This is a genomic window from Nostoc sp. TCL26-01, assembly GCF_013393945.1.
In the GTDB taxonomy this organism is placed as follows: Bacteria; Cyanobacteriota; Cyanobacteriia; order Cyanobacteriales; family Nostocaceae; genus Trichormus.
In genome coordinates this window covers 230,686-346,028 of record NZ_CP040297.1, presented here as the reverse complement: position 1 = coordinate 346,028, position 115,343 = coordinate 230,686, and the positions used below count along the sequence as shown (strand labels likewise).

Here is a 115,343-nt window from a genome sequence, read left to right as displayed (position 1 = left end):
ATATTGATGCCTCTGAGGGTTTTATTGTGGTCATCCCTGATGAAAACAGTGACATCACTGCTAATGCTTTTGCAGGTAAAGGTGGTAATATTCAAATTAGTACTAAAGGTATTTTTGGGATTGAGGCACGCTCAGGGTTAACGGATAAAAGTGACATTACTGCCAGTTCAACTTTAGGTATTCAAGGTTTCATTACTATTAATGCGCCTGAAAATGATGCTATCAAAAATAGTCTCACGGAGTTGCCTAATAATTTAATAGATACTAACGCTCTCATTGCGAATAGTTGTATTGCTCGTAATCCCAAAAAAGAAGGGAGTTTTATTATTACTGGTAATAGTGGTTTACCAACTCGTCCAGGTGAAGCTATGGCTTCTAGTTATTCTACTGGTGACGTGCAGAATGTTAGCAATAATAGTACAGCTAGTTCATGGAAGAAAGGCGATCCCATTGTAGAACCGCATGGAGTGTATCGCTTGGAAAATGGGGAATTGGTGATGAGTCGTGAGTGTCCTTAGTTTTATTTTTGGTGAATTAATATCTTATAAAATCATTAAATATCTTAAAAATCAGACCAGATTTGCAATTAAATGACTCGCTTCATACATGACGAATTTGCCAAAGACTATCTAGAAGAACTTCTCAAAAATTACGGAGAAGTCACAGCATCAGCAAAAATCTCAGGAGAGATTAAAGAAATAGATGTGTTATTCACTCCTCATAAACAGCAAAAATTTAATTTACAAATCTTGGGTTTGCTAGGAAGATTTGCTGAACATCCAGCAATTATAGAACCCTTCCGCAATCCAGCCTCTACCGACGAAATCTGCGACTGTATTCTCAAATCATTAGAAGTTAAAGCATTATTACGACGAGAAGCAAAAGCCAATAACATCAAACTTCAGCAACCAGAAATTCCTAAATTGTGGATTCTCACCCCTACCATTTCTCAACCTAGATTATCTAGTTTCGCTACTATTCAAAAACCAGATTGGCTATCAGGAGTCCATTTTTTAGCAGAAGCTTTGCGGACAGCAATTGTAGCGATACACCAGCTACCAATAACTCCGGAAACTTTATGGTTAAGACTTTTGGGTAGAGGAAATGTACAGTCACAAGCAATCATTGAGTTACAGGAGTTACCATTAAATCATCCATACCAGAAAGCTACACTTGAATTAGTTTACAACTTGCGCGAAAACTTGAGGGTAAATCAAAAATTAACAGCAGATGATCGGGAGTTAATCATGCGATTAGAACCACTGTATCAAAGAGATAGAGAACAAGCCAAGCAGGAAGGCAGACAAGAAGGTAGACAGGAAGGTAGACAAGAAGGTAGACAAGAAGGTAGACAGGAAGGTAGACAGGAAGGAAAAAAAGACTTAATATTGCGTCTTTTGAATCGGCGAATTGGTGAAATTGATGCTTCATTAGTTGAGCGAGTTCAAGGGTTATCTATTGAACAGTTAGAAAATCTAGGGGAAGCATTACTAGATTTTACTACTGTTGCTGATTTAGATGCTTGGTTCAGCCAACAGTAATTAGGACTTAACCCGCATTCATCACAAGCGGTAGGGGCGGGTTGAGCGAAAATACTCGTGAATTTTCGAGCATATCTGTCAACCCGTCCCTACAGACTTTGGAATTAGGTTGCAAGAATGTTGTAAGAAATTTAAGTGATGGTACAAACCACTACTAAGCAATTGGTGGTAATGGTAGCGATCGCTTGACTTATTCCAGTAAGTCGGGTATCTAATTTTTCATAAAATTCCATGAAATGTCAATACAATTTAAAAGAATGTTTGCATTATGCAAAAACTAAACTGATAATTTTATAGGAAAATAATATGACACATAGCATCAGTAAAAATATGGGTACAGTCACTATATTGGTTGAGTGCATAAGTCCTACAAACCACTAATAAGCAATACAGTTTTCTGCAATCTTAATTGCATATTTGGATATTTCGCCTATTCAAGATAACTTTTACACTGCCATCATCATATTTGTAATTGATAAGGACAGTGATATGGCTATTACCATTTTGACAGTCAACACTACAGCCGATCAAAATGATGGTAGTGCGGCTAATGGGTTATCTCTGCGGGATGCGATTTTAATTGCTAATGCTAATCCCAATACTGAATATGAAATTCAGTTAACTGGAGGTGCAACTTACACCCTAACTTCAAATGGGATTAATGAAGATAACTCCCTCACAGGAGATTTAGATATTAAGAGCCGTAATAATGTACTTTATATTGCGTCAGTTGGTGGGCAGGAGGCAACTATTGATGCGTCAGGTTTATTAAATAGCGATCGCGTTTTTCATGTCCTCGGTGGTGGACAATTAAGCTTACAGAATGTTGTAGTCACAGGAGGAGCTACTAGAAGTTTTGGTGGGGGAGTTTGGGTACAGTCCAATGGCTTTCTAGACTTGAACAATACTACCGTCATTGGCAACAATGCAGAAGATGGTGGCGGTATCGATAACTTGGGTACTACTCAACTACGTAACGGCAGCACAGTTATTTTTAACAGCGTCAGTGGTTATTTGTCTGGTGGCGGTGGCATTAAAAATGGTCGTGATGGTACGCTGTTACTGCTTAACTCCACAATCAGTAATAATTTTGGTGATGATTATGGAGGTGGTATATACAACGCTGGGAGCGCCACTTTAGTTAACTCCACAATTTCTGGTAATCGTGGAGGCAATACGAACATAGCATACGGCTCTGGTGGTGGTATATACAATAGTGGTGGCTCACTTGCTTTAATTAACACCACAATTAGTGGTAATAAAGCAGATGACGGTGGTGGTATCTATAATTATCAGGGCAACGTTAATGTCCTCAATAGTACCATTACTAAAAATATTGTTGACGATATAATCATTAGTAGTGGTGGTGGCATTCGTAACTATCAAGGTACAGTCAATCTCAGAAATACTATAGTTGCAGGAAATGTGAATAATGCAGGTGATTCGCCTGATCTTGATGGTACATTCAATGGCAACAATAACAACCTCATCGGTAGCTTAACTGGTGCTGATGGCACTGTAGGCACTGGTTCGGATATTGTCAACTCTAACCCTAGACTCGGCTCTTTACAAAACAACGGCGGACTTACCCTGACTCACGCTCTTCTCGCTGGTAGTCCTGCCATAAATGCTGGTAAAAATAGTTTAATTCCGGCTGATGCACAAGACTTAGATGGTGATGGCGACAAAACAGAACCCACTCCCTTCGACCAACGGGGCTTGGCAAGAGTAAGCGGTGGTACAGTAGATATCGGTGCATTTGAAGTACAATCTGCGACTCTACCAACTCTCACCATCAACAATGTCACCGTTACCGAAGGCAACACAGGTACAACTAACGCCAATTTTACCGTCACTCTCTCTGCCGCCAGTACCTCTGTTGTCACCGTTAACTATGGGACAGCTAACGGTACAGCGACAGCAGGTAATGACTATACCTCAACCACCGGGATATTAACTTTCAACCCAGGGGAAACCAGCAAAACTATCACGGTTGCTGTGAATGGTGACATCATCGCTGAACCTAATCAAACCTTTTTTGTCAACCTCAGTAATCCTTTTGGGGCTACCATTGCTGATAACCAAGGGTTGGGAACAATCATCGATGATGATGCTAATCCTACCATTGCTATTGCTGATGTTAGTCGCAATGAAGGCAATAGCGGTACTACTAACACCACCTTCACTGTGACTCTATCGGCTGCTAGTGAAAAAACGATTAATGTTAACTATGCGACAGCTAACGGTACGGCTACAGCCGGCAGTGACTACACCGCTACGACTGGTACATTAACTTTCAATCCCGGCGATATCAGTAAAACTTTCACTGTTGCCGTGACTGGTGATACCACAGTTGAAGCTAACGAAACCTTTTTTGTCAATCTCAGCAATGCCACTAATGCGACGATTAGCGATAATCAAGCATTAGCAACTATCCTCAATGATGACACACCCACTCTTCCCACTCTTTCAATCAACGATATCACTGTTGTAGAGGGGCAAACTACTCAAGCTGTGTTAACTGTCACCCTCAGCAGTGCTTTTAGTCAACCAGTCACGGTGAACTACACGACGGCGGCTAATACTGCTACTGCCAATATCGACTATACCGGCCGCAGTGGTACTTTAACTTTCGCTGCCAACACTACCACGGCAATAATTACTGTTGCCATCCTCAACGATAATCTCAACGAAGTTAACGAAACCTTTAGGGTTAATCTTTCTAGCCCTAGCAATGCTACCTTACAAAAAGCTTCTGGCACTGTCACGATTACTGACACTTTACAAGCCAGCACTACTACCACCTTAGCGGATGGGATTGAGAATATAACCCTGATTGGCACTGACAATATTAACGCTACTGGTAACAGTGGTAATAATATATTGACGGGGAATAGTGGGAATAATCTTTTGGCTGGGGGAAATGGGGACGATACTTACAGATTTAATCCCTCTACGCCATTGGGTAGCGATCGCATTCAAGAAATCACCACAGGCGGCAATGATACCATTAACTTTAGTAGTAGCAATAGTGGAGTACGCCTTAACTTAGGTGCAACTAATACTCAGACAGTCAACAGTAACTTGAAATTGACCCTATCTGCCAACAATGTCATAGAAAACGTCATTGGTAGTAATAGTAGCGATCGCCTGATTGGTAATAGCCTCAATAATACCCTGACTGGGGGCAATGGCAATGATGTGTTAACAGGTAGAGGTGGCGCAGATACGTTGATTGGCGGGGCAGGTAATGATATCTTGACTGGTGGAACAGAGAGCGATCGCTTCTTGTATAGTAGTGGACAAGCTTTTACGAGTGGGGATTTTGGGCTTGATATCCTGACTGACTTTACCCCAGGAATTGATAAATTGGTGTTGAGTAAAAAGACATTTACCGCTTTGAGTAGTGTTGTAGGTGATGGGTTAAGTCAAGCGTCAGATTTTACGCTCGTCGAAGATGATGATTTAGTCGCCACTAGTACCGCCTTCCTAGTTTACAGCATTGGTAGTGGCAGTCTGTACTATAACCAAAACGGTAGTGCGGCGGGTTTAGGTACTGGTGCAGAGTTTGCCAACTTGATTACTTTACCTAGTTTGACTACTGCTGATCTAGCGATCGCTGCTTAAAGCTGAAGAAATCACCAAATGCTAAAGATCCAAACTTAGAAACTAATAACCCATTGACTAATCCCGAATTTCTCACGAAATTTATCAAACCGAAGTCCAGAGACTGTAGGGGCGGGTTAACCAGATATTCGTGAATGATTGAAGCATATTTGTGAACCCGCCCCTACCGTTTTTTGAGAAATACAGGTAATGACCATTGACTATTGACCAATGACTATTGACTATTGACTCATAACTAATGTCGAAGTTGACAAAAGACTCGTTAATATAGTAAACAGTCTGGTTGCAAAATTAATTGAGTGAATTACCCCGCGCCTTCCCAAGAAATAGACTTAGGGTCAATATTTCCCTTTGATCTAGATCAGTTTCAAAAAGATGCGATCGCGTCCCTTAACGCCGGACGCTCTGTTGTTGTGTGTGCGCCCACTGGTTCGGGCAAAACATTAGTCGGGGAATATGCCATTTATCGTGCCTTAGCACGGGGGAAACGGGTGTTTTACACCACTCCCTTGAAGGCGTTGTCCAACCAAAAATTACGTGACTTCCGAGAAAAATTTGGCTTTGATGATGTGGGGTTGTTGACTGGAGATGCTTCTATCAACAGAGATGCACCCATTTTAGTCATGACCACAGAGATTTTTCGGAATATGCTCTATGGCACGCCTATCGGGCAAGTCGGTATCTCTCTCGTCGATGTAGAAGCCGTGGTGTTAGATGAATGCCACTACATGAACGATCGCCAACGAGGTACAGTTTGGGAAGAATCGATCATCTATTGCCCCCGTGAAGTCCAATTAGTTGCCCTGTCAGCCACGGTGGCTAATAGTGATCAACTCACCGACTGGCTAAATCGCGTTCATGGCCCCACTGATCTGATTTACTCAGATTTTCGCCCCGTTCCTTTGGAATTTTACTATTGCAATCCCAAAGGATTATTCCCCCTATTGAATGATACTAAAACCAAAATTAACCCCCGTTTGGCAAACAGAGGTAAAAAGAGGCAAGGGGATAGAGGCAAAAATGGCAGGCCAGAAGCCCCCTCCATTGTCTACACTCTCAGCCAGCTACAACAACGGGATATGCTACCGGCGATTTACTTTATCTTCAGCCGCCGGGGATGTGATAAAGCCGTGGCTGAGGTGGGTGATTTGTGGCTAGTGAACAATGATGAATCGCAAATACTGCGGCAGCAAATTGATGAATTTTTAAGCCGCAACCCTGAAGCTGGGCGTTCTGGACAAATTGCCCCCCTCTACCGAGGAATTGCGGCTCACCACGCCGGGATTTTGCCAGCTTGGAAGGTATTAGTAGAAGAACTGTTTCAACAAGGGCTAATTAAAGTCGTCTTTGCCACGGAAACCTTAGCCGCCGGGATTAATATGCCTGCCCGGACAACAGTTATTTCCACCCTCTCCAAACGTACTGACACCGGACACCGCCTATTAAACGCTTCGGAATTCTTACAAATGGCGGGTAGGGCTGGCCGTCGGGGGATGGATGAACAAGGCCATGTGGTAACAGTGCAGACTCCCTTTGAAGGTTCCAAGGAAGCAGCCTATTTAGCCACATCCAAACCAGATCCTTTGGTAAGTCAGTTTACACCCAGCTACGGCATGGTTTTAAACTTACTGCAAACCCACACCATCGAGCAAGCCAAGGAACTGATTGAACGCAGTTTTGGGCAGTATATGGCAACTTTGCATTTAAGACCAGATTACGACCAAATTACCGACCTGCAAGCCGAATTAGCCCGCTTACATGAGCAAATCGCTGCCGTTGATGAAAATGAATTGGCTATTTATGAAAAATTGCGCCAACGCTTAAAAGTAGAACGCCAACTGTTAAAAACCCTGCAAGAGCAAGCTGATGATGAGCGACAAGAACAAATCAAAATGCTCTTGGACTTTGCGATTTCCGGTACACTCTTGAGCCTGAAGGGGAAAAATATTACAGTCTTCTCACCTGTAACAGCAGTGTTGGTTGGTAAAACCTCCGGTGCTAGCCCATACTTGGTATGTTTGGGACAAGATAATCGCTGGTATGTTGCCACCAATGAAGATGTGGTTGACTTATATGCCGAGTTACCCCGTGTGGAAGTTTCACCAGATATTTTGCCACCACCAGAGTTGATGCTGAAGCCAGGACAGTCAAGAAGAGGTGATGTGGCAACAATGGCGATCGCTCAAAGTATCCCCGACCCGGAAGCATCCCTGCATCTGTCCCCAGAGGTAGCCGAACAACTCAGCCGCACCACTGCCATCCAAGCCCAAATAGAAGCTCACCCCATCCATCAATCAGGTGATGTTGCTGCTATCTTCAAACGTCGAGCCAGATATGTGGAACTGGAAGCCGAACTAGAAGAGATGCAAGCCCAAGTCGAGCAACAATCTCAACGTCACTGGGAAGAGTTTCTCAATCTGATTACAATTTTGCAGGAATTTGATTGCTTAGATAACCTCGTACCCACCCAACTAGGACAAATCGCTGCCGCTATTCGGGGAGAAAATGAACTGTGGCTGGGTTTAGCACTAGCTAGCGGTGAGTTAGACAACTTAGACCCCCAGCATTTAGCTGCCACCGTCGCCGCTTTAGTCACCGAAACCCCCCGCCCCGATAGCAGAGTCAACTTCAACCTGGCTTCAGAAGTAGATGATGCCTGGGCAAGGTTACAAAAAATCCGTCGGGCTGTTTTGAAGGTGCAGTATCGACATGGTGTAGCTTTGCCAGTGGGTTTAGAAAATCGCTACATTGGCTTGATAGCCCTTGTCGAACAATGGGCATTAGGAACCCTGTGGACAGAACTATGCGAAAACACCACCTTAGATGAAGGTGATGTGGTACGAATTTTACGCCGGACTTTGGATTTACTATCCCAAATTCCCCACGTTCCCCATTTACCAGATGCCCTACAGCGCAATGCCTACCGGGCGATGCAGTTAATTGATCGATTCCCAGTCAATGAGGTGGTGGAATAATACCAATTCAAAATTCGTCTTGAAAAGTTTGCCGGGCGGGGAAACCCCCATAAGCAACTTTTGTCTTCTCTACGAGAGGCTAGCGCCAACGACACGCTACTACTTTTCCAACTCATCACGAAAGCGATCGCTTGTATATGGAATGTGTGTTAGCTTACGTAGGCGATGACCGCCGATCAGGTGTAGTTCATCGCTTGACAATGTTGTGCTTGATATTCAGTTATGACTATTTAACCAAGCTACTAAATCATCTAAATTTGTAAAATCTAACAAAGCATCAGCTAAATCTTCCACCTGAGTCGGTGATAATTTGCCAATTCGTTCTTCTAATTCAGATGTAACTGCACCAACTTTCCTTTTAAGCTGTCGCATAACTATTTCTTGTCGTCCTTCTTGTCGTCCTTCTTCTCTTCCTTGTAATTGCCAGCTAGTCACAATTTCCATAACTACCTCTTGTTTAACAAGTTCAAATTTAGCAATCTCTGTTTGAAAAATCTCTGTTTCTGCTGCATTTAGTCTCAGATAGGTATCAACAAACCCAGAAATCAGTTTCATTTTTGCTGGATTGAGCCGTAAAGTTGCCAATAATCGTAAACATTCAGCCTTGACTTTGGGACGGTCTGATGGTGCTATCCTCATTTTAGACATGAGCGCACTGGCAACAGGATTTTCTTGCTCTAAAAAGTCACGCCAGTTCAATTGATTGAGTTGCACTACTCCATAGTTAAATTCCAGCACCGTTTTGTCGGGAAATGTGACACGATAAGTATCTGTTTGGGGCTTGTGAGGAGTGTCATAGGAAAAGATGACTATGGGATAGACAGGTAATCCATGTTTTTCAAATAGTCGAGCAAAATAAGTAAACATCCTCCGTCCAAATTCAGTTTGTGAATATGACTGATTTTCGATATGTACGAGAAAGAATGTTTCTTGTCCTCTAAATCGGATTTTGGCTACTAAATCAGCTTCGTATTGTTCACCTGCTGTAATATCGGTGAATACTTCTTTATCTAAAAATGTTAGTGAGTCTGGTTCTAGATATGCAGTTACTTGGGGGAAAAATAATTCTAAAAATTCGAGAAAAAATGTGGAAATTAGTTCTTTAAATAAACGGTCGTGGTCAATCATTTCAATATCAGTTGATCCATTACTTGATTGTTAATTAGTATACTAGATTCTTTTAGATCGCTCTTGGTGTAAGCTATTGGTCGGCGTTAGGTAATGGTAGGCGATCGCTTTTCAACCCACATTCCGCAGATGTGACTGATATTACAGGTAATTTTGAAAAGTCAAGCCTAGAAGATTTCTATTAGTCTAATCTTTTAAAATGACCAATGACCAATGACCATTAAATAAAAAACCGCCACTAGATTAGGGCGGTTTAGTTAAGCAATCGGAGGGTAATCTATAGACTACTCTCCTGATATGAAAGCTGCTGTAGCGTTGTTTGCACTTGTTTTTGGTCAAAAGCTCAAGGTAAACTACTGTCTGCCATAAGCGCTCATGGGTTCTTTGATAAAGCGGATATAAAAATGTTTGAACGTAGACTTAATGACACGGGGCATGGCAAAGTCAATAGGCATTAATTTGTCAGGAAGTTGCCAGTCATCAATTTTTAATAAATCGGGATTTAAGTTGGGGAATTCAATATCAGCTAGTTCTGGGCAAACTCCCAGCCTTTGAGATGCCGCAACGGTGGGTACTTGCTGGGGTGGAACGTTGAGGATTTCTACCATTGCCCTATCTAAAGCAAAGATATTTGATGCAGCCGCTAATATGCCTAAAAGACGAGGCTCACCACCACTGGGGCCATTTCCTTCATGACCGATGATCCCATCTAAAATAGTCAAGTCGGGATTAATTGCCCTAGCAGTTTCCACTAACATTTCTCCAAATCTGTTGGCATCTTTCCCAGCTTCCATGTGCCACCATGCTTTCATTTTGCCAGGAACGCAACCAAAGAGATTTTTGACTCCCAACGTTAGAGTTAGCTGCATATGTGATTTGACTTTGGGTAGGTTAATCACCACATCTGCTTCAATGGCTTCTTTACTCAGCAGTAGGTGATTGAAATTTTCACTAACTGTTTGGTAACGTTGTCCATGAAAATCTACAATTGGCAGATTTAGTTCTTGGATAAGTGGTTGATAACCATTGGCAATAGCCACACCTTTAGCACTGCCAAAAGCGGGACTATCTCCTAAAAAGGGTTTACCGCCTGCGGCAATTACCATCTGGGCAACTGCGTAAACCAGTTCCGCACGGGTGGTACACTCTTTCGTCGGACGTGAACCTGTGAGTAAATTGGGTTTGAGTAAGACTCTTTGCCCTGGTTTAACAAAGGCACTCATCCCCCCAAAAGGTTCTAGCACTGTAACCAGAGAGGCGCGTAAAGCTTCTCTTTCGTAGGAAGTAGCCCGAATCAGGCTGACGGATGGTTTTTGAGTCTGCATGGGTTATTTGGGGATTGGGGATAGGTGACAGGGGATAGGGGATAGGGGATAGGGGATAGGGAGCAGGGGAGGCAGGGGAGCAGGGGGAGCAGGGGAGCAGAGGAGCAGAGGAGCAGAGGAGCAGAGGAAAATAATCAATGAGTACTCAGCACTCAGCACTCCCTCACTCCCTACTCAGCACTCCCTCACTCCCTCACTCCCTCACTCAGCACTCAGCACTCTGTCTGGAGGGGCAAGATACTGCTCATTTGTTCCAAATTTAACACGTTGGCTAATTCTGCTTCACTCATTAGTCCTTTTTCTAGAACAATCTGGCGGAGTGATTTGCCGGTTTTTAATGATTCTTTGGCAACATCGGCGGCGTTGAGATAACCAATGTGGGTATTGAGGGCGGTGACTAGGGCTAAACTACCTTCGGCGTAGGCTAAACATCTGTCGCTGTTGGCAGTAATTCCTTGGATGCAGCGTTCTGTGAGGGCAGCAATTGTATTACCGAGAATTTCGATGCTGTGGATTAAGTTGTATGCTATCAACGGCATCATCACGTTTAATTCTAATTGTCCAGCTTGGGCAGCAAGTGCGATCGCCTGATCATAACCCATCACCTGAAAACACACCATTGATGTCATCTCTGCCATGACGGGGTTATACTTACCTGGCATAATTGAGGAACCGGGTTGTACTGGGGGTAGTTGGATTTCTTTGAAACCCGTTTTTGGCCCTGAGTCCATCAACCGCAAGTCATGGGAGATTTTCGCTAAATCTTGGGCTAAGTTGCGTAATGCACCGGAAACGTTGACAAATGGAGCCATACTCTGCATGGCAGCCATGAGATGAGGTGCGGGTTGGAGGGGCAAATCCAGTAATTCTGCGAGTACATCGACTACACGGGCGCGATATTGGGGATGGGTGTTTAAGCCAGTTCCCGCCGCACTCCCACCTAAACCTAATACCATTAAATCACTGGAAGCTGTGTAAATGCGGTTTTGGTGTTCTGAGAGGATGTAAGCCCAAGCCCGAAAGTTTTCACCCAAACGCACGGGGACAGCATCTTGTAAATGGGTTCTCCCAGATTTGATGATATCTTGAAATTCTCCTGCTTTGGTTTCTAAGGTGGCGATCGCTTTTTCTAAGGCTGGTTGTAATGTGTGCGTTAGTGCCAATAAACCACCAATGCGGATGGCTGTGGGGATGACATCGTTGGTAGACTGTCCATAGTTAACATGATCGTTGGGGTTAACTCGGTTGTAATTGCCCTTTGCTTCATTGAGAATTTCTAAAGCCCGATTGGCTAAGACTTCGTTAATATTCATATGGTGGGAAGTTCCCGCACCAGCTTGATAGACATCAACGACAAATTGATCCCGTAAATTCCCGGCTAATATTTCATCAGTTGCTTGAGCGATCGCTTTGCTAATATCTTCAGGTATGCAGCCTAATTCACCATTAACAATGGCTGTGGCTTTTTTAATGATCAGGCAAGCATCGATGTAAGTAGGTAAAGGCTTTAGTCCGCTAATCGGGAAATTTTCAATTGCCCGTAGGGTTTGAATACCATAATAGGCGTTACTGGCAATTTGGCGATCGCCCATCGAATCGCGTTCAATCCGAAAATCTGTATTGTCATTCATATTTATTGCTTAAATAATCTCAAAGTACAGATCATGCCATGTAAATAGACTAAATACCAATTCGTAATTCGTAATAGAAATATATTTGGTGGGCAATGCCTACCAAACCCAGAATTATTGTCAGCTTATCAGTTAGCCTTTAATATCAGTTTATGTACACAAGTCAACCAGTATTGAGAAATGATTATGGTGGAGATTGACCGGACTAATACCGCACTAGTAGGACTGGATTTGTACACAGTTGCAGAGCGTCATCAGTCTGATTTAGTTGAGGCAATTGTTCAAGAGCAAATTAAATTTTGGCAGTCTAACCCTTATTTTTTATCAGCCAGTGTCCATCGTAGTTTAGATGAGGTTCGCGTCTTCACCTACAGCCAATGGCAACCCAAATTTGATCACCGTAGTCTGCCACGCCCAAAAGTGTTCGATGAATTTTTCCCACCAGATGTTCTCCAATTAGAAGTTTCTGCCAGTCGGTCATTATCGACAGAGGTTGAAATTGTTGCAGGCAAGCGCATTACACATCTGGCTGAGTTTCGGATGATGCCAACCAATCAACCGGAAATGGTAAAGCGAACAACAATTGAAGTTGACCGAGCAATGAGTAATTCACCAGGACTAATTTCCGCAACATTTCATCGCAGTTTAGACGGAACGCGGATGTTTAATTATGGTCAGTGGGAGAGTAAAGAGGCATTTGAGGCAATTCTCAAGCAGCCCGGATTTAACCCAAATCAACCATATTGGGAAGGTTTAGCCAGAAACGAATTTCATTTATATAATGTTGTTCATGTTGAGACAAAACAATAAGAATATTATGATAAAAACACCAACTCGCCGGATAACTTTAGAGGAATTTTTACAGTTACCAGAAACAAAACCAGCAAGTGAATATATTAACAGTGAAATTATTCAAAAACCCATGCCCCAAGGTAAACATAGTACACTTCAAGGTGAATTAGTAACTACAGTTAATGGTGTAGTTAAACCTGAAAAAATTGCCCGTGCTTTACCAGAATTACGCTGTACTTTTGGTGGACGTTCCATTGTTCCAGATGTATCAGTATTCGCTTGGCAAAGAATTCCTGTTGATGAAAAAGGCAATATTGCCAATGTATTTAATACACATCCAGATTGGACAATTGAAATATTATCTCCTGAACAAAAAAGCACAACTAAAGTTATGAGAAATATTTTGCATTGTTTAAATCATGGTACTAGTTTAGGTTGGTTAATTAACCCTGAAGAATTTAATATTTTAATTTATCCACTCAACCAGCAACCAATATTTTTAGAAGACGAACAAGATATCTTGCCTGTCCCCGATTTAGTTAAGGATTTACATTTGACATTGGGGCAATTATTTGATTGGTTGAAATTATAGAAACTTTCCCAGCTAAAATCATGACTTTACCCAACTGGATTACTTTTTCTCGACTGCTTGGTGTACCATTTCTCTTATACGGCTTGTACAACTCTACATCGCAAGCTAGATGGATATGTTTGGCTATTTTTTTAGTGGCAGCATTAACAGATTGGTTAGATGGGTATTTAGCGCGGAAGTTAAATCAAGTTAGTGATTTAGGGAAATTTCTTGATCCTTTGGTAGATAAGTTTTTGGTACTAGCGCCGTTACTGGTTTTGGTGGAATTAGGGAAAATCCCGGCTTGGGGAGTATTTTTGATTTTAGCGCGGGAATTAGCGATCGCTGGTTGGCGAGTGAATCAAACGACGATTTCCGGGGCAAATATTTGGGGTAAGCTGAAAACCGTGAGTCAAATTATGGCGATCGCCCTTTTAATCGCACCTTTATCATCAGATTGGCAAAACGTTGCTCTCATCGCTTTTTGGATTTCTGTCGCCTTAACTTTAATCTCTGGGGTAATTTACCTCTGGCCACAGAAAGTCAGTCTGAATGAAGTTTAAGTTGTGCTTCCTAACTGGAGAGCATGGAGATTCGCATAAATACCTTGCTGACTCATCAGTTCTGCATGAGTACCATGTTCGACAATTTCACCTTGCTGAATCACTAACACTTGATCAGCTTGGCTCACCGTACTTAAGCGATGGGCAATGACAAAACTAGTACGATCTTGCAGTAGACGAGCGATCGCATCTTGTACCAAGGCTTCTGTACGAGTATCTATACTACTAGTTGCTTCATCTAAAATCAAGATCCGGGGATTGATCAACACCGCACGAGCAATACTAATCAGTTGTCTCTGTCCTTGGCTGAGTGGCGCACCGCGTTCTCCCAATTGAGTTGTATAACCCTGTGGTAGTGAGGTGATAAACTCATGGACGTTTGCCATTTGTGCTGCTGCTTCAATCTCGGCTTGTGTGGCATAGGGACAGCCAAAAGCAATATTTTCTGCCACCGTACCACTAAATAAAATATTGTCTTGCAAAACAATGCCAATTTGACGGCGGAGACTAGCTTGAGTCACACTCCGCACATCAATACCATCAATTGTGACTGCACCATCAGACACATCATAAAAACGCAATATCAGGTTAATAATGGTGCTTTTCCCTGAGCCGGTTTGACCTACCAATGCCACCATCTCGCCAGGACGAGCGTGTAAACTCACCCCTTTGAGAACTAGTTGTTCTGGATTATAACCAAACTTGACATGATCAAATTTGACCTCACCTTGAATCGCTGGCATTGTGGTAGCATCAGGTGCATCTTGGAGTTGTGTAGGTTCATCTAACAGGAGAAAAATTCGCTCTAATCCAGCAAAGGCAGATTGAGCCTGGGTGTAAAACTGACTGAGAATTTGGATAGGACGGAAGAATTGCTGAACGTAAAGTAAAAATGATGTCACCACACCCACTGTAGCTGCTCCTGTGACAGCCAGATAGCCACCATAAGCGAGTACACCTGCTGTAGCTAAGGTGTTGAGAAAATCTATTGATGGTAAAAAGGCGGCGGTAATGGCGACAGCATGAACGTTAGCATCACGATTAGCCGCATTGAGACTGTCAAATTCGGCAATATTCAGATGCACCCGATTAAATGCCTGTGCTTCTCGCACACTGCCAATATCTTCTTGTAACTTCGCAGAAAGCTCCCCAATTGTCTGCCGTGTAACGCGAAATCTGTCTCTTGCCCAACGAGCAAACAAGCCAGTGGTAAAAATCATCAATGGTACAACTAGGTTACTTAATAAACCGAGTTGGAGATTGATTAACAGCATAGCAATGACTATGCCCACCAAACTAAAAGCGTTACCCAGCATTTGAGCGATCGTTTGTCCAAATGCTTGGTTTACAGTATTAACATCATTCAGCAGACGACTCATTAAATCACCGGCTTCACTCCGGTCAAAAAAGCTGAGTGGGAGACTCTGGATTTTCAGAAAAATATCCTGTCTCAGTTGTGCCAACAATCGTTGCATAATCCAGCCGACACGCAGAATTTGACCCCGAATTGCCGAAATACTGATCACGTAGGTTAGTGCTAGTAATCCTAACAACACTAGCAATCCTTGTAAATCCTTTTTGGCTATCAAATTATCAATTGACCAACCCAGTAAAAACGGCCCAATCGACTGAGTTGCAGCACCAATAAATACTAATGTTAGAGCAATAGGAATTTCTTTGCGGTAAGGTCGCAAGTATTGTAAAAATCGCCGTAAGGTAGAGGATTGCTGAATGGCCTGTTGTTCGGATGCCACAATCGGGACTGTACCTCTCATTTTTGCTCCTTTGGCTGCATTTGAGATTCTAAAATCACACCGTAGAGTGGGCTGGTTTGCATTAATTCTTCATGAGTCCCTTGAGCTACCAATCGTCCTTTATCTATCAGAAAAATCCGATCAGCATTCTTGACGGTACTAATACGTTGAGCCACCACAAAGGTGACACAAGCTTTTTGCCGCATCATCTCATCCAATGCGGCTTGAATTTCGGTAGCAGTTTTGGCATCCACCGCCGAGGTACTGTCATCCAAAATCAGAATACTATAATCGGTGAGCAAAGTCCGAGCGATCGCTAGCCGTTGCTTTTGTCCACCAGATAAACCCACACCCCGTTCACCGACAATCGTTTCGTAGCCATCAGCGAGACTGGTAATAAAATCATGAATCTGGGCAGTTTTTGCCACTTCTATCACCTGCTCTAGTGGTGCATTGGGTTTGGCATAGGCAATATTCTCCCGAATAGTGCCAGAAAATAGTGTCGTTTCTTGAAATACAATCCCAATGTGCGCTCTGAGACTTTTGAGGGTAAAGTCTCGCACATCTCGCCCATCAATGCGAATTGCCCCCTGGGTGACATCATAAAAACGGGGAATCAGGTTCATAATTGTGCTTTTACCAGAACCCGTCATCCCTAAAACGGCAATCAATTCTTTAGGTTTAGTTTCAAAGGAAACATTCTTTAGTGCTTCGGTTGTCGAGCCAGGATAGCGAAAGCTGACATTCTCAAAGGTGATTCTACCACCACACGTTTCAAATGGTACAGCATCGGCGCGATCGCGAATCTCCACCGCCGCATCTACCACTTCGTATACTCTGTGAGCCGAGGCCACAGCTTGCACAATCACAGGTGCAGCAAAGCCTATCAGCAAAATTGGTTGGAGTATCAACACCAAGTAGGAGTTAAAAGCTACCAGTTCACCAATGGAAAACTTACCACCAATTACCCGCGCCCCACCATAGGCAAATACTGCTAGCGTCACCAAATTACTCAATAAAAAGATGAATGGGAAGGTATTACGGATGGCACGAATTGTCTTCATGTTAGCCGTGACTAACCCATCATTAAGTCTTGTATAACGCCCTCTTTCTGCTGATTCTCGCACAAAGGCTTTGACTACTCTGATGCCAATCAGATTTTCTTGTAATACCGCATTCAAGTCACCTAATTGCTCTTGTACTTGTCCAAACAGGCGCTCATTACCAATCACAAACCTTGTCATTAACCAGGCTGTAATCGGTACAACTGTGAGGGTAATCAGAGCCAGTTGCCAATTCATCACTAGCAAAATCACGGCAATACTCAGCAATGTCACCACCGAACTAATGACTTGAATCAAACTAGTACCAATAAAGGTACGAATCTGCTCAATATCATTGGTGACACGGGTTAACAGTTGGGAAGTTTGTGATTGATCATGATAGCTAAAACTGAGATTTTGAATCTGGCTAAAAATCTTGTTGCGTAGGTCATAAGCAACGCCTTGAGATGCTGATTCGGCTAGATAACTCTGACCAAAGTTAAACACACCACGGGCGATCGCTGCAACTACCATCCAGGCAGCACTATACATGACAATTTGTAAATCTTGCTTGACAATACCTTGATCTATTCCCCAACGAAATAGTTGCGGAGTCAAAGCATTAGCTATAGTCAACAACAACAGGCTACCTAAAGCCCCTAGTGAAATCAATCCGTAATTTCGCAAACTCCCTAGTAAACGCGGGATTGCTTGCATTGCCGAATTTTCCTGAAGTTCTGATTGTGGAACCACCAGTATTTACCCTTGATTTCCTCTAAAAATTATCTCTCATAACGGACTTTCATCTCTGGCTGAATTTATCTTGTTCCATAAAAAGTCAGCATTGTGCAGTGATATATCAACAGAGAATTTTTTCCCAAAAAAGTAGTCATCTGCTAAAATAGCCATCAAATAATGACCATAACTACTCTTAGCCATAGGTGCAATTAATTCTCGCAATTGTGCTGAGTCAATATATCCTTGATTGTAAGCAATCTCCTCAATACAAGCTATCTTTAACCCTTGCCTTTCTTCCAGAGTTTGAATAAAATTACTGGCTTGATGTAGAGACTCATGAGTCCCAGCATCTAACCAAGCATATCCTCTTCCCAAAACTACTACTTGTAATTTACCTTGTTTTAAATAAACGAGATTTATATCAGTAATTTCTAACTCATTCCGGGCTGAAGGTTGCAGAGCAGAGGCAATTTTTACCACCTGAGAATCATAAAAATAGATACCCGGAATCACATATTTTGATTTAGGATATTTAGGCTTTTCTTCGATACCAATTACTTTCCCATTAATATCAAATTCAATCACCCCGTAATTTTGAGGGTCTTTCACCTGATAGCCAAAGACTAAACCACCTGTCTTGAGAGTTGTTGCTTGGATTAATACTTCGATTAAGCCATTACCATAAAAAATATTATCTCCCAAAATTAAACATACTGGCTCATCAGCAATGAAATCTTGACCTAAAATAAAAGCTTGGGCCACACCCTCTGGTTGCAGTTGTTCAATATAACTAAACTTTAATCCCCACTGACTACCATCTTTTAAAAGTTGTTGTAACAATGGTAGATCATGAGGTGTAGAAATAATTAAAATCTCTTGAATACCCGCCAACATCAACACAGACAAGGGATAATAAATCATCGGCTTGTCATAAATTGGCATCAGTTGTTTACAAACAACATTAGTTATAGGATAAAGACGTGTACCAGCACCACCAGCTAAAATAATCCCTTTCATATTGCTTGTTTGTGAAAATCTATACTATAACCCTTCTGGCTTTACCTGCATTTCTCACAAAACGGTAGGGGCGGGTTCACAAAGGAAGCTTCAATCATTCACGAATATCTCGTTAACCCGCCCCTACAGCCTCTGGACTTCGGCTTGATAAATTTCGTGATAAATTCGAGTTTAGCGCGGTACATTTCCTTGAGGTTAGGGGCTAGAAATTAGAGACTAGACTATACCTCTATTTTCATAGTTTTGTTTTAGCCATTTTTGGTAAGCTTCTGAATGGACTTGACTTACCCAAAGTGGGTTATGCAAATACCATTCCACCGTTTTTCTTAGACCACTATCAAAGCTTTCTTGTGGTTTCCACCCTAATTCAGTCATAATTTTACTACAGTCAATAGCATACCTGCGGTCATGACCAGGGCGATCTGGAACAAAGGTAATTAAAGCAGAGTAAGAAAAATTAAGTTGGGGAACTAATTCATCAAGCATATAACAAATTTTTTCGACAACGCTTAAATTAGTTTGTTCATTAAGCCCACCAATATTATAAGTCTCCCCAATTTTTCCTTGTTGTAAAATCAGATAAATTGCTGCACAGTGGTCAATAACATATAACCAATCTCGAATATTTTGACCATCTCCATATATCGGTAGAGATTTACCAGCTAAAGCATTGAGAATAATTAAAGGAATCAGTTTTTCCGGAAACTGGAGAGGCCCGTAATTGTTTGAGCAATTTGTAGTTAAAGTTGGCAATCCATAAGTATGATGATAAGCTCTAACAAAGTGATCGGCTGCTGCCTTAGAAGCGGCATAAGGGCTATTAGGTGCATAAGGATTATCTTCTGTAAATGCTGGTTCTTCTAGTTGCAGTGAGCCATACACCTCATCTGTAGATATTTGCAAAAAGCGAAACTGCTTTTGTTGTTCTAACGGTAGTTTTTGCCAGTAAAATCTACTTGCTGCTAATAACTGACAAGTCCCTGCTACGTTAGTTTGCATAAAATCTTGTGGACTGAAAATTGAACGATCCACATGAGATTCAGCCGCAAAATTGATAATAGCATTTGGTTGATATTCTTGTAAAAGATAATTGACTAACTCTAAATTACTAATATCTCCTTGTACAAAACGATAGTTTTTGTCACCTTTAAGTTCTGCTAAATTTTCTAGGTTGCTCGCATAAGTTAGTTTGTCTAAATTAACTATATTTGCCCATTGTAATTTTCTTGCCAAAAGAATAAAATTAGCACCAATAAATCCTGCTCCTCCAGTGACTAATATCGTTGACATATGAACTGCTTATATCCCAGTATTGGTATCATTATGATAGTGTAATAATCTTAGCGATCGCTCACAGAGGATCTTTGAAAAGCGATTAGCTGTGATTTTAGATCCTCTCTTAATCTCCCCTAACCCTTGCTAAAAAAGAAAAAACAACAATTAAAATCCTGATTTGCAGGGGAGTCACTGCCTAGATACTCATGATACTGACATATCTCTCAAGAATTTTATGATTTAATTTACCTATTAAGATATTTTTATACAAAAACAAATTACTGAATCGGTTAAGCTGACAACAGCAGTTTTTATTATCTTAACCATGACCGCTAGTAATCCGACAATTTTAGCTCTAGACTTTGATGGAGTCATTTGCGACGGACTAATTGAATATTTCGAGGTGGCTTGGCGTACCTATTGTCAAATTTGGTCACCAGCTAACAACACACCAACAGATGATTTAGCCTTAAGATTCTATCGCCTCAGACCTGTTATTGAAACAGGTTGGGAAATGCCTGTGTTAATCAAAGCGCTCATAGATGGAATTGCTGATGATCAGATTCTTGGGGAATGGACAAAGATTACTCCCAAGATATTATTAGAGGACAAACTACAAGCCAAAGAAATTTCTACAAAATTAGATAGTTTGCGAGATGAATGGATTACAAAAGACTTAGATGGTTGGCTAAGTTTGCATAGATTTTATCCAGGTGTAGTAGAAAAATTGAAAATAACTGTTGCTAGTGATGTCAAATTATATATTGTCACGACTAAAGAAAGTCGTTTTGTCCAGCAATTATTGCAACAAGAAGGCATAGAATTACCACCAGAAAAAATCTTCGGCAAAGAAGTCAAGCATCCTAAATATGAAATTCTCCGCGAATTGATCAACTCAGCAGATACCAAACCAGTTAGTTTATGGTTTGTGGAAGACAGACTCAAAACATTACAGTTAGTGCAACAGCAACCAGACCTAGAAGATGTGCAGCTTTTCTTAGGAGACTGGGGCTATAATACCCAAACAGAAAGAAAAACTGCCCAAAACGATCCGCGCATTCAGTTATTATCTCTTTCTCAGTTCACTAAAGATTTTTCTGGATGGCTTTGAGGGAGTGATGAGTGCTGAGTAAGGAGTGAGGGAGTGAGGGGTGTAAACAGTGAACAGTGAACGTTTATTAACTGGTAACTGATAACTGATAACTGGTAACTGATTTGGGGTGCAGGGGAGAAGAAGAAATGCTAATGACCATTGACTAATGACTAATGACCATTGACTAATGACCATTGACTATTGACTAAATAATCTATGCTTGACCTGACAAAATTAGCAAGGCAAATGCAGGGTTTAAGTCAGCATCTTTCTCAGGAAGCTGTTGCGAGTCGTCAGCGTCTAGAATTGGCGCAACAGCATTTTAAAAATGCTGCTGATTGTCAACAAGATTTAATTGAACGTCAGGAAAAGTGGCGCGATCGCATTCTCTTTACCAATGCTACCCCCCTTGAGCCACTCAACACTTGCATCGATATTCCCACACCTCCCAAGGTGCATACTGTCATCGCCACCGATGGTTCACAAATCGCTCCCAGTCATCACGAAATCGCTTACTGCTATCTTTTGAATATCGGTAGAGTCGTTCTCCACTACGGACAAAACCGTTACCCCATACTCGATAGTCTCCCAGAGGTGTTTTACCGTCCAGAAGATTTATATCTATCTCGCCAGTGGGGAATTAGAACTGAGGAATGGATGAGTTTTCGCCGCACCGCTAGTGAAGCGACAGTGTTAGCAGAACTGGCTTGTGGTGTACATGAGAATCAATTCAAAATTCAAAGTGACGCTCGCGGACTCGCTAACGCTGCGCTAACAAAATTCAAAATGGAAGAAGGGGATGAGGGGACAGAGGGACACGAAAATAATGATCACTCTTTCCCCCCATCCCCCCATCACCCCATCTCCCCATCCTCACCCCCCCCTACCCTAGCAATGGTAGATGGTTCATTAATCTATTGGTTTTTAGAACAGTTACCTCATGATGCACGCGATCGCATCTTACCCCCAATCTTGGAGGCATGGCAGCAGATGCGCGATGCCCAAATTCCTCTAATGGGCTATGTTAGCGCCTCGCGCAACACCGAAGGGGTAAATTTTTTGCGGTTGATGGCTTGTCCTCATCCAGTACCAGATTGTGCCAGTTATTGCCCAAATCAATTAGAGAAAGTCCCCTGCAAAGTGTTTGAACCGTTGCGAGACACTGCATTATGGATAACTCAACTTAAACCTGGACAACGCAGCCCTTTATGGCGCAGTAATGCTCGAATTTTAGAACTTTATCAAGACCAAACTATATATTTTTGCTATGTCCACGTCGGTACAGAAATTGCCCGGATCGAAGTTCCAGCTTGGGTAGCGCACAATACAGCTATGTTTGACCAAGCGTTAGGACTGATGTTAGCACAGGTACAGAAAGGATATGGTTATCCAGTAGCGATCGCTGAAGCCCATAATCAAGCTGTAGTCAAAGGCGGCGATAAAGCCCGTTTCTTTGCACTGTTAGAAAAACAAATGATTAAAGCCGGTTTAAAAAATATCGGAACTTCCTACAAAGAAGCCAGAAAGCGCGGCAGTATTGCCTAATAAAATTGGTAATTGCTAATTGAGAGGAAATTCTTGCCCATTACCCATGACTTATTACCTATTACCTATTACCTATTACCTATAATCAGCCTTTGCGGAATATGCCCATAGACAAGTTTCAAAACAGTCAGAAACAATCTAGGTGAATCCTCGTCACCGAATATATAACCGCAAAAAACCCCAAAACTATTATGACTCTCTTGCATCAATGGAAATCTGGAGCTGCTGCACTGATGGCAATCACAATTACCACAGGTACTATTGCTCCTATGGTTGCTTTTGCTCCGGCTGCTAATGCCCAATATCGCATTGGACAAAATAGAAGAGTTGCTATTCCCTCAGGTGTGACTTTTCCGGTTAAATATGAGAAAGATAAAGTAATAGTTAGCCGTGGAGAAACTTTGTCTCTCACCTTAAAAATCGCTAACAATATTATTGATAACAATCGGAATGTTTTGATTCCTGCTGGTACTGAAGTTGTGGGACAACTGGAACCTGTCTATTTCAATGGTGACTTCTCTAGAGACAGAGATGATAAAGAAAATGTCAGAGGAGTCCGGTTTGTAGCTAGAGAATTAGTATTTCCTTCTGGTAATCGGCTGAGTGTCAATGCTAATTCTCAAACTGTGACTAGAATTGAAAAAATTAGTAAAAATGATTCTAGTAAAATATTAACCGATGCTGCCATTGGTGCAGGTGCTGCTACAGCAATTTCGTTGATTACAGGTAACCGGAGAATTGAAATTTTAGAACCTCTCGGTGGTGCGGCGGCTGGTGCTTTAGCCAGTGTATTACTACGGAAAAAAGAAGCTGAAGTTTTTGTAATTAGACCAGAGCAAGATTTGCGTCTAGCATTAGCTTCTAACTTAACTGTAGACGTTTATCGCTAATCAGCTAATTTGTGAATCTAGAATATTGCTTTTTGGGCGATCGCTACTCTAACTACAAGTAGGCGATCGCTTAATTTTTGCATCATGACAATTAAGCAATCTGGTAATAGGGAATAGGCTTAAAGGTTTATATTTATTTGCTTTCCCAATCTATCTAGCGATGAATATGCTTTGGAGAAAAATAGCACAAATTGTAGAGGCTTATTTCTTATTTCGCATCATATGATAAGTGATATTACTATTATTATTTACTTGTATTTTGTGATAACAAAATATTCTCTCTGCCCAAAAAAATCATCAAAACTATTTCCAGATATAGATCCAATTGAGAAACTTTTTATTTTATACATTTGTCTATATAGTTAACAGAAGAACAACTAATTGCGTGGAGCGAAAATATATGTTGAATGTAAATCGTTGGCAATCTAGCACAGCTGCAATTATGGCTTTGAGTGTCACAGCCGGAACTGTAGCACCTTTTTTAGTAGCTTCTCCCTCTTTTGCTCAAACTACTTTTTCTGATGTTTCTGCTAACTATTGGGCAGCTCAGTTTATTCAAGAATTATCACAGCGAGGTATCATTGCTGGTTTTCCTGATGGTTCATTCCGCCCTGAAGAAGCTGTAACTCGCGCCCAATTTGCAGCTATGGTAAATAAAGCTTTCCAAAAAGCACCAGAACGGCAAGGTATTAATTTTGTAGACGTACCCGGCAATTATTGGGCATCAAGCGCCATTCAGCAAGCCTATACGATTGGTTTCCTCTCAGGATATCCCGGCAACCGCTTTGAGCCTAACCAAGCCATTCCTCGGCAACAAGTTTTGGTTTCCTTAGCCAACGGCTTAGAATATACCGCTAGCAGTAACGTTGAAGGTACTCTGCAATACTTTAACGACGCTGTGAACATTGCTAGTTACGCCCGTAGCCCCATAGCCGCAGCCACTGAGAAGAAAATAGTGGTCAACTATCCCAATGTTAAGTTTTTAAACCCCACCGCCACCGCTACAAGGGCGCAGGTAGCAGCCTTTATCTATCAAGCCCTAGTGAGTTCTAATCAAGCTGCGGTGATTAATTCACCCTACATCGTCGCTACTCAACCCACTACACCAACCACACCCACAGCTGTCACCATCCCCCAAGGGACAGTTATCCCGGTGAAATACGACAAAGCTGAGAAAATCTTAGTCACTAAAGATGAAACAGCACCTTTGACACTGACAGTAGAGCAAAATGTAGTCACTCAAGAAGGTGTTGTGGTGATTCCGGCTGGTAGTCAAGTGATTGGGCAACTCAAACCAGCCAAAGGTGGTTCTCAATTTGTAGCGGAGAAACTAGTTTTAACTAACGGTCAAGAGTATCAAGTTAACGCCACTTCCGAAGTCATCAGCAAAACAGAAACCGTCAAAAAAGGTACAAGCACTGGGGCAATTCTCAAGAACACAGTCTTGGGTGCTGGTGCGGCGGCGGCAGTATCTGCTGTTACAGGCGATCGCGCTATTGCTACAGAAGAAGTCTTAGGTGGTGCGGCAATTGGCGGATTAATTGGTTTATTCTTTGGCAGAAATAGTGTTGACTTAATTGCGATCGCACCAAATACTGATTTACAAATGACAATTAATCAAAATCTCTTAGTTTCTTTGAGATAGTCCATACTTTTCGGGAATTCAAGTCATTAGTCACCTGACGCAATAATTATTGCCACTTAAAAAGCAGGCAAGGGAAAAACCCTTGTCTTTTGCTTTGTGCAGTAAATAGTCAATATAATTTTCAAAGGATGCTAATCAAAAGTAATTAAAAACTTGGTCATATAGACATCTGTGTAGCCGGAGTTTCTCAAGCAGGTGAGTATGCAAACTGTAATTACACGTGAAAGAGTCGAGTTGCCACCTGGCACAGTTGTGCGGATGTTGGGATCATGGCAAGATTATCAACAACTAAGTCAGCAACTGGAAGATCGCTGCACCCCTCGCATTAAATATAGACCTGGAGAGATTTTATTAATGGCCCCGCTACCGGAGCATGGAAGAGATGCCAGCCTGCTAGCAGATATTGCTAAGGTGTTGTTGGATCATTTAGAGCAAAGATACGATTCATTTACGCCTATTACCATGAGCTTGCCTCAAGTTAGCGGCATTGAGCCTGACTTTTGCTTTTATATTGAAAATTGGCAGTCGGTAGTTGGTAAAAGCCGTATCGACTGGCTCAATGACCCTCCACCAGATTTAGTCATTGAAATAGATGTTACTAGCTATACTAGTATTGATGACTATCTCCCTTATAAAGTGCCAGAAGTTTGGCTGTTAAAGAATAAGCAGCTATTAGTTTATCGGTTGCAGGGTGAAAATTATGTAATTACAGAAAGCAGCTACTGCCCTAACGTCAGAGAAATAGTGCAGCAATGCCTGCAAATCGCTAATGAGCAAACAACAAGTGAGGCGATTCGGTGGTTAAGGAACCTTTTGCGTAATAGCATTGTTTAATCAAAAAACAATACTTTTTGACTAATAACTAATTGGCAACCAGATAATAAATGTCGTCCCTGGTGCATGGGTTGAAGCGGACTGAGAGTTAATTGCTGGGCTGAAAACTGCTATTTCGCCTTGCATCTGCTCAATTAATTGTTTAGCGATCGCTAGCCCTAAACCTGTGCCAGGAATTTCTGTTTGCGCTTGTACACCCCGGTAATGTCTTTCTCCAAGGTGCGCTATGTCTTCTGGGGGAATGCCTGGGCCAGAATCACTAATAGCAATTCCTTGAAAATTCGGTTTTTCTTGCCCTGCTTGAAGATAAATTTTCCCACCTGGAGGAGTGTATTTTAAGGCATTATCGATGATATTGCTTAATACTTCTTGTAAGGCTTTAGTATTGACCCTAACTAACGGTAAATTTTGGGGAATTACTGCTTTTAATTTAATATTTCTTTCTTGGGCGATCGCTTTGGCTGATATTAACAATGGTGTTAATAAATCAGCAATTGAGCAATCAGTAACTTGCTCTCCTGTGCCTGGTAATAATAAGGCTGGTTTAGTTTCTTTTTGCACAGTTGCTTCTACAAACACTTCGTTTTCTGGTAAAGCAATTGTGGCTAAATCTGCTTCTGTCCAGTCAATCACTTGATCAAACTTTTGCAGCAGTTCTTTGAGGCGATCGCTTTCTCTGACGATATTTTCTCCCACAGTCCGATTGGGATCGCCTGGACGTAGTCGTTTGATTAGGAGTTTACCAAAAGTCCGCAATGCTGTTAACGGGTTACGGAACTGGTGCAGTAAATTATCTAATAAATCTCGCTGTTGTTCTTGGAGTATTTGCTGCTGATGTAGTTGGTGTTGTAACCATGCCCGACGTTGATCTAAGATACAGGCGATCGCCAATGTTTGCCCTACCTTGTGAATTTGTCCTTGCTCCTGTTCATTCCACGGGCGATCGTCTCTACTCGTCACCAATAATCCCATCATCATCCCCTCATGGACTAAAGGTAAAACAATTTGGTGTCCATCCAGCAAATACTCTGGAGGAGATGGTTTCTGATCATCTGCTGAATTTGTGACTGGTGATGGTGTCAATAAACTTCCCGGCTGTTGAGGTAGCAGCATTAATTGTTGGCGTGCTGTTATCTCAACCATCTCCCCTTCTGGTGATATGAGTGCTGTCTCTGGGTAAACTGCTACAGGAATCAGTTTAGCCTCCCCTGTAGGCGACTCCACCAATTCTTGAGTTAAATAAACGACGCTTAAAGAGGCTCCTAGCCCTTGAGTCAGTAGTGCTATTTGCTCTCGACATAGAGCCACAAAATCCGAACTAGCAGACATTAACATTTTTCAGCTCTTGCTCAGGATCACGGGATTTGAGGGAAGATAAAAGCAGGTACTCTATTTTCCTCATTTATTTCATAAAGCTTAACTAAATCTCGGAAATATTGCCTTTCACCAAAAATTTCTTACCAATTTACTTTTGATTTATCTACCGCCACTAGTAATATTTTTGTCGTATCAAAAGTTAAAAAACTATTGATCTTTTGAACTAGAACTTATATAATTACGACGGATTTTGTAGCTATCACTACAATCTATAGCTTGAAAGAGGAGGAAAATAGGTTGGCAAGAAGACGGAAACGGAAAAGTCGTCGTCGCCAGGAAGGACGACGCATTCTAGAACACGTGCCTCAATATAGCATCGAAAGCGGCGAAGAGAAACCTGTGACAGCAGCCAGAAAATTTATTCAAGCTGAAGGGATCTTGCCACCAGCGTTGCTACTCGTAAAGCGAAACGAACACACTACAGACCGTTACTTTTGGGCAGAGAAAGGACTATTTGGCGCTCAATACGTTGAAGAAAATCATTTCTTGTTCCCCAGCCTGCGAGTACTGGAATCTCCCGCAGGTGTAGAACCAGTGGCAGTAGGTAGTCGCTGAATTACAAATGGTTTCTGACGTTTTGAGTGTGCCTACTGACAATCATTTAACTGGCAAATATTATCAGTTTATGCAAAATTTCCATTTTTTTTAAGTTTGTCATTGATTTGTCAGTAAAGGTGGTAATCCCAGTAATCAGCAAGTTACCTCTCAACCAACTAATTTAGTTTGTTTGGGTTGATTTCTAGTCTGATGATGTGGAAGATAATCAAAAGAAAGCAAAAACACCCAAAAGTGAGAGTTAATTTGTACTTTCCTCCTGTGGATTGTCCAGCAAGCTCTGTTGACACAAAGGTTTTCCCTACGGCGTTGTGTCGTAGGGAAAAACGCTAGTACAGACGGTATGGGTAAAAGTAAAGGGCTAAAAAAGTAAAATATTGAGGATTTTAGCCGCTTTGTACTGGTGATTCTGCTGGTATCCAGCGAAACTTACTCGGCAGATTTTAATTGCAATACTCTTTGTAGCTCGCTCAGTTCGTCTCTATGACCTACCACAGTGATTTTACTCAAAGAGCGCTCTTGGGTAGTTTGAGATTCTAGCTTCAGCAAAACCTTTTCGAGCCTACCTGCCTTTTTCCAGTAGAAAATACCGCTTAAAGGTGACAGTAATATAAGTACCAAAAAAATATTGCCAAGATCGGGGAACAACAAAGATAGAACTAGAGACAGACAAGTTAGACCAGCAGCAGCTAGGACTGTTAAAAACACAGCTAGAAATATGCTTGGTTGCACCAACCCTTGGAAAGTTACTTGGTTTTGTTCCTGGTTTACCTCTGCCACTTGGTAAGACCGAGAACGAAAATAATCCTGTAACTGTGGCATGAAGACTGCTTCGTCTTGCTCCGATATCAGTTGCGCTGTTTCTATCCGGTCTTTAGTGGAGGCACGAATAAAGAAAACTAGCCCAACCGATAACAGTATAGTGAGTAGCAAAGTTGATGGCAGAATAGCAGTATCCATAGGTGATGGTGAATATTGGACTTGAGAAAACTTAATCTTTACTAATTATTTATTAATTTGTCCTCCCCCAATGTAATTTTGCCAAAGTTGAGCTAAATCCTGTGCTTGCACTTGCCATTCTGGAGAAACTTGGTACATCCGCCTTGGTCTTCCTCGGCCTTCGAGCTTTTTCCAATACCCATTTATGGCTCGGTTGTCTTCTAAAAATTTAATCGCACTGTATAGCACAGTATCTGACAGCCGATAGGTAGGATGTTCAGTTTCTAATTGTTGGATTAACTCAGTTCCGTAAGATTCACCTTGTAGTAAAACATACAGAATATAGCAAATCGCTAATTCCTGGCAGAGGTAAGTTGGCGGAGGATTCTCAAAGAATTGATATATATCCTCAAGTTTCATAAGTTAGTTAATGGCTAAAAGTATTTCTCAGTTGAAATCTAATTTTTGTAGTCAGTATATAGTAATACTCGCTTCCGAGTAAGTATATAGCGCTACTTAGGCAGAATTTCCCAGGTGTAAAAACACATAAAGACCCAGACTGTTGAAAGTGTGGGACGAACAGCAAAATCTGAGGAGAGCTGGATTCAGCACTCCCTGCAAGCTCTAATGAGTGTGGTGAGGAGCAATGAAGATAGTGGTTGTACCTCTATCTTGGTGTTGAGTAATGCTAAGTGAGTATAGAGCTGCTTAAACGTTAAGATGCCATCGAAGAAATTTTACAGGTAAAACGCTGTTTTGTCTGTAACTCTGTAAAAGTTCATCAATACTTTTTTTAACAGAAAGTATACCAGTAATAAAGATAGGACTTACGCACTCAACCAAGAAATCCTTCTGAGGGTGGTCAATAGTCCATAGTCCATAGTCAAAATCAAGTTTTTTTTGGACTGTTGACTATTGACAAAAAAGTCAGAAAATTTGGTGACACGGCGTAAGTCTTATAAAGATACTATTTGAGAGCAGCGCCAAGCCGACAGCATGGGTGTATGATTTTTGTGGCGATCGCCTTTTTGTATTATGTCACCAAACCCTGAAGCTCCTTCCTCCTCTAATCTCCGTACAATTGCCCAAACTTTTCGCCTCACTGGCTGGATTAGCTTTTGGATTCAGCTAGTACTAGGTGTAATTTCGGGAATTATTGTTCTGCTATTTGCGATTTTTAGTCAAAGAGCTGGTAGTCCTAATAACAATCCGGGAACTGGTTTTGGGGTATTTTTAGCAGTATGTGGATTAGTCATTCTTGGTGCAGGCATCTATTTAGCCTACCGCTACACCAGGATAGGTAATCAACTGCTCTCATCCAACCCTAGTAACCGTCCCCGCAAAGCTGAGACAATACAAATCTTACGCATGGGACTATGGATCAACTTGGGGGGAACACTGGTGACATTATTAGGAGCGCAGGCGATCGTTGGTACACTGGTAGCCAGATCCATATCACCTCAAGCCATAACCACCCAATTATTTGACCCTACCCGCATCATTAGCGGTTTAGATATGTTGGTAGTACAAGCAAACACCAACACTGTTTCTGCCCACTTTGCCGGGCTTGTAGCCTCACTGTGGCTAATCAATCGCATCAATCGCCCGTAAAATAGCAGGCTTGGCTTTTCTCTCCGTGTCTTCTCTGCGAGACGCTTTGCGAACGTGCCTCTGTGGTCAAAACTAACTGAAAATTTTATCCTCTTTTTAGACTTATGTCTTTTTCCATCAAAATGAAATTTCCAGTTCCAGCCAGCCAAAATTAATATATGCTGAATTCTAATGTGTTAACTGTATTGGTAAACAAAATTCTAAGCTAAAGACTGAGAAAAATTTGTGCTGGATATTAAGCAAATACGGGAAAATCCCCAACTAATTCAGGAACGGTTGGATAGTCGCAGTGGTAAGTATGATATTCAACCAATATTGCAGTTAGATAAGCAACAACGAGAATTGGAGATGAGTCGTAGTCAACTCCAAGCTCGGAGTAATGAAATTGGTAAACTCGTTGGGCAGAAGGTAAAATCAGGTGTCAACCCTCAAGACTCAGAAATTCAAACTCTGCGGGATGAGGGTAATGCTGTGAAAGCTCAACTGAGCGAACTAGAACCACAAGAAAAAGAACTCAAAGCAGAAATAGAAAGACTATTACTCGCAATTCCCAATTTACCCAGCGAATTTACACCTGTTGGTAAAAGTGAGGAAGAAAACGTAGAGGTGCGCCGTTGGGGCGATGAGTACATACCCCAGCATCCAAATATCTTACCCCACTGGGAAATCGGCGAAAAGCTGGGTATTCTCAACGTAGAGCGTGCCGTAAAAGTTGCTCAAAGTCGCTTTGTCAACCTGATAGGGGCTGGTGCGGCTTTAGAGAGGGCATTAATTCACTTCATGCTGACAACACAAACTCAAGCTGGGTATGTAGAAGTCAGTCCACCACTTTTAGTAAATACTGATTCTTTAACAGCCACAGGTCAGTTACCTAAATTTGCGGAAGAAAGCTTTAAATGCGCTGATGATGATTTGTGGCTAATTCCCACAGCAGAAGTTCCGCTAACGAACTTATACAGAGAAGAAATTCTCGCGGCTGAAGACTTACCAATTTATCACTGTGCGTATACTCCCTGTTTCCGTCGGGAAGCGGGTAGTTATGGGCGGGATATGCGGGGATTAATTCGCTTACATCAATTCAACAAAGTGGAGTTGGTGAAATTTGTTCATCCCAGTAGTTCCTTTGATGAGTTGGAAAAATTGGTAGAAAATGCCGCAGCGATTTTACAAGCTTTGCGTTTGCCTTACCGAGTCATCAATTTATGTAGTGGTGATTTAGGTTTTTCCTCGACTAAAACCTACGATTTAGAGGTTTGGCTACCGTCTTCTGGTAAGTACCGGGAAATTTCTAGCTGTTCCAATATGGTAGATTTTCAAGCGCGACGAGCTGATATTCGGTTTAAAGAGGCTGGCAAGAAAGGTACTCAGTTTGTGCATACCCTCAACGGTTCTGGCTTGGCTGTCGGACGGACAATGGCAGCTATACTGGAAAATTATCAACAGCCTGATGGCAGGGTATTGATACCGGAGGTGTTGCAACCCTTTTTAGGGAGAGAGGTTTTATAGCAATTTCTAAGAAAAGTAGGTTGGGTTGAGCGATAGTGAAACCCAACAAAGTCCTAAGAATGTTGGGTTACGCAAAGCCTCCAACCAACCTACAGCCAATACTACTTCAACTATTTTTATGTTTAATATTACTAATTGTTTGTAATAATTGATTTGCTGTATAAGGCTTAGATAAAAATGCGTGTACACCCATTTTATGAGCAGTGTTTACTTTATCTGTAGTGGCTAGTCCACTCACAGCAATAATTTTGACTTGAGGATTAATTTTTTGTAACGTCTTAATAGTAGTTAATCCATCCATTGATGGCATCACCATATCTGTTAAAACTAGAGATATTTCATGACGATGTTCTGCATATAAAGCTATGGCTTCAATGCCATCGCTAGCTGTAATGGCTTTGTAATTATGGCTTTCTAAAGATGTTTTAGTAATATCTCTAATGGCGGCTTCATCATCTACAACTAAAATTAATTCTCCATTTCCTGAAGGTAAGTTTAATTCTGCTTCTTCTAAGGTTTCTTTTGCTTCTTGTGCAGGGAGATATATTTTAAATTGGCTACCTTTTCCTTCTTCTGTGTGGACGTTGATAAAACCGCCATGACTTTTAATAATACCTAGTACAGTTGAAAGACCGAGTCCTGTACCTTGACCGAGTTCTTTAGTAGTAAAAAATGGTTCAAATATTCTATCTAATATTTCTGGACGAATACCAGTTCCGGTATCAGTTACAGTAATTACCACATAGGGGCCTATTTTGGCATCCAGATTCATTCTGGCGTAGTTTTCATCAACTAAGAGATTTTCACTAATAATTTTTAGCTCTCCACCTCTGGGCATGGCATCACGAGCATTGACACACAAATTCATCAAGACTTGATGTAATTGAGTCGCATCACCAGAAACAGTCCAAAGATTTTGAGGTGATTGAGTAGTCACTTCAATTGATTTGGGAAATGTTTCTTTAATTACCTGCTGAATTTCTGTGATTAAATGCTTTAATTGCAACAGAGTGCGTTCACCTTCAAGACCACGAGTAAAAGACAAAACCTGCTTAACTAAATTAGCTCCACGTTTAGCATTAGTAATTAATATAGGTAATATTCGGCGCGATCGCTCATCTTGAATTTGTGATTCTAAAAGTTGAGCTGTCATTAAAATGGGAGCAAGGACGTTGTTGAGATCATGAGCAATTCCACTGGCTAGTGTACCGATACTTTCTAGTCTTTGGGCGCGGAGAAATTGCGCTTCTAGTTGTTTTTTTTGGGTAATTTCCGTGTTGACAACTAGAATAGATTGAGGTTTGTGTCCAAATTCACGTACTAATGTCCAGCGACTTTCGACAATAATTTCTCTACCAGATTTAGTTATTTGATATAATTCTCCCTTCCAAGAGCCATTTTTTATCAATTGTGTAAGTGCTTTTTGTAACAAAGATATATTTTTTTCTTGCCAAAGTTCTTGAGTTTTACGGCCAGTTGCGGCTTCTGGTGTCCAACCGTAAAGTAACTGTGCTGCTTTGTTCCAAAATAAAATTTGCTGGTCTAAATCTTGTACAAAAATGGCATCGTTAGCCACATCAAGTAAAGCTGCTTGGGCGCGGATTTGTTGTTCTGTTTGCTTACGTTCAATAGCATAACGAATAGAACGCTCCAAAAGAGGTGCATTCAATTGACTTTTTTCCAGATAATCGGCTGCTCCTGTTTTCATGGCTTCTATGTCTATTTTCCAGTCTCCTTGACCAGTGAGCAAAATGATCGGAGATTTGCAGCCATGAGCAATAACTTCGCGTAACAGTTCTAAACCACTGTGAATTCCTAGACGGTAGTCTATCAGATATATATCATGTTGGTAATGAGCGATCGCTTCCTTCGCCGCCTCATAATTATCTACCCATGCCAACTCACAACTAGCTACCCGAAACTCACTGAACCAATTCCGCATCAAAAGATAATATTTTTCGTCATCGTCAACTAAAAGCACTCTGATTGGACTTTTGTCCATTGCTTCCTCCTGTGGCTTCTAGTGGCAGTTTCCCAACTTCAAACTATATTTTCTTTGTCTTCACGGCTTTAACCCAAAAGACAAATATTGCCCAAGGATGAAAAAATTAACATCCCAATTGTAGATATGACATATATCTTCCTCAGCCTCTAAATATTGTCAGGACAATATCGGTAGCTTGTTGCATATGACAATTGATTTTTCATGGCTGCTATCACCCCTAGTTCATCCTTTACAGGTGGACGAATGTCTACAAAATTCTCCGTAGCTAAGGTGTATAGATAGTAAAAATCAATCAACTATGTTGATGAAAGCAGACTATAATTTTGCATATTTTTTGTCAGGAACTACAGGGTTGATTTGGTAAATATCACGTATGTTATTGCTTTAAGTACCAAAAAGCTGTGATCTGTGTCATAGGTAGGGATAAAAATCTAGCTTTGGGCTACCAATTTCCAGAACTAATAGCCAATTAACTCTACTGCATCTCTATCATCCCAATCTTGCAGATAAACCTTCACTACCTCTTCTTTGGCTGTGGGTAGCTGCTTGCCAATAAAATCGGGATGAATTGGTAATTCTCTATGACCCCTATCAACTAACACAGCTAAACGAATTAGCTCTGGTCTACCGTACTCAGTGACAGCATTCAACGCAGCGCGAATCGTGCGCCCTTTGAAAATCACATCATCTACTAACACCACTGTTTTCCCTGTCAAGTCAAAAGGGATGTTAGTTTTTGCTGGAGTTCGCAACCCGATTTGGTCGAGATCATCTCGATAAAAGGTAATGTCTAATGCTCCCACGGCAACATTAATACCTTCCAGTGTCTCAATCTGCCGGGCTAACAATTCAGCTAACGGCACACCCCTAGTATAAATACCGATAAGTGCTAGTTGTGATAAATCACGTGTTCTTTCCACAATCTGCGATGCTAGACGTGTTAAAGTCCGACGGAGGTCTTCTGGGGAAAGGATTTCAACTGTTTTGGCAGGTGTAGCCATAGAGGGGGGCTGGGGAGAGGGGAGGAGGGGGAGAGGGGAGGGGAGGGGGGGAGAGGGGAGGAGGGGGAGAGGGGGCTACAGTGTACACACATCTCTAGGCTCAATACGAAATGTTATCTGATCCCCCTAAATCCCCCTTAAAAAGGGGGACTTTAAATCTAATTCCCCCCTTTTTAAGGGCTAGGGAGGATCAAAACGTTTTTGGACAACTTTATAAGACTTGTGTGTACACCGTAGGGGAGAGGGGGGGGAGGAGGAGAGGGGGGAAAGAGTAATCAAGAATTTTTTTCTTGTCTCCTTGTCCCCTTGTCCCCTTATCCTCTTGTCCCCTTGTCCCCTGTCTCCTTGTCCTATACTCATTAACTAATTGTTTAAAGTAACAAGAGGATGATGATTGCTATCCCTAGCCAGAGCCAAAAGCAATATCTAGTTAGTTGCAAAGCAGTGTAGATATGATTTGGGGTGATGGGATAGATGGGATCTCCTAAAAGTGGTTTTTGCTTGGCTATTCCACGATACCAGTTTGTTCCTCCCATCTGCACACCCAAGATAGCAGCGTAGACGCATTCACTCCAACCAGAGTTAGGACTAGGATCAGCGATCGCATCTCGACGACAAACTTGCCATACATATAAAGGTTTAGTTGAGATCAATCCTAATGTGAAGACGGTGAGACGACAAGGAAACCAAGTCAAGCCATCTTCTAGCCGCGCACTAAACCAGCCTAAATATGTATAAGGTGCTTCTTTGTAACCCACCATAGAATCAAGGGTGCTACTAGCTTTATATGCTAAAGCCAGAGGAACTGCCCCTACTCCTGGGAGAAATGCACCCATAACAGCATAAAACAAAGGAGCCATTACCCCATCAACAGCATTTTCTGTAACTGTTTCTAGAATAGCCCGCAAAATTTCTGCTTCTGAGAGATTGTGTGTATCTCGACCAACATATTGACTCAAAGTTTGGCGGGTAGTTAACAAATCTCCCTTAGCCAAAGGTTGCAGAACATCAACGGCGGCATTATGCAAACTTCTCAAAGCAAAACAACTGGCTAAAAGAATACTTTGAACCACAATTGCTAAAAGTGGATTTAACCATTGAGCCATCTGCACTATTAAGTAGCCTATCCCGCCACTACCTATGATTAAAATTAGTGCTAGCATAACTCCTGCTAACCTCTGTGTGTAAGAGTGGTGAGACAATTGCCCAAAAAATTTACTCAGGGGAGAGATTACCCACCCCATAACTTGTACTGGATGAATCCAACCCCAAGGATCACCAATTAAGTAATCTAAAATGGCGGCAATGATCAAAACAAGAACTGATGTCACCTTTATATCGCTGCTAATAACTAATGACCAATGACCAATGGCTAAACCACAAAATTTGCTTCTTCTCCCAAAGACGCTTGCCAGCTGCGAGCATCGTAATATAAATCTGCCAGAGTAATACTGTACAACGCTTCTTTGAGTTTTTGGTTAAGTCTTTGCCAGAGGCTAAATGTTACCCAATCTTCTGTTTGTGCTGGGGTTGGGGTGTGGTGAGGTAAGTGAGTAATGGTTTCGCCCACCGCCTCTAAAATTTGTCCTATGGATATTTTGGCTGGTGCTTGTGCAAGTTGATAACCACCAACGCTACCGCGAGTTGATGTGACTAATCCAGCACGACGCATTTCTATTAGTAATTTTTCTAGGTATGGTGCGGGGATATCTTGACGTTTGGCGATCGCTTTTACAGATGCAGGGCCATAACTCGGCTGTAAACTCAAGTCAAGCAATGCTTTGACACTATAGTGTCCTCTGGTAGTTAGTTTCATTTTTTCAGTTGTTAGTTGTCAGTGATCAGTTGTTTTCTCATGACTAATGACCAAGGATCAGTTTTACTTATCATTTTGCTGGCGAATGATCAATCTGACTGAGTTAACAACTTTTTGGCATCACTTTAAAAAACTTAAATAAACATATAGGACTTACGCACTCAACCAATAAACCCTTCTGAGGGTGGTCAATAGTCAATAGTCCATAGTCAATGGTCAAAATCAAAGTCCTAATAGTTTAGCAGTGATTCATTAACTATATATAGTGATGGGAATTTTCTAAATTAGATTGTTTAGCAAATATTGGTAATTGTCTAACAATTTTGCCTATGAGTGTAATATACTTGGCTAGGCTGAGATAAAAACTAAAGGAGATTGTTCCTATTAGCTCAACGTCAGCTAAAATAAAATCGATTCAACTACTATAACCATTGATTTTTGACCTAAGTTGATGCCTAAACAGAAAAAAATTGAACCCCTCGTCGGTGAAGATCTGCTCAGAAAAGTCAAAGAGCTAGAAAACCTTAGCAAAGAAGAAAAAGCCAAGCAGTGTGGCTACTATACCGTTACCAAAAATGGTATAGAGCGTGTCAATATGATGAAATTCCTCAATGCCCTAATTGATGCTGAAGGCATTCAATTGGACAGCGCTCCCAATGCCAACGGACGTGGAGGACGGAGCGCCAGCTATAGAATTAGTGTGCAATCAAACGGTAACTTATTGATTGGTTCAGCCTACACAAAACAGATGAATCTCAAACCTGGAGATGAGTTTATCATCACTTTAGGCAAGAAGCATATTCGTCTCAAACAACTAGATGGAGAGGAACGAGAAGCCCTAGAAGCCGCAGAAGCTACAGCATAACAGGTAGTCAATAGTCCACACTCAAGAGTCAAGAGTCAAGAGTAATCACCATTGACGATGAGCAGGACTAACAATTAAAAAAAATATCCAACTTGTAAGGTGTGTTACGCTTTCGCCTAATGCAGCGCACTCATGAAAATTATCAGAGTGCGCTACTTTGGTAGCCTAACCTAAACGTTAACATGGGATAATTTATTTTTTTGTCTCCTTGTAACCAATGACTATTGACTACTGACTAATGACTAATTGATAAATTGCCTTACGTGTAGCTGCTAAGTTGCACGTTAAGGCAATTTGTTCTCGATCTAACAAACCTAAAATACGCTCATGATTTTCTCTGGCTACCACTGGTAATTGATGCAAACCTCTCAATGCCATGCGATCTAAAGCTTCAGACAAAGGTTCATCACGCCAAGCATAAAGGATGTCTTTTGTACAGATATCAATGATAGTTTGGCTGGCCAAATCACTCTGAGTTTCAGTAGTAGAGTTGGAGTGATTTTGCCATAGGGAAAGAACCCGATTCAAGTCTTCCAGAGAGAGAATACCAACTAATTGTTCCTCCTCATTAACTACTAAAGCACTGCGAGTGCGATCGCGGATCATTTCCATCGCTGCATCTAACACTGCCAAATTTGCCGACAGCTTTTTCGGACAAGAAAGCATCGCATCTTCTACCAAAATTTGCTGCAAAATTTCTACCTTTTCATCTTTCAATTCCGAAAGACCAATTTGTTGTAGGTTGGAATTGGAATTAGAATTAGGCTTAATTCTCTCTACCAGCCACACACTTAAACCCACAGCTGCCATCAAAGGTAAAACAATCCGGTAGTCGCGGGTGAGTTCAAACAGCATCAAAATCGAGGTTAACGGCGCTCTGACACTCCCAGCCAGTACAGCTGCCATCCCCACCATTGCGTATGCTGGAGGCGCTGCCATATATGGACTAATCCCTGGAGCAATGAGGGTGAGAATTTTGGCGTAAGCTGAACCAAAAGAAGCACCCAGAAACATGGCCGGTGCAAACAACCCCCCCACAAAACCACTACCCGCACTAACTGCCGTCATCAGCAGCTTTAGTACTAGCAATATCACCAACAAAGTCAAAGAAAATTCCACATCTTGCAGCATCGCTTGGACTGTGCCATAACCAATGCCCAAAACTTGCGGAAATTGTAAAGCCACTAACCCCACAATTACACCACCGATGATGGGATGAATGGGATTGGGGATTTTTCCGAAAAAGTTCAAACCAGGAACAGAACCTGCAAAGCAAGCTTTAGCCCAACTAATTGATTGTTTATAAGCCAGAGAAACCAAACTAGCCCCCAACCCCAAGCCCAAATACAAAGGCAACTCCATCAAACTCCGGACTTGGTAAGCAGGTAAAGCAAAAGCAGGTTGCGCTCCCAAGCCAATTTGCGCAATCAACGCTGCGACTACAGCAGCTAGCAGCACCACACTCACCGCAGAAGTAGCAAAAGATGTAGCCCCCATCACTACTTCTAGGGCAAAAAATACTCCAGCAATGGGTGCATTAAATCCTGCCGCTAATCCCGCCGCCGCACCAGCACCCAACAATAAACGCTGGCGTTCTTGCGATACCTGTAAAATTAATGACAACAACATCCCAAAATTAGCGCCAATTTCCACACTCGGCCCTTCTGGTCCCAAAGAAGCGCCACTGCCTAAAGAAACAGAAGCCACTAACATTTTGGTGACAGGACGTAGTTGTCGTTTGATTTCTGCGCCTTCAGAAGCAGCAATGAGCGAAGATAAACCAGGGCCAAAGTCTTGAGTCCGCCAGCGCATCAAGCCCACAATTAATCCACCCAAAATGGGGACACACGCTAAAGTCCAACCACCCCAAGCACCTATTATCCCCATCAAATTTTCCAGCATGAGATGGTGAACCAGTTCGATTAAATAGTGAAAAGTTACCACCCCCATACCAGTGCCACCGCCAATAAGTACGGCTAAAAATAACACAACGGTTTCTGGGGATAGTTGAAAACGGTTAATGAGATGTCTTAGGCGAGCAGAAGGTGTAGGAAAAGCAGGTAGTTCCGTTACCTTCCTCAAATCGGTGGGAGGCAGGAGAGTCATTGCGAGACGGGGTAAATGTAAGAAAAAATTTAAATTTTTATCTGTTACTTCTCATTGTGAGACATTATTTATCAACCAGACAAGTCAAAAATCAGAGTTTGGGGTAATTGGTTGAGCCTGTGGTTTAATAGCCTGGCTTACCCACAAGCTAGTGATGTGGAAATTTACGAAGCTTTAGTTAAAAAAAATTTTGCATGGCAAAACTTTGTTGAAGATAATGGTTAAATGAGATAGTTGATAGTCAATGGTCAACTTTTAATGGCAAGGTATAGATAGTAATTCTCTTCTCTAGAAGCAAGAGGATAGTCTTCACTAAATCAGTGGATACACTAAAAAATAAGCCAAACACAAGAGCCATACCTGCTTAAATCTAGCTATACTCGTGTGTGTTGCGATCGCTGATTCATCCTTTGTAGGGATACAACTGTGTGTGATTTCACGTTGCTGTCATACAACAGTAGCAACTCTACTAAGTGTGTTTGGGGAATTCAATATGGGTATTCTTATATAGAGCGAGTAAAGGGACTAGGCGGAAGAGGTAGATGAATTCACACACCTTTGATAATCATTACGTTACTTGCCCAATTTGCCAAAGACACGCTAAGGCAAGACCAATTAAAACTTACATTGGTTTATTTACTTGTCCGTATTGCCAGGAACGAGTAGTAGTATGCCAAAGCGGTCATTATGTTCGTGATCCATTTGCTTTGAACCAGATACTTATCTGTTCAGCACTACGTCGTCAAAGCAGTCCTCTAGCTAGAATTATTAGAGATTTTATCCTGTTTAAGCGCCCTTTGCTAGCCTTAGCTGTAGGCAGTGCCGTTTTCTTTAGCTTTATGGTAGTTACTCAACAAGGAACTAGTTATAGTCCACAAATGAATACGGGGACGGAAGAGGTGAAGTAGGGATTGGTCATTGGTCATTGGTCATTGGTTATTGGTAAAGATTTATTCTTTACTTACTCTCTATTACCCATTACCCAATCCCCAATCCCCAATCCCTATAACCGATTAGTCTCTTTGGTAATTAATTGCCAGCCTTCGGTTTCAGCTAGTAGTTTAATTGAGTCTAGTTGGAGATTTTTGGCGGTAGATGAGTTAATTAGGAAGTAGGGTTGTCTGTTGTAGCGCCAGTAATGTTGCAGTTCCTTAGTAGATGCTGGGATAATGTAGCGATCGCTATAAAAATCCAATGAGGGGCGATGATGGGGATAAGATGTGTAAATCTTTTTCACGCCTGGATTAACTTTCTCAATCATGGCGGCTACAGGTTTGACGGGATATGCTTCCCATAATTCCCACACCCAGTAATTAGATTTCATTAAGAGTACTAGGGAAATATAGCTACCCCAAAACAAAATCCTCAGAAATTGTCCATCACCTCTTTCTGCTAAGATTGCCGCTAAAGTCATCGTCAAAGCTACGGCAGCAAAGATTACCTGTAAGTCGGTTTTAGGGGTTGTCACCCAACTAGAGTAAATGCTGGCGGCAGAAGCTACTACTGCTAATCCGGAAAAGCCAGCTACCCAAGCACGGGGATAGGTTGTTCCTAATGGGGTATTTTCTATCTCTGCTAGCTGCACACCAAAAGCTAAAGCTAGACTGGGATAAAGAGGAATGACATACCACGAAAGTTTAGCACTCATTAAAGAAATGAGTAGTAAATAAACCCCAAACCATACGAGTACTAATCTTGTCCAACTGAGATTACGATTTTCCCAAAGTAACCGGGCTGTCTGTGGTAAAAATATTAACCATGGCCAAGTCCATTTGAGGAGTTCGATGAGATAAAACCAAGGTGGTTGAGAGTTTTTACTACTAAATATGCCATTTTGAACAAAACTATAACCATAGTGGAGTAGTTGAGCGCTATACCAACCAACTACAGGTAACAATCCTATACTAATGCCGATCCACAGATAGTAACTGGTGAGCAATCTGGGTGTATCCCAAAACAAAAATACTAAGACAACTGCACCTAATAATAAGCCTGTCAGCCCTTGAGTTAAACAGATTAAACCCAAGCCTAGCCCAATACCCAAACAGTAGCGTAAATCTCGGCGCGATCGCAGTACACACAGCATCATCACCAACAAAAAACTCACAACTGCGCCATCTACCATCGCCAATCGTCCGTGACGTACTACAGGTAGCATCGTCAGATAAATCAAGGCACTATAAATTGCTGCCGAGCGTTGGCGAAATATTTCTCGTCCGAGACAATATAGTAAAGGTACGGAAATTGCTGTTAAAATTGCCCCTGGTAAGCGTGTTGTCCATTCATTCACACCTGTGAAAAAGTAAGCACCTGCAATGAGGATGTGCATTAGAGGTGGCTTGTCATAGTAAGGTTGCCCACTGAAGGTGGGGTAAAGCCAATGCAGTGAATCTAAGGAATTACGGGAAATTTCCCTAGCAATTTGGGCTACAGTCCCCTCATCCCAATCTCGTAGGGGCAATCCTCCCAAGTTGACACTAAATAATAGCACTGCGGCAATCAGCAACACTATTAACCACAATCGGTCAATCCATCTGTCAACTGTGCGGTGTTGTCTTTCTAGATGACCCCAAATAAAGCTTCCTTCTCGCATATTTTTTGATCATCATCTTACTTAGTTGGTTTGATTCGATTACATAGAGATTACAACAAATCTCTCATGTTGCCACCCAGTCACAACTTGTATTCTCAACAAATACTAAATTCCCAGGTTAGCTTAATTTTCTCTGAACAGCGATAATTTTTTGGGCAAATTTCCCAACCAAGGTGTAATCGCTCAAATCAAAACAACAAATTTTAATGTGATAATTTCTTATGAAGAGCTAGAGTGGCGATATCAAGCGATCGCTATGACAATTATCCTGACACGTTGAAGCTAGATGTGTAGGAATCCACTTTGATTTGTGTAACCTGAAGGGAGAAGTAACAAAATAATTTGCGTACTTGCCAAATGAGAGACGCGCAAGTTTTAACCTTCATCACCATAAAAATCAGCCAAAATATCTCGAATTTCCATGACATCAATATCTTCTTGGTCTGATTTAGCATAAATCGTTAGTAGCAAAATACTTGTAGATGACTCAAGTTGATAAATCAATCTGTATCCAGCACTTTTACCTTTTTGGATATTACTGTTGCGAACTCTTACCTTATAAACAATATACTCCTCTCCCATCCCGGCAATGCGATCGCCAACAATGTTTCCCTGTTGTAATTGTTCGATCATCGGTTGAACATCAGAGCGAATTTTGCGAAATCTCTTTGATAGTCTGTAAAGTTCGGATTCAAACTCATCAGAAAATCGAATGGAAACTGTATTATCACTCTGCATCAATTCTGTCCCATAGCTCACTAATTGGTCTAGTTTGCCCAGCTTTTGCTTGCTGCAAGGCTCTTCTCAAGCTGGCTTTAATTTCCTCAACGGGTGTATCGTCAGGATCAACCTCTTCTGCTGGTTCTGGAACTAAGACAATCACCCGCACCTGATGAGGATAAGTTGTTCCTTGAATCGGTTCATCTAGAACTAGGTTTCCTTGAGAGTCAATTGTGCCAGTAACTTCAATCGCTTTCATCTTGTTGTACCTGATTTTGTAGCAAATTCTAACATTTTGTGCCTAATGCGATCGCTATGACAATTACCGTTTCCCCACCGGCTTTTGATGAACTGTTTCCAGGGTGGCATCTGAGTCATAATTTCCTCTCAGGTAGCAATCTTAACGCAGATAAGATCAAGATTAGTGAGAAAAATTCTTGACATTACAGAAGAAATATCAGTAAGATTTTTGAGAAAAAGTCTCAATTATTTAAAAACAATGGGAACTTCGGAAAGCTTCAGATATCTGAGTGTGAGGGATGGGAGTCTTTTGATGAAGGGCTGTTCCCCTAAATGAACCCCACACGGTTTCCTTGGTTGATACGCCAATGTCAGAAAAGTTATTTGATGCCCAATTACTGCGAATAATTTTTATTATTATTTTGTAACCATGACAATTACTTTAACAGAGAAAGAATGCAATCAACTGTGGGCAGAAGTAGAACAGAGTAGGCAGCAGAATTCAGAATTAAATGAATTTGTCTATCAATTACCTCAGCATTTGGGTACAGGTTACGTGCAAAGCATGGAAATCTATCCACATCTTTGGCTATCAATTTTTGATTACGAATATCATGAGCATATTCGCTTAAAAACCCACAATGACAATCATCCCCTACAATTTTGCGTTTTCCTTTCAGGGATAACAACAAATGAATATGGCGGAAAGATTGATCACAGACATACATTGATTTCCGGTAGTGGTGTTCAACGAGGTATGGTATTGGAGTCTCAAAAATCACAGAGATTCGTAGGCGTAGATATAAATATGCCAGCAGAATCATTAAAAACTTTTTTCCCGACAACAGATGGTGAAATGATCCCCGAATTGTCCTTACTAGCAAAGGATAATGACTGGCAGACAGTGCTTTATCCTCAAATCACGCCTACAGTCAAAGGGGTAGTAGAGCAGATGATTAACTGTTCCTACACAGGTGTCATGAAGCGGATGTTTTTGCAGGTAAAAACCCTGGAAATAATTGCGTTGCAGTTAGCTCCCATAATTACAGAGCAAGGTGGACTGCAACCGCAACCGCGATTTCGAGCCGGAACTGTCGAGAAGATCCATCAAGCTAGGGAAATTTTGCTCTCCCATCTGGACAATCCACCGACATTATTAGAATTAGCACAACTTGTAGGGGTGAGCGATCGCACTCTCCAACGTGGTTTTCAGCGACTCTTTGGGACTAGTGTCTTTGGTTATTTGACAGATAAACGGATGGAACAAGCCGAACGCTGGCTGAGAGAAGGACATCGCACAGTCCTAGAAGTAGCAATTATGACTGGTTACTCTAATCCCACACATTTTAGTGTTGCTTTTAAACGTAAGTTTGGTATTTCTCCGAGCCAGTGTTTTGCCGGGAAAAAGTCTGTTTAACGATGATTAGTTCTGTGTTGGGGTAGACGCAACTCATCCAATTCCTCTAATCTGCATTTTGAGTTTATTCATAAATATTCTCAAGAAAGTAGATTCTAACTAGTAGAGTGTAGGGAATTATTGTGAGGTTTCAACAGTTGTCGTTTAACATCTGGCTGTGGTTGGCGATTAGTTTTCTACCATTGTTGATGGCAAAATCTGCACAGGCAGAAGTACTAAAAATCGCCAAAATTACCCGACTGAGCGCAGTTAAACTGCCAGCTACGAACACTAGCGAGTTGTTTGCTCAATCCTCCACACCTTCATCAGAAATTATCTCAATTACGGGAGTAAAGGCCAATCCTACAGAAAAAGGTGTGGAGATAATTCTCCAAACTACCAAGGGTGAACAGTTACAAATTACCAACAATACCACTGGGAATAATTTTATTGCTGATATTCCCAATGCTCAGTTACAGTTGGCTAATGGCGATCGCTTCACCTTCCGTTCCCAAAAACCAATTACGGGAATTACGGAAATAACTGTAGCCAACACCGACGCTAAAACAGTGAGAGTGACAGTTGCAGGTGAGGCTAGTTTACCTGTAGTCGAGTTATTTGATAGTGATGAAGGTGTAATTTTTGGTGTCACATCTTCGGCAATACAGCCACAAGCCGAACAGCCAGCAACGGAGACACCACCACCGCAGCCAGTAACGGAAACACCACAAGAGCAACCAGTAGCACAGCCGGATCAACCAATCGAGTTGGTAGTGACAGGAGAGCAAGATGGTTATCGTGTACCTAACAGTTCTACAGCCACAGGTACAGATGCACCAATTTTAGAAACCCCATTTTCAGTGCAGGTGATTCCGCAAGAGATTATCCGCGATCAGCAAATTACTCAAATCAAAGATGCTCTCGGTAATATCAGTGGTGTGATCTATAGAGGTGACGTACAAGGCAGAAGTGGTAATACTTTCATTATTCGCGGATTTACCGATGCTCCCGTTTTGTTGGATGGATTTAGAAGATTTGGTTCTTCTGGAGAAGGAAATTCACAGCCGAACTTTGAAGTTGCGAATTTAGAGCAAATAGAAGTTCTCAAAGGGCCAGCCTCGATTTTATATGGAGCGATTGAGCCTGGGGGATTGATTAATTTGGTGTCAAAGAAGCCATTAGCAACGCCATTTTATGAAACAGAATTACAAGTTGGTAGCCGTGGATTTGTTCGCCCCCGATTTGATATTTCCGGGCCTTTAACCGACGATGGCAAGGTGCTTTATCGCTTAAATGGTTTATTCCAGAGCTATGATAGTTTTCAGAACTATGACCAACCTGAGCAAAAATACTTTATTGCACCGACGATCGCCTGGAAAATTAGCGATCGCACCGATGTAAATATTTCCTTTGAATATGCAAATAGCACCCGTCCCGCCATCTTTGGTATTCCGGCGGTGGGGAGAGGTATCGCTGATGTGCCACGCGATCGCATTATCAACGAACCAAGTGATACGGTGACTAATATCACCACCAATATCGGCTATACCCTGGAACATCGCTTCAATCAAGATTGGAAGTTGCGTAATGCTTTTCGCTACATATTTTATGAATACGATTTTGGTGTAGTGGCACTACCATCGTTTTTTGACGAAGCTACAAGCACAGTCAATCGGATTCTGGCTTCTCAAGACTCTCAGACTAGCAACTATACTTTCCAAACTAATCTGACTGGCAAGTTCGGCACAGGTGAAATCAAGCATACACTGCTGGCTGGGATAGACTACGTTTACACAGATAGCCGCATTTTTTCAGCAGTTGATTTTACTCTCAGACCCCTCAATCTATTTAATCCTGTTTATGGATTGGCAAAACCCAGTGAAGATGACATACCTGGCTTTGGTGGTACGACAACAACTGGTAATAGCTGGGGCTTTTATCTGCAAGATCAGATTTCCCTTTTCCAGAACTTACAAATATTGGCAGGCTTCCGTTACGACACATTGTCTCTCAACACTGTCAATATCCCAGGTTCATCGACGGTAGCTGGTGAAAGTTCGACTAATGCCGCAGCTCTGACTCCTCGGTTTGGATTGTTATATAAACTGAGTGATAGACTTTCCGTTTATGGCAATTATTCTCAATCTTTTACGCCCAATACAGCCACAACCGTCACAGGGGAGGTGTTGCCACCACAACGGGGCAGAGGCTACGAATTCGGGATTAAATCAGAATTTTTTGATGGTAAGCTGTTTGCCACACTTGCTTACTTTGACATTACTAAAGAAAATATTCCTCTGGCCGATCCTAACTTTCCTCTGTTTTCCATTGCCTCTGGTGAACAACGCAGCCGTGGGTTTGAGTTTGATTTGTCAGGGGAGATTTTGCCGGGTTGGAAGATCATCGCTTCCTATGCCAATATCAACGGTGAAGTTATTACTGATACCAATCCGAATAACGTCGGTAACAAATTGTTTGGGCTGCCGGAAAATAGTGCCAGTCTTTGGACTACCTACGAGATTCAACGAGGGGATTTGCAAGGATTAGGTCTGGGAGTGGGCTTTAATTATGTTAGCGATCGCCAAGGGGATTTAGGTAATAGTTTTTCTCTTGGGAGTTATTTCATCACCAACGCGGCAATTTTCTATAAACGCGACAAATGGCGCTTTGGGCTGAATTTCAAAAATATTGGTGATGTCAAATATATCGAAAGTGGTTTTGGCACGAGAGATGCAAGTAATACCTTTGGCGATCCATTTACCGTAATTGGTTCTGTTTCTGTACAGTTTTGATTGATCAATTGCAAATGATTTGAACTGAGTAGAGAGAAAATGCACTATTACAAGCGCGATCAAAAAACCTTAGCTACAGGTACATCCAATGCTTTTTGCAATTCCTGCAACAAAGACTCTAAAAACAGCAGATCGTTCGTCAAATCTGATATCTGATCATCAGAGATTCCTTCCCCCATTTCAGTATCCAATTGGTTCTGATACGCTGCAATCCGAAACTCTAAAGCTTCTACCATAAACCGCATCGCCTTTGGAGATAAGTTCATGATGATTTCCCTCAACTTACTTTATAAAATTGCTCACCAACTGACTTTAATGCCCTCTGATAATCAACTAGCGGCATGGAATAGTTTGGCTCCCATAGCCAATGGTTGCCGTAATCATTTACAACTCGAAGCTCATTGGGAATCTCACAACCTTGATCGATTGTATAGGTGTGAGTTTAATGGCAGGGCGATCGCCATTGAGCAAAATTACTTCTTCACCATTGATAGCAGCTTCAACTAAATCACTCAAGTTAGCAGCAGCTTCGGCTAAAGAGACTTGCATAGTTTTAGCTCAGATTAAATTACACCTTAATTTTAGGCGATCGCATACCCGCCTACTGTAGAAAATCAAAAACAAGCGATCGCCAAATCGATACTGTTTTAAAGCGCCTCTACCCTGAATCTCAAAGACGGAACAGAATTTTCTGTCAAAGTTAAGCAGATTTATCCCCAACTTAAGTTCTGATGACTACCAATCATATCCCAACTGGGTTAACCTATCCCAAACTTAGAGCGATCGCCTTCCATACTCATCGCTGGCTAGGCTTAATCGCTGGTATTCTCTTGTGTATTGCAGGTGTCACGGGAAGTATCCTGGTGTTCTGGCACGAAATCGATGGTGCAGTTCTAGCAGCACAATTTGGCCTGGTTGTGCCGACTGGAGAGTTGTTGTCTCCTATGGCGATCGCTGAAACTGTCAAAGCTGCCTATGCCAGCAAAGGCTTAACTCTGAGTAGCCTTCGTTTCCCTGATCGTCTTGACAAGCCTTATGTAGTATCGCTGTTAGATGCAGCAAATCACTATTTACAAGTGTTTGTCAATCCTTACACGGGAAAAATTATAGGCGATCGCCAGTGGGAAACTAGTTGGATTGGGATGATTTACGGGCTACACTACAAACTCCTCGCAGGCGACACAGGTACACTGATCATGGGTGTTGTCGCTCTGTTGACAGTAATTATCAATCTGACAGGAATAGTATTATGGCCTGGTTGGCGCAAACTGGCCACAGGCTTCAAAATCAAATGGAATGCACATATCAAAAGGCGCAATTTTGATCTGCATAAAGTGGCAGGGATTGTGACAGGTACTTTTCTTGTCTTGATTGGCTTTACAGGGTTCGCTTGGAATGTCCCTCAAGCTCAAGTCACAGCAGGTATCTATGCCATAACTCTGACAAACAAGCCTGCTGATCCTATTTCTCAATTGATTCCTGGTCAGTCACCGTTACCTATTACCGAACTGATACAACGAGCTAATGCAGTAGTTCCCAATGCTAAAACTACCTATATTTTCTTTGCTAACAAACCGGAATCTCCATTTCTCGTTGCTAAAAAGCAGTCTCAGGAAACCAGTAAATACGGCAATACCAGAATCTATCTCGATCAATTTACAGGTAAAGTGATTCAGTTGCAAAATGGAGTCAAACCATCTCGTGCAGAAGCAATCTTGAATCAGTTTGGTTCGGTTCACTTCGGTACTTTTGGCGGTTTACCAACTCGTATTCTCTACGTCTTTGTCGGTTTAACTCCGTTGTTGCTGTTGATTACAGGCTTGATTATGTGGTTATATCGTCAAAATCCCGATGGTGGGAAAAGATAGTTTATCTAACCACAGAGTCACGGAGACACAAAGGGAGTGTTGGCTAAAAAATAAAGATTACTTGCAAATCCCAATCTTGATTTTGGCGGATGATGGCAATTTGGCTGATAAATTCGCGGAAGTAGAATCTACGCTCGGCTTCTGATAAGTCTAACCAGAATTGAGGAATGGAAACTGCTTGAGCAACAGAAAGTAAGTTGACTGGTGGGAGGGTGGCTAATTTTGCTTGGAGTGCGGAAATTTCTGTATGGAGTTTATAGGCTCTTAATTTAGCCGTCTCTGGGTCTAAAATACCAGTTTCCACTAAGTTAGGTAACTTTTGCAGTATCTCTTGTTGAGTGGCGATCGCTTCCTTTAAACTATTTTTAACAGTATTTAACTGGGGAAAATTGATTCCTGCGACTGCTAAGGGTAAGTCACAGCAAACCTTGGCAATTGTCCTCTCTAAAATTTCCTGGTAAGCAATAGCTCGACATTTGGGGTGTTGAGGGCAGTTAATTGGACGTAAGTATAAGTACTCTTGATCTTGATGGCGTTGAGTGACGCGAGTAACTGTCATGTGTGACTGACACTGCTGACAGACAACTAAACCAGCTAGAGAACGAGGTGCGCTGGCTGTTCGGGAGGGTAAGCGACTATTACGGCGTAAGAGTCTATCAATTTGAGCTGCTTCATCTCTAGAAATGACGGCAATATGGGTATCAGAGATAATTTCCCCATTGTGATAAGCCGTATCACCCCGGTAAACAGGATTAGTTAGCCAACGTTTACCCGTAGTCACAGAAATTTTCTTCCCGTATTTTTTCCCTAAGTAACGCACGGAACCCCGCAAAGAACCATACAGTAAAAAGTGTTCAAAAAAATCCTTAACTACTGGGGCAGTAGTGCGATCAATGATATATTTTTCTTTACCTCGACGATAGCCATAGGGTGCTTTACCTGGAGGTGGTGCAGCATCCAGACGATTACGAGCGTGTCCTTGACGAATGCGGTTACTACGTTGCTGAAGTTGAATTTCTTGTAACAATTTCAGTAAGTCTGCACGCAAATGATCTGTGCCTGAGTTGTAAGCTTGTTCTGTAGCAATGACTCTTACACCCATTGCTTCTAGTTGATTGAGGCGATCGCTCACTTCTTCAACATTATCACCCAATTCGGACAAATGACGCATAATCAAATAATCCGGCGGTTCAGTTTGGCAATCTGTCAATAATTTTACTAATTGCGATCGCTTGCCCAAATCTTCATACACCCGTTCTACATCCCACTCCCAATTAATCTCTCCAGGGGAAGCATCTAGTAAAGGATCAGTATAAATATAGGCAATGATTTTCATTCTCTCGAACAATTATGCTTTTAGGTAGAGTATCAAATTCATCTTGATTCAAACATTTTGGGCAAATTTTAGGTTTATACCCAGTAACAAGCTTGTCACACTTTCCCAAAATTTTGCCTTTTCTCATAGTGGTTGTGCGAGATTGATGCTTACGAAATAGAGCATCACAATTAAGCTTTTTGATAGTGAATATATCCGCGTAAGCAATTTATTTCCAGTTTTGTAGATATAAGCCTGAGCTATAACAGCGTTTTTAGTTGCTAATGAAACTGGTAAATCACTTATTAATTAAAAAAGCTTACCTCTGAAGATAGATATTTTTTTGACAACCCTTTAATTGCAAAATTTTAAAATAGAAATTTAATTATATTTGTATAATTACCATAATTTTTATCAATATCAAAAGTTCTAGTAAAAAGCATCAAGTAATAATACAATAAACAGTTAGTTGCTAGTTGCAGCAATCAAAACCTCATTAACTTATATCTTGCACCAAACTGCGGTGAATACAATTTACACGCCAGTAGCTTTAAGTCGGGAAACCCCACTTGTAGCAAGTGGCGTGCGACTTCAGTCGCCTGGTGCAAGATATTAAGTTAACTCAGATTTGGCAATGATTAGATTAGGTAAACTCGTAAGTTGAAGCTTAGTGGTTCTAAACTTGTCGGTTTACCCTGCTAAAAAAACTTACCAATCTATTAGGTATCAAGGAATAATGTTGAAACGTCGCACAATACTATTGGGTTTATCTGTGCTTGGCTTAACTTTGGCTGTGGGTACAAAAGTCTATGGGCAATCTACTAGCGGGCCAGATGCTTGGGAAACTGTCTATAATGATGCAGTTGCTGGTGCAACAACGACAATTTCAGTTCCACTTTTAGGCTTCTTACTATCATCTATCCTGCAAATAGTCTACAACTTGGCAGGTTTTTGGGGTGGTTAATTCTTTGTCTCGTATCCAAATAGAAATAGCTTAAATAGCGGCTTTTGCAGTGTAGTTTAGTCGGAATTTCTCCACCTGTGTAGACTCTCTGCGCCTTGTCGCCAGACATCGCTTAACTATCGTTAACGCAGATTTTCCCATAGCCAAATATTTTATAGCCTGTCAGGAGTCTTTTTCTATGTTCCTAGCTCGCACAATTTCTAGTGCTTTAACTGCAATTATCTTAGCGTTTGCCATCAGTACACAGATACATATACAATCCGCCCTTGCCTCTGGAGGAACGTGTAACCCAACGGCAAATAATCTACCTATATGCCCAAGTACAGTACTTTCAGAATCAGCAAGTTTTCTTGATCCAACTGCGATAATCACCAATCCCACAAATATTATCTTGGGTGAAAAAGTCTTTGTTGCCCCATTTGCCGAGTTAAACGCTACTAATGCTCCTATTAGGATCGATGCAGATTCTAATGTCCAAGACCAAGTAAAAATCACAGCTTCGGGAACGGGAGTGGAGATTGGCCCGCGTGTGATTATGGCACATATGGCCACGATCAAAGGTGCAGCCAAAATAGGTACTCAAGGTTTCACCGGGCCTTTTACTGACCCAGTTACCTATACTCAGTTCAGCAACACTATTCCAGAGACATTTCTTGCCTTCAACTGTGAAATAGACGGTGCAATTGTAGAAAGAAACACGGTAGTCAACTTTCTGGCGCGGGTTGGCCCTGGTGTTACCTTACCTGCTGGTAAAGTTGTCCTACCTGGTAAAAACATCACAACTAACCTACAAGCTACTAGCGGTAGCTTGGGGAAAGTAGCTAATCTAACACAAGCTGACGTTGCATTAATGGAAGGCATCATTGAAGTTAATGAAGCATTTGCTAAAGGTTACACAGAATTAGCTAGAGCAGACTTGTCAAACGTAAAAGGAATAAATTACGCTCCAGTCACCTTTTTTAATTCTGGAGGTTTACCGCAGATAGGTGGAAGTCCAACTCGTGATCCAAACTTTCGTAACCGCATTATCGGCAATATCGTTTTACAAGATTCTTTAGCAACACTTGGCAACAAACTAGCTAATAGAATTTCGCTACGTGCTGATGAGGGTGAACCTTTTAATGTTGGGCAAATTGCTGGGATGGCAAACGATGTTGTATTCCATGCTTTAGAAACAACTAGCTTGACTCTTGGTAATGGTATTGGTTATGGGCCTCGCGCTCTAGTTCATGGAGGTAGGCAGGTTGTCAATGGTGTTGCTAATGGTGCTGAGACTAGCATAGGCGATGCCGTTGGGTTAGCACCAAACTCTGTTATATTCCGTTCAGTTATTGGCAACAGATCAGCAGTTGGACAAAGAAGCGCAGTCTTCAATTCTACATTAGCTCCCAGAACCCATGTCGGTTCTAGGGTAATCTATGCCGACAACGGCAGCCTAATTTCATCTGTGGAGTGGTAATACCCATTTTAGATGAAAAATCTTTTCTATCAGGCAGTTCTATAGGACTCATATTTGATTGCTGAACAGGCTTGTTTAGGTAGGTAACAGGCGACAGGTAACAGATGACAGAAAAGAAGGAAATTAGAGGTGTAGTGACTTTTTTGTGTAAGCACAGGCTACGCCAACAAAAATCAAATATCAGTCCTATAGACCTCTGAAACAATTCTATCTATTCCAATTTGGTCTAAGCAAATCAATTTTGCATAATTATGAATCTGAAAATCTTGTCGTTAGTGCAATTACAATGCCTACGATTGATTCTGCTGTTCACTTTGATATTCGGATTGTTACTAAGTGTTGATGACAGTTCATCTTTAGCCGTACAGAAGGTTGGGCAACCTGAATATATAGACTCTGTAAATACTGACATCAGCTCCAATCAGCTTCAGGTGGTACAACCTCCAGTTACCAGACTTGTTTCTACATTGTCGGATGAGGTCGAGGAATTACCATCAGACTTAATTCGCTGGTCAACTTACTGGCAACTTTGCTGGGAACCATATCCTGAAGCTAAAGAATACGAACTGCAAACGGTACTGATGGAAGGGAAATCTCCAAAGTTGAAGCGTCAAAGCGATCGCTGTTTTCGTATACAAGCCGCATCTAATGAAAACCAAAAATCACAAGGATTACTCAACCGTGAATTAATCTTGTTAATGCACAAAATTCAGCTTGGTTATCGAGTGCGAGCCGTCTTAGACAACAACCGCGTCAGTGAATGGTCTCAAGTAATGGCGGTTGGTGCAACTACTGCTGTTCAATAGAATGGTACTCACATCAATCAGCCTAAATTCTTGATATCGGAACCGAAACAAAACAGGAGATTAATGTGCTTTTATCCCCTGGATGACCAAATTGTAGATCATAGCTTGGTTCTTGGCAACTTTTGGTGATCTTGGTTGGAGCAACTCATTACTCCTGACTTAATTCAATAATATTCCCATCAGGGTCTTGCAGGAAAATTGCTGGGCGACCGGAAGCGCTGGGTTGAATGGGATAATTTTGATCAAGTAATTCTTGTTTAGCTATTTCCAAGTCAACTACAGAAAAGGCGATATGGGGGTTACGTCCCCATTTTTCGTTGGGGTTGTCGGTAGGAACATCAGATGCAACTATCAGGTGAATTTGGTAATTACCGATTTGATACCATGCACCAGGATATTTCAGTGAACGGCCGATTTTAGATAGTCCCAACACTTGAGTGTAGAAATTTTCGGAGCGTTCTAGGTCGGTGACGAGAATGGCTGTATGGAGACTTTGAGTAATCTGCATTGTTAGTATGGGTTAGCGATCGCATTTATCTTATAGGTATTTCACATACACTCGATCGCATCTGGCTGTTTCTACACCTGTAGCTGGTAGATAACCATTGTTTTCATATAACTTGACTGCTTCTACTAACACGCTAGCTGTTTCAATCCAAATTTGCTGAAAACCACGGAAGGCGATCGCTGTTTCTAGTTGTTGTAATAAATACTTCCCTAAACCCAAACCTCTCACGCTGGATAAAAGATACATTTTCCTGATTTCTACAGCCTTTTCCCCGCGTTTAACTGGGTAGTATGCCCCCGTACCAACTATTTGACTTTGGTGTTCAATTACCCAAAATTCACCCCCGGTAGCTAAGTAAAAATCCTCAACTTCCAAGACATCGCGATCAGCACCTTTGGGTTCCCAACCCAAACCGTATTCCGATAACACGTAACCGATGACTGCGGCGGCTTTAGTGCGATCGCTTTTTTGCCAGTTACGAATTAAAAAGTCTTTGTAGTAGCTGTTCATTACCTTTTTTGGGTCAGGTTTGTACAGAAAAGTCTTCTGGATTGATTCCCCAATTTACCCAGCGTATAGCCTCTCTTGCTGATTTTAGCTCAGGTAGCACTCTTGGCGCATGAATTCTGTCTGTACTATGACAAGTCATTGTTGAGCTTGTGCTGACCAATGCGATGGCGTTCCGATCAGGGTAGCTGGTCGCACTAATTTTTTGTGCTATTATTTCTCCATTAAGTTATGCGTTACATAACTCATAACTTATATTTCTACTTTTATGATCATCTTAATATGTCTTCGTCAGATGAATACCCTAAATACAAAGATAAAAAGACGGAGAAATTCGCTTTAGGAGAAAGGGTTAGAGAATTTCAATCTTTTGAAAGACAGGCGCAGAAACGACTTGATATCTTAGAAGCAGCCCCTAACAAAGAAGCTTTAATGCAATTACCAAGCAATCGTTTTGAATCATTGGGAGGAGATAGAACAGGTCAGTACAGCATCCGAATTAATGATCAATGGAGAATTTGTTTTAACTGGCCTGATGATTTTCTTCAACCCTTCAATATAGAAATTACAGATTATCACTAGAGGAGACTTAAATGGCGCGTCCACCTATCCATCCTGGAGAGATTCTGGCTGATGAACTTACAGAACTTGGGATGAGCGCGAGTGATTTGGCTCGTGTTCTCCATGTTCCTAAAAATAGAATCACCGAAATTATTAATGGAAAAAGGGGAATAACAGCTGATACAGCTTTGCGATTAGGACAATATTTCGGAACTGGTGGAGAATTATGGTTAAATCTTCAGAAGAACTATGAGCTGAAGCTAGCTCAACAAACACTAGGTAAAACAATTGAGGAAACAATTCTACCTCGTGTACAGAGTTGATGATGCCAAGCGATCGCTCAAGTATAGTTTAATTTAAACTACCCAGACGATTAAGTATTTTGCATCAACACTAATGAAAAAGGTTAAACTCAAATCATCGCAAAATTTAACCTCTTAATGGCAATCTATGGCGGCAAAGGATATTTTTCATGATGCAGTCAGACACGCTTTAGAGAAAGAAGGGTGGTTGATTACTAACGTTACAAAGTGCGACTAATTATATTTGAGCCGCAAGAGGAGGTAATTGTCAAATGGCAAAAGTAGAAGAGTATCGTCAACTAGTTCAAGAACTCTTACAGGCTTACAGCGAAATTAAAGCTAGTAATGAAGATGTGGAAGCTGAGTTAATTTTTGACCATCAAAGAGACCGCTATCAAGTGGTTCATGTCGGCTGGTCAAATAAACGGCGGATTTATGGTTGTATCTTACATCTAGATATTAAAAACGAAAAAATCTGGATTCAGCACGATGGAACTGAAGGAGGTATCGCCAATGAACTTACCAGTCGAGGTGTACCCAAACAAGATATTGTCCTAGCTTTTCATTCCCCCTTCAAGCGACAATTTACTGAGTTTGCTGTCAGCTAAACTCTAACTTCAATTGCTCATATTGCTAAATATTTCTATTAAATTACCATCAGGATCGCGGACGTGTGCGGTTCTGAGTCCCCATTCTGGGCGATTTAGGGGTTGGGTGACGATGATGGCATTATGTTCTTTGAGATGATAGTACAAATCATCTACATTATCTACGGAGAAAACAAGAGCGACTTTGTTGTGACATTCCACAGCCGAAGGTTGGTAAGCGCTGGGAACGGCTTCTGCCATTAATTCCTTTCTGAATAAAGCTAGTTTAATATAGTCTCCAGTGTGCAGTTCAGCGTAGCCACTATTTTCATCACCCCAATCGATGACAAATCCTAGCGCATCACGGTAAAACAAAAAACATTCGTGGTAGTTGGAGACGAGCAACCTGATATGTGTTAACTGTAGCTGCATATTTATGAGTGATTTTACTAACTATGAATTCTCGGTTCTGGGTGTAAATTTTCTAATAACTCACTTTCCACAATAGCTAATTCATTTAGTCTTTGACTAACAATTTCTCGATCAAAATATGTGTCAGCTAAAACCCAGTATGTACCAAAGTGTCGTGCCTCAGATGCCATTAAACCTTTGTAAAATTTAGCTAATTCTGGCTCAGGACAGTGTATTGCCAATAGTCCCAAGCGTTCGTGGCTTCTGGCTTCGATTAAACCTGTGACAAGTAAGGAATCTAGAAAACGTTCGGGTTCTTGAGGACGTACAGCCGCTTTTAACCCCGCACCGTAAGGCGGTGGTGGTAAAGGCGCGAGGGGTATGTGACGTTTTTCTAACCACTGATTTACGAGTTCAAAATGTTCTAATTCTTCACGAGCGATCGCTGTTAATTCCCTGACCATTTTAGTATTAGAAGGATAGCGAAACATAAAATTTAATGCTACACCCGCCGCTTTACGCTCACAGTGGGAGTGGTCAAGTAAGATGATATCTAAATTAGCGATCGCTTGTTCTACCCAAGCATCACTAGTTGGTTGCTTTAGTGCATTGATAGTTGGTAACACGGAAATAAGCACAAGGCAAGAGAACTATATTGTAACTGTGCTGATTATCGCAGAATGTTGCTAGAGAGTGCTGAGTGCTGAGTAGTGAGTGCTGAGTAGGAGAGTGAGGGAGTGAGGGAGTGAGAGAGTGCTGTTAGCGGTAGCGGGGCGTTTAGCCCGTGCTGAGTTGTGAGTATAGAACTAATGACCAATGACTAATGACTATTGACCATTGACCATTGACCAATGACTCTTAAATAAGTAAATCACCAGGACACAGAAAAGTACTTAGTTCACTTCACAGTTGTTGCTGTTAATCAGCCGCAATTGTCGTCAACTAGAAATAATTTCCAACGCTCTGGTGATTATTTAAGCGGAAATTTCCGCATTTAGGGTAAAAGTAAAGGGCTTAGAAAGCATATAATAATCATTCTGAAACTATTGTATCAGGACACACATTTTTACCTAGTGTTTGGACTTAGTGAGAAATAGCGATCGCTGTTTGATCCACACTTAACGATAATCAGGGTTTTCTGGTATCAGTCAACAGTCTCAAGTGCTAAAATTAGGACTAAAAATATTAATAATTGTAAAGATTATACTACCAATCAATAGGTAGGCGATCGCGGAAGAATCCTCCTGTTGCACCGCCATCAGCCAGAGTTGCTAACCAGACGATTGTCTCAACACCTTCCTCTGGAGTGCGTGGGGCATCTTGTCCACCCATGTCAGTTTTTACCCAACCAGGACATACAGAATTGACTAAGATATTTGTGCCGTGTAATTCACTAGCAAAAATGCGTGTTAGGGCATTTAATGCTGTTTTAGAAATGCGATATGTAGTCATTCCCGACCCCATATCAGTTAATTGTCCTGCACCAGAAGAAACATTGACAATGCGACCATAATTTTGTGCCTTCATTAGCGGAACTAATGCTTGAGTAACGCGCAAGACACCATAAACATTTGTATCAATAGTTTGTTGTAAAGTCTCTATTTTAGTGTGAAAAATACTGGTGCTACCTGCTTGAGCATCAATAAATATCGCAGCATTATTGATGAGAACATCAAGTTTACCAAACTGCTGACGGATAAACTCTGCTAAATTGCGACTACTTGACTCGCTTGTCACATCTAGGGAATAGGAAATCACATCTAAACCTTCAGCTTGTAATTTTTCAGCAGCACCTTTACCCGTGGCCTCATCTCGGCTGGTGAGAATAACTTTATATCCTTGTTTAGCCAACTGGCGTGAAGCCTCAAAACCCAAACCGCGATTTCCACCTGTGACAACTGCAATTTTCTTGGCTGTACTCATGCTACACCCCCATGATTTTTTCGATCACTGGATTATTTCTACAGTAAACCCGCTATTGTGAACAATCATGCTAAACACAACGATCGCCTACGTAAGCTAACACACATTCCACACCCACGCGATCGCTTTCGTGATGAGTTGGAAAAGCGATCGCATGATTTAGATGATAAATTTTCTAGTGCAGTCAGGATTTTTGCTACTATGTTAACTAAAAGGCTCATTTTACTATTTAGTTATGGAGCAAGTTACATTACCAGACATTCTCACCCTTGAAGAAGTTTCAGAATACTTACGCTTACCTAGGGAAATTGTTCTACGTCAAGCCTTACAAGGAAATCTTCCTGGTCGTAAGATTGAAAATGAATGGAGATTTTTAAAGGTAGCAATAGACAACTGGTTGTGTTCTCAGACTAGCAATTCTATCCTTCTTCAACAAGCAGGTGCTTTAGCTGATGATGATTCGTTGACAAAATTGAGAGCAACAATCTATCAGGGTAGGGGACGCTCCGAAGTCGATGAAAATTTTGAATAGATGATGTATTTGCTTGATACTGACACGCTAACCCATCTCTATGCAGGAAACCCGAATGTAGTTGAGCGAATAAAGGCTATAGGAGATCCAGAGGTAGGAATTACCATCATTACCAAAGCCGAAGTATTACGTGGACGCATTGATTATCTTCTCAAAGCTGAAACAGGTGAAAATTTATTGAAAGCTCAAGAGCTTCTATTTCGTACAGAAGAATTATTGCGACAGCTTTTGATTATCCCAATTAGTCAAGCTGCATCAGATGAATTTAAACGTTTGCGTGCAGTTTCTAAACTACGCAAAATTGGACAAGCTGATTTACTAATTGCGAGTATTACACTAGTAAATCGAGCCATATTAGTAACGCGGAATACCCGCCATTTTAAACAAATACCTGGGGTGAGAATTGTAAATTGGGTTGACTGATTATCGCTCTTTGAGTCAGTCAATCCGATGGGCTACGCCCGACCGGAGGTCATCGCCTACAGTAAGCCAACACAAATTCCACATCACCGCGATGGGCTACGCCTGACCGGAGGTCATCGCCTACGGTAAGCTATCTCTAACGCACATTCCCATAAGTACGATGGCGTAACCGCCCTTTCCGGTGGCGATCGCACTTCCCCGATAAAAGCGATCGCCTGTTGATAAATAGGACTTAGCAATACTTACGGCAAGTTAGCACTAACGTATACCAATTTACCATCAAATCAATTTAGAACAATCTAGTACAATAATTAACAATCAAGTAATGGATCAAACGATATTGAAATGATTGACCACGATCGCTTATTTAAAAAGAACTAATTTCCACATTTTTTCTCGAATTTTTAGAATTATTTTTCCCCCAAGTAACTGTATATATAGAATCAGACTCACTAACATTCTTAGATAAAGAAGTATTCACAGATATTACGGCAGGTGAACAATACGAAGCTGATTTAGTAGCCAAACTCCGATTTAGAGGACAAGAAACATTCTTTCTCGTACATATCGAAAATCAGTCATATTCACAAACTGAATTTGGACGGAGGATGTTTACTTATTTTGCTCGACTATTTGAAAAACATGGATTACCTGTCTATCCCATAGTCATCTTTTCCTATGACACTCCTCACAAGCCCCAAACAGATACTTATCGTGTCACATTTCCCGACAAAACGGTGCTGGAATTTAACTATGGAGTAGTGCAACTCAATCAATTGAACTGGCGTGACTTTTTAGAGCAAGAAAATCCTGTTGCCAGTGCGCTCATGTCTAAAATGAGGATAGCACCATCAGACCGTCCCAAAGTCAAGGCTGAATGTTTGCGCTTATTGGCGACCTTGCGGCTTAATCCAGCAAAAATGAAACTGATTTCTGGGTTTGTTGACACCTATCTGAGACTAAATGCCGTAGAAACAGAGATTTTTCAAACAGAGATTGCTAAATTTGAACCTGTCAAACAAGAGGTAGTTATGGAAATTGTGACCAGCTGGCAATTACAAGGAAGAGAAGAAGGAAAGCTTGAAGGAAGAGAAGAAGGAAAGCTTGAAGGAAGAGAAGAAGGACGACAAGAAGGACAACAAGAAATAGTTATGCGACAGCTTAACAGGAAAGTTGGTGCGGTTACATCTGAATTAGAAGAACGGATTCGGCGATTATCGCCGACTCAAGTAGAAGATTTAGCTGATGCTTTGTTAGATTTTACGAATGCAGGTGATTTAGTAGCTTGGTTAAATAGCCATAACTGAATATCAAGCAAAACATTGGCAAGCGATCGCCTGTCGTAATCTATCCCCAACTCATATTCCACACCCACGCGATCGCCCACAGTAACTTAACAAACATTCCACATACCAGAGATCGCCTACATAATCTATCTCTAACCCAGATCCCCATACATACGATCGCTTTTTCAATCAGTGAATGCGATGGGCTACGCCCGACCGGAGGTCATCGCCCACAGTAAACTAACACAAATTCCACATCACCTGCGATCACTGTTAATGTATCGGCTTGCAAAAATTAATCTATTCTTTCAACTCTGCTACTGCTGAAGTTTTCTAATAAATTCTAGTGCTTCTTGGTAAGACTGTGTTTTTCCTTGTTGTTGAAACAGTTCAGCAGCTTTCTGCAAATCAGCGATCGCTCCTTGCTTGTCTCCCAATTCATAGCGGGCTACACCCCGCTTGCCGTAGGCTTCGACTAAGTTGGGATTAATTTTGAGAGCTTGGTTGAAATCAGCGATCGCTCCTTGCTTGTCTCCCAATTCATAGCGGGCATTACCCCGATTGTAGTAGGCTAAGTCAAAGTTGGGATTAATCTTCAGTGCAGAGTTGAAATCAGCGATCGCCCCTTGCTTGTCTCCCAATTCATAGCGGGCATTACCCCGGTTGATGTAGGCTTTGGCTAAGTTGGGGTTAATTTTCAGGGCTTGGTTGTAATCAGCGATCGCTCCTTGCTTGTCTCCCAATTCATAGCGGGCATTACCCCGGTTGTAGTAGGCTAAGTCAAAGTTGGGATTAATTTTGAGAGCTTGGTTGAAATCAGCGATCGCCCCTTGCTTGTCTCCCAATTCATAGCGGACTGCACCTCGGTTGAGGTAGGCATTGGCATATTGAGGATTGAGGCTAATGGCTTTAGTGTAATCAGCGATCGCCCCTTTGTAGTCTCCCTTTTTATACTTATCTCCACCCTGAATGTAAAAGTCCCCAGCCTTGGGTGCTGTAGCTACTGGAGTGTTAGGAGCAGCAACTCCCGTATCTACTCCAATTTTTGATGACAGTCGCAAAAAGGTATTAATGGGAAGACCCAAATTAAAACCTGTTTTGGTTTGTTTGGTGTCTAAATCTGCTCTACCGTGAATGGCAATGAGTTCACCCTTTTCATTCAAGACTGCACCACCACTCATCCCTTCTGAAGTGTTATTGCTGTAAACCAAGGCATAACCATCACGTAATGGTTTTGAGGCATTAGCCGTAATTGTCCCATTACTAAAAGTGTAGACTGACTGATTAATAGCAAATGTGGGTGCAGGAAAACCGGCGACATAAGCAGCTGTGCCTTCGGTGCTATTATCAGAGTTGCCGATTTTGGCTACACTATAATTTTCACTGCTGGTAAACTGCACTACAGCTAAGTCTACTCCTGGCAGTTGTTTGACAGTGCTGTAATTGACTGCATAACTTTTACCATCAAGGGTAGTAATCTGATAATTATCTTTGACTTCCACTACATGAGCCGCCGTGAGAACAGTGTAAGTATTGCCGTCTTTTTTGATAATTACCCCAGAACCGTATCTAGGTTTTTTACTTTGAATCAGCACCGTAATTTGTTTAGCAATGTTATTAACTTCTGTTGGTGCTAGAGCCATAGCCACTTGAGTTTGCACCAGGGCTATAGTGACTCCAATGATTGCCGATGTTAGTTGATCATAAAATTTCATAATTAATATCAGATATGGTTTAAAAATGCGATCGCGTAACCGCTCGCCGTAGGCGATCGTCTGTTAATAAATAGGACTTAGCAATACTTATAGCAAGTTAGCACTAACGTATATCAATTTAGAACAATCCAGTATAATAATTAACAATCAAGTAATGGATCAAACGATATTGAAATGATTGACCACGATCGCTTATTTAAAGAACTAATTTCCACATTTTTTCTCGAATTTTTAGAATTATTTTTCCCCCAAGTAACTGTATATATAGAATCAGACTCACTAACATTCTTAGATAAAGAAGTATTCACAGATATTACGGCAGGTGAACAATACGAAGCTGATTTAGTAGCCAAACTCCGATTTAGAGGACAAGAAACATTCTTTCTCGTACATATCGAAAATCAGTCATATCCACAAACTGAATTTGGACGGAGGATGTTTACTTATTTTGCTCGACTATTTGAAAAACATGGATTACCTGTCTATCCCATAGTCATCTTTTCCTATGACACTCCTCACAAGCCCCAAACAGATACTTATCGTGTCACATTTCCTGACAAAACGGTGCTGGAATTTAACTATGGGGTGGTGCAACTCAATCAATTGAACTGGCGTGACTTTTTAGAGCAAGAAAATCCTGTTGCTAGTGCGCTCATGTCTAAAATGAGGATAGCACCATCAGACCGTCCCAAAGTCAAGGCTGAATGTTTACGATTATTGGCGACTTTACGGCTCAATCCAGCAAAAATGAAACTGATTTCTGGGTTTGTTGATACCTATCTGAGACTAAATGCAGCAGAAACAGAGATTTTTCAAACAGAGATTGCTAAATTTGAACCTGTTAAACAAGAGGTAGTTATGGAAATTGTGACAAGCTGGCAATTACAAGGAAGAGAAGAAGGAAGAGAAGAAGGAAGAGTCGAAGGAAGAGAAGAAGGAAGAGAAGAAGGAAGAGAAGAAGGAAGACTACAAATAGTTATGCGACTGCTTAACAGGAAACTTGGTGCGGTTAGTCCTGAGTTAGGAGAAAGGATTGGGAAATTATCGCCGACTCAGGTGGAAGATTTAGCTGATGCTTTGTTAGATTTTACGAATGCAGGTGATTTAGTAGCTTGGTTGAATAGTCATGAAGAATCAGCATAAATATAACTGAATATCAAGCAAAATATTGAAAAGCGATGGGCTACGCCCGACCGGAGGTCATCGCCTCCGGTAATCTATCTCTAACGCACTTCCCCGATAAAAGCGATCGCTTTTGTGATGATGCACCCACTTACTTATTTTGAGATGGCGCAAAATATAGAAAAGCCTCAAAATCTATATTTACAGGATCGTTATCTGTATTACCACTACTTTGATTAGTGGCGATTCCAGAAGCCAGAGCTTGGCGATCAAATAATTGGCGTGCAGTAGCGTCGGGATTGCTACCACGTTTGAGGGTGAATAATAAATTCTTATTTGTGCAAGTAGCGTTTTTTTCCGCAGTGGCGCACACAACAGGTAGTCTGTTGAGAATACCTGTTTTGATAAATCTCAGAGTCCCGTTATCATAATTTCTCTGAAATCTGTAAGATACCTGCTGACATCGTTTCTCCGGTGATAAACCCGAAAAATAACTAGAAACCCAATAAACTAGCGGTATTTTCCGGTTATCTTGGGTGAAAACAAAGGTTGTGGGTACAGATGCTCCCTGATATTGGCTCTTATCGCAAACAAAGGTAGGACTTCCCCCGTAGCTTGGTTGATTGAGCATAGTTGCTGTAACAAAGGTAGTTAGCACCCCCACACCAAAAACTCTCGTACCCCATGTTAAGACTTGACTAGATGTCTCCAGGTTCATAAATACAACTTAATTAAGACAAAGTAAATACGCCAAGCTACAAACGCAAACCGATATATTTCGGATTATCTTTTTCATATATGTTCTGAAATTACCATATTTATCTAGATTTTCAGCAAAACTAGGGGGTTGAAGTCTGCTAATTCTGTTAAATTTATCACTATCATGATTGATAAGTGTAACAGTATGTGTAGGGTGAGTTTAGACAAAGCAATCACACCGAACAATTAAACATAGCGGCGATGACTCACCATATTTTAAAAGCTACCAAGTCAACTGTACATTTAGGAGGTTTTTCTCATCTCCTAGAACCATCACTGACTGTAGATTCAGGTGACACAATTGATGTAGAAACATACACTGGTTACTACATTTACGACAAAGCACCAAGAGAGTTTCTCACCCCAGAATTTCTGGATATCTGCCAAAATCTACCTCCAGAAAGAAAAATTGCGGCTGGGCCACATTTACTAACCGGGCCAATTTATGTAAGGGACGCAGAACCAGGGGATGTTGTAGAGGTAAGATTAGAAGCGATCGCTCCTAGTTTACCCATAGGATTTAATGCTATTCGCTCAGGTTGGGGAGCTTTACCTCATCAATTTACTCAACCCGCTTTGCGATTTATCACTCTCGATTTAGTCAACCAACTGACTGAATTTCCTGTGAATAGCGGCATTAAAATTCCTCTCAAGCCTTTTTTTGGTATTCTGGGAGTTGCCACCCCAGAAAATGCTCGTTCATCCGTTCCCCCTGGCAATTATGGTGGTAACATTGATAACCGTGAACTCCAAGCAGGCTCTAGAATATTTTTGCCTGTTTTTGTCCCAGGTGCATTATTTTCTATTGGTGATGGACATTCAGCTCAAGGAGATGGAGAAGTGAATGTTACAGCCATTGAAACTTCTATGAATGGTCGGATTCAGTTAAAACTCCGCAAAGATTTGCATTTTGTCACACCCATTGCCGACACAGCAACTGATATTATCACAATGGGTTTTGCCCCAACTTTAGATGCGGCTTTAGAACTGGCACTCCAAAACATGATTGATTTTTTAACAAAGTTTGCAAATTTGTCCCCAGAAGATGCTTATGTTTTGTGCAGTTTAGCTGTCAATTTTCACATCACGCAAGTTGTCAATAGCCCCCATAAAGGAATTCATGGTTTGCTATCTAAAGCAATTTTGTCATCTAAAATAAGTTTATAGTTAAAGAAAAACTCACAATTTTGTATGTCTAATTTACTCTGGCAACTGTTGTTAATTGGTTTGGTAGCTGGTGTCGCAGGCGGAATGTTTGGTATTGGTGGTGGGGCTATCATGGTTCCAGCAATGGTACTATTAATAGGTCTTGATCAAAAATTTGCCACTGGTACTTCTATCGCTGCGCAAATTTTACCCATTGGACTGTTAGGAGCAGCAGTTTACTATCGCAGTGGCAATATTAATTTTAAATATGCTGTGATTATTGCTGTAGGTTTATTAATTGGTAACTTATTTGGAGCTATGTTTGCTACTCAACCATTTATTACCAGTGAAACCATGAAAAAGCTTTATGGCATATTTTTATTATTAATTGGTTTTAGATATTTGTTAGTACGTTAACAGAACTTACGTATAAAGTATAGTATTGGGAAATACCTGCGCCATTTTTTGTAGGTCGGGTTGAGTGCAGGGAAGCCCAGTACTACGAATTAAGACTTTTTCGATTTGGCGAAGGTATTGAAGAATCTGGTTCCAAATTATATCTTTTTGTTTACCAACTTGTCCAATTTTACCATAACGCGATAACATTGCAGAGAATATTTAAGTTAGTCTGCCTAATCCCACGTTTATCCTGACACCATAGCGTGTATAAGGGTAAACCAGGAACGGAGGAACCAAGTTAGGGGCGTATCTCCCATCAAAGCTCAAGTGTAAAAGATAATTTTTTCACTCTAGGCTTTAAAGCAATTAAGAGAAGGACATCTCTCAGTCCTAGCCCGTCAGCTAACTTCGTAGGCATTGAGAGGAGATTGAACGATCAGCATTTTTACAACTAATGCTTGTCGTCAGTATCCTTGGCTGGTATGTTTGCTCATCGTTTTACCCGCGATACTGGAAACAAAGACTTTACAGTCTGCCAAAAAATATACCTATATGTGTCATAGGTATTAAAGTTTTTGCGTAGCTTAAACGTGCTTACTTGTCAAAACAATTCTGAACAGATTAGGAGGAAAAATGTCTATTCAAAATCGTAATTCTTTTAGTGATGTTAACTTTTTACCAGAGCATAAGTTTAAGTTAATTGGCGAGTATGCAGGTAAAAAACTGTTATTAATTGGTAAAACTAATGGTTATGGTGATCCGATTGTAGCTGCTAGTCACAGTCATGAACCTAACCAAGAAGATTTATATGCCTATGATCTTTATGAGTTGATGAAGTGTAGTCACGAATTAGTGAATATTACCGAAGAAATTTAGGAAATCAAATCATCCAGTAATTTAGCAATATCCTAAATATAGAACTCATATTTGATTTCTAAAAATTAGGTACTGGCGTGTCTAGACTAAAATGTTGCAATGTAAAAGATGGAAAATCAGGGTAATGTCCAACTTAAACATCTTTATCCGATTTTTAAACCCCAAGAAACAGATAGTTCTAATGCAAAACTTTAGCCTTGCCACGCCACTACAAATACTTAATTTTATTCAAAAATCAAATAGGAGTCCTATACAACTTTAATTTATGCAAACAAATATTATAAATTCAGTACGCACACAGTTTTATAATTGGCATAAGTATCGCTGTGCCTATCAAGTTTATCAACCTAAAAACTCTACTCCTGAACCAATCCCTTTACTACTCATTCATCCCATTGGTGTAGGCTTATCAGGAAAATTTTGGCAACGCTTTTGTCATGAATGGTTAAAAGCAGAAGATCAGCGTCTGATTTATGTCCCTGATCTGTTGGGGTGTGGTGCAAGTGATCAACCTCATGTGGCTTATACACCTAAAGATTGGGCAGAACAATTACATTACTTTTTACAAAATGTAGTCAAAAAGCCAGTGATTGTTATAGTCCAAGGCGCTTTGTTCCCGGTAGCGATTGAATTAGTTCAACTGGAATTAAACTTAATTGCTGGGTTGATACTTTCAGGACCACCAACTTGGCCAGTAATCACAAAACCATCATCCAAAAGTCAACAAAAAATCGCTTGGAATATCTTTAATTCTCCTGTTGGTAATGCCTTTTATCGCTATGCACGGACACCAAAATTCCTGCGTTCTTTTTCTACACAGCGCTTGTTTGCTCAAGCAGATACTGTTGATGCAGAATGGCTAGATACTTTAGTTGCAGGTGCGGCAAATATCTCTAGTCGCCACGCTGTATTTTCATTTTTAGCGGGATTTTGGCGACAGGATTATACAAATTTAATCGCAGCTATTAAACAACCCACATTGGTAGTCATGGGTGAATCAGCATCAAGTATCAGTAAAGAAGGTAAAACAGAAACACCTGACGACACTTTAGCTGATTATCTGGCTTGTTTACCACAAGGTCATGGGGTGAAGATACCGGGACGCAATGTTTTACCTTATGAGTCTACCGGGGAATTTGTGCGAGCGATCGCTCCTTTTGTTGCTAAGTTTTGATTACCTTGACTGAATCACTGACTATTGTTGCGGTTTTTTACCTAAATATGACCAGATAACTGTAAATTTTTCTTAAAGTAACCGTAAAATTACACAAGAATTTCTGGTGCGGCAAATTGAGATATTGCTCTAAAAATAACGATACAACCTTGATTGGATATGGGTTTGAGCTATTACGTAAGTAAAATTACAATATATTTTTTTTGTAAATGTATCGTTGTGATACTAGCGCCATAAGTAAATTAACGGTAATCTCCAAAATATGCATTTGAGGTAAACACAGAGTAAAGCTTTACTGATGGCTATAAATGGCTTTACTTAAGGTTTGTGTGCGTGTCTGCCACAAAAATCTTAGGTAAAAGACTTTGTACAAAGCTTCAGAAGCAAGTTATCTGTCAGGCTCAAATTTGGCTCCTGAATGGACAGTTAAGCACAACAAATCAAGATTATTTTATGAAAACATCTCGTATTTTCCAGGCGACACTCACAGCAGCAACTTGCACTTTATCGGCTCTAGCCATATCCACTAGTGCGAATGCTGCTACTCTTACTCCCGTCGATTTAGAACTATCTTTGCTAGTTGATGTATCTGGCAGTATAGATACGACTGAGTTCAACTTGCAAAAACAAGGCTATGTAGATGCTTTCAACAGTGCCGAGCTGTTCGACGATTTTATCTCCAAAGGAAAACTAGGTAAGATTGCTGTTAACCTCATCTATTGGTCTAGTGGAAATCAACAACAGCAATCTATCGGTTGGACTCTAATTGATAGCCTAGCAGCTTCACAAAGCTTTGCTACTGCTATTGCGGCAACTACACGTCCTTTCGATGATAATACTGCGCCTGGTTCTGCCATCAACTTTGCCACACCCCTGTTCTTCAACAACGACTTTGATGGCACACGTCAAGTTATTGACGTATCTGGTGATGGTGTTCAAAATAGCGGTTCTAGCACAGCCGCAGCTCGTGATGCTGCATTAGCAGCCGGTGTTGATGCCATTAATGGTTTAGTTATTGGTGGGTCTGGAGTCTTCAATTTTTATACAAACAATGTTAAAGGTGGTACTGGCTCTTTTGTCCAGACAGCGTCTAGTTTTGCAGATTTTGGTGCAACAGTTGAGAGTAAAATTCAACGAGAAATCGTTGGTGAGCCTCAACCAACTCCTGAACCCGCTTCTCTCATTGGCTTATTGGGTCTAGGTGCTTTCGGTCTAACCGCTAAACTCAAACGTCGTAGCCAGTCGCTTGGTTGCTAATTGCCAGAACTCACCATTATTTTTGTAGATGATGCCCAGGGGAGCGATCGCTAGAGGCGATCGCTTGCCATTTTATTCTTGCAAGATACATTCAACAACGACTCAGCTACTTTTTAAGGAATTACTAACGGAGTTATGTCCCCCTGCGGTGCTACAGTGAAAGGTGACATTGCATAAACTTATGTCTTCTACGACCTTATCTGAAATATAGCTTCAATCATTAGGCGCAGCATGGTCACCACCGCAGAAAAAACAAACATCGGTTACATTACCCAAATCATTGGTCCGGTTGTAGACGTTAAATTCCCCGGCGGAAAATTACCGCAAATCTACAACGCTTTGACCATCAAAGGCACTAACGAAGCTGGACAGGAAATCAACTTGACCGTCGAAGTACAGCAACTTTTGGGCGACAACCAAGTGCGTGCTGTTGCTATGAGTTCCACCGATGGCTTAGTCCGTGGTCTGGAAGTTGTCGATACAGGCGCTCCCATCAGCGTACCGGTTGGTAAAGTAACCCTCGGTCGGATCTTCAACGTCCTGGGCGAACCCGTAGATAATCAAGGGCCAGTCAATGCTCAGGAGACTTTACCCATCCACCGTTCAGCGCCCCTACTCACTGATCTAGAAACCAAGCCTTCCGTTTTCGAGACAGGAATTAAGGTTGTTGACCTTCTGACTCCTTACCGACGCGGCGGTAAAATCGGTCTATTCGGCGGTGCAGGTGTCGGCAAGACCGTGATCATGATGGAATTGATTAACAACATTGCTACCCAGCATGGTGGCGTGTCTGTGTTCGCTGGCGTGGGAGAGCGTACCCGTGAAGGGAACGACCTTTACAACGAAATGATTGAATCTGGGGTAATCAACAAAGATAACCTCAACGAATCGAAAATCGCGCTAGTTTACGGTCAGATGAACGAACCACCCGGAGCAAGAATGCGGGTTGGTTTGTCTGGTTTGACAATGGCTGAATACTTCCGTGATGTCAACAAACAAGACGTACTGCTATTTGTTGACAACATTTTCCGATTTGTACAAGCCGGTTCAGAAGTATCGGCGCTGTTGGGTCGGATGCCTTCTGCTGTGGGATATCAGCCAACATTGGGTACTGATGTCGGTCAATTGCAAGAACGCATTACCTCCACAACTGAAGGTTCCATTACCTCAATTCAAGCTGTATACGTACCTGCGGATGACTTGACAGACCCCGCACCAGCAACTACCTTTGCTCACTTAGACGGTACAACTGTACTGTCTCGTGGTTTAGCATCTAAGGGTATTTATCCGGCGGTAGACCCCCTGGGTTCGACTTCTACCATGTTGCAGCCCAACATTGTTGGTGACGAACACTACAACACTGCGCGTGCTGTCCAATCAACCTTGCAACGCTACAAAGAACTCCAAGACATTATCGCCATTCTCGGTCTGGATGAATTGTCCGAAGAAGACCGTCTCACCGTAGCACGCGCCCGGAAGATTGAGCGCTTCTTGTCTCAACCCTTCTTCGTAGCTGAAGTATTCACCGGTTCCCCTGGTAAGTACGTGAAGTTAGAAGACACCATCAAAGGCTTCCAGAAGATTCTCTCTGGTGAGTTAGATGATCTGCCAGAACAAGCGTTCTATTTGGTAGGCGACATCAACGAAGCGATCGCCAAAGCAGAAAAAATCAAAGGCTAAAATTAGTCATTAGTCAATAGTCATTAGTCCAAAACTACTTGACTATTGACTGTTGACAGTTGACTGTTGACTATCAACCTGAATTTATGACCCTAACTGTCCGAGTAATTTCCCCAGATAAAACAGTATGGGATGCGGAAGCTGATGAAGTGGTTTTACCCAGCACTACCGGTCAGCTAGGTATCCTTACTGGACACGCACCACTATTAACAGCGCTAGATATCGGTGTCATGCGAGTACGCCCCAGCAAAAACCAAAGTTGGCAAGCGATCGCCCTGTTGGGTGGTTTTGCCGAAGTCGAAGAAAATGAAATCACTATTCTGGTGAATGGTGCTGAACGTGGCGACACGATTAACCTAGAAGAAGCACGTACTGACTATAGCCAAGCTCAAACAATTTTGAGTCAAGTACCAGCAGGCGATCGTCAAGCGCAAATCCAGGCTAGTCAAACCTTTAAACGCGCCCGCGCCCGTCTACAAGCTGCTGGTGGTTTAGTCTAAAATCATACATACCAAGTAAACTAAAGTTATGGGTTGAGCAATTGTCCAACCCATAGTTTTTTAGTGAGTATAAAACATCATTTGACATTATTGACCAAAGTGTGGTATGTAATCAGACAAAATTAATTACACAAGTTATTTCCTGTAACCTGTAACCTATAACCCAATACGATTCAGTTAAGGTTGTCACCTTATCGATCTCAGAAGAACCAAGACTTGGGAGATTCTCCCCCAAACCCCCGATTGGGAGAAGTTTGTGGGGAAGGTTTCCTTCCACAAAACTTCGGACGGTTGCGTCCCCCAAACCCCCTCCAAAAATAGATCTGTTTTATGTGTAGCAATTCATTAATTAAAAATTACTAAATTTGAACGCCCGTAATTTAGTGTTATTAATCCTGAAAATCCAGATTATTAAGCATAGTCACAAAAACTGGAGAGTCTAGTTTAGATTATAACACGGTAAAGTTTAATCCTGACTATGTTAAATCAATAAAACTCTGATATTGTATTCAGTTTAAATTTCGCTTAGTAATATTAGCGTTCCTTAGTAATTACAGAATTTCCGTCACTAATACTGACTTTTTGAATAAAAACATCTTGACAAGATGATAAAATATCGCTGGTCATTTGATTGGCAATATTCTCAAAATTTTGTGGTGTTAATCCAGATTGATTATCACCACTCAGATTAATAGAAATGGTGAGAATATGTGCCTCGTCGGCAAGTGGTTGATGTCTGGTTAGACGGCACTCAAATTCTTCACTCCAGGCTGGTGAATCACTCCCTTTTTCTCGCCCGTATACCTTAACTCTTTGAATGGAAGCAGCATCTAAACTGATAATTCCTTTGCGGACAAATGCGACTAAAGTTTGTTGCTGAGGAACTTTTGCTGATTCCAACATCACCTGCAAGCAAGAGTCTTGCAAAATAACTTTTGCAGAGATACCTTTGGGTTTCAAATGACGATTCATCAAAAATGCGATCGCCTGAGTGTTGCCTTGTTGAGCAAGCTTTACCAGTTTTGTCTGTATCATAAGCAAATAAGGAAAAAATTAAGCCATCAATCTTCTATGCTCATGATTCCCTATTTACCAAGACAAACAACATTTGGCAGTGGGGAGTAGTGAGTGGAGAACTGCAAAATTTAGGCTTCAAGTTTGTCTATGAAGATTTATCAACCTCATGCTTGGCCTGTGACGGTAGAAGAAGCAATAGTTATTCAAGAAAAATTGCGGAATCAAGTCATTACACAGGATGAACTAGAACAACCTGTGGAATATGTTGCTGGTGTAGATATGGGTTTTACAGCTGATGGGACAATTAGTCGTGCTGCTGTAGCTGTGTTGAGTTTTCCAGATTTGCAGGTAATTGAAACTCACCTGGCGTATCGTCCGACTTCCTTTCCTTACATACCTGGATTCCTTTCTTTTCGAGAAATTCCCGCAGTCCTTGATGCTTTGGAAAAGATGCAAACAACACCAGATATCATCCTTTGTGATGGTCAAGGCATCGCCCATCCCCGGAGATTTGGTATAGCTAGTCACTTAGGGGTGATTATCAATATACCCACAATCGGTGTAGCAAAATCGTTACTCATTGGTCAACATCAGGAGTTACCAGCAACTAGAGGTAGTTGGCAACCCTTGATACATCAGGGTGAAACTATTGGTGCAGTTTTACGAACCAGAGTGGGAGTTAAACCTGTGTATGTTTCTAGTGGTCATAAAATCAGTTTAGCGACAGCTATTGACTATGTTTTACGCTGCACACCCAAGTATCGCTTACCAGAAACTACGCGAGTGGCTGATAAGCTAGCCTCTAATCGATAAAATAAAAATCACAATGTTGATTTGTTGAAGTTTGTTCTCAAAACTTGCTTACTACCACTCAATCGTGTTAGGAATCGCACAGAAAGAAGTTGAAGTAGCTAAATACGAGTTATCAAAGTTAGAACAATGAACGCACTAACTCTACAGTGGCACGATGCTGGTGAAAATAAAACTCAGCAGATTTACGAACAAGAACTAAGTAAAAATAAAAATCCTGGCAGTATCCGCATCGGTCGAGATCCTCTCCGGTGCGACATTGTTTTGACTAATCCGACAGTATCAGGTCTGCATATAGAAATCTTTTTTGATTCTCAGCAACAAAATTTTTATATCAGAAATTTGCGATCGCAAAATCCCCCCGTCATCAATGGAGAACAACTTATCCAAGGTGAACAAGCTTTAAAACAAGGTAGTATTATTTTCCTGGGTCAAGCAAAACTAGAAGTCACTGCTGTCAATGTTAATGCGATCGCTGCCACACTGATAGTGACACCACCACAAAATAATCCTCGTCCAGCAACACCTCCTGCACGTCCACAGTCACCAGTACAGCCAGTACAACCAGTACATCATCACCATCCAGTGACACCACAAGGAACTTACGGTTTAGAGTGTCCTAAATGCCGTCGCATCTCCCCCCAAGAGAATCTACAAGTCGGCTGTCCTTGGTGTGGTACATCTCTAGCAGCAGCAGTCAGCGTCTTGGTAGCACCAAATAGTAGAAGAGAGTGAGAGAGTGTGGGAGTGCTGTTAGCGGTAGCGGGGCGTTTAGCCCGTGCTGAGTGCTGAGTGCTGAGTGCTGAGTGCTGACTATTGACTATTGACTATTGACCAATGACCAATGACCAATGACCAATGACTATTGACTATTGACCAATGACTAACCTACAAATTCAATTGAGTTGGGAAGATCCGACGACAGGGGAACGGCGAGAACCAAAGTTGAATATACCTGTGGCTTTTGGTCGAGAATTCGCTCGTTTGCCTGTGGAACTAGAAGGACAGCGTGTTTCTAGAATGCTGCTGAATAGTAACGAGGTTTCTCGCTATCATGCGGCCATTGTTTGGGAACAAAATCAACTGGTAGTAATTGACCAAGGCAGTATTAATGGTGTATTTGTCAATGGTCAGCGCCAAACACGCAGCGTTCTGACTAATGGCGATGCTTTACAGATTGGCCCTTATATAATGATGGTGACTTTGGCGACTAATGCCACTGTTCAAGTTACTAATCCGCCTTCATTAATTCAATTTAACCCCAAAACCAATCTTCCTGATCCCAGCATACCGCCAGCCCCACCAGTCACACCTCTGGGCAGCAATTTTCCCCCACCAGTATTTCAAGTAGAACAGGTTCCTGTACAAGCATTGCACGCTACCGGCTTACCTGTAGATGAATGTGACTATTTAGCTGTGGGGGCTGGACTAGGTAGTTTCGTTTGGGTTGATTTGGTGCGAGTTAGTGGTGTGCGTGCCGATAAGATTATCGCTTTGGGCTTAGAACCAGAACCTTATGCCCGTTATCGACGGCTTTGCATGAATTCGCAAATACCTTTACATGAGAGATTGCGATCAAATTCTGATTCTTGTCCTGATAGTGTGTGGGGTTGGCCTAGTTATGCTTGGCGAGAAGCTTGGCGGGATCTCACCAAAGGTAATTTAAACACGGCTTGCAAGTATTTATGGCAAGTGTTTGCCGAACCAGCTTTTGCTGAAACTTATACTCCCCGTTCTGGTAATGTTTTTGACTCCATTGACCGGGAAGCCAAGCGCATTGGCTGGAGTCAAATTTATCGTTATGGACGAGTCAGGGCAATTCGCAAAACGGATGATGGTAGATATTGTGTAGCCTATTCTCAAGGTCAGGGAAAACACGCTTTTGTTGTGACTCGTTATTTACACTTGGCTACTGGGTATCCAGCAATTCAATTTCTCCCAGATTTGCAAGCTTTCAGAGAAAAATATCAAGATTTTAAATCTGTGGTAAATGCCTATGAAGCACATAATCATGTATATGAACAATTAGAACGCCAAGGTGGGACGGTGATGATTCGCGGTAGGGGAATTGTCGCTTCCCGTGTCGTACAACGGATTTATGAGGCGCGGCGAAAAAATCCTAACATTACAGTTTTGCATTTAATGCGATCGCCTAAACCCCAAGGCAATAAATTTCAAAAAGCCCAGCGTGTAGTTAAAAATCATTACGAGTTTCAACCTTTTAACTGGCCAAAAGGCTGTTGGAGTGGTGAACTACGCGCCATGCTAGAAAAAGCCAGCCCAGAAGAACGCAAAAGTATGTTAGCAGATTGGGGTGGAACAACTACCGCCGACCGTCGAGACTGGCAACGCATTACGGAAGAAGGGTTGAGAGAAGGTTGGTATCAAATTACTTTTGGTGAGGTGAAAGGGGTAGAACGAGACGCACAAAATCGCACGATTACCGAAATTCAGGAAAAAGGTTTTGGGCAAATGAACTTGGCAGCTGACTTTATTATTGATGCCACTGGTTTAGATGCCAAGGCGCAAGTTAGCCCTTTGCTAGATGATTTTGTCAAGCATTACAACCTACCTCTAAATTATTTAGGACGCTTGGCTGTTGCCAATAATTTTGAAATTCCCGAAATGCGCAATGGGAAAAGTCAAATGTACGCAGCCGGGGCCATTACCCTGGGTGGCCCCTACGCCGCCGTTGATAGTTTCTTAGGTTTACAATACGCCGCCTTAGTCGCTGTCGATGGACTCGCCGCCGCCCGCGCACCTGGAATCAAGCGTCTAAATGTATTCAGTTCTTTTGGGCAATGGTTGAAGTGGGTCTTTAATCAATCACCATGTTGAGTGGGGAGTGCTGAGTCCTGAGTGCTGAGTACTGAGTGCTGAGTGCTGAGTCCTGAGTGCTGAGTAGTGACCATTGACCATTGACCATTGACCATTGACCATTGACCATTGACTAATGACCATTGACCATTGACCATTGACCCCAGAAATATGAAATTTCCGCAATAAAAGACAAGAAAGATACTCTGTAATGGTGTAGAAATGTATAGAATCTTGTAAAGATATAAAATAAAGTCTTTTTAAGATGCAAACATTTCCAGTTCATTCCTCAATGCAGCTGTCTTTAGCGCCGAAACCATGTCAGCCTTTGAAGATTATTGCACTGGGGGATAGCTTAGTATATGGCTTTGGCGACCCAGAAACAGGGGGTTGGGTCGAGCAATTGCGGCGCAGGTGGATGTTACCCAATAGCTCTGGTCACGTCCTGTATAATTTGGGAGTAAGAGGCGATCGCACTCAGCAAGTAGCCCAAAGGCTAGAAGTAGAATTTCGCCATCGTGGCGAATTGCGAAATCAAGTCCCTGACTTAATTATCCTCTCTGTTGGAGTTAATGATTCAGCCCGGTTAGCTCGTCCCAATGGACGTAACTATACAGATATTGCTGTATTTGCATCAGAAATGGCTTCTCTACTAGACCAAGCACAGCAACTATGTCCTGTGCTATTTGTCGGTATGGTTCCAGTCAATGAAGCCAAAATGCCTTTTTTAGACTGCTTTTATTTTAATCATGCCGATCAGTATCGTTACAAAGAAGCCACGCGCATTGCTTGCAAACAAAGACAAATTCCCTATTTAGATATTTTCGACCAATGGATAGTACGCGGTGAAGCATGGCGCAATCAACGCCTTAGTGAAGATGGGCTTCATCCTAATACCTTGGGCTATCAAGCTTTATTAGAAGATGTCATGAATTGGGAACCACTAGCAGCCTATCATGCTCCATCAGCTTATCAACTGACTTGAAAGAGTCTTGGTCGAGATGGGATAAATCGCCTCTGTATAAGAGTGCTGTTAAGGTAGCAAGAAACATCACAATTCTCAAGCAATTGCTGTCATCGGTAGATTGTTTAGCTTATATTTATTTACTATGGATAGCTGATTTGTAAACAAAATCCCGACGCTTACCGCTTAAGTTTAGGGTGAATAATGACCACCTCCTACTATGGCACTCATATTTGATTTTTGTTGGCGTAGCCTGCGCTTACGCATACAAAACTCAGTACACCTTTATTCTTTCTTTCCAGTCCCCAGTCCCCAGTCCCCAGTCCCTTACCTCTACTAGTGATTCAGAAATCAAATCGGATTACTATAATTACTACCTATTCTACTCAGCACTCATTACTCTTATGACTCCAACTTTATTTGGTCGTTGGCAAACAAGGCTTTTATTACTGGCTACCGTGGGTGTATTAGTTTCTTTGCCTTTTGCACTAGGTTTAATTGGTTCTAGCCCGAATTCTGTTTATTTTTGGATTCTGGGTTATATTGCTATTTTTGGTTTAGGATGGGACATAATTTACATCTACATCCAAAAGTTTCGTTGGGATAGAGATTGGCCAGCCGCTTTTCAGGTCATAGCTGGTATTTGGGAATTCATCTTTGTTTTCTGTGGAGTCAAACTCTTTGGTTTTTTACCAATACCTCTACCTAAAGAAGAATTATCACCCGAAATTTTTCTGCTCCACTATAGCTTAGTCTGGTTAGCAGTTTTTCTCATTTCCCAAAGTCTCATGCGTATCCTCTTTCCCCGTTGGCGTTATCGTGGGGGACAGTGGTTGTAAATCATATTTATAAAACAGAAGTCCACAGGCTGTAGGGGCGGGTTCACAAATCTGCTTCCATCATTCACGAATATCTTGTCAACCCGCCCCTACCGTTTTATGAGAAATGCGCGTCTAGAGAAATAGTTCTCAGTGCAGAAAAAATTGTATTTGTCTTCTATTGTGCATGAGGGAAAATATACTAATATTAAATCAAACAGCTTTACAAGTATAAAAAAATGGGACTCCGTGACTGGGCGACTAGAGTAACGCTGATTTTTCTGATGTTAGCTGCTCTAATTTTGGCACTTTTGGCTGGGAAAGCTACACAGTTACAAAAGAATACAGCCTCATCAAATCCAGAAATTGCTGCTTGGAGTCAACAATATCCCCAAATTCAACAAGTCCAGTCTGTGAAAAGAGAAGTTAAGGAAGCCCCATCTGTACCTAAATCATCAGTTACGAAAAATCAGGTTACTAGCAGATACACTACTACACAAGCTTTTGCCCAGTATAAACCCAGATATGGAGTAGCGGCAGTAGACCCCAGCAATTATGGTGACAGATATACTACAGACGCTAATGGCATAGCTTTAAAGAATCAACCAATCATCGTGATTCACGAAACTAGTGATTCTGCTTCTAGTGCGGTTAACTTTTTTCAAACACCCCACACAGATGAAAATGTCCAAGCTAGCTACCACGCCATAGTCACACTAGATGGTACTGTCATATATTTAGTACCGCCAGAAAAACGTGCTTTTGGTGCTGCTAACTCAATTTTTGCAGGGACAGATGGAACAGAAACAGTACAAACCAACCCTAACTTACCACCATCTGTAAATAACTTTGCTTATCATGTTTCTTTAGAAACTCCCCCAGATGGACGCGGTAATAATTTCTTAAAATCTCATAGTGGCTACACACAGACACAATATAATTCTTTAGCTTGGTTAATTGCCCAAAGTCAAGTACCAGACGATCGCATTACCACTCATAAAAATGTAGATCGTTCTGGACAAAGAGTAGACCCCCTAAGCTTTGATTTTGAAAAGTTCTTCAATTTGCTAAATAACTATCGCCAATTAAGCCCAGTTTACCGCGCCAGCCATCCGTAAAGGGAGTGAGTGCTGAGTGCTGTTAGCGGTAGCGGGGCGTTCAGCCCGTGCTGAGTGAGGGAGTGAGGGAGTGAGGGAGTGCTGAGTGAAAGTCGCAGGTAGGAGAGTGCTGACTATTGACTATTGACTATTGACTATTGACTAACGACCAACTTCATTCGCAATAATCCCGACTAAATTTAGTCTGTTCAAAATTTCCACGGCTTGAGTTAGTTCAGTTTGAGTTACCCAACCAATACGCCCAACCATCATAATACCATTGCAATAGGAAGCTAATATCCTGGCATCGACTGTACCTAAGATAGGGGGAGCATCGATTAAAACTAGGTCGTAGGTTTCCTCAAATGACTCAATCAGTTCCTTGAGATGTTGAGAACTGAGTAATTTTACCGCATCTTCTGGTGTTGGGCCTGCGGTCAAGATGTCGATCGCTGGATGAATTGGTTGGATGTAATCTTGAAATTGTGAATTTGTCTCATCTAATAAAAGCAGAGATAATCCCCAATCGTTAGATAGTTGGAGAGTTTTGTGTAATTTAGGCGATCGTAAGTTAGCATCAATTAATAGTACTCGTCTGTGCATATGCGCCGCACTAGCTGCTAACCCCAGCGCTAGAGTTGTTCTTCCTTCTCCTGGTAGCGCTGAAGTTATCATCACAGACTTGAAAGAAAACGGATACTTCAATATTTGGGTGTTTTGATACACCATATCTAAAGTTTCATGGCAAGGTAGCCAAGATTCAGCCTCAATTACCGCTGGAGGAAGTTTGCTCTCTCCCAGCCAAGATAAACTAGGCAAGCGTTTTTCCATAGCGCGTGGTGCTAGTTTCGGTACTGCTCCTAGTAATCTTAAGTTTGCCACTTTTTGCAACTCTTGTGCAGAATGAATAATTCGATGACGCATTCCCCATATCAGCGCCATCACCACACCTAAAATCGGCCCAGTCACCATACCTGCAATTACCAACCATAATCTATCATTGCTAGAGTAAGTTCCTAAAGTTGGTTCTTCCAAAACTTGCCAATCAAAACCACCTTGAGCAATTTTCAATCCCACTGACTGTTGTGCTTGCAGCATTTGCTCTAAAGTTTTGCGTTGAGTTTCTACCTCTGGTAATAAACGCTGATATTCTGCTATCAATGTAGGATATTTGCTCAACTCCAAACGAGTACGCTGTTCTGATTCTGCTAGACTTTTTTCATTAGCAACTAATCCAAGAGCCGTTGTTTGTAATTGGATTAATTCTTCCACAAGATTGGGATCAACTCCCACAAATTGCTTTTGTGCTTCCTCTATTTCTTGTGTACTTTCAGCAGTCAGTCGCTTTAGCTCTTGCTGTAATAATTTTAATTGACTCTGGCGTTCTTGCTTTAAAGTTTGAACAACAGGAGAATCATCTGTATAGCGTAGTTGTTCTTGAGTTAAAGCTTGTTCTGTTTTTTGCAACTCACTCAACAGAGTTTGATAGCGACTTGATTGATTTAATCGTAAAGAAAAAGCTGCTTTGCGGCTAGAATCAGCAATTTTTTGTTCTAAGTTTTGGTAGCGTGTTTGTACATCTTGTAGCTGTGCGCGAGTGATTTGTAACTGTTGTTGAATATCAGCCAGAGATTTTACTAATATTTTACTTTGTAATTCTGGGTCTAAGACATTATGCTTTTTTCGGAATTGCTCTAATTTTTTCTCAGCTTGTTTTACCTGATTTTTAATCACTGGTAAGCGAGTATTAATAAAAGCTAATCCTTGATTAAAACGCTCCTTGCGTTCCTCTAAATTGTAGTTTTGATAGACTTGTTGTAGAGCTAAAAGTACTTTCTGGGTTTTAACTGGATCGTTATCTTGAAAAGAAATGTTTAAGATGGGATTAATACTCGAATTAATTACTGGCTCATCTGCTAACTGAGGCAATTCTAAAACTGCTATTTTTTCTTTAATCTCTCCTACATTAATCTGAGGATAATCAGGACGCAATAATTTGACGGCTGCATCTATTAATTTAGAACTGAGCATTAAATTCTTTTGAGTCGCATAATAATCATTGGTTAATTGACTATTTTTTCCACCTACTTCTTCAGCTACATTAGCACTTACTAATATCTGCATATAGCTCTTGTAGTTAGGTTTAGTCATGATAGCCATAACACTCGTGACTGACATGACAACACAAGAAACACCTATGACGATGAACCGTCGGCGCATGAGAATTTTGGAGATGTGCCGAAATTTAACTGTATTTGGTAAAGAATTAGTCATAAATTTTCCTGATTTTAGACTGATGTTAGACACTATTTAATTCCTCTAATATCAAACAAACTATCTAAATATTTAAGATAATTTTATTTAATTAGGATTGAGACTGTTGACCAATGAATATATGATTGATATTTTGTTGCAAAAGTTACTTTTTTAAAATACAAGATGCAAACAATTTAATTTCCTATAGCCATGAGACTATAGAGCTTAAATGTAGCCTATTGTTATTGTCAACTATTTTTTAATTCTTTTACCATATCATCATTAGTAAATACTGGTTCCTTTTTGATGTTGGATATTTGTGTATTCAACGTATTTAATCATGCTCAGAATATATAATAAGTTCAGATGCTTAAGTTTTTAAAACCACAAATAATTTGCTTGTATTACTTATGTAAATGTTATTTTCATCACAAACTATATCTAAAATAGGAGCTAATTTTTATTTCAAAGCGACAACTCACAGATTCCTCATTTCTCTGATAAATCAGGGATATTGTTGCTGATATATAAGATAAATCTGCTATATTTACTACTAATATAATTACTGATAAAATAAATTTTTATGAGTCTCGCTAATTAGTTAACATAAACATTGATCGCTCAAAGCATTGTTAGCAAGTATATATACATCACAAGGAAAATTTAATTATTCTATCTGTATCAGCCAAGTCAAGGCTATCAGCAATTACTTGTAGGGAAAGAATATAAAAGTAACTAATTTTGGTTTAGGGATGAATATTAAAATTGAAGCTTAGGTAAAATTATCTGCTATTTTTCCGGTTTTTATCAAACTGTGTGGTACACGGGTGTAATAGTATAGGTGTGCAAAACCATTACACCCCCATACCCTTATACCATTTCACGTTAATCATGATACAAATAAATCATGTAGAGACGTTGCATTGCAACGTCTCTACTGTTCATATTCAAAGGAAATTGGTATTACACCCCTTCCTGCGGATCAGGTTTTTTATTCAGTCTCGACTTTTACACCCCGCCAGAAAGCAACGTAACCCTCAATGTTTTTGGCTTTCTCTTTAGCACTGGGATAGTACCAAGCAGCATCTTTATTGACTTGTCCTTCAACTTCGATAGTGTAATAACTAGCGACACCCTTCCAAGGACAAGTAGTGTGAGTATCACTATCTTGAAAATACTGCTTGTTAACTGCGTCTGCGGGAAAATAATGATTGCCTTCCACGACGATGGTGTTATCGCTTTCGGCTAATACGGTTCCATTCCAAATGGCTTTTGGCATAAGTGTGTTTGTGATGAAAGTTTACACTTAACATTTTGACACTTCCTACGACATCAGCAAGTTTACCCCAATTGCTCACCAGATTTTGATCAGTAGTTTGGGTTGAGGCTTTGGGTAACCCAACACCAATATTCATACTGAGTTTTTAAGATCCATGTTGGGTTGCGCTGCACTTAACTCAACCTTGTATATTGAGAGAAATGCAGGTTTAGTAGCGATCGCCTACATTGATGATTACCTAAAGGGAAAAATGGATCAAGTGGATCTGAGAAATTAATCACAAATTTATGATGAAAAAGATACTTTGGTTTCCTACTGTCACCCTCATCTGTGCAATCACTTTAAGTATTTTTAATTTACCAGGAAATAGTCAGACTCAAACTCTCACCTCAACAGCGAACATAAGGTATGTTCCTCCCAGCACTCAGGAAAAACCAGGTGAACCCAGGGGACGACGCAGAGGCGGTGGTAGTCGCGGCCCTTGTAAGCAGTATGAAACACTCACAGCCTTAGTACCGATTACCAAAACAGAAACTAAAGAAGCAGTTTGGGGACAGTCAACATCAGCAAATCCTACCTTTTGGTTTTTTGTTCCTGAAAAGTTAACTCCCAAGGTTCCGATCGAATTTGTGATTCAAGACGACGCTGACAATTATTTATATCAAACAAAGTTTAATCCCTCAGAAACACCATCAGGTATTGTCAGCCTCGCTGTCAAACCCAAAGTACCTTTACAAGCTGGTAAATCATATCATTGGACTTTTTCTATTTATTGCGATGGTGCTAAACCTTCCGCTTCTGTCTATGTTCGTGGCACAATCAAACAAGTTGCTCTCAACCCAACTCTGCAAAAGCAACTCCAAGAGATGAAAACTCCCTTAGCACGAGCTGCTTTTTTTGCTGAAAATGGCATTTGGTATGATAGTCTCACAACCTTGGGAGAACAAATCCAAAACAGTAAACGCAAAGATCCAGAAATTGCCTCAGCTTGGACAGAACTACTTAAACAAGCGAATTTAAACAACTCGGCTTCATCTGCGATCGTACCTTGCTGTACACCTAAGTAATAAGTAACGCGAAACTCAAAAATCGATGTTGGGTTGCGCTACACTCTATCCAACCTACATTTAATACTGATATAGCAAAGCGCCAGTTCTTCTATAGGTGAAGGCTGACGCTTTGCTGATTTATATTTATTTGCTATACACTAGGGTCTTTTTTGGCTGACTCCATGTTATTAATACTTATGATCCCCGATTTTTTGCCATTCATGGAATTCTTTAATAATTTTTTTAGATTTCGTTTGTTGAAGCATTTGTTAATCTTTGTGAATTTTTGTTTGCTTTGGTGTAATCGAGGCTCCGAGAATTTCGGAAACCCAGACTTCAAAATTGCGGATGGGATGAGAACGGAGGACTGTATCACCATGAACAATTGGTTCTACCAGGATGGTAAACATACCTAAGCGGTTACCGGCTAGGACATCGGTAAATAAGCGATCGCCTACCATCCCTACTTGATGTACTGGTAAATTCATCGCCTGAAGTGCAGCTCGAATTTTGCGGCGTGAAGGTTTTGCCGCACCTAAATAGTAAGGTAGGTTCAAAGAACGAGCAATACCACCAATTCTGGGTTCACTGAGGTTGTTACTCACTAACCACAGTGCTGTAGTCGTGCGGATTTGCTCTACCCATGCCTTCAACTCTGGCGAAGCTGCACCCACTGTAATGGGTACAAGCGTTTCATCTACATCTAACACCAATCCCTTCAGCCCATAATTTGCAATAATCTCTGGTGTGAGGTGCAAAACAGAACCTTCTAAAATCAAATCAGGCTGTAAGAACTTGTTCCCTATCATATTAATTTTTAATGGGCAACCATTGATCCTATTCAACTTCATTAAAAAGTTGTTCTTCTAACAGGGGTTGCACTTGGCGAAACTCTTCTGGGGAGAGTAATACTGGTTCACCCGTTTTTGTGATTTTAGCAAAAAACAGCAGAGGATCTAGAGGTGTATAAATCGCATACTCCTGATCTTCATAATAGAAGTTAGCGAGTAGTTGGAGTTGTTCTGGTTCTAAATCTGCTGCTTCGTCTTCAATTTCGAGGGTAAATAGTTCTGACTCTTCTACTGGAGGTAAATCACCTGCCACAGTCAGAGCATAGGCTGTTTGTTTGAGCAATAGGTTTTGTTCAGCTAAGACAGCTTGAGCCGTGCCAAAAATTTGGTCAACAATGGCATCATCAAACTCTACCAAGATGGCTTCTTCTTCCTCGTATTCACCTTGCCAAGCAAAAATTTCTATGGGTGAGTCTACCGGCAGCAACAAAACGTATTCTTGTTCATCCACTGAGAGTGAATGTTCGATGTAACATTCCAGCGATCGCCCTTTTTCATCAGTCAGGGTGATGGAACCTGTAGGAGCATGGTCGTTATCTTCAGAAAATGGAGAGGAAAACATAGCCAATGTGTAAAACTTTTAATAAGTACTAGCAGCAGTAAAACAGCTTTGCTGTTGAATGACAAATCATGTCAAGCAAATAGCCTTAAACTTAGATACAACTGCTATGTAACAGCTTTCAGAATATCATGTTAAAAGGTATCAATACTCTAATGCCTCAACTGAACTGTGAGCTTGAGAGCGTCTAGTATCCAGCCACTGCTGCAAAATTAGTGCAGCTGCTTTGCGATCAATTAAGCCCTTATGGCGTGATGGCGAGCGATTTTCCGCTATCAGCATTTGCTCTGCTTGAAAAGAAGTCAGTCGCTCATCAACATATTCCATAGGTATTGCCAATGCTTTAGCCAGCCTTGTCGCTAATTTTTGCACATGGCGAGCTTGAAAGCCGATAGAACCATCCATTGAATAGGGTAAACCAATCACCAAAATTTCTACTTGACGTTCATTGACTATGGTGCGGATTTGTGCTACGTCTCGTTCAAATGATGTACGTTCAATTGTCGTGATCCCAGTAGCAATCAACCCAGTGCGATCGCAACCAGCTACACCAATCCGCTTGCGCCCCAAATCCAAACCCAAAGCTGAGATGTAATTAGTCATTAGTCAATAGTCAATGGTCAATAGTCATTAGTCAATGGTCATTGGTCAACAGTTAAAATTATTTTCCCCTTGTCCCCTTGTCCCCTTGTCTCTCACTCCCTCACTCTCTCACTCCCTTCTCTGGCTGTCCATCACTCAAATCAGGTTGAGAAGACGGTTCTACTTTGCTGTTTTTACCGCCAAAGGTCATGGGATCTGATTGACTGGGTACAGGAATATCAGCAGATGATGGCTGTCTGGTGTGTACCCATGACATTCCCCCTGGTATGGGTTTACGGGCGGGTTGTAAACCTTGCAGCACATCAGTCCATTGAATTCCTTCTAAGGAGACAAATTTTGACTCCCGCAGTTTGTGCCAGACTGAGCGAGACATAATTAGTGTATGTTCGATGCGTTTAGCACCGATACGCTCTAAATATTCTTCTCGTTCTGGTTGGTAGTCAGAGGAGGCTAATTGTAAGCCTTGCTGAGGAAAGTCTTGAGCGATGCGTGCTAGTTGAGAGAGTAATTCTGGGTATAACCAAGTGTAAGCAGGGTGGACTGTCAATGTAGCAACGTGGGGAGTTTCCCCTTTGCGATCGAGTTGTACTTGAAAATAACCAATTGCTGCTTTGCGTTGTGGTTCAAATACATAACCACTGACTACTTCAACTTTCGTCATCCATTGTTTAACCGCATCACTCAACGCGCCAAATAAACTGGTTTTGAAGTCGCGGATATTGCGATCAAATACTTGACGTACCAATGGCGGCATGGATGCTGTATCTAATTGATACAAAAGTTGAGCATCAGCATTACTTACTGGTAGCAGATTGGGTAAATCTGGTTCTGCTTGTGCTAATTCTTGCAGTAGTTCTGGTTCAATTTCCCAGTAGGTAATTTCTGCTAAACGCTGAAATCCATTTTGTCGATACAGTGCTAGGGCTTCTATATCGTTGATATTTACTTCTAATAACCAAGTACGAGCTTCTAAAATCCCTTCAAAACAGTGGCGTAGCAGTTGTGAACCAATGCCTTGCTTGTCAGCAGCTCGATCCAAAATTACCTTCTCGACTCGCCAAGTGCTGCGTGTCCGATTAAATGGCGAAATTTGAATCATTCCTAAGAGCATCCGCCCCTGTTCAGCTACGTAAGCACAGAAACGATACTGTAGCGGGTTGGGAAACCAACTCAAAAATTTGAGTAAACCGTACCAGCGATGTAACCATTGCATATGGTTAGCAACATCACTAGCTCCCTTGGGTGTGAGGGCGGCGAATGATTCTTGAGAAATGCGTTCAATTCCGTCCAAATCCCGGTGTTGGACTGGCCGGATGACAACGCCAAGATTGCGAGAAGGTAATGAGGTCATTTTGATTTGAGCTGCCATTTAGCCTTAACTGGTTGGAATCAGAAGAACTGCTGCAATTATCTTAACGGCTTTGAGTGTTTTGCTCTTGCTCCAAAGGAGTGATTTTTGTAACTAAATATTTAAAAAATGAAAAAAGCAGACATCATGGTAACACCGTTTGGGGTTAAACCAACAATATCTGCTTCTATTTTATTGGCTTTTTTGTGAATTATTTTTTTTAATATTACAGCCCTTGCCGAGAAACGAGCTTTTCAAAGTTGGCTTGGGTTTGATGCAGTAGTTGCTGCCTGCTATCTTCTATTGTCTGCTTTAGCGGTGGAACCAGATTGCGAGCTTGCAGAGTCATGTGCAGCTGTAGGTGGGCAACATAGTCACTAAATTCTTCTTTTGGTAAAATTGCGCCCGTTGATAAGTTTGATTCCATTGCCACTGTGTTCTCCTTATCCTTTGATTGATGCTATTGCTTCACATCATCAAAACTTATCATGTTGTTTCATGTGTCTTCTTAATTTGCAACGAAGTTTAACGGTTGTTTGCATCATGACTTACGCGGACAAATCTGGGTTTCATTAGGGGTGGCTGATAACTGATAACTGATAACTGATGACTGATGGGGTGTAGGTTTAACTGAACCGTATTGCTAGATAAACTACCAATCCACCACCAGTAAGGATCACACCTAAAATTGCTGGAACCAAAGGTAACCAACCACCCATAAGGAACAAAATAATCGCACAACTACCATATAAAACCATAATTGTCATTCCCATCCCCAACCAAATGCCTACCGATGAACGCCAGCGCCAAACGACTAAACCTCCGATTAATGACCAAACCCCTATCCATAGGAATTCCCCAGGTTGTGATAACCACCAGATTAAAGGGCGATTATTCAAGACAGCACTGAGGATTTGACTAACCATATGCGCCTGAATTTCTAAGCCAGATAAACTACCTTGGGGAGTGCGCCAACGGTGATCATTAAAACTAGGATCTGTCGTACCAATGAGAACGATGCGATTTTTAGCTAAATTGGGATTAAATTGCTGACTGAGTACTTCTTGGAGAGTGACTGTTTGGGCAATGGATGTTGCAGTCCGGTAGTTGAGTAATATTTGATGACCACTGGCGTTAATGTTTTGGTATGCAGATGTGTTGGTTTCTAAGGTTTTAAATACTTTTTGACCGAGTTGGAGGTAATTATCTGAAGTTACACTGCTGTTTAGACCTTGATCAGTTAAATAACGTTTAGCCAATTGCCAACTAAAACTATATTGACTTTGACAAGGACTAGCATTACTCACCGCTAACAACTGACGACGTAACACATCATCGGTATCTATTAAAACATTATTAAATCCCTGATGATCGCCTGTTACTTCTGGTGGTGGTGCTACTCCTGGTTTACCATATTTGCAGATGACAAAAAAGCGATCGCTATTTTTCATCCTCTTGGCTAAGTCTTGGTTAGTTTTGCTGACAGGCGTTTCTCGATAAATATCCAAGCCGATAGCACGGGGTTGGAAAGATGCTAATCTAGCTAACAATTGGCTGAGTGAGCGTTCTGATAGGGAAGCTGCACCACGTTCGTTGATGGGTTGAGATTGGACATCTGCTGCGGTTATGGTGACAAGTAATAGTCTTTTGTCTTGTGCTTCCGGTGGTTTTAACTGGATTAATTGGTCATAAGCTTGCAACTCCCAAGCCTGCAAAAAACCGAGTGTACGTATTCCCAACACACAACCCATGATGAAAACACTGGCTAAAACCACTGTTTTGAGTGAGAGAGGCGGCGGGGAAGAGAGAACAAACCGGAGTGCTTGTTTTACCCAATTGTGATCAAAAACAGCTTGATAAATGGGATTTTTGACAACTAAGTTACCCTGTTGGAGACTTACCAAGCCAGACAAGCGTAATTCTAGATGTTCGGGAATATTTCTCGCCGGGATTTTGCCCCGTTGCAAAATTTGCTGGTATATTTGCAGTAAACTATCTCTAGAACTAGTTTTGCGGAGGATGCGATCGCGGATTGTTCGCAGATGTTCTGGTTGGTCTTGAGCCTCCCAATTTAAAATAATTTTTTCCCATACTAATTTGCGGACAGATGCTGGTGTTTGTACCTCTACAGCTTGCGCTATTAACCAACACAATTTTTGCGTCAGGAATGGTTGTCCACCAGTCCAATAAATAACTTCTTTTAATACTGCTTCAGCATGATTAACTTTATCTACAATTCCTGGAATTAGGGCTTGACTTTCCTGAACTTGAAACCCTTTTAACTCAATTGCTCTACCAATATTAAAAGGTGTAGCAAATTCATCTTGAATTAAATCTCCTGGTGTGGCTACTCCCAACAGCACAAAAGTCAGTCTTTGATATGCTGATTTAGTTGCTCGTTTAGTATAACAATTCCGAATTAGCGCAAAAAACTCATCTGTGGAAAAGTTTAAACTCAGAACACTATCTATTTCATCAATAAAAATTACAATATTTTGTTGAATTTGTGTCAGTAAAACGGTGTCAATAAATTCCTTTAAACACTGCACTGGAGATAAATCATTATGTTCGCGTAACCAGTTGCGCCGATTTACTTGCAGTGCAAATCCACTAATTAATTCTTGAATAATCCCACCATACCACTGCTGGGCTGTAATTTGTTGACTACCAATGCCACTCAATTCAATTTCTGCACAAGCAATTCCTTGCGCCTGTAATTTGAACATTGTTTGTATTCTCAAAGATGATTTCCCCATCTGTCGAGAATTCAGCACATAGCAATATTCACCTGCTAATAAAGCATCATATAGTTCCCCATCTGCTGCTCTCACAATATAAGTAGGAGCATTAGGTGGCAAACTACCCCCAGGTTGGTATTTATAATGAGATTGGGAATAGTCATTGGTCATTGGTCAATAGTCAATAGTCAATAGTCATTAGTCATTAGTCATTAGTCATTAGTTCTATACTCAGCACTCAGCACGCGGCTCATTGCCCTGCTTCCGCTAACAGCACTCAGCACTCAGTACTCCCCCACTCAGCACTCAGCACTCATAACTCTCCAATCGCATACCCAGATATTGACGATATAAATTACATCTCGTTTGCACTTTATTACCAGAGAGTTTGACCAGACCCATACTATATAATTGATAAGCTGATAAGGGTTCTATTTGGATGAAACTATCAGCATCAATCACTTTTTTAAAAGTAGCGGCTAATATCGGGTGTTTTTGTAAATTTAACCAATATTCCCAAAGATGAGAGCGATAGATACCTGCTTCTGTTACTGCTTCCACTAAAAGTTGTTGGAGTTGAACACTAGGATGATTTTTGAGATGAGCAAAAGCTAATTCTAATAAATAAGGATGTCCGCCGACTAGGTTAATTAATGGTGCTAATTGAGTATGGTCTAAGTCTAGCTGGTATTGTTTAGCGAATTCTAAAATTTGTTCTGGGGTAAACTCAGATAGTTCTATGGGTAATCCTACATTAAATGGTGACTGGTTAATATTGAGTTGGATATAAACATCTGTAGCATGGAGAATTGCTAGGCGTAATTTTTGCCATAGCTTGCGACTTCTAGCTTTTTCATACCACGATCGCAGTAGTCCAAAAAAGTCTTCGTAAATTTCTGGGTAGGGAAAAAGCAAATCTACATCATCTAAACACAGAACTAAGGGGCTGTCATATTGAGTGAGTAGATATTCTTCAAAATAGGTAGTACAGCTCACCTTGGAACCAATACCTTCTTCATCCCAATACTCATCTAACTCATGGGGAATTTTTAATTCCCGGCTAATGTTCACACAAAACCAACGTAAAAATTTATTGAGATTAGTAAAGTGGATATTTCTATCTGCTAATTCAAAACTCAGATGGACAGTTTGATAACCTGCATTTTTTATCTGTTCTAAAACTCGTGTCATTAAGTAAGTTTTGCCCATTAAACTAGGAGCTTTCACCCGAATTAATGAACCCGGTTGTAAAAGATGTTCGTAACAAAGAGATTCTATCGGTGGACGTGCAATATAAATGGCAGCATCAGCTATGTCTGACTGGGTAGATGTCTCATTTTTTGGTAATTCTTCACCATATTGATCATCAACTATTTGCTCCTGATGATTAGCAGACAGTTTTTGTTGTTCCCAATATCTTTTGAGGGCTTCTTTGAAGTTACTTTTTTTAACTTTTTCACCTAAAGCATCTGTCAATAATTTCCATAGCTTAGGGGCAACATCTTGACTAATATAAGTAGTGGCATACTGTTGTTTGGCGGCGATTATATCATAATCTTCTCTCTCCCAAGCGCCTTTTAAAATTACGATTTCAATATCTGTGAGGTTTCTCTTAAATTTTGTCCATACTACTTGATTAGCTGTTTTGATAGCTTCATTCAAGTTAAATTCCATAGCTGTTGAAATCAGGATATTTTTCTCTGTGGGGAGGATGTAGCTCTTGGGGAAGACTAAGAGCTAATAGAACTTACGCAGTGTCACTAAATTTTCTAGCTTTTTTGTCAACAGTCCAAAAAAACTTGATTTTGACTATTGACCATTGACTATTGACCACCCTCATTTATGGTTTATTGGTTAAGTGCGTAAGTCCTAGAATCTATGGTATTGGTTAGGCGATCGCCTTGTAAATGTCTTCAGCAAAATTCAAACTTGTATTACAATTTTTCTGCAAGCACACATAATGGGTGAAATAGCTGTGGTAAAATACTCTATTAAGCTAAAAATTATTGGGCAGCGTGCCATTATCTACGCATTGGCAACAGCAGGATTTTTAGTCAATCCCTGGTGGAGTGTGACAGCTACAGCCCAAATTGACCCAGATGCAACTCTAGGCAATGAAAATTCCCAATTAACGCCCAATGTTACCATCAATAATCTGCCGGCGAAACGTATAGATGGGGGTGCGATTAAAGGTAACAATCTTTTTCACAGCTTTCGAGAATTTAATATCAACGAAGGGGAAAGAGTTTATTTCCATAATCCCAATGGCATTAGTAATATTTTCACCAGAGTCACAGGTACGAATTCATCGCAGATTTTAGGAACCCTTGGTGTGACTGGGAATGCTAACCTGTTTTTGATTAATCCGCATGGGATAATTTTTGGTCAAAATGCCAGATTAGATATTGCAGGTTCCTTAATTGCTAGTACTGCGAGTGGGATCAATTTTGCCGATGGATTTAAATTCACTACATCTCATCAGCAATCAAATCCCCTGTTGACAGTTAGCATTCCCACTGGTTTGCAATTGGGAGAAAATCCCCAAAAAATATTAGTCCAAGGAGATGGTAAAGGGATTAGAACTAGTAACTCTCCTGTAGTAGATGTAACTAATGGTTTGCGGGTAGGAAGCGATCGCACTCTTGCTTTAGTAGGCGGCAATATCGATTTTACAGGTGGTACACTGAAAACAGCCGGAGGTCGGATTGAATTAGGTAGTGTTGCTGGCTCTGGTTTAGTTAGTCTCAATGCTGTAGAACAAGGTTTTGCTTTAGGTTATGCAGATGTGAGCAAATTTGGGGACATCCAATTTTCTCGAAGTACTGCTGTCGATGCTAGTGGTTTGAGTGGTGGTACAATTAATATCCGTGGCAGAAAATTAACAATCACAAATGGTTCGCAAATTGAAGCTACTACCCTTGGTGTGGGTACAGGAGGGAAATTAACGGTAACTGCATCAGAGTTAGTCGAGTTGAGGGGTACATCATCGGAAAACCGCCCCAGTTCCTTATCTACTGATAATCGTGATAGTGGAACAGTACCTGGAGAATTGACAATTAATACTAGACAATTAATCCTGCAACCAGGAGGACGAATATCAGCAAGTAATTCTGATACTGGATTAGGCGGAACTATTACTGTTAACGCTGATGAGCTTGTAGAATTGATTGGTACTTTCACCAGTTCAGGTGGATTGCGTTCTAGTGGATTATCGATTCAAACCACAGGTAGGGGAAATTCTGGTAACTTAATCATCAATACCAAAAAATTATCTATTCGAGAAGGGGCAGAAATTTCTGCTTCTACCTATGGCGCAGGTAATGGAGGCAATATTATCATTAACGCCTCGGAAATTGTGGAATTAAAGGGGATCTCCAACAGCAGGAATACGCTCCTTCCCAGTAGAATTGTGGCTGAGGCTGGCAATAATATTCGAGAAGTTAATCGCAACGCACCCTCAGCGCCAGTCACAGGAAAAGGGGGTAATCTTGCCATCAATACTCGACAATTAACTATTCAAGATGAAGCCAGACTGACTGTTAGTAGTCGCAGTGAAAACCGCAATGCTCAAGGTGCAGGCACATTAGACGTGAAAGCTAGTAATATTTTACTGAACAATCAAGGACAAATTGCGGCTACAACCTTTATTGGTCAAGGTGGGAATATCAAACTGGCAGCTCAAGACTTTTTAGTCCTGCGTCGCCATAGTACAATATCTACCACAGCAGGCACAGCTAGAGCTGGTGGTGATGGTGGCAATATTGATATCAACACAGATTTTATCGTCACTGCTCGTGGTGAAAATAGCGATATCACAGCTAATGCGTTTAGAGGTAGTGGGGGTAAGGTCAATATTACAGCCCAAAGTATTTTTGGGATTAAGCCTCTGAGTCGTCAAGAACTACAAACCTTATTAGCAACAGATAATCCAGACGCAATCAATCCCAGCCTATTGTTGAGTAATGATATCACGGCGATTTCTCAACAAAGTCCTTCCTTAAGTGGTCAGGTAACACTTAACACACCAGAATCAGACCCCTCAAGCGGACTTGTCGAACTAACAACAGATATTGTGGATGTTTCTGGTTTAATTAATCAAAATCTCTGTGTCGCCGCTAGTCAAGGCAGTGAATTTATCATCACCGGACGTGGGGGTTTACCGCCCTCTCCTTATGAAATTCTTAACCTGAATACTGGGTGGGAAGATTGGCAAATAAGTGAGTTGGCAAGTAGGAGTGTGCAGAAAAAAAATTCTCAATCTCATACTCCTAATGCTTTACTCCCTACTCGCATTACTGAGGCTCAAGGTTGGGTGAAAAATTTAGATGGTACTGTAATTTTGACATCTCAACCTGTAGTTTCTACACCGCAAGGTACTTGGTTAAGTCATCCAACCTGCCAACATAATTAATTTTGTTGTCTGTTAATATCTTGCAAATCAAGTGCATAGTTTAATCGTAAAACATTGACTCCTGGCTCACCAAATATCCACAAAAATCTGCCATCTGTGTATTTATTAATTAAAGTGAGAATTTCATCTTCTTTCACACCACGAGCGCGGGCTACTCTTTCTAATTGTTGTCTGGCTGCTGGGAAAGAAATATGCGGATCTAAACCTGAGCCAGAGGTGTAGATTAAATCCGCAGTTGGTTGAATATTTTCATCGCGGAGTTGATTGGCTGCTTCGACAATGCGGTTGAGTAATTCGGGATTGCTGGGAGCGAGGTTGCTAGCACCAGAAATTCCTGTGGGTTTGGCTTTTCTACCTTGACTGTAACGGACTGCACTAGGGCGACTGTGGAAGTATTTTTCCGATGTAAATACTTGCCCAATTAACTCAGAACCAATTGATTCGGCTTGGAGATTTTTCCTGATGCTACCGTTAGCTTGGAAGGGGAATAAACCTTGACCGATGACTAAAATGGCGAGAGGATAAATGATGGCTGTGATTAACCAAAGTACTAAAGTAATGCGAATTGCTTTAATAATTTCTCTAATGAAAGACATAGGAAATATACCGTAAGAATAAATAGGGTTTTTTAAAATCTTTCTGGCTGAAAAATAACTGTAAATAAGTAAATAATTAAGGCTAAAATCACTACTCCTAAGATGCTAACAGCCCAAGTGGAGGTACGATTTAAGGTGATGCTGGTGGTGGCGTGAACGGCTGGGGGCATGAGCAGATGTAAGGTAAAAATTAGAGCGATCGCTTTTATATCTATTTTCATGGGTTTGGGGCGGTTTCAGTTGATTGCTTGCCATGTTGGCATTTTTTTAAACGCAGAGGGGGAGGAGGTAAGCACGGAGGTACGCGGAGTTGTTATTAAGTGAGTCCGATGAGGGTGATGAGTACATCGATTAATTTAATGGCGATAAATGGGGTGATGATGCCGCCTAAGCCGTAGATTAAGATGTTGCGTTGGAGTAATTGATTGGCTGTGAGGGGGCGAAATTGTACACCTTTTAAGGCTAGGGGAATGAGGGCGGGGATAATTAGGGCATTGTAGATGAGGGCTGAGAGTACAGCAGAATTGGTACTCGTTAAGTTCATAATGTTGAGGCTTTGCAAATTCGCTGCGGCAAAGATGACGGGAATAATGGCAAAGTATTTGGCTATATCATTGGCGATGGAAAATGTGGTTAATGCGCCACGGGTGATGAGCAATTGTTTGCCGATGCTGACAATATCAATCAGTTTTGTGGGATCGGAGTCTAAATCTACCATGTTGGCTGCTTCTTTGGCAGCTTGTGTACCTGTGTTCATGGCGACACCAACATTGGCTTGGGCGAGGGCTGGTGCGTCGTTGGTTCCGTCTCCTGTCATGGCGACGAGTTTACCTTGGGCTTGTTCTTGTTGAATGACGCTGATTTTGTCTTCTGGGGTGGCTTCGGCGATGAAGTCATCAACTCCAGCTTCTTTGGCAATGACGGAGGCTGTAATGCGGTTGTCGCCGGTAAGCATGACCGTACGTACACCCATACGACGTAATTGATCGAAACGCTCTCGAATCCCGGATTTAACGATGTCTTTGAGATAGATAACACCGTAGATTTCGTTATCTAAGCAAACAGCCAAGGGTGTACCGCCTAGTTGGGAAACTCTTTCGTAGGCTGTATCTAATTCTGGGGTGATGCGGCCATTACGCGATCGCACAAACCCTTGAATTGCTCCTACTGCGCCTTTCCGGGCTTCTCTGCCACCGGGTAGATTAGTTCCACTCATGCGGGTTTTGGCGGAAAAGGCAATTCCCTGGGCTTGATTGTAGTCGAAATCAAAGTGTATACCTAATTTTTCGGCTAGGCGGACAATAGATTTACCTTCTGGTGTATCGTCAAAGACGCTAGCAGCCCAAGCAACACTGGCTACTTCTTCGACTGTGTGAGCATTAATCGGGATAAATTCTTCTGCCAAGCGATTACCAAGGGTAATTGTGCCTGTTTTGTCAAGTACTAAGGTATTAACATCACCGCAAGCTTCCACTGCCCTGCCAGAGGTGGCAATAACGTTAAATTGGGCAACTCTATCCATGCCGGCAATCCCAATGGCACTGAGTAAGCCGCCGATGGTAGTGGGGATCAGTGCGACTAATAAAGCAACCAAGGTCGGGACATCGACGGGAGTATCGGCGTAGTAAGCAAATGCCGGGATGGTGGCAACAACGAAGAGAAAGACTAAGCTTAAAACGGCAAGTAATACTGTTAAGGCAATTTCATTCGGTGTTTTTGTCCGTTCTGCACCCTCGACTAAAGCAATCATGCGGTCAATAAAACCTTTACCTGGGTCAGCAGTTACCCGGACAATTAATTCATCCGAGATAATCCTTGTACCACCAGTCACAGAACTGGCAATATCGGAACCGGATTCTTTCAAGACTGGTGCAGACTCTCCCGTAATTGCCGATTCATCGACGGAAGCAACACCCATCATTACTTCCCCATCGGCGGGAATAATATCACCTGCAACTACATATATAGTGTCACCCTGTTTGAGACTGGTGGAGGGAACTTGTGTAACTGTACCGTCGGGGGCAAGTTGTTTAGCTAAAGTCTCAGATTTGGTGGAACGCAAAGCATCGGCTTGAGCTTTACCTCGTCCCTCAGCTACAGCTTCGGCAAAGTTAGCAAACCAAACTGTGAAGAATAAAACCCCTGTTAACAAGCCGTTGAATAGTTGGGGGTTTTTCTGCTGAGTGGGGCCAAATAGTTGGGGATCAATAGTGACGGAAAAAGTAACCAGCGTCCCTACCCAAACCAAAAACATCACTGGATTTCTAATGGCAGATTGGGGATTGAGTTTAACAAAAGCATCCCGAATTGCTCTGAGGTAGAGTCCCTGAGTTTTGATTTTAGCTCTTTTGTGTGTTTGACGGCGATCGCCTGGACGAGAACGGGGGGGTTTAGATTTGGGGGTAGGTGCGGTTGGGTTCATGTTTGGGAGTGAGGGAGTGCTGAGTGCTGTTAGCGGTAGCGGGGCGTTTAGCCCGTGCTGAGTAAAGAGTGAAAAGACTTGTTTTTAGTCTTTAGCTTCTAGCTGCTAACCCCCGGCGGCTAGTTTAAAACCTTCGGCGATGGGGCCTAGTGCTAGGACGGGGAAGAATGTTAGCACACCTAAAATTAGGACTATGCCGGCGGTGACGGTGGTAAATACTAGGGAGTCGGTTTTGAGTGTGCCGGGGGTTTGGGGTACGGTTTGTTTGCGAGACATACTATCAGCTAGTAATAGCATGGCAATAATGGGAATGTATCTACCTACGAGGATGCTGACACAAGTGCTGATATTCCACCACAGAGTATTGTCTGTCAATCCTTCTAAACCAGAACCATTATTGGCACTGGCTGAGGCGTATTCATAAACTACTTGGGAAATGCCATGATAGCTGGGGTTGGTGATGCCGGAGAGAGAAAACGGGTAAGCTAGGGCGATCGCACTGGGAATTAAGACGACAATGGGGTGAATGAGTAAGATGACGCTCGCCAGGACGATTTCTCGTTTTTCAATTTTGCGGCCAAAAATTTCTGGGGTGCGTCCCACCATCAGTCCAGTTAAGAATACGGTGAGAATGAGATATATAAATAGGTACGCTGTGCCTGTTCCCTGTCCACCCCAGATAATTTGCAAAAATAAGTTAAATAATGTGGCAAATAGTCCTTGGGGCATTAAAGAATCGTGCATTCCATTGACTGCGCCGCACATGGTAGCGGTTGTCATCACTGCCCAAAGTGCTGTTTGGGCCCAACCAAAGCGCAGTTCTTTCCCTTCTAAATTCGGTTGTTCTATGCCCAATGTGCTATTTACCAAAGGATTACCCTGTAGTTCGCCACTGGCTGCTGTCCACACAAGAACGACAAATACAATAAACACCATCCAGAATAATAGCCAAGCTTGTTTGATATTTTTAGCAAACACGCCGTAAGTGTAAATCATCGCGGCTGGGATGGCAATCATAGCGATGATTTCCAGGAAATTAGTGGCAGCGTTGGGATTTTCAAAGGGATGGGCTGAGTTAGCCGCAAAAAAACCACCGCCATTTTCACCCAACATCTTAATCATCTCAAAGGAAGCGATCGGCCCTCTGGCGATGTACTGGGTTCCCCCTTCTAGGGTGGTGAGAGTCAAGGTTTCGCCTAATGTTTGCGGTACACCTAGTAGAACTAAAGCGATCGCACCAATTACCGACATGGGCAATAATATTCTGGTGATCCCACGGGTGAGATCAACGTAAAAGTTTCCCAGTTTTTTGCCTGTTAATCCCCGAATAAAGGCAATTCCCACCGCTAAACCTGTAGCGGCTGAGGTAAACATCAAAAAGCCCAAGGCTGCTACTTGGGAGAAGTAACTCAGGGTTGTTTCACCAGCATAGTGTTGCTGGTCGGTGTTGGTGACAAAAGAAACTACAGTATGTAAAAGTGTGTCCCATCCAGGCGCACTGAAACCGTTAGGATTCCAGGGTAATAGTCGCTGATAATATATCAGTGAATATACTAAAATACCCATCAACAGGTTAGTGTAGATGATGGCGCGGATATACTGCCAACCCGTCATCTCATCTTTATCTTTAGTGCGGACACCAGTTAAGACATAGATACTGCGTTCGATGGGGTTCATTAAAGGATCAAGTAGAGTCCTTTCTCCCAGAAACACACGTGCTATGTATCTCCCCAAAACAGGGGTAATCGCTATGACAACACACAGCGTTAAGCCAATCTGTAACAAACCTTGTCCCATTTATTTCCCACTCAATTTTAAGGCGATACTATAAAACTAATTCTTGGATATAAAAAATAACCTACTGATTCATCAGATAGTGAGCAATTTGGCAATATTCTATATCACTAGGACTTATGCACTCAACCAAGAAACCTTTATGAGGGTGGTCAATAGTCAATGGTCAATGGTCAATAGTCAATGGTCAAAATCAAGTATTAGTATTAGTAGTATTAGTAGGTTGGGTTAAGCGTAGCGCAACCCAACAGAGATCAGAATGTTGGGTTACGCGAAGCCTCCACCCAACCAACAATTTTATTGCAACTACGACACGGGTCTATTTACCATCAATATATGTAGAGACGTTGCAATGCAACGTCTCTACTGTTTTACATTTAAAATAAATTGGTCTAAATCCTCTGCATCGAATTCACATTAATCTAAGAGCGCTGATTGACAAAATCCCGGCTTTGTGAATTCACCGGGGTTTTGATTACACGTTTGCTTGCTGGCGTTGATAGAGTGACCAATACAAGCCTTTTTGTTGCAGGAGTTGTGCGTGAGTACCACGTTCAGCAATTACGCCTTTTTCTAGCACCAGAATCAAATCTGCGCGCTTCAGAGGAGCAAAGCGGTGGGCAATGAGAAAGACGGTACGGTTAGCAGAAACTGTTTGCAGATTTTGTAGTACCTGCTGTTCGGTTTCACTATCTAAGGCACTAGTAGCTTCATCTAAGACTAAAATCGGGGCTTCGGAGAGAAATAACCTCGCTAAAGCAATGCGTTGTCTTTGTCCCCCCGATAAAGCTGTACCCCGTTCCCCGACGTTTGTTTCGTAACCGTAGGGTAATTGACTGATAAAATCGTGGGCGACGGCTAGTCGGGCTGCTTCTACAACTTGTTCGGCGGTAATATCAGGATTGCCCAGAGTGATATTTTCCAAGATGGAACCGTTAAATAAAAAGTCTTCTTGGAGAACTACACCGATTTGTTGTCGTAGTGAGGCTAAGTCTGCACTTTTAATATCAAAACCATCGATGAGAACCCGTCCTGATTCAATTTGATAGAGTCGTTGCAACAACTTAGACAGGGTACTTTTACCAGAACCACTGCGTCCCACAATACCGACAAATTGTCCTGGTTCGACATTAAAAGAAATACCCCGCAAAACAGGTTCAGTATTAGCTTTATAGCGGAAAAATACTTGCTCAAAAGTAATTTGACCTTTGAGGAGTGGTAATACTAAACCAGTTCCCATTTCGGCTTCTGGGGCAACATTGAGAATATCGCCAATGCGGTCAACAGAAAGTAAGACTTGTTGGAGATTTTGCCACAATTGCACTAGGCGTAAAAGCGGCCCGGTGACTCTGCCAGAGAGCATTTGAAAGGCGATTAATTGCCCGATTGTCAGTTTATGGTCGATGACTAATTTAGCACCAAACCACAAAATTAATAAGGAGGAAAAATTAGTGAGAAAGTCACCAATATTACTGCTAATATTAGATGTTGTGGAGGCTTTAAAACCAGTCCGCACAAACCGAGCAAATAAACCTTCCCAGCGATCGCGTGCGACTGATTCAGCCGCATGAGCTTTGACAGAATGAATACCTGTAACCGTTTCTACCAAGAACGATTGACTGTCAGCATTGCGGTTAAAGGTTTCGTTGAGCCAGTTACGTAAAATTGGTGTCGCAACTATGGTCAGTGTGGCAAACAAGGGTAGCACTGCCAACGCCACAAAAGTTAGGGGAATATTGTAATAAAACATCAATGCTAGATAAACGACGGCAAAGATGCTATCTAAAATTACCGTTAAGGCTGTACCTGTAAGAAACTGACGAATTTGTTCTAGTTCTTGGACTCTGGCTACTGTATCACCCACCCGCCTGGACTCAAAATAAGCCAAGGGCAACCGCATCAGGTGACGAAATAATTGTGCTGATAAGCTTAAATCTAAACGTCGGGCTGTGTGGGTAAAAATAAATAATCGTAAAATCCCCAATACAGCTTCAAATATAGCAACTAACAAAAGGGCGATCGCCATGACATCGAGAGTGGGCAAACTCTCCTGCACCATGACTTTATCAATCACAACCTGAGTAATTAATGGCGTGCCTAAACCCAATAATTGTAAAGTGAAAGATGCGAGTAATACTTCTGCTAACAGTTTGCGATATTTCCAAACGGCTGGTGTGAACCAGTTGAGGTTAAATTTTTCTTGTTGAGATATCAGTTCTACTTGCCACAACTTACCATCCCAGCACTGTTCAACTACTGACTGTGGGACAGTTTCACAAATATTATCAGGATTTAAGGGATTAGCGATAATTAGGCGATCGCCTTTCACCCCATAAACCACCACCCACGACGGATGGGGAACTGACTCAGCTTGCCATTGCAACAAAGCCGGAAAAGACAACTGGCGCAATTCAGCCCAAGTAACTTGTAAGCGTCGCAACACCAAACCTAACTTTTCCCCTGCTTCCACGACTTGTTGAGGATTCTGTCCCCTGAGTTGACGTTGTACCCATTCCAAATTCACCGGATTTTCTAGCTGTTGGGCTGCCATTGTCAAACAAGCCGCAGCAGTATTCCAACTACTCACAAACGGGTAACTTGTTGCAGGTGAAGGACTGGGAGGATTTACCGTCTGTTCTGGAGGTGTTAGCGGCTGTGGCGGTACAGGACTAGCAAAAGCATCCACTTGATTGCCAATTTCTCTGTTTCCCTGACTCCCCAACCCCAACCAAAAATCTTCCATAGCTGGAGTCGAGATTTCTTCCCACAGACTTGTATCCCAACAAGCCAGTATTACCTCCTTACTAGCAGCTACAGCTTTATATTCTCCCGGTAGTTTTTGTAAGTCACCAAACCAATCACCTACTTGTAAGGCTGTCAAAGGCTGGTTAATCCCTTCTTGGCGCAAGCGGACTTTACCAGCAACAATGAAAAACTGATAACCGCCGACTTCACTTGACCAAATTTTTTCTCCCAGTCGATAACGACGGATTTCTAGACGTTCTTCTAATTGAGCTTTTTGTTCAGGAGTGAGACAATTGAGAGGTGGTTGAGTCCAAGGTATAGAAGCTAGCACGTTTATTCTCAGCGATTCATTATTTTGAAGTTTTAACTCACTTGCAATTTGACTGTCAGCTTTTGGATTTTCTCTGCTAGCCATTTCTCAAATAACTCATTTTGTAATGCTTGCTGGAGTTGAGTATCATCCAAAGACGCTGGCAGAAATTGTTCGACACGAAACAAACCGTAACGTCCTTCAATGTCAATCGGCCCAACTAACTGTCCAGGGCTAGCAATATCAATAGCTGCTCTTAATATATCTGGCATAGTTCCGCGACTGATAGGCCCCATCATGCCATTGACAAGGCGATCGTCCAATAAGGAATACTCTTTCGCTAATTGTTCAAAACTACCTCCTTCTTCGATTTGTAACTGCAATTCTTCAGCTAGTTCTCGACTTTCTACGACAATCCGGGAAAGTACCACTCGATCCAAGAAAATTTTACGTTCAATAAAGTATTCTGGCAATTTAGCTTCTGTCACTAACGTTTTCAATTTTTCTAATTTAAAATTGAACGTAATTGATCCGTGGAATTTCGGATAGTCCATCCCATTATTTCTTAACCACTCCTGGAAAACATCAGGGTCAGCTAGTTGATTTTTCAGCCGAAAATCAATTACTGTTTGTTCAATGAGTGCCGGATTAATTTCCACATCCTCTCGCGTCTGGATTTCTTGCTCAATCACATACTGACGCAACACATCACCGATAAATTGCGCCAATTTCCCTGAAGATTGTAAGTATTTTACTGTTTGTTCCACAGAAATTGGTTGGTCATCAATACTCAAAAACGATAAAGTTTCCATCACCTAACCTCGTAAAAGCAGCTAACAATTTTATAGACCATGAATAAATAATGGCAACTTACAGAAATAAAAATATTTAAAAACAAAATGATTTACTATTTTGATTTTGATTTATCAGATAGTTAAAACAGTTACTTGTAACTATGGGAATCCGATGCGTAGGTAGGCAATAGGTATTGGGTATTGGGTATTGGGTATTGGGGTAGAGGATAACAATTTCTGAATGAATTATGGATAAAAACCCTCTAGCCTCTGTCACCTGTCACCTGTCACCTGTCCCCTATCCCCTGTCACCTATCACCTGTCACCTATCCCCTAATGAAGATAGCAAGTAACATAGCAGCGATCGCCCCAATTAAAGTATTAAGTATATTTACTACTTCATTCGTTAACCAAGTGTATTTAGATTGCAGGGTTGCCCCAATGACGCTTTCTAAATTTGTGGCAATGAAAGCTGCCAATGCACACCAGACAATACCCAATGGTGAAATTAAACCCACACCCCAACCAATAATAGCGATCGCTATTGAAGCCATCACACCAGCCAAGGTTCCCTCCAAACTCACCGCCCCTTCTGTCCCTCGTGGCACTGGTTGCAAAGTAGTAATCAAAAAGGTACTTTTACCATATGCTTTACCAACTTCGCTGGCACAAGTGTCAGACAGCTTGGTACTAAAACTGGCGACATAGCCTAATAACAGTAGGGATTGGGGATTGGTGATTGGGAACTGGTGATGAGGTAGAATTCCGGCATTGAGGATACCAATGCCCATAGCACATAATGCCCCTGTTAAAGCAGAACCCCAGACATTTTCTGGGCCTCTTGCACCCGAACGCTTTTCAGCAATACCCTGCGCTTCTTTTTGGGCCATGCCGATGCGTGTCACACCAGAACCCACTAGAAAATAGAACACTACTACTACATACCCCTGCCAGCCTAAAGTACCCCAAATCAGTATGCCCAATAACCAAGCGTGAAATACTCCTGCAGGAGTCAGCAGTTTTTTTGGAGCAAACCAAACTAGACTCAATAAAATTGTGTTTAGTCCCACTCCTACTAACCAGGGATTCACAGAGCTAATAAATGAGAACATCAGCCAACAACCACGAGTAGTTTAGCCAGGATATCAAACAGAATAACGAATTTTAGCACTCATATGTTTGATTCCCCCTAACCTCCCTAGCCCAAGATCGCAGATTTTATATTCTCTTTACAAGAAAAAATCATCATCAACAGGCAAAATCATCAAAGAATTTTGTCTAGTTACAGTGTTGGTCAATAAGCTACTCATGGAAAATGCCTGAAACCCCTGCAAAAAAGTAATTACGAATTACAGTACTAGGCAATTACAACCAACCAGTCTATTATTTTAACCTTTTGCTAGGAGTTTCTTAAACTAACTAGGATAGTTTGGGGGCAGTCAATCCGAATTAATACTTACGAGGGTATATCTCCAGGTTCTGATTTATATCCTGTTTTGTGATGGCGATCGCCTGATTTCACCACAAAAGCATATTTGCAAATATCGGTATAATCTATGACAACCAATAATCTCACAGTCCGCTTTTCCCAGTTCAATGCTTCCCTCAATCGCAACACTGAAGGACAGCTAGCAACTGATTTATCTACACCTAATAACGCCCAAGCAAAAGCTGTTGCCGAAATTATTCAGCGTGCTAACCCAGATGTACTACTGATTAATGAGTTTGACTATGATGCTAGCAATCCTTTAGCACCAGTTGAACTATTTAAACAAAATTACCTTGCTGTTAGTCAAAATGGGGCAAATCCCGTTGATTATCCCTATGTTTACATCGCTCCCTCAAACACAGGAATTGCTTCTGGGTTGGACTTAAATAATAACGGTATAGCTGTCACCACCCCAGGCGCACCGGGATATGGTGATGATGCTTTTGGTTTTGGTAACTTCCCTGGTCAATTTGGGATGTTGCTCCTCTCCAAATATCCCATCGATACTACTAATATTCGCACTTTCCAGAACTTCTTGTGGCAGGATATGCCAGACTCTCTATTGCCTACTATCGAGACTCCTGGTAGTAATACTCCCTGGTATTCTCTTGAAGAACAAGCCGTCTTGCGTCTATCTTCCAAGAGCCATTGGGATGTACCCATCGAGGTGAATGGTCAAACAATCCACGCCTTAGTTAGCCATCCCACACCCCCAGTGTTTGATACCGCAGAAGACCGTAACGGTAAGCGCAACCACGACGAAATCCGGTTTTGGTCAGATTACATCACCCCTGATAAAGGTGATTACATTTATGATGACAAGGGAAATGAGGGTGGTTTAGCGGCTGGTTCCAGCTTTGTGATTATGGGTGATCAAAATGCCGACCCCTACGACGGTGATAGTTTTGATCACGCCGTTCAGCAACTATTACAGAATCCCAACATCAATACCAATTCCATTCCCACCAGTGCCGGTGCGGTTCAACAATCAGCTTTGCAAGGTGGGACAAATGCCACCCACCAGGGAAACCCCGCTTTCGACACCGCCGACTTTAATGATGCAGGTTCAGGTAACTTGCGAGCCGATTACGTCCTACCCTCCACAGATTTACAGATTACCAACTCTCAAGTTTACTGGCCTGTAAACACTGACCCAGCCTTTACGCCTGTAGGGACTTTCCCCTTCCCCAGTTCCGACCATCGTTTAGTGTGGGTGGATGTAGAAGTGGGTGCAACGGAAGCTGGAAAAACTATTCCTGATGTGGATTTTCAAGGACAAACCACTTTCCCCACTGGCTTTATTCCTACTGGGGCTGCTGGCTTAGTGAATGGGGTGGAAATTCCGGTAGGTGGGTTGTCTGGTGTGACATATGATGCAGCGAATAATCGCTACTATGCCATCTCAGACGATCGCTCGCAAATAGCTCCAGCACGTTTTTATACCTTTAATACTAATAATAATGGGGTGACTTTTACCGATGTCACTACCCTCAAAGATGTTAACGGTAATACCTTCCCCACAAATAGCCTTGACCCAGAAGGAATTGCTTTGACCAATCAGGGGACAGTATTTATCTCCTCTGAAGGTGAAGCAAATCCTAGTGCTGGTCGTGTTACCAATCCCTTTATCAAAGAGTTTTCCTTAACCACAGGACAAGAAGTGCGATCGCTCCTTGTTCCCACTAAGTTTTTACCAGTCGTCGAAGATACCAACGGTAACGGTACTGTTGATGCGGGTGATACGCAAACATCAGGTGTTCGTAATAACCTAGCTTTTGAAAGCCTCACCATCACACCAGACCAAAAGACTCTCTTCACCGCGACCGAAAATGCCTTATTTCAAGATGGGGCGCGGGCTTCTTTAGATAGTGGTAGCCGTTCTCGCATCTTGCAATACAATCTCGTTAGTGGTCAGCCAGAGAAAGAATACCTCTACAACACCGATACCATTGCCGGAACACCTGACCCAGCTACAGGTTTTAGTGATAATGGATTAGTAGATTTATTAGCCATTGATAACCGTGGCACTTTGTTAGCCTTGGAACGCTCATTTGTGCAAGGTTTGGGGAATACCATCAAAATCTACGAAGTTTCTCTCCAAGGTGCAACCGACATCAGCACCATTAACTCTCTAGATAGTTTGAGTGCAGCCGAATTTGCCGCTATTCAACCAGCCCAAAAACGCTTACTGTTAAATCTCAACGACTTGAACTTACCCAATAGCGACGGCAATCATCCCACGGGACTTGATAATGTAGAAGGTCTAGCCCTTGGCCCGAAACTAGCTGATGGTCGCCAATCGATTTTACTAGTCAGTGACAACAACTTTAGTCAAACGCAATTTACCCAAATCCTCACCTTAGATGCAGAATTAGTTCCCACCGCCGCGCCGACAGTGGAAACTCGTCCTGGTTTATTTGATGATGATGATTCATCCATCCCAGAGATCGACCAGAATGCTGATGCTGATGACCCAGCTATTTATGTCAACGCCAAAGACTCCTCAGCCAGTTTAGTCTTAACCTCGGTTAAAAATGCTGGGTTGCGGGTGTATGACTTATCTGGTAACTTGTTGCAGAGCATTAACCCTGGTGGTATTCGTTACAACAACGTCGATTTACAATACGGCTTTAACTTGGGTGGACAATCTATCGATATAGCCGTAGCGAGCGATCGCCAAAATGATAAACTAGTCATCTTCAAGATTAACCCCAACCCCACCACCCCCGGTCAATATCTCGAAGACATCACCGATAGCAGCATTGGTCAGCTTTTCCAAGGCATACCCTTTAACCCTCCCTATTCTGCCTCATCTCGCAGTGCTTACGGTCTAACTCTCTACCGTAGCCCCAACACCAGTGATTACTACGCCTTTGTCAACCGTCGGCAAACGGGGGATGTCGCCCAATTCAAACTGATAGATCAAGGTAATGGCAAAATTGGTGCGGAACTAGTCAGGAATTTCACTATTCCCACAACTGATGGACGTACCCCACAAACTGAGGGGATGGTGGTAGACCAGCAACTAGGGTATCTCTATATTGGTCAAGAAGATGTAGGTATTTGGAAGTTCCAAGCCGAACCCGATGGCGGGACAACTGGACAGTTGATTGATAAAGTCAAAGCGTTAGGTGGTAAGTATCTCACCGATGATGTGGAAGGATTAACCATCTACTACAGCAATGATGGTACAGGTTATTTACTTGCCTCCAGTCAAGGAGACAATACTTTTGTGGCTTACACCCGCGAAGGTAATAACGCATATCTGGGACGCTTCGGTGTTGGGAATAATGGCTCAATTGACAGCGTCCAAGAGTCGGATGGTGCAGATGTAGTTAACGTTCCCTTGGGGCCAAACTTCCCCTATGGTTTATTTGTAACTCAAGACGGTGCTAACGACCCAGCCAGAATCGTTGATGATGAAAACGTCAACGCTAACTTCAAATTTGTACCTTGGGAAAATATTGCTAACTTATTCCCCACTCCCCTGAAGATTGATACTACCAGCTACAATCCCCGCACACCCTCAGCCCCAGACATTCAATTTGGTTCTACAGGCGATGATGATGTGACACCGCAACTAGGGAAAATCCTGTTGACAGGTGACGGTGCAGACTTTGTAGAGTCCAATGGTGATAACACCATCAGCACTGGCAACGGTGAGGACACAGTAGTTACAGGTAGTGACTCATCTGTCTCCACAGGCAACGGTGATGATACAATCTTCGTCGGTGCAAATGGCCCAGCTAGCAATACAACTGCTAACGGTGGTAATGGTGATGACGAAATTAACGTCATTGAAGCCAGTGGTAGCAATAATCTGTTTGGTGGCGCTGGTGCGGATACGTTAACTATCGTTGAAGGTTCTCGCCAATCATCTTTCGGTGGTTCCGGTAGAGACACCCTCACTAGCAACGGTGATAAGAATCGTCTCTATGGCGGTTCAGGTGATGACAAGCTGTTCTCTAATGTCAATGATTCCCTGTTTGGTGGTGATGGTGACGACGTGCTATTTGCAGGTGCTGGTGGTGGTAATCGTTTGACTGGTGGTGCAGGAATTGACCAATTCTGGATTGCCAATGCTGAGTTACCCACTAGCAAGAATATTGTGGTTGATTTCACCATCGGGATTGACAAAATTGGCCTCGGTGGTACAAGCGTAACGCAATTTAGTGCTTTAACTCTGTTACAACAAGGTAGCGATACTTTGGTGAAGACAGGTACTACTGAGTTGGCTTCACTACTGGGGATTACTTCTACCAGTTTGAGCGCTAACGATTTTGTTTTCGTTGCATAGTTGCCTGAAATCCTTGTAGAGACGTTGCACTGCAACGTCTCTACATTTATTTTCACCAGATTTCTATTGATTGATTAAGTGCGATCGCTCCAATCCATATCAAGTCAGACTTTGTTAACGCCTGATGATGATATTGGTATTTATCGATAGTAATCATAAGAATTATAAATATAACTAGTTGTTAATTATTACCCAAAATAGTATTTACTGTATTTTAATACTTGCAATAAAAAACAATACTTTGATAAATTAATTCAGTAAAAAACTGTAGTATCTAAAGTTTATAGCTAGTAATTCTTTTTTACTAAATAAGCTTTAGATTTACTTATCAGTATTATTCAATTATTGCAATTAGATTTTTTAACTATTGAATGTGTGTGAGGGGTCATCATGTCCAAATATCTACTAGCTGCTGCTGGTGGAGTAGGTTTTTTCTGCTTACTTTCTAGTTTATTACCTGCACAAGCTCTACCTAATTTAAATATTTCTGAAAAAGAATTAGCATCGGTTCAAGATAATGACATTAATAAACAAGCGGATACTAATAACAACAACTTATCAGAGACTGAATCTGATAAATTGCCCATAGTCAATGATACTCAACAAAATTTATCTTCTTCAAATCAGCCACAAAATGCTGTTAATGCTTTAGAACCGCCAGCAGATGAAATGGCACAAGTCACATCTGTATCACAATTGTCTGATGTCCAACCGACAGATTGGGCTTTTCAAGCATTACAGTCTTTAGTTGAGCGCTACGGTTGCATTGCTGGTTATCCGAATCAAACCTATCGCGGCAATCGGGCGATGACTCGCTATGAATTTGCCGCAGGTTTGAATGCTTGTTTAGAGCGAATCAATGAACTCATTGCTACAGCAACTGCTGATTTGGTCAAGAAAGAAGACTTAGCCACTTTGCAGAAATTGCAAGAACAATTTGCCGCAGAACTGGCAACACTTAGAGGTAGAGTTGATGCCCTAGAAGCTCGGACAACAGAATTAGAAGCAAATCAGTTTTCTACTACCACCAAACTGACTGGGGAAGCAATCATCGCTGGTATTGGTGCTACTGGCGGCGCTCCTGGTAAAAGTGGCTCTAATATTATCCTTGTCAATAGAGTCCGCTTAAATCTCAGCACCAGTTTTACAGGTAAAGATTTATTAATTACAGGATTGCAATCTCACAACTTTTTGGGTGGTGCAGATGGACGGGGTAGTCTGCAAGAGAGTTTAGGATTAGCTTCGCCTTTACTGAGTTCTAGTAGCGCTCGTACTAGTTTTGAACCCCAGTTTCCAGGTCTTAACGTCAAAAATTTGACAGGTGTGGGTGCGAATAGTTTAGAACTGTACAAATTACTTTACATCTTTCCTGTCGCTAATAAATTGACCCTGTTTGCGGGAACTGCGGCGGAAGTATCAGATGCTTTTCCGGCAATTACACCTTTTTACGGTGAGGGACAAGAATCAATTTCGCGGTTTGCTGGTTTAAATCCGGTGTTGCGTGTTTCCGGTGGGACTTCTGGTTCTGGTTTGGCATCAGCGGCAGGATTTATCTTCAACATTGCTCCGAGTTTGGATTTGCGAGCTTTATATGGCAGCGTCAACGCCAACATACCGCAAAAATCTCCCAATGAAGTACTAGCGGGAGTTTCCGAGACACCTTTGGGAGGAGGTTTCTTTAGTGGTAGTAGTGTTGTAGCTGCTCAGTTAACCTTCAAACCCATGCGAGATTTAGATATTGGGTTGAACTATGCCCACAGCTATCACGAGATCAACATCTTAGGCACGGGGTTAATTAGTGGTGATGTTGGTGCTTTAGCTGGTGTTGATCCTGGAACACCTGTGACACTCAACTCTATTGGCAGTACAGTGACGTGGCGATTTTCTCCAAAAATAGCTTTATCTGGCTATGGTGCAGCCTTGTTTGTCGAGGATTCTTCCAAAACTGTAGATGCTTCTACCACCTTTACTAGTTGGATGGTGGGACTGCATTTCCGAGATTTGTTTAAGTCTGGGAACAACGCGGGGATTCTTTTTGGACAACCACTTTATCGTAGTGAGGCTAGCGGTAGCGCTCAGTTAGCACCAATCGGTGTAAATCGGGCTACTCCTTATCATTTAGAAGCTTACTACCGTTGGCAAATCAATGATCACATCAGCATTACCCCAGGAGCCTTTATTCTCTTTAACCCGGAAGGCGATCGCACAAATGACACAACTACAGTAGGTGTACTGCGGACTACTTTCACTTTTTAAATTTACTTTAAGAAAAAAGTAAACCTGTAACAAAATCTACGAAATTATGTGCCAAAATCCGCTAACTTAAATAAAAGCCATAAATGTAATTCAGGCTACCGAACCAATGCGACTAGAGCAGTTGCAAGCTTTTTTGGCGATCGCAGAAACTGGCAGCTTTCAGAAAGCTGCCGGTAAGTGCGGTGTCACCCAATCGACCATCAGTCGGCAAATCCAATCTTTAGAAGCTGATTTGGGAGTGGAACTATTTCACAGAACAAATCATGCCAAGCTCACCTTGGGGGGTGAACGCTTACTTCCTCGCGCCCGCAAAATTTGTCAAGAGTGGGATACGGCTACGCAAGAACTAGCCGATTTAGTGGCAGGCAAGCAGCCAGAATTGTGTGTTGCTGCCATTCATTCCTTGTGTGGTTCTTACCTACCGCCAGTGTTACAAAAGTTTTGTCGTGATTATCCCGATGTGCAGCTGCGGGTGACTTCCTTGGGGAGCGATCGCGCTCTCAAAGTCCTCAAAGATGGCTTGGTGGATCTAGCAATTGTCATGAATAATCGCTTCCTGATCACCGGTCGGGAAATGGTGGTACAAATGCTTTATGATGAACCCATAGAAGTTTTAACCGCAGCCAATCATCCTCTAGCCCAATACGAACGTGTTCCTTGGCCAGAGTTAGTTCGTTATCCGCAAGTCGTCTTTAAAGATGGTTATGGGATGCAGCGTCTAGTCCAAGATAAATTTGAGCGCCTAGAAGCCACGCTACAAGCAGCTTTAGAAGTCAATACCCTAGATGCCTTTCGGGGAGTAGTGCGCCAAGGAGAATTAATCGCCTTGTTACCAACTTCCGCCCTAGTAGAAGCGCGTCTTGACCCCACTTTAGCAGTACGTCCCCTAGCCAATAGCGGTGTAGGATCTGAGAATTCTGGCTTGACTCGTCGCGTAGTCATGGTGACAACTCAAGATCGTTTACAGATTCCACCCATCAAGCATTTTTGGCAACTAGTCCAAGAAAATATTCCCCCACTAATGGAGCAACAGCGATCGGCATCCTAACGTTAGGATTAGTCCATAGTCAAAAGTCAATAGCTCATAGTTCAGCGTCAAAAGTCTCAAGAATTACCAATGACTATTACTATTGACTAGGACTTACGTAGTGTCAATAAATTTTCTGGCTTTTTTGTCAATAGTCAATAGTCGAAAAAAAACTTGATTTTGAACGCCAGTCCGCACAATGGGGGAAACCCCCACAAGCGGCAGGCTCCCCTTGACTATGGACTATTGACTACCTTCAGAAGGGTTTATTGGTTGAGTGCGTAAGTCCTTTTGACTATTAACCGTTGACCATTGACTTTTATGAGCATCATCTTCAGGGAATTATTGAAAAAAGTAGGTAGTGGCAATCATACGGGAGAAAATTTAACTCGTGTGGAAGCAGCCACAGCTACGAAAATGATGTTGCTGGGAGAAGCTACACCAGCCCAAATCGGTGCATTTTTGATTGCCCATCGGATTAAGCGTCCCACGGGAGAAGAGTTGGCAGGAATGTTAGACGCTTACGATGAATTGGGTGTAAAACTGCAACCCATCACTTCACCACATCCAGTCCTGGTTTTTGGCATACCTTATGATGGCAGAACACGCACCGCACCCATCAGCCCAGTCATCGCCTTATTACTTGCTGCTGCAGGACAACCAGTGGTGATGCACGGAGGCGATCGCTTACCCACTAAGTATGGATTACCGCTAACAGAAATTTGGCAAGGATTAGGAGTCAACTGGACTACTTTACCTCTAATTAACACCCAAGTAGTATTTCAGCAAACTGGCATTGGTTTTGTCTATCCACCACAGCATTTTCCTTTAACTAATAGTCTATGGGGATACCGTGACCAACTCGGCAAGCGTCCACCTTTAGCGACAATGGAATTAATCTGGTGTCCTTATGGTGGGGATGCTCACATGATTGCTGGCTATGTTCATCCACCGACAGAGGGAATGTTCCAGACTGCCTTGAGATTACGGGGAGTGACTAAATTTACCTTAGTCAAAGGATTAGAGGGGAGTTGCGATTTACCACGCGATCGGACAGCCATTATCAGCTTGTCGCAAACATCCCCAGAGTTAGAAAGATTGTTGCTTTCACCCCATGATTATGGTTTTACTACCAAGAATGTAGCATTAGGTAGTACAGAAGAATTGCTGGTACAGATGCAGGATGTATTGGCTGGGAATGCTAGCGAATTAATGCAAACAGCATTGTGGAATGGGGGATTTTACCTGTGGCAAAGTGGGATTTGTGCCGATATGCGATCGGGTATTGCTACAGCAGAAGAACTATTAACTAGTGGAGTCGTAGCTGCCAAATTACAAGAACTAATTCAAGTAGTTAATTCCGTCTCAGAAAAAACCTGCCAGCATACTTACTAATCTCACTAATTCATCTTGCTGATTAGTGGATTTACAATAGATATAGCCAAAAGAAAAAATAGGTAAATCTTATGACTAGTAATTCACTTCAAAAAACAACTAATGAACTATCCAAGCTTAACTATTCAGTATTAATCGAAGAAAAAGAAGGTGGATATCAAGCAACAGTTTGGGGATTACCAGACTGTCAAGTATTCGCTACAACGCGAGAAGATGCACTGCATAATTTACATGAAATTGTGGATAGAAGGTTAAAAAATGTAGAAATAGTCACTCAAGAAATAGCAGTACCAAAACCAGAACATCCTTGGATGAAATTTGCAGGTATGTTTAAAGATGATCCAATGTTTGATGAGGTATTAGCAGACATTGAAGAATATCGTAGAGAAATAGATGCAGAAATGGCAGAACGCTATCATCAAATTGATGCTACAGAGGTTAAAGAATCGTGAGTTTGTGGATACTAGATACAGATTCTGTCTCACTTTTCCAAAATGGGCATCCTCATGTTAGCAAGCGTATTAGTGAAATTTCTTCAGAAAATTTAGCTGTGACCATTATTACCTTTGAAGAACAGATTCGTGGAAGATTTAATGTCATTAGGAAAGCTGATTCTCTAGATAAATTAGTTACTGCCTACTCTAGTTTACAAGCGACATACGATTACTTCAATAGTATTAATTTACTTGCATTTAACCAAAAAGCTGCTGATTGCTATGGAGAACTGTTGCGTCAGAATCTTCGTATCGGGACGCAAGATTTACGCATAGCTGCCATTGCCATTGCTAATGATGCTATTTTGGTAACGCGGAATCAGCGAGATTTTACCCGTGTACCTGGGTTGGAGTTTGCAGATTGGAGTGCTAATTGACAACTAACAAATCTTGCTGAAGCTGCCGACAAACTTTTTCTATGGCATCTATACTGCCTGGATTAACTAAGCCGTAATAACTATAAACATATACTCGATTATTTTTTGTGGCTTGTAGTTTTGCCCAAAATCCTTCTTTTTTAAAATCATCTAAAACTGATATTTTTGTTCCACCTTGGGGAGGACTAACAACAATAATTACTTCGGGATTAGCCTCTAAAACTTTCTCAGCCGAAAGAGTAACATAACCAGAAATGGGACTTTGACCTTGTAAATCTGCAACTAAGTTTTTAGTAGGAAATTTTTCTAACAAATCACCTGCCCAGCTATTTTTATTTGGTGCTAAGATTGGTTGCCGACTTACCAATACAATAGTCGAAACATTCGGAGATGATTTATTTGGTAAAAAACTTTGGTAACGGTCTAATAAAGGTTGAGGATTGACATCAATTAACTGAGCTAGTTTTTTGGTGATTTCTTCTAAAGAATTCCATGTGTTGATTTGCGTTAGCAAAGTAGGAATACCCAATTGTTTCAGGCGTTGAATTGGTTGATTAGAAAAACCTTCTGCACCAATAACTAAATCTGGTTTCAAGGCAATAATTCTTTCTAAATTGGGGGGATTTTGACCTTCGCTAACACGGGGAATATCTTGGAAGCGTGAATCATTTTTAAATAATGTACTCCCAGTCATACCTACAAGCTTGCTTTGATCAAGTTGAGAGATAATATCTGTAGTTAATGAAGAGAGGGTGACAACTCTTTTCGCAGATACATTTGCTAATGGTTGAGCATCAGTGTTGAGTATTGTTGTGTTTTGTGCTTGTGGCTGCTGGGTAGTTGCAGTACTACAAGCAGTTACAATGATGCTGAATAAAATTGCTAAAGCTGATGATATCCAACGACGGAGCATATCTACATTTCCTCATGGCATATAGATAGTATTGGCATAGCAAGGCTAAAAAATTGAGATACAGGACTAAGATTTAATTTTTGAACGTAGTATGCTGGTTTGTTCTCTTGGCGGTAGCGTCTTTGTTCGCGCAGTGTCTCTGACAGGAGAAGGGTATTTTGAATTTTAACTTGGTATGAATAAGTAACCACTGACACAAAAAATAAGTAAAAAAAAGCGAGTTCAAGC

The 115,343-nt window shown here is 41.6% G+C and carries 102 protein-coding genes, 1 pseudogene and 1 riboswitch (1 of these 104 running past the window's edge); of the genes and pseudogenes, 55 read left to right on the top strand and 48 right to left on the bottom strand.

What is annotated here, in order from left to right:
* The 4 genes from FD725_RS01430 to FD725_RS01415 form a co-directional block, all read left to right on the top strand.
* Positions 1-518 carry the 3' end of a filamentous hemagglutinin N-terminal domain-containing protein gene (locus FD725_RS01430; protein ID WP_179046488.1) on the top strand. The gene continues 2,065 nt to the left of window position 1, outside the view, so only the last 518 of its 2,583 coding nucleotides appear in the window; the start codon falls outside the window, past its left edge; it ends in the stop codon at positions 516-518.
* 72 nt (positions 519-590) lie between these two features.
* Complete coding sequence (locus FD725_RS01425) at positions 591-1,541, top strand: DUF4351 domain-containing protein (protein ID WP_179046487.1); 951 nt, start codon at positions 591-593, stop codon at positions 1,539-1,541.
* Between the two features lie 489 nt (positions 1,542-2,030).
* Entirely contained in the window at positions 2,031-5,168 is a 3,138-nt protein-coding gene (locus FD725_RS01420; protein ID WP_179046486.1) for a calcium-binding protein, read from the top strand.
* 299 nt (positions 5,169-5,467) lie between these two features.
* The gene (locus FD725_RS01415) at positions 5,468-8,143 is read left to right on the top strand and encodes an RNA helicase (RefSeq protein WP_179046485.1); all 2,676 of its coding nucleotides are present in this window, start codon (positions 5,468-5,470) and stop codon (positions 8,141-8,143) included.
* A gap of 216 nt (positions 8,144-8,359) precedes the next feature.
* Here the strand turns inward: FD725_RS01415 and FD725_RS01410 are convergent, their stop codons facing one another.
* From FD725_RS01410 to FD725_RS01400, 3 genes are all read right to left on the bottom strand, one after another.
* Positions 8,360-9,271, bottom strand: a complete 912-nt coding sequence (locus FD725_RS01410; RefSeq protein WP_179046484.1) for a DUF4351 domain-containing protein — start codon at positions 9,269-9,271, stop codon at positions 8,360-8,362.
* A 353-nt stretch (positions 9,272-9,624) separates the two neighbouring features.
* Entirely contained in the window at positions 9,625-10,596 is a 972-nt protein-coding gene (locus tag FD725_RS01405; RefSeq protein WP_179046483.1) for a DUF362 domain-containing protein, read from the bottom strand.
* 212 nt (positions 10,597-10,808) lie between these two features.
* Positions 10,809-12,227, bottom strand: coding sequence for an aspartate ammonia-lyase (locus FD725_RS01400; protein ID WP_179046482.1), 1,419 nt, complete (start codon positions 12,225-12,227; stop codon positions 10,809-10,811).
* 186 nt (positions 12,228-12,413) lie between these two features.
* Between FD725_RS01400 and FD725_RS01395 the strand changes: the two genes are divergently transcribed.
* From FD725_RS01395 to pgsA, 3 genes are read left to right on the top strand one after another with little or no spacing between them, the layout of a single operon-like run.
* Positions 12,414-13,037, top strand: coding sequence for an antibiotic biosynthesis monooxygenase (locus FD725_RS01395; RefSeq protein ID WP_179046481.1), 624 nt, complete (start codon positions 12,414-12,416; stop codon positions 13,035-13,037).
* A gap of 7 nt (positions 13,038-13,044) precedes the next feature.
* The gene (locus FD725_RS01390) at positions 13,045-13,611 is read left to right on the top strand and encodes a Uma2 family endonuclease (protein ID WP_179046480.1); all 567 of its coding nucleotides are present in this window, start codon (positions 13,045-13,047) and stop codon (positions 13,609-13,611) included.
* 20 nt (positions 13,612-13,631) lie between these two features.
* Entirely contained in the window at positions 13,632-14,153 is a 522-nt protein-coding gene (pgsA, locus tag FD725_RS01385; protein WP_179046479.1) for a CDP-diacylglycerol--glycerol-3-phosphate 3-phosphatidyltransferase, read from the top strand.
* Here pgsA and FD725_RS01380 read toward each other — a convergent pair.
* The 4 genes from FD725_RS01380 to rfbB form a co-directional block, all read right to left on the bottom strand.
* Positions 14,150-15,928: an ABC transporter ATP-binding protein gene (locus tag FD725_RS01380; RefSeq protein WP_179046478.1), complete on the bottom strand. Its 1,779-nt coding sequence runs from the start codon at positions 15,926-15,928 to the stop codon at positions 14,150-14,152. The two genes, pgsA and FD725_RS01380, sit on opposite strands and share 4 nt — an antisense overlap.
* On the bottom strand, positions 15,925-17,703 hold the full coding sequence (locus FD725_RS01375; RefSeq protein WP_256871827.1) for an ABC transporter ATP-binding protein: 1,779 nt from the start codon (positions 17,701-17,703) through the stop codon (positions 15,925-15,927). Before FD725_RS01375 ends, FD725_RS01380 begins: the two co-directional genes overlap by 4 nt.
* A 36-nt stretch (positions 17,704-17,739) precedes the next feature.
* Positions 17,740-18,705, bottom strand: a complete 966-nt coding sequence (gene rfbA / locus FD725_RS01370; RefSeq protein WP_179046477.1) for a glucose-1-phosphate thymidylyltransferase RfbA — start codon at positions 18,703-18,705, stop codon at positions 17,740-17,742.
* A 216-nt stretch (positions 18,706-18,921) separates the two neighbouring features.
* The gene (gene rfbB, locus FD725_RS01365; protein WP_179046476.1) at positions 18,922-19,995 is read right to left on the bottom strand and encodes a dTDP-glucose 4,6-dehydratase; all 1,074 of its coding nucleotides are present in this window, start codon (positions 19,993-19,995) and stop codon (positions 18,922-18,924) included.
* Positions 19,996-20,305: 310 nt separating this feature from the next.
* On the opposite strand from rfbB, the gene FD725_RS01360 reads away from it, so the two are divergent.
* The 5 genes from FD725_RS01360 to FD725_RS01340 all read left to right on the top strand — a co-directional run bounded on the left by FD725_RS01360 (position 20,306) and on the right by FD725_RS01340 (position 25,987).
* Positions 20,306-21,091 (top strand): HAD family hydrolase, encoded by a 786-nt coding sequence (locus FD725_RS01360; protein WP_179046475.1) that lies wholly within the window; start codon positions 20,306-20,308, stop codon positions 21,089-21,091.
* A 198-nt stretch (positions 21,092-21,289) separates the two neighbouring features.
* A complete protein-coding gene (locus FD725_RS01355; protein WP_179046474.1) occupies positions 21,290-22,618 on the top strand; it encodes a DNA double-strand break repair nuclease NurA in 1,329 nt (442 codons plus the stop codon).
* Positions 22,619-22,809: 191 nt separating this feature from the next.
* Positions 22,810-23,508, top strand: coding sequence for a conjugal transfer protein TrbI (locus tag FD725_RS01350; RefSeq protein WP_179046473.1), 699 nt, complete (start codon positions 22,810-22,812; stop codon positions 23,506-23,508).
* 400 nt (positions 23,509-23,908) lie between these two features.
* Positions 23,909-25,153, top strand: a complete 1,245-nt coding sequence (locus FD725_RS01345; protein WP_179046472.1) for an S-layer homology domain-containing protein — start codon at positions 23,909-23,911, stop codon at positions 25,151-25,153.
* Between the two features lie 201 nt (positions 25,154-25,354).
* A complete protein-coding gene (locus FD725_RS01340; RefSeq protein ID WP_179046471.1) occupies positions 25,355-25,987 on the top strand; it encodes a Uma2 family endonuclease in 633 nt (210 codons plus the stop codon).
* A gap of 21 nt (positions 25,988-26,008) precedes the next feature.
* Here the strand turns inward: FD725_RS01340 and FD725_RS01335 are convergent, their stop codons facing one another.
* Positions 26,009-27,322, bottom strand: coding sequence for a GAF domain-containing sensor histidine kinase (locus tag FD725_RS01335; RefSeq protein WP_179046470.1), 1,314 nt, complete (start codon positions 27,320-27,322; stop codon positions 26,009-26,011).
* A gap of 279 nt (positions 27,323-27,601) precedes the next feature.
* Here FD725_RS01335 and FD725_RS01330 point away from each other — a divergent pair, with 279 nt between their 5' ends.
* Positions 27,602-27,919, top strand: a complete 318-nt coding sequence (locus FD725_RS01330; RefSeq protein ID WP_179046469.1) for a DUF3155 domain-containing protein — start codon at positions 27,602-27,604, stop codon at positions 27,917-27,919.
* 429 nt (positions 27,920-28,348) lie between these two features.
* Here FD725_RS01330 and FD725_RS01325 read toward each other — a convergent pair whose 3' ends face one another.
* Positions 28,349-28,879 (bottom strand): cofactor assembly of complex C subunit B, encoded by a 531-nt coding sequence (locus tag FD725_RS01325; RefSeq protein WP_179046468.1) that lies wholly within the window; start codon positions 28,877-28,879, stop codon positions 28,349-28,351.
* 45 nt (positions 28,880-28,924) lie between these two features.
* Positions 28,925-29,278 carry a PadR family transcriptional regulator gene (locus FD725_RS01320; RefSeq protein WP_179046467.1) on the bottom strand — a complete coding sequence of 118 codons (354 nt, stop codon included), beginning with the start codon at positions 29,276-29,278 and terminating at the stop codon, positions 28,925-28,927.
* A gap of 615 nt (positions 29,279-29,893) precedes the next feature.
* Between FD725_RS01320 and FD725_RS01315 the strand changes: the two genes are divergently transcribed.
* Complete coding sequence (locus tag FD725_RS01315) at positions 29,894-30,469, top strand: DUF3611 family protein (RefSeq protein ID WP_179046466.1); 576 nt, start codon at positions 29,894-29,896, stop codon at positions 30,467-30,469.
* A gap of 225 nt (positions 30,470-30,694) precedes the next feature.
* Positions 30,695-31,975 carry a serine--tRNA ligase gene (gene serS / locus FD725_RS01310; protein WP_179046465.1) on the top strand — a complete coding sequence of 427 codons (1,281 nt, stop codon included), beginning with the start codon at positions 30,695-30,697 and terminating at the stop codon, positions 31,973-31,975.
* Between the two features lie 106 nt (positions 31,976-32,081).
* On the opposite strand, the gene FD725_RS01305 is transcribed toward serS, so the two are convergent.
* From FD725_RS01305 to FD725_RS01290, 4 genes are all read right to left on the bottom strand, one after another.
* Entirely contained in the window at positions 32,082-33,977 is a 1,896-nt protein-coding gene (locus FD725_RS01305) for a response regulator (protein ID WP_179046464.1), read from the bottom strand.
* A 461-nt stretch (positions 33,978-34,438) separates the two neighbouring features.
* Positions 34,439-34,981, bottom strand: a complete 543-nt coding sequence (pyrR, locus tag FD725_RS01300) for a bifunctional pyr operon transcriptional regulator/uracil phosphoribosyltransferase PyrR (protein ID WP_179046463.1) — start codon at positions 34,979-34,981, stop codon at positions 34,439-34,441.
* 371 nt (positions 34,982-35,352) lie between these two features.
* The gene (gene cbiB, locus FD725_RS01295) at positions 35,353-36,312 is read right to left on the bottom strand and encodes an adenosylcobinamide-phosphate synthase CbiB (RefSeq protein ID WP_179046462.1); all 960 of its coding nucleotides are present in this window, start codon (positions 36,310-36,312) and stop codon (positions 35,353-35,355) included.
* 41 nt (positions 36,313-36,353) lie between these two features.
* The gene (locus FD725_RS01290; protein WP_179046461.1) at positions 36,354-36,797 is read right to left on the bottom strand and encodes an Rrf2 family transcriptional regulator; all 444 of its coding nucleotides are present in this window, start codon (positions 36,795-36,797) and stop codon (positions 36,354-36,356) included.
* A gap of 451 nt (positions 36,798-37,248) precedes the next feature.
* On the opposite strand from FD725_RS01290, the gene FD725_RS01285 reads away from it, so the two are divergent.
* Complete coding sequence (locus tag FD725_RS01285) at positions 37,249-37,662, top strand: AbrB family transcriptional regulator (RefSeq protein WP_179046460.1); 414 nt, start codon at positions 37,249-37,251, stop codon at positions 37,660-37,662.
* A gap of 228 nt (positions 37,663-37,890) precedes the next feature.
* On the opposite strand, the gene FD725_RS01280 is transcribed toward FD725_RS01285, so the two are convergent.
* Positions 37,891-39,768, bottom strand: a complete 1,878-nt coding sequence (locus FD725_RS01280) for a chloride channel protein (protein ID WP_179046459.1) — start codon at positions 39,766-39,768, stop codon at positions 37,891-37,893.
* A 542-nt stretch (positions 39,769-40,310) separates the two neighbouring features.
* Here FD725_RS01280 and FD725_RS01275 point away from each other — a divergent pair.
* The gene (locus FD725_RS01275; RefSeq protein WP_179046458.1) at positions 40,311-40,676 is read left to right on the top strand and encodes a hypothetical protein; all 366 of its coding nucleotides are present in this window, start codon (positions 40,311-40,313) and stop codon (positions 40,674-40,676) included.
* Between the two features lie 95 nt (positions 40,677-40,771).
* On the opposite strand, the gene FD725_RS01270 is transcribed toward FD725_RS01275, so the two are convergent.
* Positions 40,772-42,361 (bottom strand): glycosyltransferase family 39 protein, encoded by a 1,590-nt coding sequence (locus FD725_RS01270; protein WP_179046457.1) that lies wholly within the window; start codon positions 42,359-42,361, stop codon positions 40,772-40,774.
* A 151-nt stretch (positions 42,362-42,512) separates the two neighbouring features.
* On the opposite strand from FD725_RS01270, the gene FD725_RS32250 reads away from it, so the two are divergent.
* Positions 42,513-42,641: a hypothetical protein gene (locus FD725_RS32250; RefSeq protein ID WP_256871826.1), complete on the top strand. Its 129-nt coding sequence runs from the start codon at positions 42,513-42,515 to the stop codon at positions 42,639-42,641.
* Between the two features lie 95 nt (positions 42,642-42,736).
* Here FD725_RS32250 and FD725_RS01265 read toward each other — a convergent pair whose 3' ends face one another.
* Complete coding sequence (locus FD725_RS01265; protein ID WP_179046456.1) at positions 42,737-43,099, bottom strand: type II toxin-antitoxin system RelE/ParE family toxin; 363 nt, start codon at positions 43,097-43,099, stop codon at positions 42,737-42,739.
* Positions 43,089-43,340: a hypothetical protein gene (locus FD725_RS01260; RefSeq protein WP_179046455.1), complete on the bottom strand. Its 252-nt coding sequence runs from the start codon at positions 43,338-43,340 to the stop codon at positions 43,089-43,091. Before FD725_RS01260 ends, FD725_RS01265 begins: the two co-directional genes overlap by 11 nt.
* Positions 43,341-43,751: 411 nt before the next feature.
* On the opposite strand from FD725_RS01260, the gene FD725_RS01255 reads away from it, so the two are divergent.
* Both FD725_RS01255 and FD725_RS01250 read left to right on the top strand, forming a co-directional pair.
* Complete coding sequence (locus tag FD725_RS01255) at positions 43,752-44,738, top strand: helix-turn-helix transcriptional regulator (protein ID WP_179046454.1); 987 nt, start codon at positions 43,752-43,754, stop codon at positions 44,736-44,738.
* Positions 44,739-44,860: 122 nt separating this feature from the next.
* Complete coding sequence (locus FD725_RS01250) at positions 44,861-47,509, top strand: TonB-dependent siderophore receptor (protein ID WP_256871825.1); 2,649 nt, start codon at positions 44,861-44,863, stop codon at positions 47,507-47,509.
* A gap of 59 nt (positions 47,510-47,568) precedes the next feature.
* Here FD725_RS01250 and FD725_RS01245 read toward each other — a convergent pair whose 3' ends face one another.
* On the bottom strand, positions 47,569-47,775 hold the full coding sequence (locus FD725_RS01245; protein WP_179046453.1) for a hypothetical protein: 207 nt from the start codon (positions 47,773-47,775) through the stop codon (positions 47,569-47,571).
* Between FD725_RS01245 and FD725_RS01240 the strand changes: the two genes are divergently transcribed.
* Together FD725_RS01240 and FD725_RS01235 are read left to right on the top strand one after the other, a co-directional pair.
* Positions 47,774-48,016, top strand: coding sequence for a hypothetical protein (locus FD725_RS01240; RefSeq protein WP_179046452.1), 243 nt, complete (start codon positions 47,774-47,776; stop codon positions 48,014-48,016). The genes FD725_RS01245 and FD725_RS01240 overlap by 2 nt on opposite strands.
* Positions 48,017-48,240: 224 nt before the next feature.
* The gene (locus tag FD725_RS01235) at positions 48,241-49,377 is read left to right on the top strand and encodes a PepSY domain-containing protein (RefSeq protein ID WP_179046451.1); all 1,137 of its coding nucleotides are present in this window, start codon (positions 48,241-48,243) and stop codon (positions 49,375-49,377) included.
* Between the two features lie 43 nt (positions 49,378-49,420).
* Here FD725_RS01235 and FD725_RS01230 read toward each other — a convergent pair whose 3' ends face one another.
* Complete coding sequence (locus FD725_RS01230; RefSeq protein ID WP_179046450.1) at positions 49,421-50,713, bottom strand: recombinase family protein; 1,293 nt, start codon at positions 50,711-50,713, stop codon at positions 49,421-49,423.
* Positions 50,714-51,428: 715 nt separating this feature from the next.
* Between FD725_RS01230 and FD725_RS01225 the strand changes: the two genes are divergently transcribed.
* The 3 genes from FD725_RS01225 to FD725_RS01215 all read left to right on the top strand — a co-directional run bounded on the left by FD725_RS01225 (position 51,429) and on the right by FD725_RS01215 (position 53,921).
* Positions 51,429-51,656 carry a hypothetical protein gene (locus FD725_RS01225; RefSeq protein ID WP_179046449.1) on the top strand — a complete coding sequence of 76 codons (228 nt, stop codon included), beginning with the start codon at positions 51,429-51,431 and terminating at the stop codon, positions 51,654-51,656.
* A 178-nt stretch (positions 51,657-51,834) separates the two neighbouring features.
* Positions 51,835-53,115 carry an acetyltransferase gene (locus FD725_RS01220; protein WP_179046448.1) on the top strand — a complete coding sequence of 427 codons (1,281 nt, stop codon included), beginning with the start codon at positions 51,835-51,837 and terminating at the stop codon, positions 53,113-53,115.
* Between the two features lie 251 nt (positions 53,116-53,366).
* Positions 53,367-53,921: a hypothetical protein gene (locus FD725_RS01215; protein WP_179046447.1), complete on the top strand. Its 555-nt coding sequence runs from the start codon at positions 53,367-53,369 to the stop codon at positions 53,919-53,921.
* A 148-nt stretch (positions 53,922-54,069) separates the two neighbouring features.
* Here FD725_RS01215 and FD725_RS01210 read toward each other — a convergent pair whose 3' ends face one another.
* Together FD725_RS01210 and FD725_RS01205 are read right to left on the bottom strand one after the other, a co-directional pair.
* The gene (locus tag FD725_RS01210) at positions 54,070-54,429 is read right to left on the bottom strand and encodes a VOC family protein (RefSeq protein WP_179046446.1); all 360 of its coding nucleotides are present in this window, start codon (positions 54,427-54,429) and stop codon (positions 54,070-54,072) included.
* A gap of 30 nt (positions 54,430-54,459) precedes the next feature.
* Positions 54,460-54,939, bottom strand: coding sequence for a GNAT family N-acetyltransferase (locus FD725_RS01205; RefSeq protein WP_179046445.1), 480 nt, complete (start codon positions 54,937-54,939; stop codon positions 54,460-54,462).
* 279 nt (positions 54,940-55,218) lie between these two features.
* Here FD725_RS01205 and FD725_RS01200 point away from each other — a divergent pair, with 279 nt between their 5' ends.
* The 4 genes from FD725_RS01200 (at position 55,219) to FD725_RS01185 (ending at position 56,407) form a co-directional block, all read left to right on the top strand.
* Complete coding sequence (locus tag FD725_RS01200) at positions 55,219-55,518, top strand: type II toxin-antitoxin system RelE/ParE family toxin (protein ID WP_179046444.1); 300 nt, start codon at positions 55,219-55,221, stop codon at positions 55,516-55,518.
* An 11-nt stretch (positions 55,519-55,529) separates the two neighbouring features.
* Positions 55,530-55,820 carry a HigA family addiction module antitoxin gene (locus FD725_RS01195; RefSeq protein ID WP_179046443.1) on the top strand — a complete coding sequence of 97 codons (291 nt, stop codon included), beginning with the start codon at positions 55,530-55,532 and terminating at the stop codon, positions 55,818-55,820.
* 127 nt (positions 55,821-55,947) lie between these two features.
* Positions 55,948-56,037, top strand: a complete 90-nt coding sequence (locus tag FD725_RS33045; RefSeq protein ID WP_218653148.1) for a XisH family protein — start codon at positions 55,948-55,950, stop codon at positions 56,035-56,037.
* A 34-nt stretch (positions 56,038-56,071) separates the two neighbouring features.
* Positions 56,072-56,407 carry a XisI protein gene (locus FD725_RS01185; protein WP_179046442.1) on the top strand — a complete coding sequence of 112 codons (336 nt, stop codon included), beginning with the start codon at positions 56,072-56,074 and terminating at the stop codon, positions 56,405-56,407.
* 9 nt (positions 56,408-56,416) lie between these two features.
* On the opposite strand, the gene FD725_RS01180 is transcribed toward FD725_RS01185, so the two are convergent.
* From FD725_RS01180 to FD725_RS01170, 3 genes are all read right to left on the bottom strand, one after another.
* The gene (locus FD725_RS01180) at positions 56,417-56,818 is read right to left on the bottom strand and encodes a VOC family protein (RefSeq protein WP_179046441.1); all 402 of its coding nucleotides are present in this window, start codon (positions 56,816-56,818) and stop codon (positions 56,417-56,419) included.
* A gap of 17 nt (positions 56,819-56,835) precedes the next feature.
* The gene (locus tag FD725_RS01175) at positions 56,836-57,435 is read right to left on the bottom strand and encodes a tRNA-(ms[2]io[6]A)-hydroxylase (protein ID WP_179046440.1); all 600 of its coding nucleotides are present in this window, start codon (positions 57,433-57,435) and stop codon (positions 56,836-56,838) included.
* Between the two features lie 568 nt (positions 57,436-58,003).
* Positions 58,004-58,720, bottom strand: a complete 717-nt coding sequence (locus FD725_RS01170; RefSeq protein ID WP_179046439.1) for an SDR family oxidoreductase — start codon at positions 58,718-58,720, stop codon at positions 58,004-58,006.
* Positions 58,721-58,777: 57 nt separating this feature from the next.
* Here FD725_RS01170 and FD725_RS01165 point away from each other — a divergent pair, with 57 nt between their 5' ends.
* The 3 genes from FD725_RS01165 to FD725_RS01155 are packed head-to-tail and all read left to right on the top strand — an operon-like array spanning position 58,778 to position 59,675.
* On the top strand, positions 58,778-58,993 hold the full coding sequence (locus FD725_RS01165; RefSeq protein WP_179046438.1) for a hypothetical protein: 216 nt from the start codon (positions 58,778-58,780) through the stop codon (positions 58,991-58,993).
* Positions 58,956-59,252 carry a helix-turn-helix domain-containing protein gene (locus tag FD725_RS01160; protein WP_179046437.1) on the top strand — a complete coding sequence of 99 codons (297 nt, stop codon included), beginning with the start codon at positions 58,956-58,958 and terminating at the stop codon, positions 59,250-59,252. The genes FD725_RS01165 and FD725_RS01160 overlap by 38 nt, the downstream gene beginning before the upstream one ends.
* Positions 59,253-59,675, top strand: coding sequence for a PIN domain-containing protein (locus FD725_RS01155; RefSeq protein WP_256871824.1), 423 nt, complete (start codon positions 59,253-59,255; stop codon positions 59,673-59,675). It abuts the gene before it with no gap.
* Between the two features lie 113 nt (positions 59,676-59,788).
* Here the strand turns inward: FD725_RS01155 and FD725_RS32245 are convergent, their stop codons facing one another.
* Positions 59,789-59,914 carry a hypothetical protein gene (locus tag FD725_RS32245; RefSeq protein ID WP_256871823.1) on the bottom strand — a complete coding sequence of 42 codons (126 nt, stop codon included), beginning with the start codon at positions 59,912-59,914 and terminating at the stop codon, positions 59,789-59,791.
* A gap of 106 nt (positions 59,915-60,020) precedes the next feature.
* On the opposite strand from FD725_RS32245, the pseudogene FD725_RS01150 reads away from it, so the two are divergent.
* A pseudogene (locus FD725_RS01150) lies at positions 60,021-60,982 on the top strand (Rpn family recombination-promoting nuclease/putative transposase).
* 296 nt (positions 60,983-61,278) lie between these two features.
* On the opposite strand, the gene FD725_RS01145 reads toward FD725_RS01150, so the two are convergent.
* Entirely contained in the window at positions 61,279-62,676 is a 1,398-nt protein-coding gene (locus FD725_RS01145; RefSeq protein WP_179046436.1) for a tetratricopeptide repeat-containing serine protease family protein, read from the bottom strand.
* Positions 62,677-62,850: 174 nt separating this feature from the next.
* On the opposite strand from FD725_RS01145, the gene FD725_RS01140 reads away from it, so the two are divergent.
* Entirely contained in the window at positions 62,851-63,819 is a 969-nt protein-coding gene (locus tag FD725_RS01140; RefSeq protein ID WP_179046435.1) for a DUF4351 domain-containing protein, read from the top strand.
* 130 nt (positions 63,820-63,949) lie between these two features.
* On the opposite strand, the gene FD725_RS01135 is transcribed toward FD725_RS01140, so the two are convergent.
* On the bottom strand, positions 63,950-64,516 hold the full coding sequence (locus tag FD725_RS01135; protein ID WP_179046434.1) for a COP23 domain-containing protein: 567 nt from the start codon (positions 64,514-64,516) through the stop codon (positions 63,950-63,952).
* A gap of 242 nt (positions 64,517-64,758) precedes the next feature.
* Here FD725_RS01135 and FD725_RS01130 point away from each other — a divergent pair, with 242 nt between their 5' ends.
* Together FD725_RS01130 and FD725_RS01125 are read left to right on the top strand one after the other, a co-directional pair.
* On the top strand, positions 64,759-65,724 hold the full coding sequence (locus FD725_RS01130; RefSeq protein WP_179046433.1) for an acetamidase/formamidase family protein: 966 nt from the start codon (positions 64,759-64,761) through the stop codon (positions 65,722-65,724).
* 24 nt (positions 65,725-65,748) lie between these two features.
* Positions 65,749-66,120, top strand: a complete 372-nt coding sequence (locus tag FD725_RS01125; RefSeq protein WP_179046432.1) for a sulfite exporter TauE/SafE family protein — start codon at positions 65,749-65,751, stop codon at positions 66,118-66,120.
* A 6-nt stretch (positions 66,121-66,126) separates the two neighbouring features.
* Here the strand turns inward: FD725_RS01125 and FD725_RS01120 are convergent, their stop codons facing one another.
* Positions 66,127-66,309: a hypothetical protein gene (locus FD725_RS01120; protein ID WP_179046431.1), complete on the bottom strand. Its 183-nt coding sequence runs from the start codon at positions 66,307-66,309 to the stop codon at positions 66,127-66,129.
* Positions 66,310-66,322: 13 nt separating this feature from the next.
* Positions 66,323-66,534, top strand: a riboswitch (cyclic di-AMP (ydaO/yuaA leader).
* Positions 66,535-66,735: 201 nt separating this feature from the next.
* Here FD725_RS01120 and FD725_RS01115 point away from each other — a divergent pair.
* From FD725_RS01115 to atpC, 5 genes are all read left to right on the top strand, one after another.
* Complete coding sequence (locus FD725_RS01115; RefSeq protein ID WP_179046430.1) at positions 66,736-66,978, top strand: hypothetical protein; 243 nt, start codon at positions 66,736-66,738, stop codon at positions 66,976-66,978.
* Positions 66,979-67,243: 265 nt separating this feature from the next.
* Positions 67,244-68,152, top strand: coding sequence for an alpha/beta fold hydrolase (locus FD725_RS01110; RefSeq protein ID WP_179046429.1), 909 nt, complete (start codon positions 67,244-67,246; stop codon positions 68,150-68,152).
* 453 nt (positions 68,153-68,605) lie between these two features.
* Positions 68,606-69,409: a DUF1194 domain-containing protein gene (locus FD725_RS01105; protein WP_179046428.1), complete on the top strand. Its 804-nt coding sequence runs from the start codon at positions 68,606-68,608 to the stop codon at positions 69,407-69,409.
* Positions 69,410-69,640: 231 nt separating this feature from the next.
* On the top strand, positions 69,641-71,089 hold the full coding sequence (atpD, locus tag FD725_RS01100; protein WP_179046427.1) for a F0F1 ATP synthase subunit beta: 1,449 nt from the start codon (positions 69,641-69,643) through the stop codon (positions 71,087-71,089).
* Between the two features lie 86 nt (positions 71,090-71,175).
* Positions 71,176-71,589, top strand: a complete 414-nt coding sequence (gene atpC / locus FD725_RS01095; RefSeq protein WP_179051375.1) for an ATP synthase F1 subunit epsilon — start codon at positions 71,176-71,178, stop codon at positions 71,587-71,589.
* A gap of 534 nt (positions 71,590-72,123) precedes the next feature.
* Here atpC and FD725_RS01090 read toward each other — a convergent pair.
* Positions 72,124-72,624, bottom strand: a complete 501-nt coding sequence (locus tag FD725_RS01090; protein ID WP_179046426.1) for a hypothetical protein — start codon at positions 72,622-72,624, stop codon at positions 72,124-72,126.
* A 129-nt stretch (positions 72,625-72,753) separates the two neighbouring features.
* On the opposite strand from FD725_RS01090, the gene nfi reads away from it, so the two are divergent.
* The 3 genes from nfi (at position 72,754) to FD725_RS01075 (ending at position 76,254) form a co-directional block, all read left to right on the top strand.
* Positions 72,754-73,419 (top strand): deoxyribonuclease V, encoded by a 666-nt coding sequence (gene nfi, locus FD725_RS01085; RefSeq protein ID WP_179046425.1) that lies wholly within the window; start codon positions 72,754-72,756, stop codon positions 73,417-73,419.
* Between the two features lie 126 nt (positions 73,420-73,545).
* Positions 73,546-74,151: an FHA domain-containing protein gene (locus FD725_RS01080; protein WP_179046424.1), complete on the top strand. Its 606-nt coding sequence runs from the start codon at positions 73,546-73,548 to the stop codon at positions 74,149-74,151.
* A 144-nt stretch (positions 74,152-74,295) separates the two neighbouring features.
* Entirely contained in the window at positions 74,296-76,254 is a 1,959-nt protein-coding gene (locus FD725_RS01075; protein ID WP_179046423.1) for an FHA domain-containing protein, read from the top strand.
* Here the strand turns inward: FD725_RS01075 and FD725_RS01070 are convergent.
* Positions 76,239-76,391, bottom strand: coding sequence for a hypothetical protein (locus FD725_RS01070; RefSeq protein ID WP_179046422.1), 153 nt, complete (start codon positions 76,389-76,391; stop codon positions 76,239-76,241). The two genes, FD725_RS01075 and FD725_RS01070, sit on opposite strands and share 16 nt — an antisense overlap.
* A gap of 107 nt (positions 76,392-76,498) precedes the next feature.
* Between FD725_RS01070 and FD725_RS01065 the strand changes: the two genes are divergently transcribed.
* The 3 genes from FD725_RS01065 to FD725_RS01055 all read left to right on the top strand — a co-directional run bounded on the left by FD725_RS01065 (position 76,499) and on the right by FD725_RS01055 (position 79,133).
* Positions 76,499-77,218, top strand: coding sequence for a GDSL-type esterase/lipase family protein (locus tag FD725_RS01065; protein ID WP_179046421.1), 720 nt, complete (start codon positions 76,499-76,501; stop codon positions 77,216-77,218).
* Positions 77,219-77,601: 383 nt separating this feature from the next.
* The gene (locus tag FD725_RS01060; RefSeq protein ID WP_179046420.1) at positions 77,602-78,036 is read left to right on the top strand and encodes a hypothetical protein; all 435 of its coding nucleotides are present in this window, start codon (positions 77,602-77,604) and stop codon (positions 78,034-78,036) included.
* Positions 78,037-78,254: 218 nt separating this feature from the next.
* Positions 78,255-79,133 (top strand): peptidoglycan recognition family protein, encoded by an 879-nt coding sequence (locus FD725_RS01055; RefSeq protein WP_179046419.1) that lies wholly within the window; start codon positions 78,255-78,257, stop codon positions 79,131-79,133.
* 141 nt (positions 79,134-79,274) lie between these two features.
* On the opposite strand, the gene FD725_RS01050 is transcribed toward FD725_RS01055, so the two are convergent.
* Together FD725_RS01050 and FD725_RS01045 are read right to left on the bottom strand one after the other, a co-directional pair.
* Positions 79,275-81,386, bottom strand: coding sequence for an exopolysaccharide transport family protein (locus FD725_RS01050; RefSeq protein WP_179046418.1), 2,112 nt, complete (start codon positions 81,384-81,386; stop codon positions 79,275-79,277).
* Positions 81,387-82,359: 973 nt separating this feature from the next.
* Positions 82,360-82,647, bottom strand: a complete 288-nt coding sequence (locus FD725_RS01045) for a DUF427 domain-containing protein (protein ID WP_179046417.1) — start codon at positions 82,645-82,647, stop codon at positions 82,360-82,362.
* Between the two features lie 287 nt (positions 82,648-82,934).
* On the opposite strand from FD725_RS01045, the gene FD725_RS01040 reads away from it, so the two are divergent.
* Positions 82,935-83,714 (top strand): DUF928 domain-containing protein, encoded by a 780-nt coding sequence (locus FD725_RS01040; protein WP_256871822.1) that lies wholly within the window; start codon positions 82,935-82,937, stop codon positions 83,712-83,714.
* 251 nt (positions 83,715-83,965) lie between these two features.
* Here the strand turns inward: FD725_RS01040 and FD725_RS01035 are convergent, their stop codons facing one another.
* From FD725_RS01035 to FD725_RS01005, 7 genes are all read right to left on the bottom strand, one after another.
* Complete coding sequence (locus tag FD725_RS01035) at positions 83,966-84,505, bottom strand: YqeG family HAD IIIA-type phosphatase (RefSeq protein WP_179046416.1); 540 nt, start codon at positions 84,503-84,505, stop codon at positions 83,966-83,968.
* A gap of 28 nt (positions 84,506-84,533) precedes the next feature.
* The gene (locus FD725_RS01030; protein WP_179046415.1) at positions 84,534-85,109 is read right to left on the bottom strand and encodes a DUF3727 domain-containing protein; all 576 of its coding nucleotides are present in this window, start codon (positions 85,107-85,109) and stop codon (positions 84,534-84,536) included.
* 141 nt (positions 85,110-85,250) lie between these two features.
* Positions 85,251-85,709, bottom strand: coding sequence for a Holliday junction resolvase RuvX (ruvX, locus tag FD725_RS01025; RefSeq protein ID WP_179046414.1), 459 nt, complete (start codon positions 85,707-85,709; stop codon positions 85,251-85,253).
* Between the two features lie 100 nt (positions 85,710-85,809).
* Complete coding sequence (locus FD725_RS01020; protein WP_179046413.1) at positions 85,810-87,078, bottom strand: GNAT family N-acetyltransferase; 1,269 nt, start codon at positions 87,076-87,078, stop codon at positions 85,810-85,812.
* Positions 87,079-87,283: 205 nt separating this feature from the next.
* Entirely contained in the window at positions 87,284-87,484 is a 201-nt protein-coding gene (locus tag FD725_RS01015) for a hypothetical protein (protein WP_179046412.1), read from the bottom strand.
* Between the two features lie 199 nt (positions 87,485-87,683).
* Positions 87,684-89,966, bottom strand: coding sequence for a CHASE2 domain-containing protein (locus tag FD725_RS01010; RefSeq protein ID WP_179046411.1), 2,283 nt, complete (start codon positions 89,964-89,966; stop codon positions 87,684-87,686).
* 135 nt (positions 89,967-90,101) lie between these two features.
* A complete protein-coding gene (locus FD725_RS01005; RefSeq protein ID WP_179046410.1) occupies positions 90,102-91,469 on the bottom strand; it encodes an AAA-like domain-containing protein in 1,368 nt (455 codons plus the stop codon).
* Between the two features lie 301 nt (positions 91,470-91,770).
* Between FD725_RS01005 and FD725_RS01000 the strand changes: the two genes are divergently transcribed.
* A complete protein-coding gene (locus FD725_RS01000; protein WP_179046409.1) occupies positions 91,771-94,206 on the top strand; it encodes a filamentous hemagglutinin N-terminal domain-containing protein in 2,436 nt (811 codons plus the stop codon).
* Here FD725_RS01000 and kdpC read toward each other — a convergent pair.
* From kdpC to FD725_RS00965, 7 genes are all read right to left on the bottom strand, one after another.
* Positions 94,203-94,802 (bottom strand): K(+)-transporting ATPase subunit C, encoded by a 600-nt coding sequence (kdpC, locus tag FD725_RS00995; protein WP_179046408.1) that lies wholly within the window; start codon positions 94,800-94,802, stop codon positions 94,203-94,205. The two genes, FD725_RS01000 and kdpC, sit on opposite strands and share 4 nt — an antisense overlap.
* Before the next feature lie 32 nt (positions 94,803-94,834).
* The gene (kdpF, locus tag FD725_RS00990) at positions 94,835-95,023 is read right to left on the bottom strand and encodes a K(+)-transporting ATPase subunit F (RefSeq protein ID WP_179046407.1); all 189 of its coding nucleotides are present in this window, start codon (positions 95,021-95,023) and stop codon (positions 94,835-94,837) included.
* Between the two features lie 95 nt (positions 95,024-95,118).
* Entirely contained in the window at positions 95,119-97,224 is a 2,106-nt protein-coding gene (gene kdpB / locus FD725_RS00985) for a potassium-transporting ATPase subunit KdpB (protein ID WP_179046406.1), read from the bottom strand.
* A 105-nt stretch (positions 97,225-97,329) separates the two neighbouring features.
* On the bottom strand, positions 97,330-99,021 hold the full coding sequence (kdpA, locus tag FD725_RS00980) for a potassium-transporting ATPase subunit KdpA (protein ID WP_179046405.1): 1,692 nt from the start codon (positions 99,019-99,021) through the stop codon (positions 97,330-97,332).
* Between the two features lie 472 nt (positions 99,022-99,493).
* On the bottom strand, positions 99,494-102,178 hold the full coding sequence (locus FD725_RS00975) for a type I secretion system permease/ATPase (protein WP_179046404.1): 2,685 nt from the start codon (positions 102,176-102,178) through the stop codon (positions 99,494-99,496).
* On the bottom strand, positions 102,127-102,885 hold the full coding sequence (locus FD725_RS00970; RefSeq protein ID WP_179046403.1) for a peptidylprolyl isomerase: 759 nt from the start codon (positions 102,883-102,885) through the stop codon (positions 102,127-102,129). The genes FD725_RS00975 and FD725_RS00970 overlap by 52 nt, the downstream gene beginning before the upstream one ends.
* Positions 102,886-103,193: 308 nt before the next feature.
* On the bottom strand, positions 103,194-103,979 hold the full coding sequence (locus tag FD725_RS00965) for a TIGR00297 family protein (RefSeq protein ID WP_179046402.1): 786 nt from the start codon (positions 103,977-103,979) through the stop codon (positions 103,194-103,196).
* 444 nt (positions 103,980-104,423) lie between these two features.
* Here FD725_RS00965 and FD725_RS00960 point away from each other — a divergent pair, with 444 nt between their 5' ends.
* The 6 genes from FD725_RS00960 (at position 104,424) to FD725_RS00935 (ending at position 114,202) form a co-directional block, all read left to right on the top strand.
* Positions 104,424-108,653, top strand: coding sequence for a phytase (locus tag FD725_RS00960; RefSeq protein WP_179046401.1), 4,230 nt, complete (start codon positions 104,424-104,426; stop codon positions 108,651-108,653).
* Between the two features lie 390 nt (positions 108,654-109,043).
* Positions 109,044-110,909: an iron uptake porin gene (locus FD725_RS00955; RefSeq protein WP_179046400.1), complete on the top strand. Its 1,866-nt coding sequence runs from the start codon at positions 109,044-109,046 to the stop codon at positions 110,907-110,909.
* A gap of 106 nt (positions 110,910-111,015) precedes the next feature.
* Positions 111,016-111,957: a LysR family transcriptional regulator gene (locus tag FD725_RS00950; RefSeq protein WP_179046399.1), complete on the top strand. Its 942-nt coding sequence runs from the start codon at positions 111,016-111,018 to the stop codon at positions 111,955-111,957.
* A 300-nt stretch (positions 111,958-112,257) separates the two neighbouring features.
* Entirely contained in the window at positions 112,258-113,331 is a 1,074-nt protein-coding gene (locus FD725_RS00945) for an anthranilate phosphoribosyltransferase family protein (RefSeq protein ID WP_179046398.1), read from the top strand.
* A gap of 71 nt (positions 113,332-113,402) precedes the next feature.
* Complete coding sequence (locus FD725_RS00940) at positions 113,403-113,783, top strand: type II toxin-antitoxin system HicB family antitoxin (protein ID WP_179046397.1); 381 nt, start codon at positions 113,403-113,405, stop codon at positions 113,781-113,783.
* On the top strand, positions 113,780-114,202 hold the full coding sequence (locus tag FD725_RS00935; RefSeq protein WP_179046396.1) for a type II toxin-antitoxin system VapC family toxin: 423 nt from the start codon (positions 113,780-113,782) through the stop codon (positions 114,200-114,202). The genes FD725_RS00940 and FD725_RS00935 overlap by 4 nt, the downstream gene beginning before the upstream one ends.
* Here the strand turns inward: FD725_RS00935 and FD725_RS00930 are convergent.
* A complete protein-coding gene (locus tag FD725_RS00930; protein WP_179046395.1) occupies positions 114,195-115,115 on the bottom strand; it encodes an ABC transporter substrate-binding protein in 921 nt (306 codons plus the stop codon). The genes FD725_RS00935 and FD725_RS00930 overlap by 8 nt on opposite strands.
* Positions 115,116-115,343: the final 228 nt, after the last annotated feature.

Bases quoted from the DNA above. Each gene is read 5' to 3' on its own strand.
- FD725_RS01425 (WP_179046487.1), top strand. From the start codon at position 591: ATGACTCGCTTCATACATGACGAATTTGCCAAAGACTATCTAGAAGAA.
- FD725_RS01420 (WP_179046486.1), top strand. From the start codon at position 2,031: ATGGCTATTACCATTTTGACAGTCAACACTACAGCCGATCAAAATGAT.
- FD725_RS01410 (WP_179046484.1), bottom strand. From the start codon at position 9,271: ATGATTGACCACGACCGTTTATTTAAAGAACTAATTTCCACATTTTTT.
- FD725_RS01405 (WP_179046483.1), bottom strand. From the start codon at position 10,596: ATGCAGACTCAAAAACCATCCGTCAGCCTGATTCGGGCTACTTCCTAC.
- FD725_RS01400 (WP_179046482.1), bottom strand. From the start codon at position 12,227: ATGAATGACAATACAGATTTTCGGATTGAACGCGATTCGATGGGCGAT.
- FD725_RS01395 (WP_179046481.1), top strand. From the start codon at position 12,414: ATGGTGGAGATTGACCGGACTAATACCGCACTAGTAGGACTGGATTTG.
- FD725_RS01390 (WP_179046480.1), top strand. From the start codon at position 13,045: ATGATAAAAACACCAACTCGCCGGATAACTTTAGAGGAATTTTTACAG.
- pgsA (WP_179046479.1), top strand. From the start codon at position 13,632: ATGACTTTACCCAACTGGATTACTTTTTCTCGACTGCTTGGTGTACCA.
- FD725_RS01380 (WP_179046478.1), bottom strand. From the start codon at position 15,928: ATGAGAGGTACAGTCCCGATTGTGGCATCCGAACAACAGGCCATTCAG.
- rfbA (WP_179046477.1), bottom strand. From the start codon at position 18,705: ATGAAAGGGATTATTTTAGCTGGTGGTGCTGGTACACGTCTTTATCCT.
- rfbB (WP_179046476.1), bottom strand. From the start codon at position 19,995: ATGTCAACGATATTAGTCACTGGAGGAGCAGGATTTATTGGTGCTAAT.
- FD725_RS01360 (WP_179046475.1), top strand. From the start codon at position 20,306: ATGACCGCTAGTAATCCGACAATTTTAGCTCTAGACTTTGATGGAGTC.
- FD725_RS01355 (WP_179046474.1), top strand. From the start codon at position 21,290: ATGCTTGACCTGACAAAATTAGCAAGGCAAATGCAGGGTTTAAGTCAG.
- FD725_RS01350 (WP_179046473.1), top strand. From the start codon at position 22,810: ATGACTCTCTTGCATCAATGGAAATCTGGAGCTGCTGCACTGATGGCA.
- FD725_RS01345 (WP_179046472.1), top strand. From the start codon at position 23,909: ATGTTGAATGTAAATCGTTGGCAATCTAGCACAGCTGCAATTATGGCT.
- FD725_RS01340 (WP_179046471.1), top strand. From the start codon at position 25,355: ATGCAAACTGTAATTACACGTGAAAGAGTCGAGTTGCCACCTGGCACA.
- FD725_RS01335 (WP_179046470.1), bottom strand. From the start codon at position 27,322: ATGTTAATGTCTGCTAGTTCGGATTTTGTGGCTCTATGTCGAGAGCAA.
- FD725_RS01325 (WP_179046468.1), bottom strand. From the start codon at position 28,879: ATGGATACTGCTATTCTGCCATCAACTTTGCTACTCACTATACTGTTA.
- FD725_RS01320 (WP_179046467.1), bottom strand. From the start codon at position 29,278: ATGAAACTTGAGGATATATATCAATTCTTTGAGAATCCTCCGCCAACT.
- FD725_RS01315 (WP_179046466.1), top strand. From the start codon at position 29,894: ATGTCACCAAACCCTGAAGCTCCTTCCTCCTCTAATCTCCGTACAATT.
- FD725_RS01305 (WP_179046464.1), bottom strand. From the start codon at position 33,977: ATGGACAAAAGTCCAATCAGAGTGCTTTTAGTTGACGATGACGAAAAA.
- pyrR (WP_179046463.1), bottom strand. From the start codon at position 34,981: ATGGCTACACCTGCCAAAACAGTTGAAATCCTTTCCCCAGAAGACCTC.
- FD725_RS01290 (WP_179046461.1), bottom strand. From the start codon at position 36,797: ATGAAACTAACTACCAGAGGACACTATAGTGTCAAAGCATTGCTTGAC.
- FD725_RS01285 (WP_179046460.1), top strand. From the start codon at position 37,249: ATGCCTAAACAGAAAAAAATTGAACCCCTCGTCGGTGAAGATCTGCTC.
- FD725_RS01280 (WP_179046459.1), bottom strand. From the start codon at position 39,768: ATGACTCTCCTGCCTCCCACCGATTTGAGGAAGGTAACGGAACTACCT.
- FD725_RS01275 (WP_179046458.1), top strand. From the start codon at position 40,311: ATGAATTCACACACCTTTGATAATCATTACGTTACTTGCCCAATTTGC.
- FD725_RS01270 (WP_179046457.1), bottom strand. From the start codon at position 42,361: ATGCGAGAAGGAAGCTTTATTTGGGGTCATCTAGAAAGACAACACCGC.
- FD725_RS01265 (WP_179046456.1), bottom strand. From the start codon at position 43,099: ATGCAGAGTGATAATACAGTTTCCATTCGATTTTCTGATGAGTTTGAA.
- FD725_RS01260 (WP_179046455.1), bottom strand. From the start codon at position 43,340: ATGAAAGCGATTGAAGTTACTGGCACAATTGACTCTCAAGGAAACCTA.
- FD725_RS01255 (WP_179046454.1), top strand. From the start codon at position 43,752: ATGACAATTACTTTAACAGAGAAAGAATGCAATCAACTGTGGGCAGAA.
- FD725_RS01240 (WP_179046452.1), top strand. From the start codon at position 47,774: ATGATGATTTCCCTCAACTTACTTTATAAAATTGCTCACCAACTGACT.
- FD725_RS01245 (WP_179046453.1), bottom strand. From the start codon at position 47,775: ATGAACTTATCTCCAAAGGCGATGCGGTTTATGGTAGAAGCTTTAGAG.
- FD725_RS01235 (WP_179046451.1), top strand. From the start codon at position 48,241: ATGACTACCAATCATATCCCAACTGGGTTAACCTATCCCAAACTTAGA.
- FD725_RS01230 (WP_179046450.1), bottom strand. From the start codon at position 50,713: ATGAAAATCATTGCCTATATTTATACTGATCCTTTACTAGATGCTTCC.
- FD725_RS01225 (WP_179046449.1), top strand. From the start codon at position 51,429: ATGTTGAAACGTCGCACAATACTATTGGGTTTATCTGTGCTTGGCTTA.
- FD725_RS01220 (WP_179046448.1), top strand. From the start codon at position 51,835: ATGTTCCTAGCTCGCACAATTTCTAGTGCTTTAACTGCAATTATCTTA.
- FD725_RS01215 (WP_179046447.1), top strand. From the start codon at position 53,367: ATGAATCTGAAAATCTTGTCGTTAGTGCAATTACAATGCCTACGATTG.
- FD725_RS01210 (WP_179046446.1), bottom strand. From the start codon at position 54,429: ATGCAGATTACTCAAAGTCTCCATACAGCCATTCTCGTCACCGACCTA.
- FD725_RS01205 (WP_179046445.1), bottom strand. From the start codon at position 54,939: ATGAACAGCTACTACAAAGACTTTTTAATTCGTAACTGGCAAAAAAGC.
- FD725_RS01200 (WP_179046444.1), top strand. From the start codon at position 55,219: ATGTCTTCGTCAGATGAATACCCTAAATACAAAGATAAAAAGACGGAG.
- FD725_RS01195 (WP_179046443.1), top strand. From the start codon at position 55,530: ATGGCGCGTCCACCTATCCATCCTGGAGAGATTCTGGCTGATGAACTT.
- FD725_RS33045 (WP_218653148.1), top strand. From the start codon at position 55,948: ATGGCGGCAAAGGATATTTTTCATGATGCAGTCAGACACGCTTTAGAG.
- FD725_RS01185 (WP_179046442.1), top strand. From the start codon at position 56,072: ATGGCAAAAGTAGAAGAGTATCGTCAACTAGTTCAAGAACTCTTACAG.
- FD725_RS01180 (WP_179046441.1), bottom strand. From the start codon at position 56,818: ATGCAGCTACAGTTAACACATATCAGGTTGCTCGTCTCCAACTACCAC.
- FD725_RS01170 (WP_179046439.1), bottom strand. From the start codon at position 58,720: ATGAGTACAGCCAAGAAAATTGCAGTTGTCACAGGTGGAAATCGCGGT.
- FD725_RS01160 (WP_179046437.1), top strand. From the start codon at position 58,956: ATGGAGCAAGTTACATTACCAGACATTCTCACCCTTGAAGAAGTTTCA.
- FD725_RS01155 (WP_256871824.1), top strand. From the start codon at position 59,253: ATGATGTATTTGCTTGATACTGACACGCTAACCCATCTCTATGCAGGA.
- FD725_RS01145 (WP_179046436.1), bottom strand. From the start codon at position 62,676: ATGAAATTTTATGATCAACTAACATCGGCAATCATTGGAGTCACTATA.
- FD725_RS01140 (WP_179046435.1), top strand. From the start codon at position 62,851: ATGATTGACCACGATCGCTTATTTAAAGAACTAATTTCCACATTTTTT.
- FD725_RS01135 (WP_179046434.1), bottom strand. From the start codon at position 64,516: ATGAACCTGGAGACATCTAGTCAAGTCTTAACATGGGGTACGAGAGTT.
- FD725_RS01130 (WP_179046433.1), top strand. From the start codon at position 64,759: ATGACTCACCATATTTTAAAAGCTACCAAGTCAACTGTACATTTAGGA.
- FD725_RS01125 (WP_179046432.1), top strand. From the start codon at position 65,749: ATGTCTAATTTACTCTGGCAACTGTTGTTAATTGGTTTGGTAGCTGGT.
- FD725_RS01120 (WP_179046431.1), bottom strand. From the start codon at position 66,309: ATGTTATCGCGTTATGGTAAAATTGGACAAGTTGGTAAACAAAAAGAT.
- FD725_RS01115 (WP_179046430.1), top strand. From the start codon at position 66,736: ATGTCTATTCAAAATCGTAATTCTTTTAGTGATGTTAACTTTTTACCA.
- FD725_RS01110 (WP_179046429.1), top strand. From the start codon at position 67,244: ATGCAAACAAATATTATAAATTCAGTACGCACACAGTTTTATAATTGG.
- FD725_RS01105 (WP_179046428.1), top strand. From the start codon at position 68,606: ATGAAAACATCTCGTATTTTCCAGGCGACACTCACAGCAGCAACTTGC.
- atpD (WP_179046427.1), top strand. From the start codon at position 69,641: ATGGTCACCACCGCAGAAAAAACAAACATCGGTTACATTACCCAAATC.
- atpC (WP_179051375.1), top strand. From the start codon at position 71,176: ATGACCCTAACTGTCCGAGTAATTTCCCCAGATAAAACAGTATGGGAT.
- FD725_RS01090 (WP_179046426.1), bottom strand. From the start codon at position 72,624: ATGATACAGACAAAACTGGTAAAGCTTGCTCAACAAGGCAACACTCAG.
- nfi (WP_179046425.1), top strand. From the start codon at position 72,754: ATGAAGATTTATCAACCTCATGCTTGGCCTGTGACGGTAGAAGAAGCA.
- FD725_RS01080 (WP_179046424.1), top strand. From the start codon at position 73,546: ATGAACGCACTAACTCTACAGTGGCACGATGCTGGTGAAAATAAAACT.
- FD725_RS01075 (WP_179046423.1), top strand. From the start codon at position 74,296: ATGACTAACCTACAAATTCAATTGAGTTGGGAAGATCCGACGACAGGG.
- FD725_RS01070 (WP_179046422.1), bottom strand. From the start codon at position 76,391: ATGGTCAATGGTCAATGGTCATTAGTCAATGGTCAATGGTCAATGGTC.
- FD725_RS01065 (WP_179046421.1), top strand. From the start codon at position 76,499: ATGCAAACATTTCCAGTTCATTCCTCAATGCAGCTGTCTTTAGCGCCG.
- FD725_RS01060 (WP_179046420.1), top strand. From the start codon at position 77,602: ATGACTCCAACTTTATTTGGTCGTTGGCAAACAAGGCTTTTATTACTG.
- FD725_RS01055 (WP_179046419.1), top strand. From the start codon at position 78,255: ATGGGACTCCGTGACTGGGCGACTAGAGTAACGCTGATTTTTCTGATG.
- FD725_RS01050 (WP_179046418.1), bottom strand. From the start codon at position 81,386: ATGACTAATTCTTTACCAAATACAGTTAAATTTCGGCACATCTCCAAA.
- FD725_RS01045 (WP_179046417.1), bottom strand. From the start codon at position 82,647: ATGCCAAAAGCCATTTGGAATGGAACCGTATTAGCCGAAAGCGATAAC.
- FD725_RS01040 (WP_256871822.1), top strand. From the start codon at position 82,935: ATGATGAAAAAGATACTTTGGTTTCCTACTGTCACCCTCATCTGTGCA.
- FD725_RS01035 (WP_179046416.1), bottom strand. From the start codon at position 84,505: ATGATAGGGAACAAGTTCTTACAGCCTGATTTGATTTTAGAAGGTTCT.
- FD725_RS01030 (WP_179046415.1), bottom strand. From the start codon at position 85,109: ATGTTTTCCTCTCCATTTTCTGAAGATAACGACCATGCTCCTACAGGT.
- ruvX (WP_179046414.1), bottom strand. From the start codon at position 85,709: ATGACTAATTACATCTCAGCTTTGGGTTTGGATTTGGGGCGCAAGCGG.
- FD725_RS01020 (WP_179046413.1), bottom strand. From the start codon at position 87,078: ATGGCAGCTCAAATCAAAATGACCTCATTACCTTCTCGCAATCTTGGC.
- FD725_RS01015 (WP_179046412.1), bottom strand. From the start codon at position 87,484: ATGGAATCAAACTTATCAACGGGCGCAATTTTACCAAAAGAAGAATTT.
- FD725_RS01010 (WP_179046411.1), bottom strand. From the start codon at position 89,966: ATGACCAATGACTATTCCCAATCTCATTATAAATACCAACCTGGGGGT.
- FD725_RS01005 (WP_179046410.1), bottom strand. From the start codon at position 91,469: ATGGAATTTAACTTGAATGAAGCTATCAAAACAGCTAATCAAGTAGTA.
- kdpC (WP_179046408.1), bottom strand. From the start codon at position 94,802: ATGTCTTTCATTAGAGAAATTATTAAAGCAATTCGCATTACTTTAGTA.
- kdpF (WP_179046407.1), bottom strand. From the start codon at position 95,023: ATGAAAATAGATATAAAAGCGATCGCTCTAATTTTTACCTTACATCTG.
- kdpB (WP_179046406.1), bottom strand. From the start codon at position 97,224: ATGAACCCAACCGCACCTACCCCCAAATCTAAACCCCCCCGTTCTCGT.
- kdpA (WP_179046405.1), bottom strand. From the start codon at position 99,021: ATGGGACAAGGTTTGTTACAGATTGGCTTAACGCTGTGTGTTGTCATA.
- FD725_RS00975 (WP_179046404.1), bottom strand. From the start codon at position 102,178: ATGGCTAGCAGAGAAAATCCAAAAGCTGACAGTCAAATTGCAAGTGAG.
- FD725_RS00970 (WP_179046403.1), bottom strand. From the start codon at position 102,885: ATGGAAACTTTATCGTTTTTGAGTATTGATGACCAACCAATTTCTGTG.
- FD725_RS00965 (WP_179046402.1), bottom strand. From the start codon at position 103,979: ATGTTCTCATTTATTAGCTCTGTGAATCCCTGGTTAGTAGGAGTGGGA.
- FD725_RS00960 (WP_179046401.1), top strand. From the start codon at position 104,424: ATGACAACCAATAATCTCACAGTCCGCTTTTCCCAGTTCAATGCTTCC.
- FD725_RS00955 (WP_179046400.1), top strand. From the start codon at position 109,044: ATGTCCAAATATCTACTAGCTGCTGCTGGTGGAGTAGGTTTTTTCTGC.
- FD725_RS00950 (WP_179046399.1), top strand. From the start codon at position 111,016: ATGCGACTAGAGCAGTTGCAAGCTTTTTTGGCGATCGCAGAAACTGGC.
- FD725_RS00945 (WP_179046398.1), top strand. From the start codon at position 112,258: ATGAGCATCATCTTCAGGGAATTATTGAAAAAAGTAGGTAGTGGCAAT.
- FD725_RS00940 (WP_179046397.1), top strand. From the start codon at position 113,403: ATGACTAGTAATTCACTTCAAAAAACAACTAATGAACTATCCAAGCTT.
- FD725_RS00930 (WP_179046395.1), bottom strand. From the start codon at position 115,115: ATGCTCCGTCGTTGGATATCATCAGCTTTAGCAATTTTATTCAGCATC.